General features: G+C 64.1%; 109 protein-coding genes, 3 tRNA genes, 1 other RNA gene, 3 pseudogenes and 1 riboswitch (1 of these 117 only partly in view). Of the genes and pseudogenes, 78 read left to right on the top strand and 38 right to left on the bottom strand.

The window, feature by feature from the left end:
• A protein-coding gene (locus tag G404_RS0111345) for a DeoR/GlpR family DNA-binding transcription regulator (RefSeq protein WP_028641180.1) crosses the window boundary here: on the top strand, positions 1–734 show its 3' portion. Its footprint begins 58 nt before the window's first position; only the last 734 of its 792 coding nucleotides appear in the window; the start codon falls outside the window, past its left edge; the stop codon is at positions 732–734.
• A gap of 10 nt (positions 735–744) precedes the next feature.
• On the opposite strand, the gene G404_RS0111340 is transcribed toward G404_RS0111345, so the two are convergent.
• Positions 745–2,202, bottom strand: coding sequence for a phosphomannomutase (locus G404_RS0111340; protein ID WP_084601268.1), 1,458 nt, complete (start codon positions 2,200–2,202; stop codon positions 745–747).
• A gap of 321 nt (positions 2,203–2,523) precedes the next feature.
• Between G404_RS0111340 and G404_RS0111330 the strand changes: the two genes are divergently transcribed.
• From G404_RS0111330 to G404_RS0111320, 3 genes are all read left to right on the top strand, one after another.
• Entirely contained in the window at positions 2,524–3,678 is a 1,155-nt protein-coding gene (locus G404_RS0111330) for a glycosyltransferase (RefSeq protein ID WP_028641177.1), read from the top strand.
• Positions 3,679–3,913: 235 nt separating this feature from the next.
• Entirely contained in the window at positions 3,914–4,327 is a 414-nt protein-coding gene (locus G404_RS0111325; RefSeq protein WP_028641176.1) for a hypothetical protein, read from the top strand.
• Positions 4,324–4,515 carry a helix-turn-helix transcriptional regulator gene (locus tag G404_RS0111320; RefSeq protein WP_028641175.1) on the top strand — a complete coding sequence of 64 codons (192 nt, stop codon included), beginning with the start codon at positions 4,324–4,326 and terminating at the stop codon, positions 4,513–4,515. The genes G404_RS0111325 and G404_RS0111320 overlap by 4 nt, the downstream gene beginning before the upstream one ends.
• A 6-nt stretch (positions 4,516–4,521) precedes the next feature.
• On the opposite strand, the gene G404_RS0111315 is transcribed toward G404_RS0111320, so the two are convergent.
• Positions 4,522–5,610, bottom strand: coding sequence for a glycosyltransferase family 4 protein (locus tag G404_RS0111315; RefSeq protein WP_028641174.1), 1,089 nt, complete (start codon positions 5,608–5,610; stop codon positions 4,522–4,524).
• A gap of 273 nt (positions 5,611–5,883) precedes the next feature.
• On the opposite strand from G404_RS0111315, the gene G404_RS0111310 reads away from it, so the two are divergent.
• From G404_RS0111310 to G404_RS0111285, 5 genes are all read left to right on the top strand, one after another.
• Positions 5,884–7,410 carry an oligosaccharide flippase family protein gene (locus tag G404_RS0111310; protein ID WP_156906284.1) on the top strand — a complete coding sequence of 509 codons (1,527 nt, stop codon included), beginning with the start codon at positions 5,884–5,886 and terminating at the stop codon, positions 7,408–7,410.
• Positions 7,407–8,300: a glycosyltransferase family 2 protein gene (locus tag G404_RS0111305; protein WP_028641172.1), complete on the top strand. Its 894-nt coding sequence runs from the start codon at positions 7,407–7,409 to the stop codon at positions 8,298–8,300. Before G404_RS0111310 ends, G404_RS0111305 begins: the two co-directional genes overlap by 4 nt.
• A gap of 306 nt (positions 8,301–8,606) precedes the next feature.
• Positions 8,607–9,269, top strand: a complete 663-nt coding sequence (locus G404_RS0111295) for a peptidylprolyl isomerase (protein WP_028641171.1) — start codon at positions 8,607–8,609, stop codon at positions 9,267–9,269.
• Positions 9,270–9,294: 25 nt separating this feature from the next.
• The gene (locus G404_RS0111290) at positions 9,295–9,582 is read left to right on the top strand and encodes a hypothetical protein (protein WP_028641170.1); all 288 of its coding nucleotides are present in this window, start codon (positions 9,295–9,297) and stop codon (positions 9,580–9,582) included.
• 33 nt (positions 9,583–9,615) lie between these two features.
• Complete coding sequence (locus G404_RS0111285) at positions 9,616–10,473, top strand: alpha/beta hydrolase (protein ID WP_028641169.1); 858 nt, start codon at positions 9,616–9,618, stop codon at positions 10,471–10,473.
• 119 nt (positions 10,474–10,592) lie between these two features.
• On the opposite strand, the gene G404_RS0111280 is transcribed toward G404_RS0111285, so the two are convergent.
• The gene (locus tag G404_RS0111280; RefSeq protein ID WP_051280579.1) at positions 10,593–10,991 is read right to left on the bottom strand and encodes a metallopeptidase family protein; all 399 of its coding nucleotides are present in this window, start codon (positions 10,989–10,991) and stop codon (positions 10,593–10,595) included.
• 89 nt (positions 10,992–11,080) lie between these two features.
• Positions 11,081–12,229 carry a hypothetical protein gene (locus G404_RS0111275; RefSeq protein WP_028641167.1) on the bottom strand — a complete coding sequence of 383 codons (1,149 nt, stop codon included), beginning with the start codon at positions 12,227–12,229 and terminating at the stop codon, positions 11,081–11,083.
• A gap of 259 nt (positions 12,230–12,488) precedes the next feature.
• Here G404_RS0111275 and G404_RS20370 point away from each other — a divergent pair, with 259 nt between their 5' ends.
• The 3 genes from G404_RS20370 to G404_RS18880 all read left to right on the top strand — a co-directional run bounded on the left by G404_RS20370 (position 12,489) and on the right by G404_RS18880 (position 15,554).
• Entirely contained in the window at positions 12,489–12,734 is a 246-nt protein-coding gene (locus G404_RS20370) for a hypothetical protein (RefSeq protein WP_156906283.1), read from the top strand.
• Positions 12,697–14,313, top strand: coding sequence for a hypothetical protein (locus G404_RS20750; protein WP_211230773.1), 1,617 nt, complete (start codon positions 12,697–12,699; stop codon positions 14,311–14,313). Before G404_RS20370 ends, G404_RS20750 begins: the two co-directional genes overlap by 38 nt.
• 167 nt (positions 14,314–14,480) lie before the next feature.
• Positions 14,481–15,554 carry a glycosyltransferase gene (locus tag G404_RS18880; RefSeq protein ID WP_051280577.1) on the top strand — a complete coding sequence of 358 codons (1,074 nt, stop codon included), beginning with the start codon at positions 14,481–14,483 and terminating at the stop codon, positions 15,552–15,554.
• A gap of 103 nt (positions 15,555–15,657) precedes the next feature.
• Here G404_RS18880 and G404_RS0111260 read toward each other — a convergent pair whose 3' ends face one another.
• From G404_RS0111260 to bioB, 4 genes are read right to left on the bottom strand one after another with little or no spacing between them, the layout of a single operon-like run.
• A complete protein-coding gene (locus tag G404_RS0111260) occupies positions 15,658–16,902 on the bottom strand; it encodes an adenosylmethionine--8-amino-7-oxononanoate transaminase (RefSeq protein ID WP_028641166.1) in 1,245 nt (414 codons plus the stop codon).
• Positions 16,899–17,519, bottom strand: coding sequence for a dethiobiotin synthase (bioD, locus tag G404_RS0111255; protein WP_028641165.1), 621 nt, complete (start codon positions 17,517–17,519; stop codon positions 16,899–16,901). Before bioD ends, G404_RS0111260 begins: the two co-directional genes overlap by 4 nt.
• Positions 17,516–18,652, bottom strand: a complete 1,137-nt coding sequence (locus G404_RS0111250; RefSeq protein ID WP_036521161.1) for an 8-amino-7-oxononanoate synthase — start codon at positions 18,650–18,652, stop codon at positions 17,516–17,518. The genes bioD and G404_RS0111250 overlap by 4 nt, the downstream gene beginning before the upstream one ends.
• 4 nt (positions 18,653–18,656) lie before the next feature.
• A complete protein-coding gene (bioB, locus tag G404_RS0111245; RefSeq protein WP_028641163.1) occupies positions 18,657–19,685 on the bottom strand; it encodes a biotin synthase BioB in 1,029 nt (342 codons plus the stop codon).
• A 227-nt stretch (positions 19,686–19,912) separates the two neighbouring features.
• On the opposite strand from bioB, the gene G404_RS18875 reads away from it, so the two are divergent.
• On the top strand, positions 19,913–20,617 hold the full coding sequence (locus tag G404_RS18875) for a hypothetical protein (RefSeq protein ID WP_036521158.1): 705 nt from the start codon (positions 19,913–19,915) through the stop codon (positions 20,615–20,617).
• A gap of 487 nt (positions 20,618–21,104) precedes the next feature.
• Positions 21,105–21,671 (top strand): lipid-binding SYLF domain-containing protein, encoded by a 567-nt coding sequence (locus G404_RS0111235; protein WP_028641162.1) that lies wholly within the window; start codon positions 21,105–21,107, stop codon positions 21,669–21,671.
• A gap of 12 nt (positions 21,672–21,683) precedes the next feature.
• Here G404_RS0111235 and G404_RS0111230 read toward each other — a convergent pair whose 3' ends face one another.
• The gene (locus G404_RS0111230; protein WP_245584505.1) at positions 21,684–22,622 is read right to left on the bottom strand and encodes a LysR substrate-binding domain-containing protein; all 939 of its coding nucleotides are present in this window, start codon (positions 22,620–22,622) and stop codon (positions 21,684–21,686) included.
• A gap of 111 nt (positions 22,623–22,733) precedes the next feature.
• Here G404_RS0111230 and G404_RS0111220 point away from each other — a divergent pair, with 111 nt between their 5' ends.
• The 5 genes from G404_RS0111220 to G404_RS0111200 all read left to right on the top strand — a co-directional run bounded on the left by G404_RS0111220 (position 22,734) and on the right by G404_RS0111200 (position 31,627).
• Positions 22,734–23,996 carry a VOC family protein gene (locus tag G404_RS0111220; RefSeq protein ID WP_028641160.1) on the top strand — a complete coding sequence of 421 codons (1,263 nt, stop codon included), beginning with the start codon at positions 22,734–22,736 and terminating at the stop codon, positions 23,994–23,996.
• Positions 23,997–24,007: 11 nt separating this feature from the next.
• Positions 24,008–24,203: riboswitch (cobalamin riboswitch) on the top strand.
• 187 nt (positions 24,204–24,390) lie between these two features.
• Positions 24,391–26,313, top strand: coding sequence for a TonB-dependent receptor plug domain-containing protein (locus G404_RS0111215; protein ID WP_245584504.1), 1,923 nt, complete (start codon positions 24,391–24,393; stop codon positions 26,311–26,313).
• 92 nt (positions 26,314–26,405) lie between these two features.
• Positions 26,406–29,726 carry a S41 family peptidase gene (locus tag G404_RS18870; RefSeq protein WP_036521156.1) on the top strand — a complete coding sequence of 1,107 codons (3,321 nt, stop codon included), beginning with the start codon at positions 26,406–26,408 and terminating at the stop codon, positions 29,724–29,726.
• Positions 29,727–29,737: 11 nt separating this feature from the next.
• Positions 29,738–30,604, top strand: a complete 867-nt coding sequence (locus G404_RS0111205; RefSeq protein WP_028641158.1) for a TauD/TfdA dioxygenase family protein — start codon at positions 29,738–29,740, stop codon at positions 30,602–30,604.
• A gap of 147 nt (positions 30,605–30,751) precedes the next feature.
• On the top strand, positions 30,752–31,627 hold the full coding sequence (locus tag G404_RS0111200; protein WP_028641157.1) for an OmpA family protein: 876 nt from the start codon (positions 30,752–30,754) through the stop codon (positions 31,625–31,627).
• A gap of 83 nt (positions 31,628–31,710) precedes the next feature.
• On the opposite strand, the gene G404_RS0111195 is transcribed toward G404_RS0111200, so the two are convergent.
• From G404_RS0111195 to G404_RS0111185, 3 genes are all read right to left on the bottom strand, one after another.
• Positions 31,711–31,786 (bottom strand) — tRNA-Ile (locus G404_RS0111195).
• A gap of 49 nt (positions 31,787–31,835) precedes the next feature.
• Positions 31,836–32,849: a polysaccharide deacetylase family protein gene (locus G404_RS0111190; RefSeq protein ID WP_028641156.1), complete on the bottom strand. Its 1,014-nt coding sequence runs from the start codon at positions 32,847–32,849 to the stop codon at positions 31,836–31,838.
• 45 nt (positions 32,850–32,894) lie between these two features.
• Positions 32,895–34,610 carry a sensor histidine kinase gene (locus tag G404_RS0111185; RefSeq protein WP_028641155.1) on the bottom strand — a complete coding sequence of 572 codons (1,716 nt, stop codon included), beginning with the start codon at positions 34,608–34,610 and terminating at the stop codon, positions 32,895–32,897.
• Between the two features lie 379 nt (positions 34,611–34,989).
• Here G404_RS0111185 and G404_RS0111180 point away from each other — a divergent pair, with 379 nt between their 5' ends.
• The 4 genes from G404_RS0111180 to G404_RS0111165 all read left to right on the top strand — a co-directional run bounded on the left by G404_RS0111180 (position 34,990) and on the right by G404_RS0111165 (position 36,631).
• A complete protein-coding gene (locus G404_RS0111180) occupies positions 34,990–35,463 on the top strand; it encodes an Lrp/AsnC family transcriptional regulator (protein WP_028641154.1) in 474 nt (157 codons plus the stop codon).
• A gap of 88 nt (positions 35,464–35,551) precedes the next feature.
• Entirely contained in the window at positions 35,552–36,007 is a 456-nt protein-coding gene (locus G404_RS0111175; RefSeq protein ID WP_156906281.1) for a hypothetical protein, read from the top strand.
• A 64-nt stretch (positions 36,008–36,071) separates the two neighbouring features.
• Positions 36,072–36,275 (top strand): type II toxin-antitoxin system VapB family antitoxin, encoded by a 204-nt coding sequence (locus tag G404_RS0111170; protein WP_028641152.1) that lies wholly within the window; start codon positions 36,072–36,074, stop codon positions 36,273–36,275.
• Positions 36,272–36,631 carry a type II toxin-antitoxin system VapC family toxin gene (locus tag G404_RS0111165; RefSeq protein WP_028641151.1) on the top strand — a complete coding sequence of 120 codons (360 nt, stop codon included), beginning with the start codon at positions 36,272–36,274 and terminating at the stop codon, positions 36,629–36,631. Before G404_RS0111170 ends, G404_RS0111165 begins: the two co-directional genes overlap by 4 nt.
• Positions 36,632–36,636: 5 nt before the next feature.
• On the opposite strand, the gene G404_RS0111160 is transcribed toward G404_RS0111165, so the two are convergent.
• Positions 36,637–36,921: a chorismate mutase gene (locus tag G404_RS0111160; protein ID WP_028641150.1), complete on the bottom strand. Its 285-nt coding sequence runs from the start codon at positions 36,919–36,921 to the stop codon at positions 36,637–36,639.
• A 97-nt stretch (positions 36,922–37,018) separates the two neighbouring features.
• Between G404_RS0111160 and G404_RS0111155 the strand changes: the two genes are divergently transcribed.
• Entirely contained in the window at positions 37,019–38,032 is a 1,014-nt protein-coding gene (locus G404_RS0111155) for a polyprenyl synthetase family protein (RefSeq protein ID WP_028641149.1), read from the top strand.
• A gap of 37 nt (positions 38,033–38,069) precedes the next feature.
• Here the strand turns inward: G404_RS0111155 and G404_RS0111150 are convergent, their stop codons facing one another.
• Together G404_RS0111150 and G404_RS20635 are read right to left on the bottom strand one after the other, a co-directional pair.
• Positions 38,070–39,086, bottom strand: a complete 1,017-nt coding sequence (locus G404_RS0111150; protein WP_028641148.1) for an aldo/keto reductase — start codon at positions 39,084–39,086, stop codon at positions 38,070–38,072.
• A 90-nt stretch (positions 39,087–39,176) separates the two neighbouring features.
• Entirely contained in the window at positions 39,177–39,332 is a 156-nt protein-coding gene (locus G404_RS20635) for a hypothetical protein (RefSeq protein ID WP_169719703.1), read from the bottom strand.
• Between the two features lie 170 nt (positions 39,333–39,502).
• Here G404_RS20635 and G404_RS18865 point away from each other — a divergent pair, with 170 nt between their 5' ends.
• Positions 39,503–40,492 carry a polysaccharide deacetylase family protein gene (locus G404_RS18865; RefSeq protein ID WP_245584503.1) on the top strand — a complete coding sequence of 330 codons (990 nt, stop codon included), beginning with the start codon at positions 39,503–39,505 and terminating at the stop codon, positions 40,490–40,492.
• A 13-nt stretch (positions 40,493–40,505) separates the two neighbouring features.
• Here the strand turns inward: G404_RS18865 and G404_RS20875 are convergent, their stop codons facing one another.
• Positions 40,506–41,009, bottom strand: coding sequence for a hypothetical protein (locus G404_RS20875; protein WP_245584502.1), 504 nt, complete (start codon positions 41,007–41,009; stop codon positions 40,506–40,508).
• On the opposite strand from G404_RS20875, the gene hrpB reads away from it, so the two are divergent.
• From hrpB to G404_RS0111100, 8 genes are all read left to right on the top strand, one after another.
• On the top strand, positions 40,993–43,461 hold the full coding sequence (gene hrpB, locus G404_RS0111130; RefSeq protein ID WP_028641146.1) for an ATP-dependent helicase HrpB: 2,469 nt from the start codon (positions 40,993–40,995) through the stop codon (positions 43,459–43,461). The genes G404_RS20875 and hrpB overlap by 17 nt on opposite strands.
• A gap of 32 nt (positions 43,462–43,493) precedes the next feature.
• Entirely contained in the window at positions 43,494–43,772 is a 279-nt protein-coding gene (locus tag G404_RS0111125; protein ID WP_028641145.1) for an ETC complex I subunit, read from the top strand.
• A gap of 98 nt (positions 43,773–43,870) precedes the next feature.
• Positions 43,871–43,965: signal recognition particle sRNA small type (ffs, locus tag G404_RS20095), an RNA gene on the top strand.
• Between the two features lie 71 nt (positions 43,966–44,036).
• Positions 44,037–45,818, top strand: coding sequence for a DNA polymerase III subunit gamma/tau (locus G404_RS0111120; RefSeq protein WP_028641144.1), 1,782 nt, complete (start codon positions 44,037–44,039; stop codon positions 45,816–45,818).
• Positions 45,815–46,150, top strand: a complete 336-nt coding sequence (locus tag G404_RS0111115) for a YbaB/EbfC family nucleoid-associated protein (RefSeq protein ID WP_028641143.1) — start codon at positions 45,815–45,817, stop codon at positions 46,148–46,150. The genes G404_RS0111120 and G404_RS0111115 overlap by 4 nt, the downstream gene beginning before the upstream one ends.
• Positions 46,151–46,275: 125 nt before the next feature.
• A complete protein-coding gene (locus tag G404_RS18860) occupies positions 46,276–47,463 on the top strand; it encodes an MlaA family lipoprotein (protein WP_245584501.1) in 1,188 nt (395 codons plus the stop codon).
• Positions 47,464–47,643: 180 nt separating this feature from the next.
• A complete protein-coding gene (gene lon, locus G404_RS0111105; protein ID WP_028641141.1) occupies positions 47,644–50,049 on the top strand; it encodes an endopeptidase La in 2,406 nt (801 codons plus the stop codon).
• Positions 50,050–50,338: 289 nt separating this feature from the next.
• The gene (locus G404_RS0111100; protein WP_028641140.1) at positions 50,339–50,611 is read left to right on the top strand and encodes an HU family DNA-binding protein; all 273 of its coding nucleotides are present in this window, start codon (positions 50,339–50,341) and stop codon (positions 50,609–50,611) included.
• Positions 50,612–50,705: 94 nt separating this feature from the next.
• On the opposite strand, the gene rlmB is transcribed toward G404_RS0111100, so the two are convergent.
• Positions 50,706–51,575 carry a 23S rRNA (guanosine(2251)-2'-O)-methyltransferase RlmB gene (gene rlmB / locus G404_RS0111095; RefSeq protein ID WP_051280573.1) on the bottom strand — a complete coding sequence of 290 codons (870 nt, stop codon included), beginning with the start codon at positions 51,573–51,575 and terminating at the stop codon, positions 50,706–50,708.
• Between the two features lie 195 nt (positions 51,576–51,770).
• Between rlmB and G404_RS0111090 the strand changes: the two genes are divergently transcribed.
• The 5 genes from G404_RS0111090 (at position 51,771) to G404_RS0111070 (ending at position 56,429) form a co-directional block, all read left to right on the top strand.
• Positions 51,771–51,856: transfer RNA gene (locus G404_RS0111090), tRNA-Tyr, on the top strand.
• Positions 51,857–51,961: 105 nt separating this feature from the next.
• A complete protein-coding gene (locus G404_RS0111085; protein ID WP_156906280.1) occupies positions 51,962–53,653 on the top strand; it encodes a hypothetical protein in 1,692 nt (563 codons plus the stop codon).
• A gap of 184 nt (positions 53,654–53,837) precedes the next feature.
• The gene (locus G404_RS18855; RefSeq protein WP_245584500.1) at positions 53,838–54,722 is read left to right on the top strand and encodes a DMT family transporter; all 885 of its coding nucleotides are present in this window, start codon (positions 53,838–53,840) and stop codon (positions 54,720–54,722) included.
• A 94-nt stretch (positions 54,723–54,816) separates the two neighbouring features.
• Complete coding sequence (locus G404_RS0111075; protein ID WP_028641137.1) at positions 54,817–55,566, top strand: phosphatidylserine decarboxylase; 750 nt, start codon at positions 54,817–54,819, stop codon at positions 55,564–55,566.
• Positions 55,567–55,607: 41 nt separating this feature from the next.
• The gene (locus G404_RS0111070) at positions 55,608–56,429 is read left to right on the top strand and encodes a CDP-alcohol phosphatidyltransferase family protein (protein ID WP_028641136.1); all 822 of its coding nucleotides are present in this window, start codon (positions 55,608–55,610) and stop codon (positions 56,427–56,429) included.
• Here G404_RS0111070 and G404_RS18850 read toward each other — a convergent pair.
• Complete coding sequence (locus G404_RS18850; protein ID WP_156906278.1) at positions 56,374–56,646, bottom strand: hypothetical protein; 273 nt, start codon at positions 56,644–56,646, stop codon at positions 56,374–56,376. The genes G404_RS0111070 and G404_RS18850 overlap by 56 nt on opposite strands.
• A 530-nt stretch (positions 56,647–57,176) precedes the next feature.
• On the opposite strand from G404_RS18850, the gene rpsB reads away from it, so the two are divergent.
• The 21 genes from rpsB to G404_RS0110960 all read left to right on the top strand — a co-directional run bounded on the left by rpsB (position 57,177) and on the right by G404_RS0110960 (position 76,521).
• Positions 57,177–57,932: a 30S ribosomal protein S2 gene (gene rpsB, locus G404_RS0111060; RefSeq protein ID WP_028641135.1), complete on the top strand. Its 756-nt coding sequence runs from the start codon at positions 57,177–57,179 to the stop codon at positions 57,930–57,932.
• 114 nt (positions 57,933–58,046) lie between these two features.
• On the top strand, positions 58,047–58,973 hold the full coding sequence (gene tsf / locus G404_RS0111055) for a translation elongation factor Ts (protein WP_028641134.1): 927 nt from the start codon (positions 58,047–58,049) through the stop codon (positions 58,971–58,973).
• 187 nt (positions 58,974–59,160) lie between these two features.
• Positions 59,161–59,907, top strand: coding sequence for a UMP kinase (gene pyrH / locus G404_RS0111050; RefSeq protein WP_036521152.1), 747 nt, complete (start codon positions 59,161–59,163; stop codon positions 59,905–59,907).
• 3 nt (positions 59,908–59,910) lie between these two features.
• Positions 59,911–60,468 carry a ribosome recycling factor gene (gene frr, locus G404_RS0111045; RefSeq protein ID WP_028641132.1) on the top strand — a complete coding sequence of 186 codons (558 nt, stop codon included), beginning with the start codon at positions 59,911–59,913 and terminating at the stop codon, positions 60,466–60,468.
• The gene (gene uppS / locus G404_RS0111040; RefSeq protein WP_028641131.1) at positions 60,465–61,172 is read left to right on the top strand and encodes a polyprenyl diphosphate synthase; all 708 of its coding nucleotides are present in this window, start codon (positions 60,465–60,467) and stop codon (positions 61,170–61,172) included. The genes frr and uppS overlap by 4 nt, the downstream gene beginning before the upstream one ends.
• Complete coding sequence (locus G404_RS0111035) at positions 61,159–61,896, top strand: phosphatidate cytidylyltransferase (protein ID WP_245584499.1); 738 nt, start codon at positions 61,159–61,161, stop codon at positions 61,894–61,896. Before uppS ends, G404_RS0111035 begins: the two co-directional genes overlap by 14 nt.
• Positions 61,896–63,050, top strand: a complete 1,155-nt coding sequence (gene dxr / locus G404_RS0111030) for a 1-deoxy-D-xylulose-5-phosphate reductoisomerase (protein ID WP_036521150.1) — start codon at positions 61,896–61,898, stop codon at positions 63,048–63,050. The genes G404_RS0111035 and dxr overlap by 1 nt, the downstream gene beginning before the upstream one ends.
• Before the next feature lie 14 nt (positions 63,051–63,064).
• The gene (gene rseP / locus G404_RS0111025) at positions 63,065–64,186 is read left to right on the top strand and encodes an RIP metalloprotease RseP (protein ID WP_156906277.1); all 1,122 of its coding nucleotides are present in this window, start codon (positions 63,065–63,067) and stop codon (positions 64,184–64,186) included.
• A 355-nt stretch (positions 64,187–64,541) separates the two neighbouring features.
• A complete protein-coding gene (bamA, locus tag G404_RS0111020) occupies positions 64,542–67,559 on the top strand; it encodes an outer membrane protein assembly factor BamA (protein WP_036521149.1) in 3,018 nt (1,005 codons plus the stop codon).
• Positions 67,559–68,257 carry an OmpH family outer membrane protein gene (locus G404_RS0111015; RefSeq protein ID WP_028641126.1) on the top strand — a complete coding sequence of 233 codons (699 nt, stop codon included), beginning with the start codon at positions 67,559–67,561 and terminating at the stop codon, positions 68,255–68,257. Before bamA ends, G404_RS0111015 begins: the two co-directional genes overlap by 1 nt.
• 24 nt (positions 68,258–68,281) lie before the next feature.
• On the top strand, positions 68,282–68,755 hold the full coding sequence (gene fabZ, locus G404_RS0111010) for a 3-hydroxyacyl-ACP dehydratase FabZ (RefSeq protein ID WP_028641125.1): 474 nt from the start codon (positions 68,282–68,284) through the stop codon (positions 68,753–68,755).
• 147 nt (positions 68,756–68,902) lie between these two features.
• Entirely contained in the window at positions 68,903–69,130 is a 228-nt protein-coding gene (gene rpmE, locus G404_RS0111005; RefSeq protein WP_028641124.1) for a 50S ribosomal protein L31, read from the top strand.
• Between the two features lie 154 nt (positions 69,131–69,284).
• A tRNA-His gene (locus G404_RS0111000) sits at positions 69,285–69,361 on the top strand.
• A 162-nt stretch (positions 69,362–69,523) separates the two neighbouring features.
• Positions 69,524–70,249, top strand: coding sequence for a heme ABC transporter permease CcmC (gene ccmC / locus G404_RS0110995; RefSeq protein ID WP_028641123.1), 726 nt, complete (start codon positions 69,524–69,526; stop codon positions 70,247–70,249).
• Between the two features lie 11 nt (positions 70,250–70,260).
• Positions 70,261–70,401, top strand: a complete 141-nt coding sequence (locus G404_RS20630) for a hypothetical protein (RefSeq protein WP_169719702.1) — start codon at positions 70,261–70,263, stop codon at positions 70,399–70,401.
• Positions 70,398–70,856: a cytochrome c maturation protein CcmE gene (ccmE, locus tag G404_RS0110985; protein WP_036521145.1), complete on the top strand. Its 459-nt coding sequence runs from the start codon at positions 70,398–70,400 to the stop codon at positions 70,854–70,856. Before G404_RS20630 ends, ccmE begins: the two co-directional genes overlap by 4 nt.
• Positions 70,853–72,817, top strand: a complete 1,965-nt coding sequence (locus G404_RS0110980; protein WP_028641121.1) for a heme lyase CcmF/NrfE family subunit — start codon at positions 70,853–70,855, stop codon at positions 72,815–72,817. Before ccmE ends, G404_RS0110980 begins: the two co-directional genes overlap by 4 nt.
• The gene (locus G404_RS0110975) at positions 72,814–73,356 is read left to right on the top strand and encodes a DsbE family thiol:disulfide interchange protein (protein WP_028641120.1); all 543 of its coding nucleotides are present in this window, start codon (positions 72,814–72,816) and stop codon (positions 73,354–73,356) included. Before G404_RS0110980 ends, G404_RS0110975 begins: the two co-directional genes overlap by 4 nt.
• The gene (locus G404_RS0110970; protein WP_028641119.1) at positions 73,353–73,775 is read left to right on the top strand and encodes a cytochrome c-type biogenesis protein; all 423 of its coding nucleotides are present in this window, start codon (positions 73,353–73,355) and stop codon (positions 73,773–73,775) included. The genes G404_RS0110975 and G404_RS0110970 overlap by 4 nt, the downstream gene beginning before the upstream one ends.
• Positions 73,772–74,461, top strand: coding sequence for a tetratricopeptide repeat protein (locus G404_RS0110965; protein ID WP_028641118.1), 690 nt, complete (start codon positions 73,772–73,774; stop codon positions 74,459–74,461). Before G404_RS0110970 ends, G404_RS0110965 begins: the two co-directional genes overlap by 4 nt.
• Before the next feature lie 134 nt (positions 74,462–74,595).
• Positions 74,596–76,521: a potassium transporter Kup gene (locus G404_RS0110960; RefSeq protein ID WP_425411637.1), complete on the top strand. Its 1,926-nt coding sequence runs from the start codon at positions 74,596–74,598 to the stop codon at positions 76,519–76,521.
• Positions 76,522–76,585: 64 nt separating this feature from the next.
• Here G404_RS0110960 and G404_RS0110955 read toward each other — a convergent pair whose 3' ends face one another.
• The 6 genes from G404_RS0110955 to G404_RS18845 all read right to left on the bottom strand — a co-directional run bounded on the left by G404_RS0110955 (position 76,586) and on the right by G404_RS18845 (position 82,609).
• Entirely contained in the window at positions 76,586–77,224 is a 639-nt protein-coding gene (locus G404_RS0110955; protein ID WP_028641116.1) for a hypothetical protein, read from the bottom strand.
• Between the two features lie 71 nt (positions 77,225–77,295).
• The gene (locus G404_RS0110950) at positions 77,296–77,964 is read right to left on the bottom strand and encodes an inner membrane-spanning protein YciB (protein ID WP_028641115.1); all 669 of its coding nucleotides are present in this window, start codon (positions 77,962–77,964) and stop codon (positions 77,296–77,298) included.
• Positions 77,961–78,887, bottom strand: a complete 927-nt coding sequence (gene ftsY, locus G404_RS0110945) for a signal recognition particle-docking protein FtsY (RefSeq protein WP_028641114.1) — start codon at positions 78,885–78,887, stop codon at positions 77,961–77,963. The genes G404_RS0110950 and ftsY overlap by 4 nt, the downstream gene beginning before the upstream one ends.
• Complete coding sequence (locus tag G404_RS0110940) at positions 78,877–80,058, bottom strand: MiaB/RimO family radical SAM methylthiotransferase (RefSeq protein WP_425411639.1); 1,182 nt, start codon at positions 80,056–80,058, stop codon at positions 78,877–78,879. The genes ftsY and G404_RS0110940 overlap by 11 nt, the downstream gene beginning before the upstream one ends.
• A 2-nt stretch (positions 80,059–80,060) precedes the next feature.
• Positions 80,061–80,882: a diaminopimelate epimerase gene (gene dapF, locus G404_RS0110935; RefSeq protein ID WP_028641112.1), complete on the bottom strand. Its 822-nt coding sequence runs from the start codon at positions 80,880–80,882 to the stop codon at positions 80,061–80,063.
• Between the two features lie 47 nt (positions 80,883–80,929).
• Positions 80,930–82,609, bottom strand: coding sequence for a putative bifunctional diguanylate cyclase/phosphodiesterase (locus G404_RS18845; RefSeq protein ID WP_156906276.1), 1,680 nt, complete (start codon positions 82,607–82,609; stop codon positions 80,930–80,932).
• Between the two features lie 298 nt (positions 82,610–82,907).
• Between G404_RS18845 and ffh the strand changes: the two genes are divergently transcribed.
• The 12 genes from ffh to G404_RS18835 all read left to right on the top strand — a co-directional run bounded on the left by ffh (position 82,908) and on the right by G404_RS18835 (position 93,984).
• Positions 82,908–84,392 carry a signal recognition particle protein gene (ffh, locus tag G404_RS0110925; RefSeq protein WP_028641111.1) on the top strand — a complete coding sequence of 495 codons (1,485 nt, stop codon included), beginning with the start codon at positions 82,908–82,910 and terminating at the stop codon, positions 84,390–84,392.
• A gap of 48 nt (positions 84,393–84,440) precedes the next feature.
• Positions 84,441–84,815, top strand: a complete 375-nt coding sequence (rpsP, locus tag G404_RS0110920; RefSeq protein WP_028641110.1) for a 30S ribosomal protein S16 — start codon at positions 84,441–84,443, stop codon at positions 84,813–84,815.
• A 3-nt stretch (positions 84,816–84,818) separates the two neighbouring features.
• A complete protein-coding gene (gene rimM, locus G404_RS0110915) occupies positions 84,819–85,322 on the top strand; it encodes a ribosome maturation factor RimM (protein ID WP_028641109.1) in 504 nt (167 codons plus the stop codon).
• Positions 85,323–85,529: 207 nt separating this feature from the next.
• Positions 85,530–87,053 carry a serine hydrolase domain-containing protein gene (locus G404_RS0110910; protein ID WP_028641108.1) on the top strand — a complete coding sequence of 508 codons (1,524 nt, stop codon included), beginning with the start codon at positions 85,530–85,532 and terminating at the stop codon, positions 87,051–87,053.
• Between the two features lie 53 nt (positions 87,054–87,106).
• Positions 87,107–87,379, top strand: coding sequence for an AbrB/MazE/SpoVT family DNA-binding domain-containing protein (locus G404_RS0110905; protein ID WP_028641107.1), 273 nt, complete (start codon positions 87,107–87,109; stop codon positions 87,377–87,379).
• Positions 87,379–87,765 carry a type II toxin-antitoxin system VapC family toxin gene (locus G404_RS0110900; protein WP_051280567.1) on the top strand — a complete coding sequence of 129 codons (387 nt, stop codon included), beginning with the start codon at positions 87,379–87,381 and terminating at the stop codon, positions 87,763–87,765. The genes G404_RS0110905 and G404_RS0110900 overlap by 1 nt, the downstream gene beginning before the upstream one ends.
• Positions 87,765–88,136 carry a hypothetical protein gene (locus G404_RS0110895; protein ID WP_028641105.1) on the top strand — a complete coding sequence of 124 codons (372 nt, stop codon included), beginning with the start codon at positions 87,765–87,767 and terminating at the stop codon, positions 88,134–88,136. Before G404_RS0110900 ends, G404_RS0110895 begins: the two co-directional genes overlap by 1 nt.
• On the top strand, positions 88,133–88,879 hold the full coding sequence (gene trmD, locus G404_RS0110890) for a tRNA (guanosine(37)-N1)-methyltransferase TrmD (RefSeq protein ID WP_028641104.1): 747 nt from the start codon (positions 88,133–88,135) through the stop codon (positions 88,877–88,879). Before G404_RS0110895 ends, trmD begins: the two co-directional genes overlap by 4 nt.
• A complete protein-coding gene (gene rplS, locus G404_RS0110885; protein ID WP_028641103.1) occupies positions 88,876–89,256 on the top strand; it encodes a 50S ribosomal protein L19 in 381 nt (126 codons plus the stop codon). The genes trmD and rplS overlap by 4 nt, the downstream gene beginning before the upstream one ends.
• A 104-nt stretch (positions 89,257–89,360) precedes the next feature.
• Complete coding sequence (locus G404_RS18840) at positions 89,361–91,622, top strand: S9 family peptidase (RefSeq protein ID WP_036521142.1); 2,262 nt, start codon at positions 89,361–89,363, stop codon at positions 91,620–91,622.
• A gap of 23 nt (positions 91,623–91,645) precedes the next feature.
• On the top strand, positions 91,646–92,671 hold the full coding sequence (locus G404_RS0110875) for an aspartate-semialdehyde dehydrogenase (protein ID WP_028641102.1): 1,026 nt from the start codon (positions 91,646–91,648) through the stop codon (positions 92,669–92,671).
• A gap of 101 nt (positions 92,672–92,772) precedes the next feature.
• Complete coding sequence (locus G404_RS18835; protein ID WP_245584498.1) at positions 92,773–93,984, top strand: AI-2E family transporter; 1,212 nt, start codon at positions 92,773–92,775, stop codon at positions 93,982–93,984.
• A 66-nt stretch (positions 93,985–94,050) separates the two neighbouring features.
• On the opposite strand, the gene G404_RS0110865 is transcribed toward G404_RS18835, so the two are convergent.
• Positions 94,051–94,641, bottom strand: a complete 591-nt coding sequence (locus G404_RS0110865) for a membrane protein (RefSeq protein WP_028641101.1) — start codon at positions 94,639–94,641, stop codon at positions 94,051–94,053.
• Positions 94,642–94,971: 330 nt separating this feature from the next.
• Here G404_RS0110865 and G404_RS0110860 point away from each other — a divergent pair, with 330 nt between their 5' ends.
• On the top strand, positions 94,972–95,589 hold the full coding sequence (locus G404_RS0110860) for a superoxide dismutase (RefSeq protein ID WP_028641100.1): 618 nt from the start codon (positions 94,972–94,974) through the stop codon (positions 95,587–95,589).
• A 12-nt stretch (positions 95,590–95,601) separates the two neighbouring features.
• Here G404_RS0110860 and G404_RS0110855 read toward each other — a convergent pair whose 3' ends face one another.
• Positions 95,602–96,921, bottom strand: coding sequence for a dicarboxylate/amino acid:cation symporter (locus tag G404_RS0110855; protein ID WP_028641099.1), 1,320 nt, complete (start codon positions 96,919–96,921; stop codon positions 95,602–95,604).
• A gap of 83 nt (positions 96,922–97,004) precedes the next feature.
• On the opposite strand from G404_RS0110855, the gene glmM reads away from it, so the two are divergent.
• Complete coding sequence (glmM, locus tag G404_RS0110850) at positions 97,005–98,342, top strand: phosphoglucosamine mutase (RefSeq protein ID WP_028641098.1); 1,338 nt, start codon at positions 97,005–97,007, stop codon at positions 98,340–98,342.
• A gap of 20 nt (positions 98,343–98,362) precedes the next feature.
• Positions 98,363–98,587: a DUF1272 domain-containing protein gene (locus tag G404_RS0110845; protein WP_028641097.1), complete on the top strand. Its 225-nt coding sequence runs from the start codon at positions 98,363–98,365 to the stop codon at positions 98,585–98,587.
• Positions 98,588–98,652: 65 nt separating this feature from the next.
• On the opposite strand, the gene G404_RS0110840 is transcribed toward G404_RS0110845, so the two are convergent.
• The 8 genes from G404_RS0110840 to cyoA are packed head-to-tail and all read right to left on the bottom strand — an operon-like array spanning position 98,653 to position 106,277.
• Positions 98,653–99,540, bottom strand: coding sequence for an LOG family protein (locus G404_RS0110840; protein ID WP_028641096.1), 888 nt, complete (start codon positions 99,538–99,540; stop codon positions 98,653–98,655).
• A 27-nt stretch (positions 99,541–99,567) separates the two neighbouring features.
• Entirely contained in the window at positions 99,568–100,104 is a 537-nt protein-coding gene (locus tag G404_RS0110835) for a response regulator transcription factor (protein ID WP_028641095.1), read from the bottom strand.
• A complete protein-coding gene (locus G404_RS0110830; RefSeq protein ID WP_028641094.1) occupies positions 100,101–101,390 on the bottom strand; it encodes an ATP-binding protein in 1,290 nt (429 codons plus the stop codon). Before G404_RS0110830 ends, G404_RS0110835 begins: the two co-directional genes overlap by 4 nt.
• Positions 101,390–102,097 (bottom strand): SURF1 family protein, encoded by a 708-nt coding sequence (locus G404_RS0110825; protein ID WP_211230772.1) that lies wholly within the window; start codon positions 102,095–102,097, stop codon positions 101,390–101,392. Before G404_RS0110825 ends, G404_RS0110830 begins: the two co-directional genes overlap by 1 nt.
• Positions 102,094–102,462, bottom strand: coding sequence for a cytochrome o ubiquinol oxidase subunit IV (cyoD, locus tag G404_RS0110820; protein WP_028641092.1), 369 nt, complete (start codon positions 102,460–102,462; stop codon positions 102,094–102,096). The genes G404_RS0110825 and cyoD overlap by 4 nt, the downstream gene beginning before the upstream one ends.
• On the bottom strand, positions 102,459–103,097 hold the full coding sequence (cyoC, locus tag G404_RS0110815; protein ID WP_051280565.1) for a cytochrome o ubiquinol oxidase subunit III: 639 nt from the start codon (positions 103,095–103,097) through the stop codon (positions 102,459–102,461). The genes cyoD and cyoC overlap by 4 nt, the downstream gene beginning before the upstream one ends.
• 3 nt (positions 103,098–103,100) lie before the next feature.
• Entirely contained in the window at positions 103,101–105,107 is a 2,007-nt protein-coding gene (cyoB, locus tag G404_RS0110810) for a cytochrome o ubiquinol oxidase subunit I (protein ID WP_028641090.1), read from the bottom strand.
• Positions 105,108–105,125: 18 nt separating this feature from the next.
• Entirely contained in the window at positions 105,126–106,277 is a 1,152-nt protein-coding gene (gene cyoA, locus G404_RS18830; RefSeq protein WP_051280563.1) for a ubiquinol oxidase subunit II, read from the bottom strand.
• 251 nt (positions 106,278–106,528) lie between these two features.
• Between cyoA and G404_RS0110800 the strand changes: the two genes are divergently transcribed.
• Entirely contained in the window at positions 106,529–107,830 is a 1,302-nt protein-coding gene (locus tag G404_RS0110800) for a UDP-glucose dehydrogenase family protein (protein ID WP_028641089.1), read from the top strand.
• A gap of 10 nt (positions 107,831–107,840) precedes the next feature.
• Here the strand turns inward: G404_RS0110800 and G404_RS20945 are convergent, their stop codons facing one another.
• The 3 genes and pseudogenes from G404_RS20945 to G404_RS21055 all read right to left on the bottom strand — a co-directional run bounded on the left by G404_RS20945 (position 107,841) and on the right by G404_RS21055 (position 109,868).
• The gene (locus G404_RS20945; RefSeq protein WP_156906275.1) at positions 107,841–108,386 is read right to left on the bottom strand and encodes a serine O-acetyltransferase; all 546 of its coding nucleotides are present in this window, start codon (positions 108,384–108,386) and stop codon (positions 107,841–107,843) included.
• A 35-nt stretch (positions 108,387–108,421) separates the two neighbouring features.
• Positions 108,422–109,435, bottom strand: a complete 1,014-nt coding sequence (locus G404_RS0110790) for an NAD-dependent epimerase/dehydratase family protein (RefSeq protein ID WP_028641088.1) — start codon at positions 109,433–109,435, stop codon at positions 108,422–108,424.
• A gap of 131 nt (positions 109,436–109,566) precedes the next feature.
• Positions 109,567–109,868 (bottom strand): annotated as a pseudogene (locus G404_RS21055) (DUF4172 domain-containing protein).
• A gap of 101 nt (positions 109,869–109,969) precedes the next feature.
• Between G404_RS21055 and G404_RS20620 the strand changes: the two are divergent.
• Positions 109,970–110,359: pseudogene (locus G404_RS20620) on the top strand (IS66 family transposase); the annotation flags it as partial.
• A 26-nt stretch (positions 110,360–110,385) separates the two neighbouring features.
• A pseudogene (locus G404_RS18815) lies at positions 110,386–110,913 on the top strand (IS66 family transposase); the annotation flags it as partial.
• Between the two features lie 186 nt (positions 110,914–111,099).
• Here the strand turns inward: G404_RS18815 and G404_RS0110770 are convergent.
• Positions 111,100–113,118 (bottom strand): glycosyltransferase family 61 protein, encoded by a 2,019-nt coding sequence (locus G404_RS0110770; RefSeq protein WP_028641086.1) that lies wholly within the window; start codon positions 113,116–113,118, stop codon positions 111,100–111,102.
• A gap of 340 nt (positions 113,119–113,458) precedes the next feature.
• On the opposite strand from G404_RS0110770, the gene G404_RS0110765 reads away from it, so the two are divergent.
• On the top strand, positions 113,459–113,679 hold a 221-nt coding region (locus tag G404_RS0110765), incomplete at its 3' end, for a transposase (protein WP_028641200.1).

Raw genomic sequence — 113,679 nt, 5'->3', positions numbered from 1 at the left:
TCACCTATCGCGATCTGGAATCGCGGCTGGATGCGTCGCCCGCGACGATCCGCCGCGATCTGGCGCGGCTTGAATCCACCGGGCAGCTTGTGCGCGTGCACGGCGGCGCGCGGCTGGCCGATGGCGCCGACGAGGGCGCGCGCGATGGCCGCGGCGCGCGGCTGACCGGCACGCCGTTCGATCTGGCGATCACGCGCAACATCACCGCCAAACGCGCGATCGGCCGGGCTGCCGCGGGGTTGTGCCAGCCGGGCGAGGCGGTGATGATCGACGGTGGCACCACCACGTTCCAGATGTGCCCTTATCTGGGGGGGCGCGACCTGGCGGTGCTGACCAATTCGCTGCACATCGTCGATGCCCTGCTGGCCCAACCGGGCACGCGCATCCTGGTGCCGTCGGGCACGGTGTTTCGTGAACAGAACATCATCCTGGCCCCCGCGGGCGAGGATTCGATGCCGCGGTTCCACGCGCCACGCCTGTTCATGGGCGCGGCTGCGGTCGGCCCGCGCGGGGTGATGCAGCAGGACGTGATCCTGGTCGCGGCCGAGCGGCGCCTGCTCGATCGCGCCGAAGAGGTGATCCTGCTGGTCGATTCATCCAAATTCGCCTCGTCCTCGGGCGCGATCGTGTGCGGGCTGGACGAAGTCGACGTGCTGATCACCGATGCCGCGATCAGCGACGCCGATGCAGCGATGGTCCGGGCTGCGGGGGTGCGGCTGATCATCGCGCCATAAGGCGCGCCGATCAGGCCAGCCCGATCAGCGCCTTGACCGCAATGCATGCCTGCGCATTGAGCGCGACCGCCTCGGCCTCGGTTGACCCTTCGCTGTAGCACCGCAATTCGGGCGCATTGCCCGATCCGCGCAGATGGATCACGCCGCCTTCGGCAAAATGGGCACGGACTCCGTCGGTCAGGTCGACCGAGACCGCCGCGCCGGCAAACGCGCCGAACAGCTGCGTTTGCAGCGCAATGCGCGCAGCATCATCGCCCGCGGTCAGTTGCCCGAACAGCCGGGCGCCGGCCTCTGGCGGAAACGGCACGATCCGGTCGGAAAAGGTATAACGCTGCGGCAGGCTGGCCAGCTGTGCCGATACGCTGGGCGCGTTGGCCGTCAGCACCATCAGCATCGGTAGCACCGCATCGCGGGTCGGCAGCGCGACGGTGGTACCGGCCTTGCCCGCAATGGCACTGCCCAGCAAAAAGCCGCCATTGGCCTCGTACCCCACGACACAGGCCGATCCCGCGGCCAGTTCGTCGTGCATGGCGCTGATCACATAGGGCGATCCGATGCGCGTGCGCCGCACCGCGCCAAACCGGCCGCATGCCTCGACCGCGCTGTTGCTGCTGACCGGGGTGACGACGCTGGTGGCCGCAACGCCGGTGGCGCACAGGATGCCCAGCACATCGCCGCGCAGCCAGGTGCCGGTTTCGTCGGCGATCAGCGGCCGGTCGGAATCACCATCGGTCGATACGATCGCATCGAGCGCGCAGTGCGCCGCCCAGTCGCGGGCCAGCACCACATCTTCGGGCCGGATCGCCTCGGTATCGACCGGCACAAACACTTCGGAGCGCCCCAGCACTTCGATCTCTGCGCCCAGTTCGCGCAACAGCGTTGCCAGGATGTCGCGGCCCACGGCCGAATGCTGATAGACGCCGATGCGCATTCCGGTCAGCGCGCCCGGCCCGAAATGATCGATATAGCGTTGCCTGTAGGCGGTGGCGGCGTCGGTGACGGGGGGCAGCGCTTCGGGCACGGCCAGCATGCCGTCGGCATCGAACTGGCCGCGATCAAGATCGACCATTTGTGCGCTCATCCCCGCTTCGTCGGCTTTGAGCACTTCGCCTTTGCAGCGGTAGAATTTGATGCCGTTGCGATCGGCGGGGATGTGGCTGCCGGTCACCATCAGCGACGGGATGCCCCGGCCAAAGGCATAAAGCGCCAGCGCGGGCGTCGGCACATAGCCACAGAACACCGGCACCCCGCCCATATCGCGCACCGCGCGCGCGCAGGCGGCCAGGATGCGCGGGCTGCTGGGGCGCAGATCGCCGGCCAGCGCCACATCGCCACCAGCGGAAAATTCGCCCTGATCGGCCATGTGCTTGAGGAACCCTGCGGTATAGCCGTAGCAAACCCGGTCGGTCATTGCCGACACCAGCCCGCGCGCGCCGCTGGTGCCAAACGCAACGCCACATTCACGCATCAAGTCTTGTACGGTGATCGTCATCACAGCCTCATGGATCGGGCAGGCGTTCGCGCTGTCTGCGTTCGCCTATGACCGCAGCATGGACCGAATGCCAGACCATTTGGGCGGTGCGCGTATATTCCGCGGCCGATCCTGCCGCACCAGCGAAAGATGCGCCGGAAACGGTGCGAAGATGCGCGCGCGGTATCGCGGCAAACCCCTGTTCGCGCCCCGCAGGCGACACCTCTGCTGGTCGAAAGCGGACCGGCTTGCGGTTTTGTGCAGGCGCGTTGCCCGTCAATGTCGCCGTGACCGCTGGCAAGGACAGGAACAAAGCGCATGGCCCCACGCACCACCGCACCCCGGGTGGCGATCATCCATTATTGGCTGGTCGGCATGCGCGGTGGCGAACGTGTGCTGGAACGGTTGCTGCGGCTTTACCCCGGTGCCGATATCTTTACGCATGTCGTGCGCCCCGAACGCCTGTCGGGCACGATCCGTGCGCACCGCATCCAGACCTCGTTCATTGCCCGTTTGCCCGGCGCTGCGCGGCTCTATCAGCATTATCTGCCGCTGATGCCGATGGCGCTCGAAGCGTTCGATTTGCGTGGCTATGATCTGGTGATCAGCAGCGAAGCCGGACCGGCCAAGGGGGTGATCGCCCCGCCCGATGCGTTTCACTTGTGCTATTGCCATTCGCCCATGCGCTATCTGTGGGATCATTTCCACGATTACCGGGCGCGTGCCGGCTGGTTGACGCGCACCGTGATGCCGCCACTGTTTCATCGCCTGCGGCAGTGGGATCATGCGTCGGCCCAGCGGCCCGACCGCGTCCTGGCCAACAGTGCGTTCATCGCGCGCCGCGTGCGCAAGGCCTGGGCGCGCGCGGCGGGCGTGGTTCACCCCCCTGTCGATGTCAGCCGATTTGCGGCGTCCGACGATATCGGCCAACAGTACCTGTGGGTGGGGCAAATGACCCCCTACAAACGCGCCGACCTGGTGGTGGATGCCTTTGCGCGGCTGGGTCTGCCATTGTTGATGGTGGGCACCGGCGAACTTGCCGCACACATTGCGCGCCGCGCCACACCCAACATAACCATCGTGCCCCGGCTGGCATTTGCCGATCTGGTCCGCGCCTATGCCCAGTGCCGCGCGCTGGTGTTCCCCGCCGAAGAGGATTTCGGTCTGATCCCGGTTGAGGCCAACGCGTCGGGCCGCCCGGTGATCGCCTTTGCCGGCGGCGGTGTGCGCGAAACCGTGATCGACGGCGAAACCGGGCTGTTTTTCGACCAACAGTCGGTCGATGCGCTGATCGAAGCGGTCGAACGCTGCGAGGTCTGGCTGCACCATTTTTCCCCCGCCGCCGCGCTGGCCAATGCGCGGCGCTTCGCCCCCGACGTGTTCGATGCGGGCATCCGTGCGGCCGTCGCGCAGGGCCTGGGCTTGGATGACGAATGGCACCACGCTGCCCATGCCGTCCGGCGGACAGGATAAACGGTCACTGCGCTCCCTTGGCGATCAACAGGCCGCTCACCCGCAGCACGCGGGCCCCGCATCGCGGTCGCGAAGGTCGGGCACGCGCGGCAAAAGGTCAGATGGTTCAGCACGCCAAGCCACAGCCGGTGCGCGCCGGGTCTGTGACAAGTTCGCTTTGCAATGTGTAAATGAAGCTTGACTAATCCTGACGGAAAGGTAAAGGTCAGTTTACACAACGAAAAGGACACTTGTCATGTCTCCACGCAATCCCGCGTTTCGCAGCTATCAGCGCCGCATGGCCCTTGCGACCGTGGTTTACGTCGCGGCCATCTTTGCAGCGTCCACGATCCTGCACCACCGTGCTGCGCCCAGTCCCGAGGCGATCGGGGTGGCGTTGGTGCCGGGCCTTGCGATCCTGTTCATGATCTATGCGATTGCCCGACTGCTGCTTGAACTTGACGACGAATATCTGCGTCTGCTCGAAGTCAGAAAGGCGCTGTTTGCCACTGCGCTGACGCTGGCCGGTTGCAGCGTGTGGGGCGTGCTTGAAATCTTTACCGCGGTTCCGCCGTTGCCGGTGTTCTGGGTCTTTCCGCTGTGGGCCGTCGGCCTTGCGGGCGGCGCCATGTTCAACAAGGCAACGCTTGGCACCGGGGGGTGTGCATGAACAACCGTCTCAAAGTCCTGCGCGCAGAGCGCAACTGGAGCCAGCAGGACCTGGCCGAACAGCTGGGCGTGTCGCGTCAGTCGGTCAATGCGATCGAGACCGGCAAATACGATCCTTCGCTGCCGCTTGCCTTTCGCATCGCCGAACTGTTTGCGCTGTCGATCGAGGCGATCTTTCAGCGCGACTGATCGCATTCAGATGTCGAGCAATTCCGCAATCAGCTGTTGCGCCGCCTTGGCCCAGGTGAACCGCGCCGCCTGATCGTGTCCGGCCGCGATCAGGCGTTGGCGCAGCGCGTCGTCATGCCCCAACCGGACGATCGCTTCGACCCACTGGTCCGGCTGCCCCGGGTCGGCATAGATCGCGGCATCGCCGCACACTTCGGGCAGGGCGCCGGCCGGGGCGACCAGCGCAGGACACCCCGCGTGCATCGCTTCAAGCGGAGGCAGTCCGAACCCTTCGGTACACGACGGAAACGCCAGGCACCGCGCAGCCCCAAGCAGTGCGGCCAATTGCCCATCGTCGATCCGACCGGCAAAACGCACATTGGGCGGCACGACGTGACCGCAACTGTTGAACTGATCCGCCCCGTGCGATCCGAACAACACCAGCGTTACCGCGCGCAGCGCAGGGTCTGCAAACGCGCGCAGCAGCATCGCGATATTCTTGTGCGCCTGCGTGTTGGCCAGCGACACCACAAATTGGCCGGGCACCAGGCCAAGCCGGTGCAGAGCCGCCGGATCGGGGCGCGCCCTGGTCATATGGTCGATGCCGTTGTGGATGACCCCGATCCGATCGCGCGGGGCGACACCATAATGGGCCAGTTGGTCGCGCGAAAATTCCGAAACGGTCAGGATGCGGCGGTGGCGATGGCCGATCAGGCCCTGTTGGAACCGGTACCAGGCGCGAAACGGCCGGCTGTAGCTTTGCGGGGTGATATGCACCTGGGCATCGTGGATCATCGTCACCGCATGGTTCGCCGCGATCACCCCGACATTGCACAGGCTCAGGATCATGCGTCCGCGCGCCATCATCGGCAGGGTAACCTGTTCCCACACCCGTCCGTCGAGCCGCCCCGCCACGCGATAGGGCAGGCCCAGCGTGTCGGCGCCTGCGCGTGCGCCGGGCGGCACCCACAGCTCAAAGGCGATGCGCGCCGCCAGATCGGGGCGCTGGCGCAGCAGGGCATAGATCTGCACCGTCAATTCTTCGGCCACGCGGTGCACCCCGGTAGAGCCGCCGAGCAGAAACCTGCCGTTGATGATGACCGTGCGCGGGTGCACCAAAAATCCCTGTCTTGGGCGTCGCATGGATCGGCAAAATGGCTTTGATCGACGGCCTGGCGGTGATCTTTGTCGCCCCCCCAAGCACAGGCAACCGCGAGTTCGACCATTATCGAGGATTGCCCGGGTCTGCCGATCGCGCGGTGTGCCTGCGCCGCGCCGGGCTGCGACCGATGCATTACACCCCGGCGGTGCGGTGCGCGATGTCGGGTTGGGTTCAATATCGCGCCTTCCCCGATTGCCGCCACGGCCCCGTTGCGGTGTGTGAACGGCGTGACATCCGATACCATCGATCCCGCAGCGGTTGCCGCCCCGTCCCCCGATCATGCGCCGCATCACCGTGCGCGCGCCATGGGTGCGGGCGGCCTGGCGTTTGCGCGGATTGCGGCGCAGGCGATGCAGTTCGGCCTGTTTCTTTATACCGCGCGCGTGCTGTCCACGGCCGATTTCGGGGTGTTCAGCCTGGCCTATACGATCATCGTCGGGCTGACTGTCCTGGCCGAGGCGGGCTGGCGCGAATGGGTGCTGTGCGCGCGCGATCCGCGCCAGATTGACGAGGCGGGCGGCGCGGCGCTGATCACCGGCGCGGTGATCGTGCTGGCCGGGCTGGGCCTGCTCGCCGCGGGGCGCTTGCTGGCGATCAATCCGGCGCTGATCATGGTGGGCGGGCTGTTGTTGCCGTGGATCGTGGCGCGCCCGCTGGTCTGTGTGCAGATGGGGGTACTGACCCGCGCTGCCCGGCTGAGCCACATCGCCGTGGTGCAAACCGCGTGCGAGCTGGCCGGGCTGATCACCGGGGTTGCGTTGTTGCACCGGGGAGCAGGGCTGGCGGCGCTGGCCTGGGCCAAACTGGCGCTGCTCGGGGTGGAACTGGCCGGCTATACCATCGCTGCACGGCGGCTGGGGCTGGCGCTGCCCCGGCGCGATGCCATGCGGCACATGGCACGTTTTTCGCTGCACATCACCTCGGCCCGCGTGCTGACCTATTGGCAGGGCAACATGACCACGCTGGTGATCGGCGCGGCGTTTCCGCCCGCGCTGGTCGGGTTGTATCGCGCGGCCATGCGTCTGGCCGGCATGGCGCAAGAGGTGATCCGTGAACCGGCGCGCATGGTCGGCTGGTCGTGGCTGCGCACCGCGCACGATCCCGATCACGCGGCGACGGCGGGTCTTGGGCTGCAGGCGGCGGCGCACCGCTTTCTCGATCTGGCGATCACGGTGGGGTCGGGTCTGCTGGTCGTGCTGGCGCTCGAATCGGACAGCGTGGTGCGCCTGTTGCTGGGGGCCAGGTGGGGCGACGCGGCGGTGCTGGTGGCATTGCTGGCGCTGGGCACCGTGGCCCGGCTGCCGCAGGCCCTGGCCGAACCGTTGTTTCCCCTGCTGGGCAAGGCCTGGTTGACCCGGCACCTGGCGCTGCTGACGGCCGGCGCGGGTTTGGCCTGCTTCATGATCGCGCTGCCGTTTGGCCTGACCATGGTCGCGCTGGCCGATATGGTGGCAGCACTGCTGATGCTGGGGCCGATGCTGGCCTATCTGGTGGACGAGGGCGGCCTGGCGCCAGGGCTGGTCATGCGTCCGTTTGTGCTGGCGGCGCTGTCCGGGCTGGGCTGTGCGGCGCTGGCCTGGATCCTGCCGGTCCACACGGCGGCGGGCGGGGTGCTGGCCCTGGCCGTGCTGGCGCGCGATGCGCTGGCGCTGATCGCGGCCTATGCCGCGCTGCAACTGGCGCTGCGCCGCGCGATCACCGCGGCGCAGCCGTTCCGATCGCCGCTGATCTTTTTCAGAAAGACTGTCCGATGACTGGTCCGGCTGCGCCAATGCGGATCGCGGTGATCATCGCCTCGGCCGGGCGCGCCGACTGCATCGCGCATGTCATGCAGGATCTGCGCCGGCAGACACAGGCGCCGGCACGGATCGTGCTGGCGGTGCCGGACGAGCGCGACCTGCCCCCGCTGCATGCACGATCGGGCGCTGAAGTCGTGCTGGCACAGCGCGGGTTGCCCGCGCAGCGCAATGCCGGGCTCGATCATCTGGGCCGGGATTGCGACGTGGTCGTGTTCTTCGACGACGATTTCGTGCCGTCGCGCCGCGCCATTGCCGGGATCGCGCGGCTGTTTGCCGACCATCCGGCGGTTGCCGGGGCCACCGGGCTGGTGCTGGCCGACGGGATCAAGACGCCGGGGATCCCCCACGCGCGCGCCCAAACGATCGTCGCCGCGCACGATCGCGGGCACGCGCCGCCCTTCCACGCGCTGCACGATGTGCCCGATCTCTATGGCTGCAACATGGCCTATCGCCTGTCGGCGATCACCGGCTTGCGGTTTGACGAACGCCTGAAACTGTACGGCTGGCAAGAGGATGTCGACTTTGCCGTGCAAGTCGCCCGGCGGGGCCGCACCGTGAAAACCGATGCCTTTGCCGGAGTGCATCTGGGCATCAAGGCGGGGCGTACTTCGGGCGTGCGGCTGGGCTATAGCCAGGTGCACAATCCGCTCTATCTGTGGCGCAAGGGCACGATGCCCACGGCGAAGGCCTGCCGGTTGATGGTGCGCAACCTGGTCAGCAACCACGCGCGCAGCCTGTGGCCTGAACCCTGGATCGATCGCATCGGGCGTGTGCGCGGCAATTGGCTGGGCCTGGCCGACGTGGCGCGCGGGCGCCTGACGCCCGAACGGATCGAGGACCTGTAGAAAAAAAGCGGGGGCGGATTGCTCCGCCCCCGATACCCCTGCGCATGGGCAGGGGGTGGTTCCAGGGATTGTTCGACCGCAGGCAGGGAGAGGGGGACGCGGCGGTCGTCTGGAATTCGCAAAACGCAGGAGTTCAGATCAGGGCGGGGACAGGGGCCGAAAGTGCGGGGGGGGATTGGCCGCCTGTCTGAAACCCGTTGTGACGATGTTGGGTTAGTTTCGCCTCAAGTCGCACCTAGGTATTTGCACGAGGGCATTGTCGCATGCCCCTTGGCAGCATGCCCCTGCCTGCGGCACGATCGGGCCATGATGATCCGCCGATTCGCCCTGGCCCTGGTGTGTGTGTTGCTTGCCCTTCCGGCATTGGCCGCGCCGGCGCGCTCTGCGCATCGGCCCGTGCCCGTGCCCGTGCCAATTGCAATGGCGGATACGGTGCGCGTGGCGCTGGTGACCACACAGGGCACGATCGTGGTCGACCTGGACGGCAAACACGCGCCGATCACCGCGGCCAATTTCCTGCGCTATGTCGATGCCCGTCGGTTTGACGGCACCACGTTCTACCGCGCGATGAAAGTGGCCTGGGGCGATCAGCCCAATGGCCTGATCCAGGGCGGACAGCGCGAAGTGCACCACCTGTTCCCCCCGATCGCGCACGAGCCCACGACCCTGACCGGGCTGACCCATCGTGCCGGGGCGCTGTCGATGGCGCGCAATGCGCCGGGCACCGCCGACGCCATGTTTACGATCATGGTCGGCAATATCCCCGAACTTGATGCCGATCCCAAGGCGACCGATCCCAATTTGCAGGCGGGCTATGCCGTGTTCGGCCAGGTCGTGTCGGGCATGGATGTGGTGCGCAAGATTTTCGACAGCCCCGTCTCGCCCACTGCCGGCGAAGGGGCGATGCGCGGCCAGATGCTGGCCGAACCGGTCAGGCTGCTGACCGCGCGGCGGGTGCCCGTGTCATGATGCGGCGGGACATGATCGCCCCTGGATGCGCTGCGCTGACCTGGCCGGCGATGGCCCGGGCCGCGCCGCCGCCGCTGGCCCGGATCGATCTGGCGCGCCGGGCGGTTGGCGCTTTCCTGCGATGCAGGACAATCGCTATCACCAGATCATGCGCTATCGCAGCGCCAGGCGTTATGCCGATGGCAACCCGCTGGCGGTGATCGATTCCGAAATGCCCGGTCTGTGGCAACGGCTGGGATTGATGCGCGCGGGATCGCGGCCAGATCAAAACCATGCGCAAAAAAGCATCCTGATCCGCGCCACGCGCGTATAACCCGCGTGGATCAACCTGAATCCTGGGATTGTGATGAAACAGATGTGGCGTGCCTTGGTGCAAATGCTGGTGGTGGTGGGGCTGTGCGCCTGTTCACCGCTGCACACGTTCAACGCGCTGATGCCAAAGGATCCCGGGGTTCAGCGCATTGCCAATGTGGCCTATGGCACTGGGCCGCGTCAAACGATGGATCTGTACCGGCCCGCGCAACGTTCTGCCACTTCGCTGCCGGTGATCGTGTTCCTTTATGGCGGATCATGGAACTCGGGCGACCGGCAGGGCTATGAATTTGTGGGCCGGGCGCTTGCGGCCAAGGGGTTTCTGGTCGCCATTCCCGATTACCGACTGGTGCCGCAGGTGCATTATCCCGCGTTTCTGCAGGACAATGCCGCCGCCGTGCGCTGGATCGCGCAACATGCCGGCGACTATGGCGGGCAACCTGGGCGGGTGGTGCTGGTCGGGCATTCCGCCGGGGCCTATAACGCGGCGATGGTGGCGATGGACCCGCGTTGGCTGGGTGCCGATCGTGCGCTGGTGCGGGGATTTGTCGGGCTGGCCGGGCCATATGACTTTGCGCCGTTTGTCGACAAGACGGTGGAGGAGACGTTCGCGGGCGTGGCCGATCAGGCCTCGACCCAGCCCATCGCCTATGCCGGTGCGGGTTCACCCCCCGCGCTGCTCGCCACCGGAGACCGCGATACGGTGGTCCGGCCGCGCAACAGCGATGCGCTTGCCCGCGCGCTTCGGGCCAATGGCGTGCGGGTGGAACGGCTGACGTATCCCCGCGTCGGGCACGCCGGGCTGATCACCGCATTTGCAGCACCATTGCGCAGCCATGCCGAAATCCTTGACGCCACCGCCGCCTTTGCCCGTACCTGCCTGGCGCCCTAGAGCAATACACGATGCAAAAACTTGGGTCGCGTGGACCAATTCCGCGGCGCCACGGATGCGCTGCAAATGGCCCGGCGGCGCTGTTCAGCATTGATGGATGCGCGGAATTACGCCCAAACTCAGGCTTCGTCCTCGATGGCGTGCATGTCATCGTCGGACAGGCCGAAATGATGGCCCACCTCGTGCACCACGACATGCGTGATCATCGCACCCAGAGTCACCCCGCGCCGCTGGCATTCGGCCAGCAACGGTCGGCGAAACAGCGAAATAATGCTCGGCATATCACCGCTGGACCAGATCGACCGCTGACCGAACGGCCGCCCGTGATACAGGCCGAGCAGGCCCCAGGGGTCGGTCAGTCCCACCGCGTGCAGCATTTCGGTGCCGGCAAAATCCTGCACGCGAAACACCACATCGCCCAGATGATCGCGAAATTCCTGCGGCAGTTCGGCGACAGCCTGGCGCGCCAGGTGTTCGATCGCCGGGGTGTCGTGGGTGTGGATCAGATGGTTGCTCATGCCTTCGGATATGGTGCGCCGCGCGCAAATTGAAAGCCGCGCGCGCGATACCCGGCGCCCCCGCTTGAACAAGGCGCGGGCAAGGCTTGTCAAACGGGCGCAGCTTGCGTGGTTGGCGCGCGGTTGCGCGTCAACACCACCTGGCTGAACACCACCGAGGCCAGGAATTCCTTGAACGACGGCTGCCAGATGCCGCTGTGCCCGTCGATCACGCCGGGATTGGCGCGCACCACCCAGAACGGGCTGGGCTGCTTCAGCCCGGGCGGATCGAGCACGGCGGCGGCGTCGGGCGATGCGGCGTCAAGCCGATGCGTGCGGAATTCATCGATAAAGCCCAGCCCGTGGGTGATGCAGCGCTGTTCCAGATCGCCGATCGCCGCCTCTTCCACCCCGTTTGCCGCATTGCCCAGCGGAAACGCCCAGCCCACCGCCCGATCGTTGTCGGCCTGCACACAGACAAACAGCGGCAGTTGCGGCGTGGACGCCTGCACAAATGCGGATTGGTAAACCAGGTCATAGATCGGCAGATAGCGCGCGCCCTCGATCGCGGGATTGATCAGCAGCACCAGATCGGCAAAGCGCGAATCCATTACCAGATCCTGGTCCGACGCCGCCTCGATCAACGACTGCGCCAGCGCGGAATAGACGATCATCCCGCCAAAGCTGTGGCCTGATACAATCAGCAGCGGCGCGCCCCGCCGGGCAATCCGCGCATTGCGATAATGCCGCAGCCGCCCGAACAGTTCGCGCGCCGATCCGGTGGACACCCGATGCCCCGCCTCTTGCCGCCCCAGAAACGTTGCATCGGCGATCAGATCGGTGGGCCCGAACGCGGTCAACCCGCGCCACCCGACAAACACCCCCAGCACCGGCCGCGCCGCGGCGCCTGCTTGCGCGGCATGGTCGCGCTCAAACGCGGCGGTCTGCGCCAGCACGATCCGGAACGACGACAGATTGTCATCATCGGTGCGCGCGTCATGTTTCCACCCATGCGCAAACACCAGCACGATGGCATCCTGGCGCGCATCGCGCATAGCATCGAGCCGCTGCGCCACCGCCTGCATCTGCGCGCGGTCATAACACCGCCCCTGATCATCGAATTCGACAAAGGCCAGGTTGTACGTCGCGCCGGCCAATACACCCGCCGCCTGGTGCGGCGCATTGGGCATGATCCCGAACAGCGGCCGTTCGGCGATGGGGCTTAAACCTTGGAGGCCATCGTTCGGCGGAATGACCATGACCATATCCCCTCGGCGTTAACGGACTCGCGTTCTTCGCGGTGTGCCTGCGATCGTATCACGCCTTCGCAGCGAAACGGCGTGATTTCACGTCCGAAGTGGCATGGCAATCGGGCGATGCCCTGATCGACCATCTCGAACGATTACCAACCATGCGGTGCCCCCCATTCATGCCGCCGAGACAAATATCTGATAATAATGCGCTTATCTCCACTGACCCAGGTGGCTCGAATTTTGCGGCGTTAACCATCGGCCAGTCTTGACTGATAACGCCAAATCGGAGAATGCACGCCGACTTTACAAAAAATATGTCTTTTTCCTGATCCAAGGATTTCCAGTTTATGAGTCTCCGGTCAAAGTCTGCGCGCTAGTTGGTGACGGTGTCGGCTGTTGTGTTTGTGATGCAATCGTCTCCGGCGATGGCGCGAAAAGATACCATCAAGTCGATTCTGGCAAAAATGAATGCCATGCAGGCAAACCTGGAGAAATTGGCGCAATCCAATGAGACGCTCAAAGGCAAGGTCGATGCGTTGTTGCAGGACAAAGCAGTGCTTGCCGCACAGATCGCGCAACTTGATCTGACCGTAAAGACCGACAAAGCGGCAACGGCCGCAGCGACACAGAAAGCCGACCAGGTGGTTGCGCAACTGGCGACGAAGGTGGCCGAGCCCAAGCCGCAATTCGCTGATTCTGCGGCATGGGCCAAAACGATGGCCGGTATTCCCGCCACACCCGAGGCGCGCGCTGCTGCAAACGTGCAGCTTCCCGCCGTGTCGGGCTTTAATGGCCGGATTGGCGTCAGCGGCGGCGTGCTGGCCGATAACAGCGGGGGTGCCAGCCTCAACGGGTTGGTCGCAACGCCGCTTGGGCAACGCACCGGGCTTCAGGTCGACGTGGCCAGCGGTTATGGCGCGCACAGTCTGGAAGGCGGCATTGCCGCACAAGTGTTCCGCCGCAATCCCGACAAGGGCGGCTTTGGCCTTTATGGCAGCTACTCGTTCGCGGCGGCCTTCAACGGTGCCGGTGTGGGCGGCGCGGCCGGCTCGCTGGCGCTTGCGCGCGCCGGGATCACCGGCGAAGTCTTTGTTGGCAGGCTGACCTTTGAAGGCATGGCGGGCTGGGAAGGCGGCGATATCAAGAGCCGCGCGTCCGACGCACTGGACCTTGCCTACTACGCGACTGACAACCTGAGGTTGTCGATTGGCCAGCGTTACACCAATGGCGATCACTATGCCGCCGCCGGGTTTGAATACCTGTTGCCGATCAACAGCGGCGTTGGCGTGTCGCTGTTTGCCGATGGTCTTTATGCCAATGAACATGCCAAGTCGGTCATGTTCGGCGCGCGGATCCATTTTGGGCGCGGTGACAAGTCGTTGATCCGTCGCCAACGCGAAGACTTCCGCCCAAGCTACCTTGAACTTGACCAGACTGCATTGGCCGCAGAGCGCCTGCGCCGACCGCTGACCGGGCTGGTTGGCCCGACCGGTGCTACGGGTCCGGCTGGCGCCACGGGTGCGACAGGTGCGACAGGTGCTACTGGCGCGACTGGCGCCACGGGTGCCAGGGGTGCGACGGGTGCTAGCGGCGCGACAGGTGCGACGGGTGCTACTGGCGCGACTGGTGCGACGGGTGCGACAGGTGCTACTGGCGCGACTGGCGCGACTGGCGCCACCGGGGCGACGGGTGTGGCAGGTCCGACCGGCGCCACTGGCGCGACGGGTGTGGGGGGTCTGATTGGTCCCACTGGTGCGACAGGTGCTACTGGCGCGACTGGCGCCACCGGGGCGACGGGTGTGGCAGGTCCGACCGGCGCCACTGGCGCGACGGGTGTGGGGGGTCTGATTGGTCCCACTGGTGCGACAGGTGCGACAGGTGCTACTGGCGCGACTGGCGCGACCGGCGCCACCGGGGCGACGGGTGTGGCAGGTCCGACCGGCGCCACCGGGGCGACGGGCGCGACAGGTCCGACCGGCGACACCGGGGCGACGGGCGCGACAGGTCCGACCGGCGACACGGGTCCGACCGGCGACACGGGTCCGACCGGCCCTACGGGTCCGGAGGGCCCTCCGGGCTTCCCGTTTTGATCGCAAGCTAAGCCCGACGCAAAATCGGCCCAGGCCCAATCGCCCTTTCGCAGGCGGTTGGGCCCGGTCAGCATCCAGAGCGGGCACCGGTCTGGCCCATGTGGCGGGCCGCGGGCCTTCCCAGCATTGTCAAATGGCGCGCGTGCATGTCCAAACTATGCCTCAACATGATCGTTCGCAACGAAATCGCCAATCTCGAACGATGCCTGCTGTCGACCTGGCAGCATATCGACAGTTGGGTGATCTGCGACACGGGCTCGGTTGACGGCACGCAGGCTTTGGTCACCCGATTTTTCGCCGAACGCAATATTCCCGGCCGACTGATCGCGTGTCCTTTCGTGAATTTTGAACAAGCGCGCAATGAGGCTCTCAAGGCCGCCTATCACAGCGATCTCGATTTCGATTTTTTGCTGTTGCACGATGCCGACATGGAACTGGTTGTCGAACATTGCGACTTTCGCAACAGGCTGAATGCGCCCGGTTATTCGGTCCTCCAAACGACCGCCGATCGCTTTGCCTACTGGAACACGCGTATTGTTCGGCGCAATGTGCAAGCCTGGTACAAAGGCGTCACGCACGAATTTCTCGACTTGCCCGAACAACCGGGGCGCATGGCGGACATCCGCTATATCGACCATGCTTGCGGTTCGAATCGGGTCGACAAATTTGAGCGCGATGCCCGCTTGCTCGAGGCCGAAGTGACCAACAACCCGACCGATCATCGCGCGTGGTTTTATCTGGCGCAATCGTACCGGGATGGGGGGCGGGTCGAAGATGCGGCACAAGCCTATTCAAGACGGGCAATGATGGGTGGGTGGGCCGAAGAGGCCTGGCAGGCCCGTCTGCAACACGCGCGATGCCTGCGCCAGACGGGCGATATCGGCGGCTTTGTGATAACGGCACTGAAGGCCTTTGGCGAACGGCCATGGCGCGCCGAACCATTGTACGATCTGGCCCGCCATTATCGCGAAGACGGCAACAATGCGGTGGCGCTGCTGTTCTGCATCGAGGCAATGCGCCTGACCTTTCCCGTAGACGACGCATTGTTTGTCGAAAGCTGGGTCTATGACTGGGGCATCCGCGAGGAGTTTTCGATTGCCGCCTATTATGCGATCGATCGCCAGCAGCGGCTCAAGGGTCATGAAGTCTGCGCAGGCTTGACGACGGATCACACGGTTCCGCAGCATGTCCGGGACCTGGCCGCCAAAAACCTGCAATTCTACAATTCGCCTGGCAATTGACAGCAGCAGACCCGTCACAGGCGTTGGCGTCAAAAGCTGGCATCAGGGTGACGAGTTCCGCTGATGCGATGAACGTTCTTTCAAAAGACCAACGCTCGCCGGGCTAGAGCGTTAACACCGCCTCCCCGATCACCGCCTCGATCCGCGCGTGGTCGTCGTCATCCAGGCAATAGGGCGGCAGCACATAGATCGTGTTGCCCAAGGGCCGCAGCAGCACATCGGCCTGCCGGAAATGCGCCAGCAGGCGCGGCCCCAGATCGGACAAATACCCTCCGTCAGCCGCCGCCACGTCGATCGCCGCGACTGTGCCGCAGGTGCGCGCATTGGCCACGCCGGGCAGCATGGCCAGCCGCCCGATCATCGCGCTTTGCCGTGCGGCCAGCGCCGCGATCCGTTCGCGCACCGGTTCGTCCTGCCAGATCGCGATGTTGGCGGCGGCTGCGGCGCAGGCCAGCGGGTTGGCGGTGAAGCTGGACGAGTGGAAGAACATTCTGGCGCGGTCGGTGGACAAGTGCGCGGCGTAGATCGGCTCGGTCGCCATGGTTACGGCCAGCGGCATCGATCCGCCGGTCAGGCCCTTGGCCAGGCACAGGATATCGGGCACGACGCCGGCCTGTTCGCAGGCCAGCAGCGTGCCGGTGCGGCCCCAGCCGGTCATCACTTCATCGGCGATGAACAGCACATCGTGCGTGCGGCAGATCGCGGCCATCTGGCGCAGCACGTCCGCCGGATAGAACCGCATGCCGCCCGCGCCCAGCACCAGCGGTTCGACGATCAGCGCGGCGGGGCGCGTTTCGCGGCACAGTCGGCGCAGCGCGGTCAGCGTGTTGTCGCCATCGCCCACCGGGAACGGGATCGTGCCGACATCGAACAGCAGCGGCGCATAGGCGGCGTTGAACACGCCACGTTCGCCCACCGACATCGTGCCGATGGTATCGCCGTGATAGCTGTGTTCCATCACGACCAGGCCGCTACGCCCCGTGCCGGTGTGCGCATGAAAGCCCAGCGCCATTTTCAGCGCGACTTCGACCGCGGTCGATCCGCTGTCGGAAAAGAACACGCGGGTCAGCTCTGCGGGCATCAGCGCGCGCAGGCCGGCGGCCACGGTTTCGGCGGGCTGGTGCGTCCAGCCGGCAAAGATCACCTGGTCCAGCCGTTCGGTCTGATCGCGGATCGCGGCCATGATCCGCGGGTGGTTGTGGCCGTGGGTGGTGACCCACCAGCTGGAGATGCCGTCGATCACGCGGGCGCCGTCGGCGGTGATCAGCGCCGCGCCCTCGGCGCGCGCCACCAGCGGGATCGGCTCGTCCAGGCCATGCTGGGTAAACGGGTGCCAGATCGCGCTCATGCAAATTGTGCCGGATCGAACGCGGCGGCAAACGCGGCGGCCAGCGTGTCGCGGTTCAGCACGGGCAGCAGGGGCAGGCGGCCCAGCCGGCGCACCCGGCCCATGTCGGCAATCGTTGCCTCGTTGTCGGGGTTGGCATCGCCGACAAATGCCACGCCGTGGATGGTAACGCCGCGTGCGCGCAGCGCTTCAAACGTCAGCAGGCTGTGGTTGATCGTGCCAAGCGCGGTGCGCGCGACCACGATCACCGGCAGGTTCCACCAGGCGAACACATCGGCATAGGTCGTGCTGCGCGTGACGGGCACCAGCACGCCGCCGGCGCCTTCGACCACCAGCGGGCGCGGCGCGGGCAGCGCCAGCCGCGCGGGATCGATCACCAGCCCGTCAAGCTCGGCCGCGCGGTGCGGCGACAGCGGGTGGGTCAGACGATAGGCCTCGGGCACGATCTGCGCGCGCGGCACGCCCGACAACGCGGCCACCGCATCGGCATCGGCCCCGTCGTCCAGGCCCGATTGCACCGGTTTCCAGTAATGCGCGGCCAACGCCCCGGTCAGCGCGGCGGCAAACACCGTCTTGCCAATGCCGGTGTCGGTGCCGGTAACGACGAATGCGGTCATGTCAGACTGTCCTGCAAAGTGGTGGCCAAGGCGTCCAGATCGGCGGGGGTCGTGTTCAGCGTGATCGACACGCGCAGCCGTGCGGTGCCGGGTGCGACGGTGGGCGGGCGGATGCCGCGCACGTCGAACCCCGCCGCCTGTACCGCGCCCGCCACGCGCATGCAGCGCGCGTCATCGCCCAGGATCAGCGGCAGGATCTGCGTGCCGGTGTCACGCGCGCCCAGCGGGGTCAGCAGGCGCGCGGCGTGTGCCGACAACGCGGCCAGCGCGGCGCGGCGTTGCGGTTCGTCCACGCAGATGCGGATCGCTTCGCGCACCGCGGCGGCCATCAGCGGCGAGGGCGCAGTGGAAAAGATGAACGGGCGCGCACGGTTGACCAGAAAATCGCGCATCACCGCGGGCCCGCAGACCAGCGCGCCCTCCACCCCCAGCGCCTTGCCACAGGTGCGCAGCACCACGGTATCCGCGCGTCCGTCCAGGCCATGAGCCAGCCCACGGCCGTCGTGGCCGAATACGCCGGTGGCATGCGCCTCGTCGATCAGCATCACCGCGTCATAACGTTCGGCAATCGCCGCCAGATCGCTTAGCGGCGCGCAGTCGCCATCCATCGAATAGAGCGTTTCGAACGCCAGCCAGATGCGCCCGGTGTGCCCCGCCGCGCGCCATTGCGCGCATGTCGCGGCAAAGGTGTCGGCGTCGTTGTGCGGCACCGGCAGCGCCGCGGCGCGCGACAGGCGCAGCCCTTCGTGCATCGAGGCGTGGATCAGGTCGTCATGCACGATCACGTCGCCGGTCTGCGGCAGCGTGGCCAGCAGAGCGACATTGGCGGCATAGCCCGATGACACGAACAGCGCGGTTTCGCTGCCCGCCCATGCGGCGGCCTCTGCCTCCAGCGCCTCGTGCTCGGGGTCGTTGCCGCGCAGCAGCCGCGATCCGCCCGATCCGGCGGGCACGCCGCGCGCCAGTGCCGCGCCGATCGCTTCGCGCAGCCGCCCGGCACCCGACAGCGCAAGGTAATCGTTGCTGGCAAAGTCGCGGCCGCGCCTTGGCAACAGTGCGCGGATGCGGCCGCGCGCGGCAAGCGCGGTCAGATCATCGTGATGCGCCTGCCACAGCGGGTGCGTCGCAACCATCGCGTCAGGCCGCGCAAGGCGCAGCTTTCGCGGCACGCAAGGGCTCTTGCGCCTCCATCGGCTTCAGACCCAGGCGCGCAAACATCGCGGCATCGGCATCATCGCCGGCATTGGCCGCTGTCAGCAGCTTGTCGCCGGTAAAGATCGAATTGGCCCCGGCCAGGAAACACAGGCTTTGCGTTGCCTCGCTCATCGATTCGCGGCCTGCCGACAGCCGCACCATCGACAGCGGCATGGTGATCCGCGCCACCGCAACCGTGCGCACGAATTCGATATCGTCGATTTTGGCCAGCGGGGTGTCGGCCAGCATGTCGCCCAGCACCGTGCCCCTGATCGGCACCAGCGCGTTCACCGGCACCGATTCGGGGTGATGGTCGAGCGTGGCCAGCGCATGGACAAAGCCCACGCGATCGGCACGGGTTTCGCCCATGCCGACAATCCCGCCCGAACAGACATTGATCCCCGCTGCGCGCACGCGATCGAGCGTGTCGATCCGTTCGCCAAACGTGCGCGTGGTGATCACCTGTGCATAGCGTTCGGGCGAGGTGTCGATGTTGTGGTTGTAGTAATCGAGCCCGGCTTCGGCCAGCTGCGCGGCCTGGGCATCGGTCAGCATGCCCAGCGTCATGCAGGTTTCCAGCCCCATTGCGCGCACGCCCTGCACCATGGCGATGATCGCGGGCATGTCGCGATCCTTGGGGTTGCGCCAGGCCGCGCCCATGCAGAACCGTTTTGACCCGGCGTCGCGCGCTTGTGCGGCCGATTGCAGCACCGCCTGCACCTCCATCAGCTTGGTCGCCTCGACCCCGCTGTCGGCCTTGACCGATTGCGAACAGTATCCGCAATCTTCGGGACAGCCGCCGGTCTTGATCGACAGCAGCGTGCACAATTGCACTTCGCCCGCGCGGTGGTGTGCGCGGTGGACGCCGGCGGCCTGGAACACCAGTTCGGTAAACGGCAGGTCGAACAAGGCGGCGATTTCGGCGCGGGTCCAGTCGTTGCGAACGGGCGCGGGGGCGGCGTCTGCAAACATGCGAAGTGTCCTTTGTGAAAGTGATCGTGCCGGCAATTGGCTTTTGCGCCAATGGCCTGTCGTACTGCCCTTAGCATCCCGGCCCGCTGTGCAAACCGGTTTTTGTGCAATGCTTGTGCGATGCGGCTTGCGTAGATTCCGATGCTGCCGTGCGCCGGCAGCGTCGATACCGTTTGCAGGAACCGCGCTGGGGATAATGGCCCCCGCGCCAAACCCGAAGGACAGATATGACCGGTTCGCACCTCAATGGGCACCATCGCAAGACACTGGCGGCCATTTTCACGCATCCGGCCCCGCACAACATCGAATGGCACGACGTGATCTCGCTGCTTGAAACGCTGGGCACCATGACCGACCGCCACAGCGGCGGCCATACCGTGACGATCGGCGCCGAATCGATGATCGTGGTGCGGCCGCACGGCCACGATGTGGTCGACGATGAATTGCGCCATTTGCGCGGATTTCTGACCAAGGCAGGGCTGGCGCCCACAGGTGCGGTGGCTGCGGCTGCGGGGGCTGCTTCGTCCGATGTGTCCGATGCGTGGATCGTGCTGATCGATCATCACCAGGCACGGCTCTATGCGCCGGGCGGGGACCGTGTGGTGCCGTTTGTGATCCACCCCAATGATGATGACGGATCGCGCCGCCGGGTGGACCACAAACAGGGCAATGACGATCACGACGGCGGCCATGCCCGCGAAGACGACGGCTATTACCAGCGGATCGCCGCCGACCTGACCGATGCGGCGCGGATTGTCGTGCTGAGCGATGGCAAAGGACGGGCAAGCGCGGGCGCCTATCTGGTCGACTATGTGCAGCGGCACTTTCCCCTGCTTGCCGGCCATATCGTCGCCACCGATACGATCGACATCTCCAAGACGTCCGATGCCGAGGCGGTGGCGGCGGGCCACGCGCTGCTGCAGGCGGCCTGACCAGGGCCTGTCGCGGGGGGATGGCGGGCTGCGATACCGTGCGCGTTCTGCCCGCGCACTGCGGATTTGCGGTCGCATCGGCTGCGCTGCGCCACCCTTGCGCCAATACGGCAAACCCGGCCTCATTGGGCGGGCGATCGTGCGGCGTGATGGTCGGTCATGCGGATATTTGCCGTTTCCGGGTATTTTCCGATGGTTTTCGGCGTCCGCGAACGGGCGTATCACTTCATGCAATGCCGCCGGTCGTACTTTGCTCACGCCCCCCGAGCAATTGTGCCGAACGTGACAGTTCGGATGTCCCTCGTCCTGAATTCTGTCGGCATTGCCAGACAAGCCGGCGGTTGCATCGCAGCCGTCGGCTTGTTGGCGTTGCGATCGCGCGACATGGCCGGGCAGGCCGATCGGGGGTATATTCCGAGGCTGTTCAGCAACGGTGATGCAGGCCCATTGGCGCGAACCATATCTTGTTCAAGAAGGACGCCCCCCCATGTCATCTGCCACCATGTCATTTGCCCGTGTCACGCTTGCCACAACGCTGGCGACGATTGCCACGATCAGCGCGCCTGCCGCACAGGCCCGCTCGGCCGCCGAAATCGCAGCGCAGGGCCGCCACGCGCTGCACCAGCTTGAAGCGCGCGAGCCGCGTTCGCGGTTTTACGCAAATCATGCGGTGGCCGTGCTGGTGTTTCCGTCGATCTTCAAGGCGGGGCTGCTGGTTGGCGGGGAAAGCGGCAACGGCGTGCTGTTCGTCAATGGCCGGGCAGAGGGCTTTTACAATCTGTCGGGTGGTACGTTCGGGTTTCAGGCAGGCGCCGAAAAATTCAGCTATGCGCTGTTTTTCATGAACAATTCGGCGTTGCGTTATTTGCACAAAAGCGGTGGCTTTGCCGCGGGCACCGGCCCAAGCATTGCGGTCATCAACAAGGGTATCGGCGCAGAGGCCAATTCCACGACGATCGTCAAGGATGTCTACGCGATGCCGTTCAACGAATCCGGCCTGATGGCTGACCTGACGCTGCAGGGCACCAAGATCTCGGTCATCCATCCGCATTGAGGCATGCGGGCGTCAGGGTGCCTGGCGCGCCTCTGCACAGATCCATTCGCGGAACGCGACCAGCGGCGGATAATCGCGCCGTCCGCTGGGCCAGACCAGGTGATAGGCTTCTTCGCTGTGCGTCGGTGCGGCGTCGAAGGCTGTCACCAGCTGGCCCTGCGCCAGTTCATCGGCAATCAGGAACGTCGGCATCAGCGCCACGCCTGCGCCGGCGATGGCCAGTTGCGCGGCCGTGGCAAACTGGTCGATCAGCATGGTTGCGCCCGGTGCGGCATCGATCCCGTGGCGGGCAAACCAGCGAGGCCACGCCTGATCGCGCGACGCCAGCTTGATCAGCGGGGCGCGAACCAGATCGTGCGCGGTGGCAATGCCGTGGCGCGTGCGCAAGCCGGGGCTGCAAACCGGCAGCACCGCCTCGGGCATCAGCGGAACCAATTCGCCGCCGGGCCAATGCGGGCGGCCGAAATGGATCGCCAGATCGACATTGTCGATCGCAAAATCGAACGGTGCCATGCGCGTGGTCAGCGTCAGCGTGATGCCGGGATGCGCCTCGCTGAACCGGGCCAGGCGCGGCGCCAGCCAGCGCGTGCCGAATGTGGGCAGCACCGCCAGATGCAGCACCCCGCCCAAAGGATTGATCCGGCAGCCTAGCGTCGCCGCCGACAGTATCGTCAGCGCCTGGCGCACCTGTTCGGCATAGGCCGCACCCACCGGAGTTACGCGCACGGTCTGGCGCTCGCGAAAGAACAGCGCCTGGCCAACGGTGTCCTCCAGCGTGCGGATCTGGCGGCTGACCGCGCTTTGCGTCAGGTTCAGGTCGCGCGCGGCCAGGGTAAAGCTGCCCAGCCGCGCTGCCGCTTCGAATGCCTGCAACGTGCCGATGGGGGGCAGATGCCGCCGTATCGGCGACAGGTCATTCCATGGCGGAATGAAGTCAGACCGATCGATCACTTGAAATCGCGCATTTGCGGGGCATAATCATGCCAATTCTGGTATGATGGCGCCTGCGGTCGGTCAATCGGCAAATGCAGGCGGATGGGCGCAAGGCAAAGGATCACGGCAATGGCACGCAATCTGGTCACCACAGACGACATTCGCGGCCGTTTCTGCGCCGCACTGTCGGCGATGTACCGCGCCGAAGTGCCGCTATATGCCGATCTCATCGCACTGGTCGACACGATCAATGCCGCGCATGGCCATGACAGCGCAGGCGAACCCGAACGCCATGGCGCGATCCGCGTCGGGACCGCGCAGGAACTGGCGATGATGGCGCGCGCCTTTGCAGTGCTGGGGATGGAACCGGTCGGCTATTACGATCTGGCGATGGCCGGGGTGCCGGTGCATTCCACCGCGTTCCGCCCGGTGACCGAGGCGGCGCTGGCGGCCAATCCGTTCCGCGTGTTCTGCTCGCTGCTGCGGCTGGACCTGATCGCGGACGCGGCGTTGCGCGCCGAGGCGGCGGCGATCCTGGCGCGGCGACAGATTTTCCGCCCCGCAGCGATCGACCTGATCGCGCAGGCCGAGGCGCAGGGCGGGCTCGACAGCCAGCAGGCCGATGCCTTTGTCGCGGCACTGCTGGAAACATTTCGCTGGCATCACGATGCCACGGTCGACAGCACGACGTATCGACGGCTGTCGGGGGCGCACCGGCTGGTGGCCGATATCGTCGCCTTCAAGGGGCCGCATATCAACCATCTGACCCCGCGTACGGTGCAGATCGATGCGGTGCAGGCGGCGATGCCCGCGCACGGCTTTGACGCCAAGGACACGGTCGAAGGGCCGCCGGCGCGCGCTGTACCGATCCTGCTGCGCCAGACCAGTTTTCGCGCGCTGACCGAAGCTGTGCGCTTTACCGACCAGACCGGGAATACGATCGGTCGTCACACCGCGCGGTTTGGCGAAATCGAACAGCGCGGCGCGGCGCTGACGCGCAAGGGCCGCGCGTTGTACGATGCGCTGCTGGCGCGCGCGCTCGACGGCGATCGCGCGGTGCCTTATGCCGTGCGCCTGGCGCAGGCCTTTGCTGCGTTTCCCGACGATCTGGCCACATTGGTCGACCAGAGGCTGATCCATGCGCGGCGCCACATTGGCGCCGATGGCACGATCACGATCGAACCGATCCGTTACGAGGATTTCCTGCCCGTCAGTGCGGCCGGGATCTTTCAGTCGAACCTGGCGGGCGAGGCGCGCCAGGTCTACGACGAGGCTTCTTCGCAGGCGGCTTTCGAGGCGGCGCTGGGCCGCGCGGTGATCGATCCGTTCGATCTTTACGCGGCATGCGAGGCACAGGCCGCGTTCGCGCCGGAGCCTGCTTGCCAAGGCTGATTTTGCGCGATAATTACGTAACTGCGACAGGTTCCCCCTGACCGGGGATCAAAAGGGAACGCGGGTGAAAATCCCGGACTGCCCCTGCAACTGTAAGCGGCGAGCCATCCGGCCATCTACGCCATTGGGGCCTTTGCGGCTCTGAGAAGGCGGTCGGACCAGCATTGACCCGCAAGCCAGGAGACCTGCCTGCCGCAGTCGTTCCTCGTACCGACAGGGGTGTTCGGTGCGAACGGGGTTTCCCTGATGAGCGACGGTCGAAGCTGCGCGGACAGTGTTCGCGGGGCGGGCTTCGCGGGGCATGCCTTCGCGGGGGGCTGTGCGCGTGGTCGTATCATCCTTTCGCCTGTCATGCCCGGCGCGGCTGTGTCTGACTGTGCAACGGGGATGAATGATGATCCGCACCACCATGACTGCGCTGGCACTGTGTCTTGTGCCGGCAGACTGCGATGCCGCAACCGCTGCCGATGATGGCGCCATCGTCATAACCGCGCTGCGCACCCCGGTCGACGCGACGCAAGTGTCGTCGAGCGTGACCGTGATCGACAGCCAGGCGCTTGAATCCGCGCAGTCGCTGGCACTCAGCGATGTGCTTGATCGCACCCCGTCGATCAGCATGGTGCGCAATGGGGGCTATGGCCAGGTTACCACGCTGCGCATCCGCGGGGCGGACCCTGCCGAAACCGTCATGGTGATCGACGGGATGCGCATGACCGACCCCACCACCACCGCCGGCGGCTTTGATTTCACGCATCTGTTCACCGATGATATCGCGCGGGTCGAAGTGCTGCGCGGACCGCAATCGATCCTGTGGGGATCGGACGCGCTGGGCGGTATCGTCAATGTCACCACGGTCGTTCCGACCCGGCCGTTGCAGGCGGATCTGTCGGTCGAAGCCGGGTCAAACCAGACGGTCGATGCGCATGGCGGGCTTGGCGGGGCATCGTCGCTGGCCGATTGGCGTATTTCGGGCACGGCGTTTGCGACGCAGGGCATCCCCACCCTGATCGGGGGCACGCAGCCCAACGGCTATACCCGGCAGGCTGCCAGCGGCACGGTAACCTTTCACCTTGCGCCCGCTGTGTCGCTTGATCTGCGCGGATACTGGAACAGCGCGCGCACCAGCTTTTCCGACACCTTCAGCCTGCCCAGCGGCATCTACGCAGGCGATTATGCGCTGAACAAGCAGTGGTCGGCCTATGCCGGGCTGAACTTTGCGCTGATCGACGGGCGGTTCAAGAACCGCCTGTCGGTGCAGCAGGACCAGACCGACAACGAGGATCTGTATCCGCTGGAAACCCCGCCGCTGAGCTTTGTCGGCCATGGACGCACTGTGCGTTTTGAATACCAGGGCGTGCTGAGCGCTGCCCGGGGTATCGATCTGGTGTTCGGCGCCGAGCGCGAGGAACAGCACATGCGGGTGGGCAGCCCCTATGATGCGATCCAGCCCTACGAACTGTTCCCCGAGGTTGCCCTGACCAACAGCGTCTATGCCGAGGCGCGCGTGTCGCCTGTGCAGGGCCTGACCGTCAACGGCGGGGTGCGCCATGATCACCATTCGCAATTCGGCGGCAACACCGTGGTCAGCGCAGGCGCGGTCTATACCCCCGATCATGGCACGACCCTGCTGCGCGCCAGCTACGACCAGGGGTTCAAGGCGCCCTCGCTTTATCAGCTTTACAGCGATTACGGATCGGCAACGCTGCAACCCGAACGCGCGCGCGGTTGGGAAGCGGGGGTAGACCGCAGCCTGTTTGGCCACGCGGTGCAGCTTGGCGTGGTCTGGTGGGAACGTCACACCACCAGTCTGATCGGCTTTGCCTATTGTCCCTATCCGGTCACGCCGTCGGCACCACCTGCCTGCCTGCTCAATGGTTTTGGCTATTACGCCAATGTTGCAGCAGCGCAGGGGCGCGGGCTGGAACTGACCGGCAAGGCGCGCGCAGGCCACCTGTCTGCCGATGCCAACTACGCGATCGTGGTCAACGAGGATCGTACGCCCGGTGCGCCAACCTACGGCGTGCAATTGCCGCGTGTGCCGCGCCATCTGTTCAATGCCGCGCTGGGCTATGATCTGCCGGCGGGGATCACCCCCGGGGTGGCGCTGCGCTGGGCGGGGGCTTCGTTCGACAATGCCGCCAGCGCGCTGGTGCTGCCGGGCTATGCGCTGGTCGATGCGCGGGTCGAATGGAAAGGGCCGCAGGGGATCGTGGTGTTCGGCCGGATCGAAAACATCGGCGACAAACAGTACCAGACCGCTTCCGGATACAACGCGCCCGGACGGACCGCCTATGTCGGGGTGCGCGGGCATTTCTGACTCGCCTGCGTGTCCCTTGCATTCTTGCGCAGGGCTGGCAAACCTTGTCGTGGTGTCCCGTTGCTGGTGGTGACATCACGACGGGGGGTGTCATGCGCGGCGTATTTTTTGCAACCACGGCCTTGTTTGCCGGTCTGATCTTCGGTCCGGCGGCACAGGGGCGCGAACCGCCCCGGCTGTTGCAGCACCCCAGCCTGTCGGCCACGCAGATCGCGTTCGATTACGCCGGCGCGATCTGGGTCGTGCCGCGCGGCGGGGGTGCGGCGCATGTGCTGGTCACCGGGCAGGGCGACAACAGCCGCCCGGTGTTTTCGCCCGATGGATCGATGATCGCGTTCACCGGGCGGTATGACGGCAATCGCGATGTCTATGTCGTACCGGCCGTCGGCGGCACGCCGCGACGTCTGACCTGGCATCCGGGCGATGACGTCGCGCTGGGCTGGACTGCCGATGGCAAGAATATCCTGTTCCGCTCTGCGCGCGAGATGGTGCGCGATCTTGACCGCTTTTACACGATCCCGGTCACCGGCGGCGATCCGCACCCGGTGCCGCTGCCTTCAGGCGAACAGGCCGCGCTCAGCCCCGATGGCAGCCACATGGCCTATACCCCATTCAACCAGTGGCAACCGGCGTGGAAACGGTATCGCGGCGGACAGACCGCGCGGATCTGGATCGCCGATCTGAAGGACAGCGCGATCACCAAAGTGCCGCGTGAAAATTCCAACGATCGCAATCCGATGTATGTCGGCAATGACGTGTGGTTCCTGTCCGACCGCGACGGGCCGATCACGCTCTATCGCTATGCACCGGGCGGCACGGTGGCGCGGGTGATCGAGAACGATCACGGGTTTGACATGGCCTCGGCCGCGGTGGGACCGGGCGCGATCGTGATCGATCATTTCGGGCGGATCGAACTGTATGATCTGGCCACAGGCACACTGTCGCACCCGCAAATCACCGTCGGGGCCGAGGCGCCGGCGCTGCGGCCGCATCTCAAAGCCCTGGAATCGGGCGATATTGCCAAAGCGGTGGTGACCGCGTCGGGCAAACGGATCGTGATCGAGGCGCATGGCGAGATCCTGTCGATCCCGGCGGAAAAGGGCGACGCGCGCAATCTGACGCAGACCACCGGCATTGCCGAACGCGATCCCGCACCATCGCCCGATGGCAGGCAGGTGGCCTATTTCAGCGACGAAACCGGCGAATATGCGCTGCATGTGCGCGCCGCCGACGGCGCAGGCGCAGTGCGCAAGATCGATCTGGTCACACCGGGTTCGTTTTTCTACGCGCCGGTCTGGTCGCCGGATTCGAGGCGGATCGTGTTCAGCGACAAGCGGCTGAACCTGTGGCTGGTCGATCTGTCGGCCAAAGAGGGCAGGCCGGTGCGGATCGCCACCGACCGCTACGACAGTCCGGATTACGGTTTCACCCCGGCCTGGTCGCCCGACAGCCGGTTTATCGCCTATGCGGTGCAGGGCACCAACCATCTGCACACGATCATGATCCACGCGGTCGAGACAGGTACGTCGCGCGCGCTGACCGACGGGATGAGCGACGCGACCGCACCATGCTTTGATGCGGGCGGCGATGTGCTGTATTTTATTGCCAACACCAGCCGCGGGCTGGGCGCCGGCTGGCTCGATATGTCGAGCCTGGGACGCGCGACCGATGGTGCGGTCTATGCCGCGGTGTTGCGCAAGGACACCGCCGCCCCCACCGCACCGCAAAGCGACGAAGAAGGCGACGCAGACAACGCGGACAAGAAGGACACCGACAAGAAAGATACCGGCGCAAAGGACAAAAAAGACAAGACCGCCGTCGCCAAGCCGGTGCAGATCGATTTTGAAGGGCTTGATCAGCGTATCGTCGCGCTGGGTCTGCCCGTCGCGCATTATGTAGCGCTGCTGCCGGCCGAGGCCGGAGCCGTGCTGGCCGTCAGCGGCCCGGTGGTGGCAACCGATCACGACATGACCGATGGTGCGCCCTCCACGGTGGCCGTGGTGCGCTACGATGCCAAGACCCGCAAACCCGTCACGCTGGTCGATGCGGCAGACGAAGGTTCGCTGTCGGTGTCGGGCGATGGCAAGAAACTGCTGTTTGCGAAAAAGGGCGATCTGTTCCTGTCGCCCACCGACGCCCCGGCCAAATCCGGCCCCGACGCGGTCAAATTTGTTGCCAGCATCCAGGTCGATCCGGCCGCCGAGTGGCGCCAGATGTACCACGAGGTGTGGCGGATCGAACGCGATTTTCTGTATGATCCCAAAGTCCACGGGCTTGATCTGGCGCGCGCGGAAAAGCTGTATGCGCCGTTTCTGGCGGGGCTTGGCAGCCGCGCTGAACTGAATGCGCTGTTCGAGGAAATGACCGGCCATATCTGCGTGGGCCACACTTTCATCAGCGGCGGCGAGGGGCCCAAACAGACCCCGGCCAATGTCGGGCTGCTGGGGGCCGATTTTGAACAGGCCAACGGGCATTACCGGTTCCGCACCGTGCTGAAGGGGGAAAACTGGAATCCCGGACTGCATGCGCCGCTGACCCAGCCGGGGGCCGAAGTGCACGCGGGCGAATACCTGCTGGCGATCAACGGTCAACCGGTCGACATGGCCAACGAAGTCACCAAGGGCTTCGAAGGGCTGGCGGGCAAACAGACCCTACTGACGGTCGGGCCCAATCCCGACGGCACGGCATCGCGCACGGTCAAGGTCGTGCCTGTCGCAAAAGATACCCCGCTGCGGCTTCATGCATGGATGGAGGGCAATCGCCTGCTGGTCGACAGGCTGTCGGGGGGTAAGCTGGGCTATGTCTATCTGCCCGACACCGCGGCGGGCGGCTTTGCCAATTTCAATCGGTATTATTTCGCGGCGGTCGGCAAGCAGGGGGTGATCCTTGACGAACGCTTCAACCATGGCGGCGATATTGCCGATTTCATCGTCGATCAGTTGAAGCGCACCCCGCAGATGGTCAATTCGACCCGCGAAGGCGAGCCGGTGGTCGAACCGGCGCAGGCGATTTTCGGGCCGAAAGTGATGATCATCAACCAGATGTCGGGATCGGGCGGCGATGCCTTGCCCTGGTTGTTTCACAAGGCAGGTGTCGGCACGCTGGTCGGCGCGCGCACCTGGGGCGGTCTGGTCGGGATCGGTGGGTATCCCAATCTGATCGACGGCGGCAACGTGACCGCACCGCGCTGGGCGATCTATGGCACCACGGGCGAATGGGAAGTCGAAAATATCGGTATCGCGCCCGATATCGCGGTGGAACAGGACCCGGCCAGACAGCGCCTGGGCCACGATCCGCAGTTGGAAGCCGCGATCGCCGTGGCGCTCGATGCGCTGGGCAAGGCCCCGCCACCGCGCTTTGTGCAGCCCGCCGCACCCGATCGCAAGCCGGTGCTGCCCGACAGCGCCGATTGACGAGAGGGTCCATGACGATCGAGACAAGGCCCCACGGCAAAGTCGGCGCAGAAATCCTGGGCGTTGATCTGGGCCATCTGGCCCCCGGCGATCTGGCGCATATCCGCGCGGCCTTTGCCGAATATGGCGTGGTGTTCTTTCGCGATCAGGCGATCGACGAGGCGCAGCATATCGCCTTTGCCCGCGCGCTCGGGCGGATCAACATCAATCGCTTCTTTGCCGCGCATCCGCACCATCGCGAAATCGCGCTGGTGGTAAAGGAACCCGACCAGCGCACCAATATCGGTGGCGGCTGGCACACCGATCACAGCTATGATCGCGAACCGGCGCTGGGCTCGGTGCTGGTGGCGCGCGAATTGCCGCCGCAGGGTGGCGCAACCGACTTTGCCTCGATGGCCGCCGCCTACGACGCGCTGCCCGATGATCTGCGCGAATGCATCGCGGGCTTGCGCGCGGTACATTCGGCGCGGCACGTGTTCGGCAGCAAGGCGCTGGCTTATGCCGACGAGCGCGATGCGCCAAAGGGGCGGATCGGCAATGCGCCTGCAGCAGACGGGTTGAGCGACGTGACCCATCCGGTGGTGATCATCCACCCGCTCAGCGGCCGCCGCGTGCTTTTCGTCAATCCGGGTTTCACCATCGCGATTGCCGGACTGCCCGAGGCGCAATCGCGCGCGCTGCTCGACAGGCTTTTTGCGCATTGCCGCGATCCCCGGTTTCACGAGACGTTTCACTGGCAACCCGGTTCGGTGGCGTTGTGGGACAATCGCGCCACCTGGCACCTGGCGCACAACGATTACCACGGTCATCGCCGCGAAATGCACCGCATCACCATCGAAGGGCAGGCGCTGGAGGCCGCAGATCCTTTGACCGCCTGACGGATTTGCGGCAGAGGACGCTCGGTTCGCCGCATGGTGCGCGCAAACCATCGGCAATTTCGTGCGTGGTGCGCGCCCCGTTAATCGGCCAGCAAGCCCGGCGCAAACAGGCTGCGGCATCTGATAGACCGTCAAAGGAGCAGTGTGATGCGGGTCATTTCCAACAGGCCGACAGCGCTCGCGGTGCTTGCCGTGCTGGCCGTACCGGCGTGGGGCAGCGCGTCTGCCCAGGGCCAGATGCAAACCGATCCCAATATCGTGGTCAATGGCGAACGCGCACCCGATGCCCCGGCGCTGGTGCCGGGGCCCGAAATCAGGGGCGTGATCGCCGCGCGCAACGGCAACCGGATCAAGGTGATGACGCCTGACGGCGCCGGCACCGTGATCGCGATCAGCGATAGCACCCGGATCAAGGGCGGCGGCGGGCTGTTTGGCACCAGCAGCAGCAAATATTCGCCCGACCAGTTGCTCAACGGCCTGCCGGTAACGGTGCGCACGTTGCAGGCGGATGGTGGCCTGGTGGCAGCGCAGGTGACGTTCAAGACCAGCGATCTGAAAACCGCCAACATGATCCGCACGGGCACATCGCAACGGTTTGACGAACAGGCCGCCGCGACCGAGGCGCTGCGCGGGCGCATGGGCGATATCGACAAGTACAATATCAAAAGCACGACCAACGTGTTTTTCGACACCGGCAAGGCAGCGCTGTCGGGCAAGGCACGCGAAGACTTGTGCGCCGCGGCTGCAGCTGCCGAAAACACCAACAATGCGTTGATGCTGGTGGTCGGCTATACCGATTCGGTGGGCAGCGACGAATACAACCAGACGCTGAGCGAAAAACGCGCCGGCAGCGTGATCAATTTCCTGCAACAGGCCTGCCACTGGAAACCCTATCGCATGCTGACACCGACCGGCATGGCCAAAGCCGACCCGTTGGCCAGCAACGACACCCCCGAGGGCAAGGCGCAGAACCGTCGCGTGTCGGTCAATATCCTGGTCAGCAAGGGGCTGGACGGGCTGTAAAACGCCGCGTCGCAGGCCCCAGGCAGTTGACGAAACCCGACATCGTCCGTTTTTTTCGGACGCTTCTGGCGTTTGCGTGGCGATGGTGGGCCCGGCAGGATTTGAACCCGCGACCTAGCCGTTATGAGCGGCCAGCTCTAACCGCTGAGCTACAGGCCCACGCAGGACAGGCGAGTAAAGCGGCCGGTGTCCCTTTGCAAGCGACGCGTCAGCCTTGCGCAGCCGCGGCGATATCGGACATGGTGACAGGCATCACGCCGCGCCGGCGCAAATGGTCAAAGACCGTGCGCCACCAATCATACATGCGTTCCAGTGCGGCGTCGTCGCGGACATAGGGTGTGTTGCCGGGCACCAGCGAAGGGCTGTGGAATGCAAACACCAGCACCGGCAGCCGATCATGCAGCGCCGCATCAATCGCGCGCAGCGCGGCGGCGGTATCGACGCCTTCAGGGGTCAGCGGCACACGTTCGAGCATGCCGAGCCGGGCCAGCACGCCGCGCATGCGCGCAATCCGCCACAGGCGATGGTACACCGCGCCGCCATACCGCCGCAGCGATCCGCAATACACCGTTGTCAGCGGCAGTTCGATCAGTCCGGCCGCGCGATCGATCCACCACGGGTGCGATGGATGGTCGCGAAAACACGGCCCGCTCTGGTCGGTGTAGTCGAACTGTGCGCGGATCGAGCTGTCGATGCGGATGCCGCCGTCGGCGATGATCTGCGCGGTGTTGGGGCCCACGCCATAACGCCCGGCGCGATAGATGCGCGGGGCCGTGCCAAAGGCTGCAGCGATAGTCTGGTGCAAGTGTTCGAATTTGGCGCGTTCGAGGTCGGCGGGCAGATGGCCGGCATAGCTGTTGTGGATGGTCACCGCCTCGTCATGCGGTGGATTGACCCAGGGGTGCAGTTGCACACCGATTTCGGCGCGGCCCTGGGCGACGGCAGGTCCCAGCAGATCGACCACCCGCGCATCGCACGCCACCGGGTAATCGAGCAGATACACCGGGGCGATACCATTGTCTTCGCAGAATGCCTGAAACCGGCCCAGCGCGGGCACATGGGTCAGGCCATGACCAAACCGGTCAAACGGCTTGGCCCAGTCGAATTCCTCTTCGGTATCGACCGTGACCACGAACCGGGTGCCAAACCCTGGCGCAAACCGGACAAAATCGCCGGGTCCCGGGATATCGCGAATATCCGGGCCACCGCTCGCACTGGCCAAACTCGTTCCCTCACAACCCCCCGGCCATCTGCGGGTCACCCTTGGCTATAAAGCGGCAGCGGCCTGGTCAAGGGTCGCAGGCTGGTCAAGCGGCAGAACCATGTCCAAAACCGGGGATCCCGGCGCGGTCGCGCGGTTCAGATCACCACCGGCAGCGCGAATTTCCGCGCGTGCCAGCCGCAGTGCAAATCCGTGGCCCAGCATGCCCACACCGCGGCCCAGGCGCGATGGATCGGGCGCAAACAGATCATCATCGTCGCGCAGCGCAAGGGCTGCGGGCAGCGTCATCGTCAACTTGGCGGTCAGGTGCGCCGCGTCGGGGACAAGCGCCAGCGTCAGCCGTTCACCCGGCGCAGCCGCACCGACAAGGGTCGACAGCAGACGCCAGAGCATCTGTTCAGCCTCGGCCGGATCGATCGCCACCGGCAGCGGCACATCGGGCGCAGTCCAGCGCAGGCGTACTTCGCGCGGGGCAATCAACGGGTCAAGCTGGGCCATCAGCCGGGTTACGATCCGGGTCAGGTCGGCCTGGCCCTGGTCAACCTGCACACGCCCCGATTCCAGCCGTACCAGCCGTTCCACATCTTCAAAACCTGCCAGCATGCGCGCCGCATCCGCCGCGATCGAGGCGGCCAGCGATCGGTACTGGTGCGGCGTGGGGCCCAGCATCTGTTGCTGGATCAGTTCGGCAAAGCCCTGGATCGCATTGATGGGGGTGCGCAATTCGTGCAGCAACTGCTGCAGCACATCGCCCCCCTGATCGGCGGGTTGCGCGGCGACAGTGCCGGGCAGGGGGCGGCGCAGCCTGGCGCGATACCCGGCAAACTGTCCGCCGGCACAGCCAAACGCCGGCGCCGCGTCGATCCGCCATTGCCCGGCAATGCGTGGCGCGCCGTCCACCGTCAGCGCGCCTGCCACGATCGGCTGCCGGGCGCGAAACGCGGCCAGCGTGGCCGGATCAACCGATGCGGCGGCGCTGTCCGATGCCGGCACAAACGGCATGTGCCCGACCAGCAGCGCGGCATCGACACCTTCGGCGGCGATGATCATGCCGCCTGCATCAAACGCGATGTCGATCAGCGTAACCGGCGATTCGGCAGCGGGGCACTCGGCAAAAGGCAACCGTGTCTGGCCCGGTTCGGCGCGGGTCTCGTCCTGCCGGTTGCGGCGAAAGGCCTCGATCCGGCGGACAATCGCCCCGATGCCCTCGCGCGCAGGCATTTCGTCCAGTTCCGTACGCCGCTGGCGATCCAGTTGCACCAGATTGGAGGCGGGCTTGGGTGCCACCGGGGGCGCCGCCGGCGCGATGGGTGCGGCCTGCACCAAAGGGCCGGTCAGCACGAAATCACCGATGCCCAGCTGTTCCAGCAGCGCAATCACCGCTGGCGACAGATCGCGACGGTGGCGCAGCGCGCCGCGCGCATGGATCGGCAGGCCGGGCACCAGGCGCAGCCAATCTTCGTCTTCAAGCCGTGCGCGGTTGATCGCGGCAAGCGCGGTGCGTGGGCCGCGCTCGACCAGATGCGCGACCAGCCGCGGCGAACGCAGCGTGCACAGCCCGATCAGCACCGCCGACGCCGCATCGCCCAGATCCGCATGCAGCGCATCAAGCCTGGCCAGCGCCAGATCATGTCGATCGGTCCAATGCGTATCGGGGGTGCGGCCAAGAATATCGATCAGCTGACGCAACTGGGTGTTAAGGCCCGCCCGGCCGGCCGCATGCGTCTGCAGCACGGTATCAAGGCGGTCATCCACGATCATTGCTGCTCCGCATAGTCGGCCCGCGGGCCGTGTCATCCGATTCGTACGTTCGTGCAGCACCCTTGCGAACGCGGTGTTAACGTCTGTACCTTGCCGAAGGTTCGTGCCCCCTGTGGGCCTGCCGGCCAAGGCGCCGAGTGCCAGTGGACACAGGACCCTAACAAAATGTGCAAGCGTGGAAAGCGCTGTGTTGATTGCGTTGCAATGTGGGACGATTGCGGTAAGAGACAAGAATATTATAGAGCGGCAGGGTCTTGAGAGGCGAATCTTGCTTGCATCCGATGGCGGGGGAACCGCCGGGGATCAACGCTCTCGCCCCTCACGCATTTCGACGCGCACATCGACCTGACAAGAATCCGACCTGACGGCAACGAGGACCATGGCGACACTGGATGCAATTGACCGCCGGCTGCTTGCCGAACTGCAAGCCGAAGGCCGGGTTACCAATGTCGAACTGGCCCAGCGGGTTGGCCTGACCGCGCCGCCCTGCCTGCGCCGCGTGCGCGCGCTTGAAGAAGCAGGCGTCATCCGCGGCTATCACGCCGATCTCGACAGTTCGAAGCTGGGCTTTGCCATCACCGTGTTCGCGCTGGTCAGTCTGAAAAGCCAGGCCGAGGAATCGCTGCGCCAGTTCGAAGAGCATATGCGCGGCCTGCCCGAAGTACGCGAATGCCACATGCTGAACGGCGAGATCGATTTTATCCTGAAAATCGTCAGCCGCGATCTGCAAAGCTTTCAGGAATTCCTGACCAGCAAACTGACCCCTGCGCCCAACGTGGCCAGCGTCAAGACCTCGCTGACGATCCGCACCGCCAAGCAGCAGCCGGGTGTGCCACTGGAGGATGTCGAGTAACGCCGCGTTTGGTTTGACATGGAGCGCCGGTATGAAGCGTGCATGGACGTTGTTGGCAGCGGCGTTGACATGTGGGGCGGAACCGGCGTTGGCCGAACAGACGCTGTGCGATGCCCTCCATCAGTTTGAAGTTGCACCCCACGCGCAAACTGCTGTTGCGCCAAAGCGCCGGTCGATCACATTTTACTGGGGTACCGACCCCGCGGAGTTCTTCTCCGTCGGTTGCCTGCATTCAACCGAGGCAGTCGAGAAACAGACCTGCGAATGGTTGATCCACCATACCAGTTGGGAATTCCCGATGGGCCTGGCGCAGGGCGTCATGCGATGCCACGGCTACCGCTTCCCCAAGGGTGCGATCTTGGACTGGCATGCCATGTCGGGCACGATACGATTGCCGGGCAGCGCTGGCGAGGACTTGATCCTCGATCTGGCGTTCGACACGGACAAATCGGCCATCAGATTGTCCGTCGAACAATACGGTATCGTCTATATGCCCGCAGAACCCAAAGCGCTGGAGCCATGGCCTGCCACGCCGGCCAAGTGATCATCGATGCATTGTTTTCAACATCATTTGATGCTATTTTTGATGCCCTAGCAAAGGACATGCCATGCGCACCACACTTGCCCTCGATGACGACCTGGTCGCCAAAGCCCAGGCCTTCACTGGCCTGAAGGAAAAGTCGTCGCTTGTCCGCGAAGCGCTGACCGCCTTGATCGAGCGCGAAAGCGCGCGGCGTCTGGCCCGGCTTGGCGGCAGCGAGCCGGAGTTGGTGCTGCCGCCGCGTCGCCGGCCCGGAGCGAAAGCAGCTTGATTCTGGTCGACAGTTCGGTGTGGATCGATCACTTGCGCGCGACCGATCGGGCGCTTGCGGCGCTACTGGACCGGGCACAAGTGCTGGCGCATCCGTTTGTTGTGGGCGAACTTTCGCTCGGCATTTTGGGACAGCGCAGAGCCATTCTGGACGCGTTGCAGGGATTGCCTCAGGCGATTGTTGCCAAAGATAGCGAAGTGCTTGCATTCATTGACCGATACGCCCTGCATGGCCGGGGGATCGGCTATATCGACGCCCATCTCCTGGCATCGGTACGCCTTACTGCCGACGCCGCCTTGTGGACTCGCGACAAGCGGTTGCAGGCGGTCGCCGCCGAGTTTGGCATTGCCGCCTGACGCGCCTACTTTCCCTGCGCCCGCTCGTGGTGGCGGATCACCTCCTGAATGATGAAGCGCAGGAATTTTTCGGAAAATTCGGGGTCCAGGCGGGCGTCGGCCGCCAGCTTGCGCAGGCGTTCGATCTGGCGCTGTTCGCGGTCGGGGTCGCTGGGTGGAAGATCGTGTTCAGCCTTGTAAGCGCCCACCGCCTGGGTGATCCGGAACCGTTCGGCCAGGATGTGAATCATCGCTGCATCGATGTTGTCGATGCTCTGGCGATAGCCGTCGAGTACACGGTCCTGGCGCATTCACATCTCCATCGGTACGGGTATTGCACGTAGAGGCCCCATAGCTGCGTAAACTTAAACTTGCCAAGTGCCCGCCCGCAGGCCAATCGGTCGGGCGATGTCTGCCTCGATCCATCCGCTGCCCCGCCGGGCCGAACCTTCGCTTCAGCCGCTGATGGCGCTTGTCGCCGATGGCATGAACAGCGTCAACGCGGTCATTCTCGACCGGATGCAATCGCGCATCCCGTTGATACCCGCGCTGGCCGGTCATCTGATCGCCGGCGGCGGCAAACGCATGCGTCCGATGTTGACGCTCGCCGGAGCAGCGCTGGTCGGATATGGCGGCAGCCGCCATTACCAACTGGCCGCGGCGGTCGAATTCATCCACACCGCCACGCTGCTGCACGACGATGTGGTTGACGGGTCCGACATGCGCCGGGGCAAGCAGGCCGCCAATATCATTTATGGCAATCCCGCCACCGTGCTGGTGGGCGATTTCCTGTTCAGCCGCAGCTTTGAACTGATGGTCGAAGATGGCTCGATCAAGGTGCTGCGCATCCTGTCGAATGCCGCTGCGGTGATCACCGAGGGCGAGGTGGATCAACTGGTGGCCCAGCGCCAGATCGAAACCACCGAAGAACGGTACCTGGCGATCATCAACGGCAAGACCGCCGCGCTGTTTGCCGCCGCGTGCCGCATCGCCGCGGTGGTTGCCGAACGGCCCGAAGCCGAAGAGGCCGCGCTTGACGCCTATGGCCGCAATCTGGGCATTGCGTTCCAGCTGGCCGACGATGCGATCGATTATGATTCGAATGCGGCCGAAATGGGCAAGGACCAGGGCGACGATTTCCGCGAGGGCAAAATGACCCTGCCGGTGATCCTGGCCTATGCGCGCGGCACCGAGGACGAACGCGCGTTCTGGCGTGATGCCATTGCCGGCGATCGCAACAGCGATGCCGACCTTGCCGAGGCGATCGCGCTGATCCGCAAACACGACGCGGTCCACGCCACGCGCGAACGCGCGCGCCATTACGCACAGCGCGCCATCGACGCCATCGCCGCCTTTCCCGCCGGAGCGGCCAAGGCCGCGATGACCGAGGCCGCGGAATTCGCGGTGGCGCGCCGCTTCTAGACGGCTTTAGCCTCCCCGTTTCCGGGGAGGATGGCGCTTATCCCATCGGGTACATGATCGCGCGGCTGACCGCGTTGACCGCCTTCATCGCGGTATCGGGCAGAACCAGATCGGCGGCAGCAAAGATCGGGTCGAGCTGGTCTTCGCGCGACACGCCGACAATGGTCGAAGCCACGAAATCGTGCTGTTTCGACCAGGCGACCGCAAAAGTCACCGGATCAAGGTCATGGTCGGCGGCAATCGCGGCAAAGCGTTCGGCAGAGCTGATCGATTTGTCGTTGACGAAACGGCGCGCCATCGCTTCCTGCCGTCCGCCCATCGCCAGATAGTTGGAAAAGCGTGCGCCTTCGGGCCGGGCGCCGTTGCTGTATTTGGTCGCCAAGACGCCGCCACCGATCGGGGAATAGGGGATCAGGCTGACCCCTTCCTTGCGACAGACTTGCGCCAGTTCGTCCTCGAACCGGCGGTTGTTCAGGCTGAAATTGTTCTGGATCGTGTGATACCGCGCCGCGCCCAGCTTGTCCGACGCCGCGATCGATTTCATCAGGCCCCACGACGTCTCGTTCGAACAGCCCAGCACGCGCACTTTGCCCGCGCGCACCAGTTCGTCGAGCACCTCCATCGTCTCGTCATAGGCGGTGTCGTGATCGGGCCAGTGGGTCTGGTACAAGTCGATATAGTCGGTGCCGAGCTTGGTCAGGCTGTCTTCGACCGACACCATGATATTGCGCCGGTCGAGCGCGGTCATGCCGCTGCGCTTGGGGCTTTTGAACCAGACGTGGCTGGGGCCCGATACTTTGGTGGCCAGGATGATGGCATCGCGCGGCTTGGTCTTCAGCCATTTGCCGACGATTTCTTCGGTGCGGCCAACCCATTTGGCATCGGGTGGCACCGGATAGCCTTCTGCGGTGTCGAAAAAATTGATCCCCGCGTCGTAACTGCGGTCGAGAATGCGCAAGGATGTGGCTTCGTCGGTCTGGCTGCCAAAGGTCATCGTGCCCATGCAGATATCGGACACGACAATGGCAGACGTGCCAAGACGGCGATGTTTCATCGGGATCTCCGGATTGATCGATGTGCGCAAGGACGGTTGCGACTTGCAACCTGATTGCCCCAATCTTTCGGGGCGGGTCAAGGGGCAGCCTCAGGCGCGCCGCCGGGCGCGATGCCACAGGCGCCAAAGCGCATATCCGGTCGCCGCCGAAACGAGCACCAGCGCCAGCACGGCGCCCGCCACGGCCAGCCCGCCAAGCACGAGCGAACGTACCAGATCGGCAATGATGGTGATTGCCGTCTTCATCGTCGATACCCTGTGCGCAACGCCGTTGCGGTCACGTTTTCCCCGACCTTTTGTCGCAATGGACCAGATTTTTCATGCATTGCGCAACGTAGCGTGGCTATAGCACGGTTCATCTCGTCGTCACCTCATGTTCAACAGGATTGTCCGTGTTGTCTTGCCCGTCAAACGCCGTGTTTCATCGCCTGCTTGGTTCGACTGTCCATGCTGTACTGGCAATTGCCGCACTGGGATTTGCCTGCAACCCGGTGGCAGCGGCCACAGCCACCCCCGTGGCCAAGCCATCGCCTGCCAATATCGCGCTGACATTCGACGATCTGCCCGGGATCGTGCTGAAGCCGCAGCAGGATTATGTCGATGCCACCAACAAGGCGCTGATCGCGGGGCTTAAGCGGCACCATTTTTCGGCGATCGGCTTTGTCAACGAGGGCAAGCTTGACGACATTATCCGGGCCCGCCAGATCGCGGTGCTGCGCCGCTGGCTCAAGGCCGGGTTCGATCTGGGCAACCACACGTTTTCGCATTCGTCGCCCAACCAGATTGGCGCCAGATCCTATATCGCCGATATTGCCCGGGGCGAAAAGGTGATCCGTCCGATGATGGATCACGCGCATCGCAAACTGCAATGGTTCCGCCACCCTTATCTGGAAACCGGCAGTCCCGAGCCGGTGAAGGCCGAGATCGACCAATGGCTGGCCGCACATGGCTATCGCATCGCGCCGGTCACGATCGATGCCGATGACTGGGAATTTGCCGAACCCTACGACAATGCCGTGATGAAAGGCAACAAGGCCGAGGCGACGCGCATCCGCGACATCTATCTGGCCTATACCGAACGCACCATCGGCTGGTACCGCCGGGCCTCGATGGCCTTGTTCGGGCGCGACATTGCCTATGTCATGCTGCTGCACGATACCCGGCTGAATGCGGATTGCTTCGAAGGGCTGGCCGCGATCCTGGCGCGCCAGAACATGCATGTCATCCCGCTTGAACAGGCGATGCTGGATCCGGCCTATCAGACGCCCGACAATTACGCGGGCAAGGACGGCGTGGAATGGCTTGAACGCTGGTCGCTGACGCTGAACAAGGAATTGCCGTGGGACGACTTTGAAGATGTGCCCAAGGGGATCGAAAAGGAATACAACCGGCTCGACAGCCAATAAGACCTGGTCAGGTTCAGCGGTGCATGGTGGAAAGCAGCGCGAAGATGGCCTGAATGATGCTGGTTCCCGCAATCGGGGCCAGCAGCAGCAGGCCCAGATTGATCGCAACGATCAGGCCGATGATCCGTTCGCCGCGCCGGTTCAACTTTGGCTTGCCGGTTTCGGGCAGGGGCGAGGGCGGAGGAACCGGCGGCCACTGATCGCGCAAATCCAGAAACATGCGGCAACCCTTTTTTCTGCTGTCGGTTGAGGCCGACTGTTGATCGTTTCTGCCGCCGCCGGCTGTTCGCACAGGACCGGGGCTGTTCACATCGTTCCAAGCGTCGAGATTATCATGCCGTCTGGCCGAGTAAACAGCGTAATGTACGTGTCCTGGCGGCGAACTGGTCTGTTTCGGCGCAATACCCGGGATCGGCTTGTACGCACAGGCGCAGCCTTGATCGAGGCCCACGCCGCCTGCGGCGTTGCGGATTGTGTCCACGCCGCTTAGGGCATGGCCGGTGTCCGATCTGCCCATCCATTCTGTCCTTCCCGATCTGCTTGCCGCGCTGGCGCAGGGGGTTTCGGCAGTGCTGATCGCGCCACCGGGCGCGGGCAAGACCACCGCGGTGGCGCCCGCCCTGATCGCGCAAGACTGGTGCACAGGGACAGTGATCGTGCTCAGCCCGCGCCGCGTCGCGGCGCGGGCTGCGGCCGAACGCATGGCCGAATTGCTGGATCAGGTGGCGGGGCAGACCGTGGGCTATGTCACGCGGCTGGACAGCAAGCGCAGTGCTGCAACCCGCGTCGTGGTGATGACCGAGGCGATCTTTGTCGCGACCATTCTGGGCGATCCCGAACTGGCGGGCGTGTCGGCGGTGCTGTTCGACGAGGCGCACGAACGTCATCTTGACGCCGACCTCGGGCTGGCGCTGGCGATCGAGGCGCAGACCGTGTTGCGGCCCGATCTGCGATTGCTGGTGATGTCGGCCACGCTCGATGGCGCGCGCTTTGCTGCACTGCTCGAACGCGGCGAGGCATCGGTGCCGGTGATCGAAAGCGAGGGCCGCGCGCATCCGCTGACGATCCGCTGGCTCGGCTGGTCGGCGGATCAGCCGGTAGAGGCGCAGACCAGCACCGCAATCGTGCGCGCCTGGGGTGAAACCGCCGGCGATATCCTGGCTTTCCTGCCCGGTGTGCGCCAGATCGACCGTACCGCTGATCTTCTGGCCATGCGCCTGCCGCAAGCGTTGGTCCTGCCACTGCACGGACAAGTGGATCCCGCCGCACAGCGCGCCGCGATCCGCCGCGATGCCAATGGCCGCCGCCGGGTGGTGCTGGCCACCAGCATTGCCGAAACCTCGCTGACGCTCGACGGCGTGTCGGTGGTCGTCGATGCCGGGCTGTCGCGGCAGGCCGAATTCGACAAGGCGGCGGGCGTCACCCGGCTGATAACCACCCGCGCCAGCCAGGCGGCGGCGGCCCAGCGCGCAGGCCGCGCGGCGCGACAGGGCCCGGGCACGGCCTATCGCCTGTGGGAAGAGGCGGCGCATGCGGGCAGGCCGGCCTTTGCCGCGCCCGAAATCCTGACCCAGGACCTGGGCCCGCTAGCGCTGACGTTGGCGCAATGGGGCGCCGGCGATGCCGGCGCGCTGGCGTGGATCGATCCGCCACCGGTCGCGGCGCTGTCCGCCGCGCGCGCCAGCCTTGCCGCACTGGGTGCGCTTGATGGCGAAGCGCGGATCACGCCGCATGGCGCCGCGATGGCCCGCCTGCCGATGGAGCCGGCGCTGGCGCACATGCTGCTCTATGCCGCGGCGCGGGGCGATCGCACGGCCACGCTGGCGGCGCGACTGGCGCTGTTGTTGCAGGAACGCGGGCTGGGCGGGCGCAGCGAGGATCTGGCACGGCGGCTCGATGCGTGGAATGCGGATCGTTCGGCGCGGGCGGGGGCGGCACGCGATCTGGCGCAGCGCTGGGCACGCGCGGCCTTGCGGCTGATCCCGGCGGCCCGGCAGGAAGATCTGCCCCCGGCGGTGCTGCTGGCCGAAGCGTTCCCGGATCGTATTGCCCGCGCGCGATCGGCCAATGGAGAAGACTGGCTGGCGGCCGGCGGGCGCGGGTTCAGGCTTGATCCGGCATCGCCATTTGTCACCGCGCGCTGGCTGGTGATCGGCGATGCCCAGGGCGAAGCGCGCGGCGCGCGGATCACCGCCGCGCTGGCGCTCGACGAAGCGGATATCGCCCGCCACCTTGGCCATCGCCTGACCGGGCGCACCGCGATCGACTGGAACGCGGCAGAGGCGCGGGTCGAGGCGCGGCTGGAACGGCGGCTGGGTGCGATCGTCATGGCGCGTGTGCCCGATCCGGAGCCCGATAATGCGGCCATGGTCGCGCGGCTGATCGCGGCGGTGCGCGAAACCGGTCTTGGCCTGCTGCCGCTGGGCAAGCCCAGCCTGGCGCTGATCGAACGCGCGCGTCACGCAAGCCTGGATGTGTTGTCGCAACAGGCCCTGCGCGACAGCGCCGATGTGTGGCTGGGCCCGCTGCTGGCCGGGCGGCGCGATCTGGCGGTCAACGCGGGCAAACTGCACGAGGCGCTGCTGGCCCGGCTGGACTGGGCGCAAACACAGGATCTGGACAGGGTGGCGCCTTCACAATTCCGCGACCCCACTGGCGCATCGCATGCGATCGATTACGATCACGATGCCGGACCGACCGTCGAATTGCGGGTGCAGGCGCTGTTCGGGCTGGACCGGCATCCGGTGATCGGGCAACCGCCGCGTCCGCTGCTGCTGTCGCTGACGTCGCCCGGCGGGCGCCCGATCCAGACCACTGCCGATCTGCCCGGATTCTGGCGTGGATCGTGGCGCGATGTGGTCAAGGACATGAAGGGCCGCTATCCCAGACACCGCTGGCCCGACACGCCCTGGACCGAGGCGCCCAGCCTGAAGACCAAGAACGCCTTCCTTGGACAAAAACGGACTTGATTTGTCGCGCGATTCGGTTGCAAGCGCGCGGCATGACCGCACGCATCTTTCAGCGCCCCAAGAACGCCATGCAGTCGGGCAAGTCCCGCATCAATGACTGGCTGCTTGAATTCGCCCCGGCCGAGGCGAAGAAACCCGACCCGCTGACCGGCTGGGCCGGATCGGGCGACATGCAGCAGCAGGTGATCCTGAAGTTCGCCAGCGAAGCCGAGGCGCGCGCCTATGCCGAACGCTACGGGATCGCCGTGCACGTCACCCCGACGCCACCGCGGCGGTTGAAACTGCAAAGCTACGCCGACAATTTTCGCTGAACGCTGTCTGCGACGCGCGCCTGACAGCGTATAGCGTTGCCGCACACGCCAACGCCAGGCGCTCTTGCAATTTCGGCGCGGTCCGGTCATAGGCGCGACCGGGAGTCGGGTGGACGTTTGCGTTCGCCAACCTGGTCAGATCCGGAAGGAAGCAGCCACAACGATCAGCGACGGGTCGCCCGGCTCCTTTTGCGAAAGCTTGCAGATGTGGACCACTGCTCCACCGGCATTCGACTTTCCCCGCCATAGCTTCTACCTAGTGGCATGATGGCCGATTCAACCGACATGTTTGGCGATGCCGCCAACGAACCGCTGACCGCTGCCGCGCTTGAGGCTGCGGGGCAGAATTCGATGTTTGGCGATCCCGCGCCTGCCGCCCGGCAGCCGGCCGCGCATGCAGCAGCGGACCCGCCGCCCCAGGCCTATCGGGTGCTGGCGCGCAAATACCGGTCGCAGACTTTTGCCGAACTGATCGGGCAGGAGGCGATGGTGCAAACCCTTGCCAATGCTATCCGGCGCGGGCGGCTGGCGCATGCCTTTTTGATGACCGGCATTCGCGGGGTGGGCAAAACCTCCACCGCGCGGCTGATTGCCAAGGCGCTGAACTGCATCGGACCCGACGGGCAGGGCGGGCCCACGATCGATCCCTGCGGGCAATGCGAACCGTGCCAGGCGATTGCCGAAGGGCGCCATATCGACGTGATCGAAATGGACGCCGCCAGCCACACCGGCGTGGATGATGTGCGCGAAATCATCGAGGCGGTGCGCTATGCCGCGGTCTCGGCGCGGTACAAGATCTATATCATCGACGAAGTCCACATGCTCAGCCGCAATGCGTTCAACGCGCTGCTCAAGACGCTTGAAGAACCGCCGGCGCATGTCAAATTCCTGTTTGCCACCACCGAAGTCGACAAGCTGCCGGTAACCGTGCTGTCGCGGTGCCAGCGGTTTGATCTCAAACGCATCGAGGCACCGGTGCTGGCCGCGCATTTCGCGATGATCTGCGAAAAGGAGGCGGTCAGCGCCGATCCCGAGGCGCTTGATCTGATCGCCGCAGCCGCCGAGGGTTCGGTGCGCGACGGGCTTTCTATCCTCGATCAGGCGATCAGCCACGCCGACCTTGCCACCGGCGGCGAAGGCCGCACGCATGTCACTGCGGTGCAGTTGCGCGAAATGCTGGGGCTGGCCGATCGCGCGATGCAGGGCCGGCTGTTTGCCGCGCTGCTGTCGGGCGATCCGGCGCAAGTGCTTGGCGAAGTGGCAGGGCAATATGCGCTGGGCATCGAACCGCTGGCGCTGATGCGCGCGCAGCTCGACCTGGTGCACAAGGTCACGCTGGCGCAAGTAACCGGCAAAGCCGATGTGCCAGGCGCGCAAGAGCGCGAGGCGATCGGCACCTGGGCCAAGACACTCAGCGCCGGGCAAATGCACCGCCTGTGGCAATTGCTGCTGAAAGGTCATGACGAAGTGCGCGTCGCGCCCGATCCGCTGGCCGCAGCGCAGATGGCCATGCTGCGCGTGATGCATGCCAGCGACATGCCCGATCCCGGCGGTCTGGTCCGCAAGATCGAGGCGCTGGTGCGCGACGCGGCGCATGCTGCCCCGGCAAATGCAGGGCCCGACGGCAGTGCGGCGCCCGCCGCGCAGGCTGTCGCCAGGCCCGTCGACTGGGCCACACTGGTCGATCAGGTCGATCAGGTTTCGCCGCTGGTGGCATCGACGATGCGGCTGGCGGTGCGGGTGATCACGCTGGCGTCGGGCACGTTGGTCTATGAACTGGCACCCGGCATTCCGGGCGATCCGTCGGCCGATATGCGCCGCGCGCTTGAAACCGCCACCGGTGAACGGTGGCAGGTCGAACGCGGCGATGCCGCAGGCGCGCCCAGCCTGGAAGAAGTGCGCGCTGCGCAGGCCGCCGCCGAAGATGCCGCAATGCATGACGATCCGCTGGTCAAGGCCGTGATGGCGGCCTTTCCCGAGGCGCGGATCATCGATCAGCCGGATTCTGCCGATACCGGCGCAAAACCCTGGAGCCGACGCGCATGAAATCGATGGAAGACATGATCCAGGCCGCCCAACGCGCGGCCGAGACGATCCAGAAGCAGATGGGCGAGGCGCAGGGCCGCCTCGATTCGATCGAAGTCGACGGCCTGGCCGGTGGCGGGCTGGTGCGCATCCGCGCCACCGCCAAGGGCCGCGTGATCGGCGTGGCGATCGATGACAGCCTGGTGCAAGTGTCCGAAAAGGGCATTCTTGAGGATCTGGTGGCGGCGGCGTTCAACGATGCCCGCGGCCGGGCCGATGCCGTGGCGGCCGAAGAAATGCAGAAGGTGCAGATGGCAGCAGGCATTCCCCCGGGTTTCAAACTGCCGTTCTGATCCGGGGGGGCTTCCCCCGCAGACAGCTGTCCCGATCATGCTGCACCTGCGATAAGCAGAGCCTTGCGCACGGCATGCCGTTCGCAACTCTCAGGCTTTTTTGACAATTGCGTGCTAGGAACGCGATGCGCGCACTGCGCGACCCATACCGCATGCCCCCCGTGCGCCGTGTGGCGAAAGGATCCGAATTGATCGTGCTGACCGCCGTGCTTGCGGCTTCGTTGACCCAGACCGAACCGCCGGCTCAGGGCGTGGCCCCTGCCGCCCCGACGCAAGCCGCTGCTCCTGTCGAGCCCGCGGCGCCGGTATCGACACCGCCGGCCGATCCGGCCCCTGCCGCCCCGCCCGCTGCGCCTTCGCCTGCGGCTGCCGATACCCCCGCGCCTGCGGCTGGCGATACGCCGGTGCCTGCCGCAAACGCGCAGATTGTCGTGTCGGGCGAACACAAGATGCAGAAGATCGATCCCGTCGAAGGGGTCAACAAGGTCTCGTTCCAGGCAATCGAATCGGTCGACAAGGCGCTGATCGGGCCGGTCATGCACGTTTACCGCGATGGCATTCCTTCGCCGATGCGCCAGGGTCTGCACAATTTCTTTTTCAATCTGACCGAGCCGGTCAACGCGTTGAACCATGTTCTGCAATTGCATCCGGGGCGCGCGGCGCAGACCCTGGCGCGGTTTGGCATCAATTCCACCATCGGGATCGGCGGGCTGCTCGATGTGGCCAAGAAAAAGCCGTTCAATATCCATTACCGGCCCAACGGATTTGGCAACACTTTCGGATACTGGGGGATCGGGCCGGGGCCTTATCTGTTCCTGCCGTTGGTGGGTCCGACTTCGGTGCGCGATCTGATCGGCTCGCTGCTTGACAACGCGGCGCTGCCGTTGGCGTTCAAGCCATTGAAAAATTATTATTATGTCACGGCCTCGGGCGTGATTACCGAACTGGATTACCGCGTCGACATCGATGAAGGCGTCGAACGTGTGCGCAAGACCAGCAATGTCTATGCCTCGTACCGCCAGGCCTATTTCCGATCGCGGTTCGAAGAGATCGAGGGCCTGCACGGGCGTGGTCCGCTGGCCAAGGGCGAAGTCGGCCAGCCGCCGTTCGTGCGCCCGCTCGAGCCCGAGGGCCCGGCAAAGCCACCCGTTCCGGCCACGCTTGCCCCGGCGCCTGCGGCCGTGCCATCGCCATCCGCCCAGGTTCGGTTGCCGCAGCCGCCCCCGCCGCCGGTGTTCATTGCGGTGCCGATCATCCAGCCGCATGCCGTGGTACAGCCCTTGCCGCCCAGATATCATCTCGGCGGAAGCTGATTGCAGGCGGCGTTGCCCCTGAAACCGCGCAGATGTCTACCGTCTTTGGTTCAAAGGGCATTGCGGCCACGCCGCAGTGATCCCATATCTGCGCAAAGCCCCGTCAAAGGTCCTGTGGCAGGCGCACTCGAAAGCGCGCAACCACACCGGCCGGACACGGGGGAAAGGAACCGGATTTCAATGCAACATTTTCCTCTTTTGCCGCTGCGCGATATCGTGGTCTTCCCCGGCATGGTCGTGCCGCTGTTTGTCGGACGTGAAAAATCGGTGGCCGCGCTTGAAGCGGCGATGGGCGGGGCCAAGGACATCTTCCTGCTGGCACAGCTCGATCCCGGCATCGACGATCCCGATCACGATGATCTGTACGACACCGGCGTGATCGCCAAAGTGCTGCAATTGCTCAAATTGCCCGATGGCACCGTGCGCGTGCTGGTCGAAGGGCATCAACGCGCCCGGCTGGTCGATCTTTCGTCCGAATCCGGCGCACACGGCGCATTGCTGCTGGCCGGCGTCGAGCCGATCGAACCCGTCGCGCTGACCGGCGCCGAAGTGTCGGCGATGATGCGCCAGGTGGTCGAACAGTTTGGCGAATATGCCAAGCTGTCGAAAAAGCTGCCGCAGGATGCCGGATCGGCGCTCGGCGATATCGACGACGCGGGCAAGCTGGCCGATGCGGTCGCCGCAAATCTGGCCGCCAAAGTCGCCGACAAGCAGGCGGTGCTGTCGGAAAACGACGCGCTCAAGCGCCTGGAAATGGTGTTGTCCTTCATGGAGGGCGAGCTTGGCGTGCTGCAGGTCGAACGCAAGATCCGGGGCCGGGTCAAGCGCCAGATGGAAAAGACCCAGCGCGAATATTACCTCAACGAGCAGCTCAAGGCGATCCAGTCCGAACTGGGCGGCAGCGACGAAGGCGGCGGCAACGAGCTGGACGAACTGGCCGAGCGTATCGACAAGCTCAAGCTGTCGAAGGATGCCCGCGCCAAGGCCGGCGCCGAGCTGAAAAAGCTTAAGACCATGCAGCCGATGTCGGCCGAAGCCACCGTCATCCGCAACTATCTCGACGTCTTGCTGGGCCTGCCGTGGGGCAAGCGCAGCAAGCTGAAGCGTGATATCGGCGCGGCGCAGGCCGTGCTCGATGCCGATCACTATGCGCTCGACAAGGTCAAGGACCGGATCATCGAGTATCTGGCGGTGCAGGCGCGTACCAACAAGCTGAAAGGCCCGATCCTGTGCCTGGTCGGACCGCCGGGTGTGGGCAAGACCAGCCTGGGCAAATCGATCGCCAAGGCCACCGGGCGCCAGTTCATCCGCCAGTCGCTGGGCGGCGTGCGCGACGAGGCTGAAATCCGCGGCCACCGGCGCACCTATATCGGTTCGCTGCCGGGCAAGATCGTGACCAACCTGCGCAAGGCGGAGACGATGAACCCGCTGTTCCTGCTCGATGAAATCGACAAGCTGGGGCAGGATTTCCGCGGCGATCCGGCGTCGGCGCTGCTCGAGGTGCTCGATCCCGAACAGAACGCAAAGTTCCAGGACCACTATCTGGAGGTCGATGTCGATCTGTCGGACGTGATGTTCGTGTGCACCGCCAACAGCCTGAACCTGCCGCAGGCCTTGCTCGACCGCATGGAGATCATCCGGCTCGAAGGCTATACCGAGGATGAAAAGGTCGAGATCGCCGAACGGCATCTGGTGGCCAAGCAGGTGCAGGCGCACGGGCTGAAATCGGGCGAATTCACACTGGAACACGACGCCTTGCGCGATCTGATCCGGTATTACACGCGCGAAGCCGGGGTGCGCACGCTTGAACGCGAAATTGCGCGGCTGGCGCGCAAATCGCTGCGGCGCATTCTGGAAGGCAAGGACAAGACCGTTACGATCACCGCGGACAACCTGTCCGACTTTGCCGGCGTGCGCAAATTCCGTCATGGCATGTCCGACGACGAAAACCAGGTCGGCGCGGTAACAGGCCTGGCCTGGACCGAAGTCGGTGGCGAACTGCTGACGATCGAAAGCGTTACCGTGCCGGGCAAGGGGGCCGCGCGCACGACCGGCAAGCTGGGCGAGGTGATGAGCGAATCGGTCCAGATGGCGTTCAGTTTCGTCAAGTCGCGCGGGCCGCACTATGGCATCCGGCCGTCGATTTTTCAGCGCAAGGATCTGCACATCCACCTGCCCGAGGGCGCTGTGCCCAAGGACGGGCCAAGTGCGGGGGTCGGCATGGTCACCGCGATGGTGTCAACGCTGACCGGCATCCCGGTGCGTGCCGATGTGGCGATGACCGGCGAAGTTACGCTGCGGGGCCGTGTGCTGGCGATCGGCGGGCTGAAGGAAAAGCTGCTGGCGGCACTGCGCGGCGGGATCACGACCGTGCTGATCCCTGAAGAAAACCGCAAGGATCTGGCCGAGATCCCGGCCAACATCCTCGACGGGCTGGAAATTCTGCCGGTCAGCCATGTGGACGAGGTGCTGGCGCGTGCGCTGGTATCGCCGACCGAACCGATCGAATGGACCGAAGCCGACGATCTGGCCAGCCAGCCCGTGGCGGCGTTGCCCGCAGCGATCGTTCCACCCACGGCCCACTGAGCCGCGGCATTTCAACGGTCTGAAACGACAGCCCCCTGCCCGCGAAAGCGGGCAGGGGGCATGTCTTTGTTGCGCAGCATTTCGGCACCCGGTCGTTACCCGGCGATACTGCGGCGGTCGGGCAAAGCTTTGCCAATAAGCAGTTGCCCGGATTTCGGGGGTAAATCCGCGCGAATGTGCGCATTTGCCTTTGACAGGCGGCAGCTTTCCCGTTCATGTCCCCCAACCCGTCACATTGATTCCGACGCCAAATATAACCTGCACAAAAACAACGTAGGGGGTTCCCGGTATGAACAAGAACGATCTGATCAGCGCTGTTGCCGATTCCAGCGGCCTGACCAAAGGTGATGCGACCAAGGCTGTCGAAGCCGTGTTCGAAGCTGTCACCGGTGCACTGGCGAAGGGCGACGAAGTGCGTCTGGTCGGTTTCGGCACTTTCTCGGTTGCCAAGCGCAAGGCTTCGACCGGGCGCAACCCGCGGACCGGCGAACCGATGTCGATCAAGGCATCGTCACAGCCCAAGTTCAAGGCCGGCAAGGGCCTGAAGGACGCCGTCAACTAATCGGCGCGTCCGGCGGCACGGGGTCTTGACCGGGCCCGCGCCGAACCAGCAAAAACCGCGCGCGGCTCGTGCCGCAGCGCGGTTTTTTTGTGCCTCAATCCGCCTTGTCGCGGATCGATGCGGCATAAAGCGCGATGGCCGCGGCGGTCGAGACATTCAGGCTTTCGATCCGGCCCGAGATCGGCAGGCGCGCGACCGCATCGCAATGGTCAAGCACGTTGCGGCGGATGCCGTCGCCTTCGGCGCCCAGCACCAGTGCCACGGGCCCGCTGGGCAGTGCCGCCGGAAAGGCCGCCTTGCCTTCGCCATCCAGCGCGATGCGCCAGTAACCAGCCTCTGACAATGTTTCCAGCGCGCGCGCCAGATTGACCACACGCACCCACGGCACCACTTCCAGCGCACCCGAAGCCGATTTGGCCAATGTGCCGGATTCGGGCGGAGCGTGGCGGTCCTGCGTGATCAGCGCGGCCACGTCGAACGCGGCGCAGCTGCGCAGGATGGCGCCGACGTTGTGCGGATCGGTCACCTGGTCAAGGATCACGATCGTGCGCCCGCGGGCCTCGTCCAGCGCCTCGCCCAGCACCAGGTCGGGCAATGGCGCGCAATCGAGCACCAGCCCCTGGTGCGGCGCATCGCGCGCAACCAGACGGCCCAGATCGGCGGCCTGCGCATATTCGATCGGCAGCGAGGCGGGCAATTCGGCATCGTGATCGTCAAGCATTGCCTGGATCGCCTCGCGCGTGCCCCACAGTTTTTTGGCAACGCGTTCGGGATTGGTCAGCGCCGCCTCGACTGCGTGGCGGCCCCACAGGCGCACCGCGCCGGCGCTGCCCCGGCCCGATCCGCGCCCGCCGTGCATCCGGCCCTCGCGCCCGCGCAGCGATGTTTTCGGGCGCCCGCTGTCATTGACCCCTTCACGGGTCTGGCGCGAACGATCATCAGAGGGGCGACGGGGCGAAGCCATGGCGGGGCACTTTCTTTGCAAGGCGGGGTATGCCGGTAAGGCAAAATTCTTGAGGCCCTGTGCCAGCCCCCCCATTGACAGGCAAGCCCCGCTTCGCCAAAGGGTCGCCTCCCTCGGCTGGTAACGCCGGTTTGTGTAACGCAAATCGGTATTTGCCAGGCCCCGACAAGGGCCAGGCACCGGCTTATCTGGTGTGGACAGGTGGCCGAGTGGTTAATGGCAGCAGACTGTAAATCTGCCCGCGAGAGCGTACGGTGGTTCGAATCCACCCCTGTCCACCATCAGATCACTGCCGACCGTTGCGACACAGGCATGGGCACGATCGGTCTTGGCCCGATCGTTTACAAGAACTCGACAGCGTGCGCAGGCTTGGTAGCATGCGCGCCATGCCTGCATCTTCGGTTCCGCGTGGCCGCCGTCTGGTCGGCATCGCCGTGCCTTTCGCCGGGCCCGCGGTCGACGGTGGCACCGCGCACGGCTGGTGCCTGCCGCGCTGTGCGGTGGCAATGGCCTATGACCGGATTTATCTGCAGGTGGCGCAGGCGGGCAGGGGGCATCTGGTGCCGTGGGCCGCGCAAGGGGCGCGGTTTCGCCGTGGCGACGCGATCCCAGTGGCGGTGCATGCCGGATTCAACACGCTGCCCATCGCGCTGACCGTGCCGGCGGGCGGCACCGTCAGTTACGAGCCGCAGGCGGCCGCGGCGCTGGTTTTGGGTGGATTTTCGGCATCGACCGCGCACAATTTTTCGCTGCCTTGCGGCGGGGCACCTGGTGCCGTGGCCAGCGCGACGCCCACCTCTGCGGATTACGGGCTGGGCGCAGCGGGCATGGCGCTGGGGACAGTGCCGGCACCGGTGGCGCGGGTTGCGGGGCCAAAGCGCTATGTGATCGGGGTGTGGAATGCCCGCGCGCAGGAACTGGCCGCCTGGGCAGCGCGCGGGGTCAACACCGCGATCGGGCTGGAAGATGATTTCACCCACGCGGGCGACGCCGAGGCGTGGCACCGTGCCTGGCGCGCAAGCGGCCTTGATCTCGTGCACCGCCCCGGCCGCTGGCGCACGCCGGGCTGGAAAAGCGCCGATACCCGCGCACAAGCCCTTGCCGAGGCTGCCAACCCGCGTGTGATCGCGTGGAACCTGATCGATGAGCCCGATGTGTTTGGCCACCCCGCTCAGCCGGGTTATCGCGGCGCGTTTGATCCTGACCTGACGCGCAGCATGCTCGACCGCGAGGTCGATGACTTGCGCAAGGCCGGGCCGGCCAAGCCGATTTTCTGCAATCTGTCGGGCTATGACCTGTCGCTGGGACTGTTGCCGTGGAAAACGCGGTTTCTCGATGATCCGCACATCGACTGGTGGGGGTTTGACCAATATCCCAATGTGGGCGCACCGGCCGGGTTCCTGATGTTTGAACAGACCGGCGCCGAACGGTTCGTGTCGTCCTGTATCGGGCTGACAGTGGCGCAGATCGTGCAGACCGATTTCAACTATGGCGGATGTGCCACGCCTGCCGCCAGCCGGGGCAAACCGGTGCTGTTTGCGGTGGCCACGGGGCGGGTGCAAGGCGCGCGGGGCCTGGCCGAAGATCCCGCGCGCTGGCGTGCGATCGTGCTGTCGGGGGTGATCAACGGTGCCTGCGGGCATTATTATTTCCCGCAATATCTGGACGGGCCGGACGGCTATGTCAGCGATGATACCGGCGCGCCGATCCTGGCGGCGATGGCGCACGTGCATGCCGTGATCGGGGTGTTGCACCGGCATGGCGCGCTGATCGATCCGGTACATGGGGGCAGGCGGGCCTTTCGGCGTCGACCCTGCGCGTTTGCGCCGATGACCGCGCACAACCAGACAGCGACGTTCATCGCCCCGCGCGACGACCAGTTGCCCGGCCCTTTCGAAGGCTGCGAGATCGATTTGCCGCACGGCGATACGCTGCGCCTGGTGCTGAACCTGACGGGCACGGTGCAGGTGCTGCACGATCCGCACTGGGGCTATGCCGGGCTGCGCTTCGCGCCGTGGCAGGCGCAGGCGTTTCTGGCCCGATCGCCGCACGACGACCTGCTGGCCGGGCTTGTCTGACGCGGCGGTTCTGCGCCGGATTTTTGGGGTGAAAACCGCCTGAACGTCGCCGATCGCGAAACATCCGCTGCATCGTGCGCACGCACGGCGTCGATCCAATTTGCTAATGTCCTGCATTCCGCTTGTGGCGTCACGGCCCCGCCGATAGCAGGACACACCGGATTTCTTGTTTCAGGAGCACGCCTTGGTCGGCGGGACGTATCCCACCAGCCCGCACGAGCGCCGGCGCGGCATTGTCATGGTCGTCGGATCGGCGGTTTTGTGGAGCACGGCCGGGCTGTTTGTGCGCCTGGCAACGCTCGACACGGCTTCGCTGGTGGCGTGGCGATCGTTCTTTGCCGCGCTGGTGCTGGGCGGGCTGGCCACGGCACGGGGCGGGCCGGCGCGCATCCTGGCGGTGCGACGCAGCGGCTGGGTCGGCGTGCTGTTCATGGGCACATCGATCATATCGGGCACGGCCTACGTGCTGTCGCTGCGGCTGACCAGCGTGGCCAATGTCATGACGGTCTATGCCGCACTGCCATTCATCGCCACTGGCATCGGGTTTTTCTGGATACACGAGCGTGTCAGCCGCCGGTTTCTGGTGGCAGGGGCGCTTGCCACATGCGGCATCGTTGCCATGGCGGGGGCGTCGACGGGGCTGGGCGATCTGGCCGGGATCGGCGCGGCCTTTGTCATGACCGCGGGCTTTGCGGTGCAACTGGTGGCGATCAGGCGGCACGGCGGTGTCGATGTCATGGCGCTGAACGCCTGTGCGGCCCTGGCCTGTGTGCCGCTGATGCTGCCGTTTGTGCAGGTTCTGCTGCCATCGCCGGTGCAATTGGTGTGGTGTGCGGCCTATGGCGCGGTGACCACCGGGTTTGCCTATGTCCTGGCGCTTGAGGGTGGACGTCGGGTGCCGCCTGGCGAAGTGGGGTTCATCTCGATGCTCGATGTGGTGCTGGGCCCGTTGTGGGTCTGGCTGGCCTTTGCCGAGCGGCCCAGCCTGACGGTGATCGCGGGCGGGGCGGTCGTGCTGGGGTCGGTGGCGTGGTATCTGTGGAGCAATCCTGCACCCGATCAAGCCTGAGATCGCCTGAATTTGCGCCCTTGTTGGGGCTCGTTTCACCGAAAAACGAAAAACCCGTTCCTGTTTTCAGCCGCGATGCTCTAGAAGCGCGCGCATGCCCGGAGACATTCTTGATAACCGTGGGCGTGGATCGGCCGGTTGGCGCTGGCCCTCGATCCACCCCGAAGGCCGCAAATTCGGCGGGGTGGCCGCGATTGTGGCGGCGGCCGCGTTCCTGCTGGGCTGGACATTCATCGCCTGGCCGCTGGTCGGGCTGACGTTGGGGATCTGCGCGTTTTTTCGCGATCCCGAACGCGTGACCCCGCGCGATGACAGTTTCATCATCGCACCTGCCGACGGGCAGATCACATTGATCCAGAAGGTGGCCCCGCCACGCGAACTGACCGCAAACGACGGCACCGGCATCACCGCGATGGGCATTGCGCCGGTCACGCGCGTGTCGATTTTCATGTCGGTGTTCGATGTGCACATCAATCGCGCGCCGATCGGCGGAACGGTGCGCCGCGTGGTCTATATCCCGGGCCGGTTCCTCAATGCCGATCTTGACAAGGCAAGCGAGGAAAACGAGCGCCAGCATTTCCTGATCGAGCGCGGCGACGGGTTGCAGATCGGCTTTACCCAGATCGCCGGGCTGATCGCGCGCCGGATCGTACCCTTTGTCAAAGGCGGCGACATGGTCGCGGTCGGCCAGAGGATCGGGCTGATCCGCTTTGGCAGCAGGGTTGATATCTATCTGCCTGAAGGCACCGAACCCAAAGTGTTGATCGGCCAGCGCGTCGTGGCCGGCGAAACGGTGATTGCCGAAATCGGCCAGACCCCGCTGATCGAAGGGGTGCGGCAGTGATCGACCCACCCTTTATCGCCGCAGGCGAAGCCGATATCGACCTGCTGGACGAAGACATCGATCCCGATGGCTATGATTTCGGGCGGCGGCCGCTGCCGCGCGGACTGACGTTGCGCGCGCTGGTGCCCAATGCCATCACGTCTGCTGCGCTGTGCTGCGGGCTGACCGGCATCCGCTTTGCAATTGGCGAGGATTATCGATCGGCGGTGCTGGCGATCATCCTGGCCGGGATGCTCGATGGCCTTGATGGCCGGGTGGCCCGTGCGATGCGTGCGCAATCGCGTTTCGGCGCAGAACTTGACAGCCTGTCCGATGCGATTGCGTTTGGCGTTGCACCCGCGCTGATCGTCTATCTGTGGACACTGCACCAGATGCCGCGTCTGGGCTGGTTTGCCGCGCTGGCGCTGGCGGTGTGCTGCGCGCTGCGCCTGGCGCGGTTCAATGCGCAGATCGACATGGCCGACCAACCGCACAAAAGCGCCGGTTTTCTGACCGGCGTGCCCGCGCCGATGGGTGCCGGGCTGGCGCTGATGCCGGTCTATCTGTGGATCGCCAGCGGGCGCGACGAATTTCGCAATGCCGCAGGCGTTGCGGTGTGGACCGCGCTGATCGCGTTTCTGATGATATCCAACACCGCCACGCTCGGCTGGTCGGGGCTGCGCCCGCGCCGCGCGATCCGGCTGGAAGTGATCGGCCTGATCGGGCTGGCGTTTGCCGCACTGCTGACCGAGCCGTGGTGGACACTGGTCGGCCTGTGTCTTGCCTATATCGCGCTGCTGCCGGTGGGCGTGCTGCGATACCGGCGGGTCAGGCTGCAGCGCGCAGGCGGTCTGCCGCAACCGGCATTACTGCCCGACGCCTGACCACACCCGCCACGGGCGCACGCACGGCCATTGCGGCGGCGGTCGGTGCGGGGGTGCCGAGACGCCGCGGCGTTTCGATCAGCGTGAACAGATAGAACCGGTCTTCGACCAGCGCGCGGCGTTCTTCGGCCATGCGGCGCAAGGCGGGCAGCGCGCTGCGCAAGCTGGACCCGATGACAGCGGCGCTGGTGCAACCGGCAATGGCGAAAACAAGCATGGCAAACAATCCGAGCATGGCAAGCGTCCTGCGCTGGGCAAAGCCCGGGGCTTGGCGCAAACATGCACCATGTCCGGGGCTTGACACCCTGTGGATGACCTGTGGATAATGTCCTTCGCGGTCGGGCTGGTCTGGCCCTTTGCGATGAGAACTTTGTTCCACTTTTGTTCTAAATCGTCAAGCAATATCCGCAATCGACATAAGCAATGACGCAAAGTGTTGTTCCGGGCGCGCATTTTTGGATCCGATGTCGAGCCATGAGGGTATCGTGAGGTAACGATTTCGGCGTGTTGGCGAATCACCCGATTCGCGACCCGAAGCAGTTGCACAGGATTCGCACTGGATTTGCAGACGCCAAGCGGCTAACGGCGCCACTCGGTGTCAGACGATTCGGTTCATCCGGACCGGATCGGGGCAGCGAACAACCCATGCTTTTGAATCCACATGGGCGGATCACATACCGGTGCCGGGCGCAGCAGATGCGCGTTGGTTCCTTCCGCCCAGAGGTCTAACCGGAAAGGAATTACCCTATGGCGGCTCCCGTCGTCACGATGACTCAGCTGATCGAGGCCGGTGCGCACTTTGGCCACCAGACCCATCGCTGGAACCCCCGCATGAAGCCGTACATTTTCGGTGCACGCAACGGCATCCACATTCTCGACCTGTCGCAGACCGTTCCGCTGTTTGCCCGCGCGCTCGAATTCATTTCGGCGACCGTGCAGAACGGTGGCAAAGTGCTGTTCGTCGGCACCAAGCGCCAGGCGCAGGAACCGATCGCACAGGCGGCATGCGCGGCCGGTCAGCACTATGTCAACCACCGCTGGCTGGGCGGCATGCTGACCAACTGGAAGACCATTTCGGGCTCGATCAAGCGTTTCAAGGCGCTGGAAGAACAGCTGTCGGGCGACACCGCCGGTCTGACCAAGAAGGAAGTCCTGCAGCTGACCCGCGAACGCGACAAGCTGGAACTTTCGCTTGGCGGTATCCGCGACATGGGCGGCATTCCCGACGTGATGTTCGTGATCGACGCCAACAAGGAAGAACTGGCGATCAAGGAAGCCAACGTCCTGGGTATCCCGGTTGTGGCGATCCTCGATTCGAACGTGTCGCCGCACGGCATCGCGTTCCCGATCCCGGCCAACGATGACGCCAGCCGCGCGATTCGCCTGTACTGCGACGCAGTTGCCGCCGCTGCCACGCGTGGCGGCCGCGATGCACAGATCGCATCGGGCGTTGACCTGGGCGCGCTGGATGAACCGGTCGCCGAAGACGCAATCGAAGCCTGAGCTTATCGGACGGCCGTGGCGCCCGCGCGTCACGGAACTGTCCTCATTCACGGATAAGGGCCGCGGCACGTGTTGCTGCGGCCCCGCACGTTTAAACTTAAAAGGACCAACGCAATGGCTTATACCGCCGCTGACGTGAAAAACCTGCGCGAGCGCACTGGCGCCGGCATGATGGATTGCAAGAAGGCCCTCGACGAATCCGGCGGCGACATGGAAACCGCGGTCGACGCGCTGCGCGCCAAGGGTCTGGCTGCTGCCGCCAAGAAGTCGAGCCGCACCGCCGCCGAAGGCCTGGTCGGCGTGGCCGTGTCGGGCACCAAGGGCGTTGCTGTCGAAGTCAATTCGGAAACCGACTTCGTGGCCAAGAACGACCAGTTCCAGGACTTCGTGCGCAAGACGACCGAAGTGGCGCTGGCCGCTGCGGTGGCGGACATCGAGGCGCTGAAGGCGGCTGCCTATCCCGATGGCGGCACCGTGTCGGAAAAGCTGACCAACAACGTCGCCACGATCGGCGAAAACCAGCAGCTGCGCCGCCTGAAGCACGTCGCTGTGTCGAACGGCCTGGTCGTGCCCTACATGCACAACGCCGCCGCCCCGAGCCTTGGCAAGATCGGCGTTCTGGTCGCGCTTGAATCCGAAGCCGGTGCCGACGTTCTGGAACCGCTGGGCAAGCAGATCGCGATGCACATTGCCGCGGCATTCCCGCTGGCGCTCAATGCCGATGACCTTGATCCCGAACTGATCGCGCGCGAACGCAAGATCGCCGCCGAAAAGGCCGCCGAAAGCGGCAAGCCCGCCGAAGTGCAGGCCAAGATCGTTGACGGCGCCGTGGCCAAGTATGCCAAGGAAAACGCCCTGCTGTCGCAGCTGTTCGTGATGGACAACAAGACGCCGATTGCCCAGGTGGTCGATGCTGCCGGCAAGGCTGCCGGGACCAAGATCGCGCTGGTCGACTACGTCCGCTTTCAGCTGGGCGAAGGCATCGAAAAAGAAACCACCGACTTTGCTGCCGAAGTGGCAGCAGCAGCCGGCATCAAGTAAGCCGCTTTCGACGCCGGCACCGTCGGGTGCCCGGCGCCCAAAACAACAATCCCCGCGTGTCAAAGCGCGGGGATTTTTGCGTCCGGAAAAACACCGATGCCACCCTTGGCACGCCTCGTCCGGTGCGTATAAGGGCGCCCAGCTTCAAGGGTTCCGATAGCGGCCCCGCAAAGGATACCATAGCCCCATGACTGCACTGGCGCCTGCTCCGGCCAATCTGCCCCGCCTCAAGCGCATTTTGCTGAAGCTGTCGGGCGAGGTGCTGATGGGCAACCAGTCCTTCGGGATCGATACCGATTTCGTTGCCAGCCTGGCCGCAGAGGTCAAGGCGGCCAAGGAAACCGGGCTGGAGCTGTGCCTGGTGATCGGCGGGGGCAACATCTTTCGCGGGATGGCGGGCGCAGCCAAGGGCATGGACCGGGCGCAGGCCGATTACATGGGCATGCTGGCCACCATCATGAACGCGCTGGCGATGCAGTCTGCGCTGGAAAAGCTGGGCGTCGATACCCGCGTGCAATCGGCCATCCAGATGGATGCGGTGTGCGAACCGGTCATCCGTCGCCGCGCCGAACGTCACCTGGCCAAGGGCCGCGTGGTGATCTTTGCCGCTGGCGTGGGCGCGCCCTATTTCACCACCGATTCGGGCGCGGCCTTGCGTGCGGCCGAACTGCAGTGCGATGCCCTGTTCAAGGGCACCAGTGTCGATGGCGTCTACAACGCCGATCCCAAGAAGGATGCTGCGGCACGACGCTACGACACGATCGATTATGACACGGTGCTGGCCGACAATCTGCAGGTGATGGATGCCTCGGCCGTGGCGCTGTGTCGCGACAATGCCATACCCATCGTGGTGTTCTCGATCCGTGAACAGGGCAATCTGGCCCGCGTTCTGGCCGGACAGGGCACCCAGACAATCGTCAGGAAGGACAGCTGAACCATGGCCAAATATGACAAGGCCGATCTCGAACGCCGGATGAAGGGCGCCGTGGAAGCATTGCGCCACGATCTGGGCGGGCTTCGCACCGGCCGGGCCAACACCTCGCTGCTCGATCCGATCATGGTCGAGGTCTATGGCCAGCGCATGCCGCTGAACCAGTGCGCCACCGTGTCCGCGCCCGAACCGCGCCTGTTGTCGGTGCAGGTGTGGGACAAATCGAGCGTCGGCCCGGTTGAAAAGGCGATCCGGTCGGCGGGGCTTGGCCTCAATCCGATCAACGACGGCACCACGCTGCGCCTGCCGATCCCCGATCTGACCGAGGAACGCCGCAAGGAACTGGCCAAGCTGGCCAACCAGTATGCCGAAAAAGCGCGCATCGCGATCCGCAATGTGCGCCGCGACGGGATGGAAAACCTGAAGGCCGACGAGGCCAAGAAGGAAATTTCCGAAGACGAGCGCAAGCGGTCCGAAACCGAAGTGCAGAAACTGACCGACGATGCGATCAAGGCCGCGGACGAGGTGGCGGCGGAAAAGGAAAAGGAAATCCTGGGCCGGTGACCGCAGTGCCGGCCTTTGATGACACGCGGGCGCCCGGCCCGCGTCATGTTGCCATCATCATGGACGGCAACGGTCGCTGGGCCAAACGCCGCCATATGCCGCGCGTGCTGGGGCACCAGCGCGGGGTCGAGGCGGTGCGCCGCACGGTGCGCGCCGCGGCAGAGCTTGGCCTGTCGGCGCTGACGCTCTACGCCTTTTCGACCGAGAACTGGCGGCGGCCCGAAGACGAAGTGTCGGCGCTGATGGGGCTGCTCAAGCATTTCATCCTGTCCGACCTTGACGAATTTGCGCGCAACAACATCCGCCTCAAAGTCATCGGCAATATCGGGGCCTTTGCCCCCGATATCATCGAGATGATCGAACAGGCACGCGACCGTACCGCAGCAAATACCGGCATGATCATGGCAGTGGCGCTCAATTACGGATCGCAGGACGAAATTGCCCGCGCCGCGCGCGCCGCAGCCGCCAAGGGCGCCATTACCCCCGAGACAATCTCTGCCGAACTCGACACCGCCGACCTGCCCCCGCTCGACATGATCATCCGCACATCGGGCGAAGTGCGCCTGTCGAATTTCCTGATGTGGCAGGCGGCTTATGCCGAGATGCTGTTCCTTGACGTGTTGTGGCCCGATTTCGGAAAAGACCATCTGGAGGCGGCCATTGCCGAATATACCCGGCGGGAGCGTCGCTTTGGCGGACGCTGAGCGTATCAATCCGCATCCGCGCAAGCGGTCCGACCTGGCGGTGCGTTCGGCCTCTGCCGCGGTGATGATCGCGGTGGCGGGCGCTGCGTTCTGGCTGGGCGGCCTGGTTCTTACAGGGTTCATTGTTGCCGTCGGCCTTGGTATCCTTGCCGAATGGACCATGCTGGTGCTGGCCTTTGAAAAGGGCATTGTCGGCCGTGCCATCTGGCTGCTGGCAGGCGTCGGCTATATCGGTCTGGCCTGCCTTTCCGCCGTGCCCCAGGTCATGCCGCCGCTTGTGCTGCTGGCGGCGGTGGGCAGCGTGATTGCGGTGGATGTCGGCGCATATTTTGCAGGCCGGTCACTGGGTGGGCCAAAAATTGCACCGACAATCAGTCCATCCAAGACCTGGAGCGGGCTGGGCGGCGGCATGCTTGCGGCAATGGCGTTTTATGCGGCATTTTCGATCTATCTTTCGCATGCCTTTTTCAAGGCCGGGCTGCGCGACAGTTCGGGGCTGGACGCGCACGACTGGCTTGGTGTTGTGACAGGCGGGCTGGTGACGGCAATTGTCGCGCAGACCGGCGATTTTTTCGAAAGCTGGATGAAACGCCGCGCCGGGGTCAAGGATTCCAGCCACGTGATTCCGGGGCACGGTGGCCTGTTCGATCGTGCTGACGGCCTGATCGCCGTGCTGTTTGTCAGTGGCGTATTGGAATTGGCTTCGGCTATGGTGGAACTGTGATGCGTAGCCTTTCCATCCTTGGTGCCACCGGCTCGATCGGCGCATCGACGCTCGATCTGGTGCGGCGCAACCGTGACATGTTTCGCGTTGTGTCGCTGACCGGGCACAGCAATGTTGTCCTGCTGGCGCAACTGGCGCGCGAATTTTCGGCCGAGATTGCGGTGGTCGGCGATGAAGCCCTGCTGCCCGATCTGCGCGCGGCACTGGCCGGCAGCGGGATCGAAGCCGCTGGCGGTGCACCGGCGCTGATCGATGCGGCGCGGCGGCCGGCCGACCTGACCGTGGCGGCGATTGTCGGCTGTGCGGGCCTTGCCCCGACGATGGCGGCGATCGAGCAGGGGCGCACGGTGGCGCTGGCCAACAAAGAAGCGCTGGTTTCGGCAGGTGGCGTGATGACGCGTGCGGTTGCGCGCCACGGCACCACGCTGCTGCCGGTCGATTCGGAACACAACGCGATTTTCCAGTGCCTGGCGGGCAACGATGTCGCGCATGTGCGCTGGGTTACGCTGACCGCCAGCGGGGGCCCGTTTCGCGACTGGTCGACCGACCGGCTGCACCTGGCCACCCCGGCCGAAGCGGTCCGCCACCCAAATTGGTCGATGGGCGCCAAGATCAGCGTCGATTCGGCGACGATGATGAACAAGGGCCTGGAATTCATCGAGGCCTGGCATCTGTTCCCGGTGGGGGTGGAGCGACTGCGGATCATCGTCCATCCGCAATCGATCGTGCATTCGATGGTCGAATACCGCGACGGCACCACGCTGGCGCAATTGGGGCCAAGCGACATGCGCGTGCCGATCGCATCTGCGCTGGCCTGGCCTGCGCGCATGGCGACGCCGTGCGAACCGCTCGATCTGGCGGCGATCGGGACCTTGACGTTCCGCGCGCCCGACGAAGTGCGCTTTCCGGCAACGCGCCTGGCGCGCGAGGCGGTCATGGCCGGCGGCGCGGCCGCCGCCGTGATGAACGCCGCCAACGAAATTGCCGTGGCAGCATTCATGTCCGGACAGATTGCGTTCACCCGCATCGTGCAATGCTGTGAAGACGTGCTGGCCTGCGGCGTGCCCATGCCCCCGCAATGCCTGGACGATGTGATCGCGGTCGATCGCGAGGCCCGCATCCGGGCGCGCGAGACGATGGCGCTGGCGATTTGACGGAGTCCTGAGATTTGACACCGATACATGCCCCTGGCCTGTTGATTACGCTGACCGGCTTTGCCCTGGTGCTGGGCCCGCTGGTGTTCATTCACGAGCTGGGCCATTATCTGGCCGGGCGCCTGTTCGGCGTGCGCGCGGATGTGTTTTCGATCGGGTTCGGCAAGGAATTGCTGGGCTGGACCGACCGCCGCGGCACCCGCTGGAAACTGTCGGTGCTGCCACTGGGCGGCTATGTGCAGTTTGCAGGCGACAGCAATGCTGCGGGCCAGCCCAGTGCCGAATGGCTGGCGCTGCCCGCCAGCGAACGCGCGCAGACCTTGCAGGGGCGCCCGCTGTGGCAACGCGCGCTGATCGTTCTGGCGGGGCCTGTGACCAATCTGCTGGTCGCCGTGCTGATCATCGCGGGGTTTGCCCTGGCCTATGGCACATGGGTCGAGCCGCCGGTGATCGGGCGGGTCGAGGCCGGCTCGGTCGCGCAAAAGTCGGGATTGCGCGTCGGTGACCGCATCGTGTCGCTGAACGGGACAGCGATCGACCGGTTTCAGTCGATCGGGCTGATCGTGTCCACCCACCCCGGCGAGCATATGGACATTGTGCTCGATCGTGGCGGTCGGCGCATCCCGGTGGGCCTGGTTTCCGCGGTCAAAGTGCAAAGCGACCAGTTCGGCAACACCCAGGCCATCGGCTTTCTGGGCGTGGGTCCAGCCAGCGTCGAACACCGCCCGGTCGGTCCGATCGGCGCCTTGGCCGAAGGGGTTGGCCGCACGCGCGATATCATCGGCATGACCGTGACGGGTATCCAGCAGATCGTCACCGGCAGGCGCGATGCGCGCGAACTGGGCGGTCCGATCAAGATTGCGCGGTATTCGGGCGAACAGCTGGTGTCGGGCTGGCAGAACTTTGTCAGCTTTATCGCGCTGATTTCGATCAACCTGGGCTTTGTCAATCTGCTGCCGATTCCGGTGCTCGATGGCGGGCATCTGATGCTGTTTGCGATCGAGGCAATCCGTCGCAAACCGGTCAGCCAGCGCGGGCTTGAGCTGGCCTTCGGCACCGGCCTTGCGCTTGTCGTGGCGCTGATGCTGTTTGTCACCTTCAACGATGCAGGGTCGCTGAAGCTGTTCGGAGGGTAAAGGCGCATTGCCCCGTTGATGACGCGTGGCGCATGTCCAACCGATCGATTCGCCCCGGGCCATGCGTGACCAGGGGGACAATCCCGGGAAATTTGCGCCGGAATGTCGCCCGATCGCACCAAGCTTGCTTGCACGATCGATCGGCATCGGGCAGAGGGCAGGCGGACTATCGGTGATTTCCGGCAGGTCGGCGGACGTGGATTGCGGTTGCCGCAGTGGCCGAGCAGATGGGGCCGCTGCACGAAGCAACCGTGTGGGTTTTTGCTGTTGTACACTTTCGATGTGTACGAAGACGGGATGGCGCTTGGTGATGATTTCTAGGAACGCGTGCCGGACCGCAGCAGGCCGTTTGGGCATGGCCGCCACGATCGGTGCGCTCTTGGCCAGCAGCTGCCTGGCAGTGCTTCCCGATGGTGCTTTGGCCGAAGGCACGCCCGGCGCGTCTGACGATACCGTAACCACCGCGGCCCCGGCCACCGCCTCTGCTGCAAACCCTGCGCCAAAACCCGCCACAAAGCACGTCAACGCGCTGTTTGCCAAACATCGCAAGGCCGCGCTGGAAAAGGCGCAGTCCGAAGGTCAGGCGTTGCCGATCAATGTGGCCGCTGCGCCCGCTCCGGCGCCGGCACCCGCGATGGCCGCACCGGCTTATGCCCCGCCGTCACCGGTGGTGCAGACGCCCGCAGCGCAAGCCCCTGTGGTGCAGACCTATACCGCGCCCGCACCGGCGGCCCGCGCGGCGGTTTCCGCCGAACCTGCGCGCCTGACCGAACAGGCCGAGCCCACGGCTGCGCCCATCGCGGCACCGGCCCCGCAAAAGCCCGTTCGGCGCAAGGCGGCAGCGGCCAAGGCCGTGCCCGTGGCTGCGCCCACGTCTGCCGCGGTCGAACCGGTGCGCCATGCCCCGGCGCCTGTCGAAGGCAGCGAAACGGTCAGATCGATTTCGGTCGAGGGCGCCCAGCGGCTCGAGCCCGATACCATCCTGTCGTATATCCGCATGCATGTGGGCGACCGCTATACCCAGGTCAGCGCCGACCAGGTGCTGAAAGACCTGTTTGCGACCGAGCTGTTTTCCGACGTGCAACTGCGCAACGATGGTGGCGCAGTGGTGATCGTCGTCAAGGAAAACCCGGTGGTCAACCGGATCATCCTTGAAGGCAACAAGCGCCTGAAAGAGGACAAGATCCTTCCCGAAATCAAGCTGGCGGCACGGCAGATCTTCACGCGGTCGAAGGTTCGTGCCGACGTCACGCGGATCATCGAGCTGTACAAGCGCGAGGGCCGGTTTGCCGCCTCGGTCGAGCCCAAGATGGTGTTGCTCGACCAGAATCGCGTCGATATCGTGTTCGAGATCACCGAAGGACCCAAGTCCAAGGTGCGCCAGATCAACATCATCGGCGCGCACAAGTTCTCGGTCACGCAGCTGCGCACCGAAATGGTGACCAAGCAGTCGCGTTCGTTCCGCATCTTTTCCTCGGGCACCAGCTATGACCCCGATCGTCTGGCATTTGACCAGCAGAAGCTGCGCCAGTTCTACCTGACTCAGGGTTATGCCGATTTCCGCGTGGTGTCGGCAGTGGCTGAACTGACCCCGGACAAGAAGGACTTCATCGTCACTTACGTGGTCGAAGAAGGCAAACGCTACAAGTTCGGCGACATCAAGGTTGAAAGCCAGCTGCGCGATTTCAACGGCGAACAGCTGACCCAGCGCCTGGCGATCAAGAAAAACCAGTGGTACAATGCCAAGGCGGTGGAAGACACCGTTGACGCGCTGACCGAAACGGTCGGCAGCTTTGGCTATGCCTTTGCCGATGTGCGCCCCGATTTTCAGCGCAACAAGGACAAGCAGACCATGTCGGTCACTTTCCGCATTGCGGAAGTGCCACGCGTCTATGTCGAACGCATCGATGTCAACGGCAACACGCTGACCGAAGACAAAGTCATTCGCCGTGAATTCCGCCTGGGCGAAGGCGATGCGTTCAATTCGTTCCAGATCAAGCGTTCGTCGAACCGCATCAAATCGCTGGGCTATTTCCAGGAAAAGTTCGAAGTCGAACAAAAGCCCGGCACGGCGGCAGACCGCGTCGTTCTGGAAGCCAACGTCGAGGAAAAGCCGACCGGGCAGCTGCAGCTTTCAGCAGGGTACTCCAGCCTTGAAAGCTTTATCTTCCAGGCATCGATCCAGCAGAACAATTTCCGCGGCCGTGGCGAAACGATCGGCACCACGCTGAACTATTCGGCGTATTCAAAGGCTGTGGTGCTGAATTTCACCGAGCCCTATGTTTCGGATCGCAACGTGTCGCTGGGCTTTGACGTCTATCGCAAGGATCTGTCGAGCTTCAATTTCTACAACGCCAACCGCAACACCACGTACCAGCAGAACACCACCGGGTTCCAGCTGCGTGCGGGTATTCCGTTGACCGAAACCAGTTCGCTGATCGGGCGTTACACGCTCAATTATGACCAGGTGACGCTGGATCAGGCGACATATTACATCAACGGCACCTGCTCGGTCTATCTGGCGGGGCAATATCTGTGCGATGCAATCGGCAATCGCACCAGTTCGATCCTGGGCGCATCGTACGTCTATGACACGCTCGACAACCGGCTGCATCCGACACGCGGCACCACGTTCATCATGGGCGGCGATATCGCCGGACTTGGCGGTTCGGTGAAATATGCCCGCGCCACCGTCAACGCGGCGCATTATATCCCGGTCGGGCATGGCTTCATCTTCTCGTTGCGCGGCGAAGCCGGCACGATCCGTCCGCTCGAAAACAATGCGCCCAATCAGTACGAAGATGCGGTACGCCTGACCGACCGCTTTTTCCTGGGCGAGCCGCAGATCCGCGGGTTTGACATCCGCGGCGTCGGTCCGCGCGTGCTGCGCCAGTTCTTTACCGGTTACAACACGTCAAGCGGCAACGGCGGGACGCTCAACACCAACACCAACAGCTACGTCAATGACGCGCTGGGTGGGCGCAACTATTACCTCGGTCATGCCGAGATGGAAATTCCGCTGGGTTCGGGCGCGCGCGAACTGGGCTTGCGCCCGTCGGTGTTTGTCGATGCCGGGGCCGTGTTCGGGGTAACTGCACCGGCCACTGTCGGCACAACGATCCTGTACACCGATGCCGTGACCGGCAAATACACCACCAATGCAACGGCTTCGAACGGAACGGCCAATGCCATCGCGCAGAAGTTCCTCGAAACCTATGTCGGCAACAGCCCGGCCCCGCGCATTTCGATCGGGTTCGGGGTCAACTGGAATTCGCCGTTCGGACCGTTCCGCATCGATATCGCCAAAGCCCTGACTTATGTCTATGGCGACACTCGCAAAACCTTCAGCTTCAACGTGGGAACCCAGTTCTGATGAAACTCCGTCATATCTCTGCCGCGCTCGTCGCGGGCCTGTTGCTTGCTGCCGCTCCTGCGGCAATCGCCCAGACCGCCGGTGGCGCGGTTGCCAATGGTATCGCGATCGCCAACACCGATCAGATCATCGGCAATTCGGGTGCCTACAAGGCGTCGATCCCCTTGCTGCAGTCGACCTACAAGGCGCAGCTTGATGCCTACAACGCCAAGGCCAACGCGATCCGCGCGCAGCTGGCCCCGTTGGCGCAGAAGATCAATGCCGCACAGAAGGCTGCCAAGCCCGACAACGCGGCGATCCAGGCCGACTTTGGTCAGTACCAGCAGATCCAGCAGGCCGGTGCGGCCGAGATGGAAGACATCATCAAGCCGGTGAAGCTGGCCCGTCAGTATGTGATCGAACAGATCGAAGTGAAGCTTGCCGATGCCACCCAGGCGGCAATGACCAAGCGCCACGTCACGCTGGTCCTGGCCGAACAGGCCGTGCTCAAGCACGACACCGTCTACAACCTGAACCAGGACGTGATCGATCAGCTGAACCTGGTCCTGCCGTCGGTGCAGGTCGTGCCGCCCGCCGGCTGGGTGCCGGCGCAGGAGCGTGAACAGCGTGCGCAGCAGCAGGCCGCAGCGCAGGCCGAAGCCGCTCAGGAAGCCGCATCGGCACCGGCCGCCGCCAAGAAGCAGCCGCAAGGCCGCTGAGGCCCGGCGTTGGTTGATCAGATCATGAGCGGAACCGATGAAACGCCGGCGGCAGCGCCGCTGGCGTTGGACATCAAGGGGGTAATGGCGGCGTTGCCGCACCGTTACCCGCTGTTGCTGGTCGATCGCGTGGTGGAACTCGTCGCAGGCGAGCGGATCCATGCGATCAAGGCCGTCAGCATGAACGAGCAGTTTTTTCAGGGCCATTTCCCTGGACGCCCGATCATGCCCGGCGTTTTGCAGATCGAGGCACTGGCCCAGGCGGCCGGCGTGCTCGCGGTGGAAACGCTCGGCCTGGCCGGTACCGGCAAACTGGTCTATTTCATGGCGATCGAGGAGGCGAAGTTCCGCACCCCGGTCGAGCCCGGCTGTCTGCTCGATCTGCATGTGTCGTTCACGCAAAAGCGTGCGCGGGTGTGCAAATTTGCGGGCAAGGCCATGCTGGGCGACAAGATCGCCACCGAAGTCAGCTTTACCGCGATGATCGCAGACGCCTGATCCGGGGCCGCGCCGACGCGGGTCTGCGGTTCACGCCAGCGAACACAAAAGCAAAGACTCATCTCGACATCGCCCGCCCGATCCGCTAGGCGCGCGCTTCGCATTTCCTGCGGCCGGTCGGAACCGGGCGCACCCAGGAGCCAGATCATGAAGTCGAAGATCCACCCCGATTACCATTTCATCTCTGTCCAGATGACCGATGGCACCGTGTTCAAGACCCGTTCGACCTGGGGCAAGGACGGCGACACCATGACGCTGGATATCGATCCCACCTCGCACCCGGCCTGGACCGGCGCGCAGCGTATGCTCGATCAGGGTGGTCGTGTGGCCCAGTTCAACAAGCGCTTTGGCGGTCTCAGCCTGAAGAAGGGCTGATCCGGACGGGGGTGGGCAGGGCGATTGCGCCGGTTCGCCCCTGTTATTCAAGCGTTTGAACGATTTGGCCTTGGTGCCGGACCGCAATCCGACACCAAGGTAACTTTTTCTCTTTCCATTTGGGCGCCTTTTGAGCAAAGGGGCGCCTCGTGTGGCGATCATAGCTCAGTTGGTTAGAGCGCCGGTTTGTGGTACCGGAGGTCGTGGGTTCGAACCCCATTGGTCGCCCCATTTTTCCCTATTGCAAAGACCCTTGTCGCTGCTAGGCCAAGGGTGGTCCGCCGAAAGGTGCGCGGCATTTGTGTCAGCGCGGTCTTTTTGGCAGGTCGTGTTCCGGTCGCGCACACGCTACGACCGAATCGGTATTGCAGACGGGACGTTTTCGCCTTTCACATGCACGCATTTGCCAATCCTGCCCGTTTCCTGCGGCTTGCACGCTGGCTTTTGCCGGTGCTGCTGGTGCCGGGGCTGGTGATGTCGCTGGGTGCCGTGGCGTGGGGCGTGGCCTATGCGCCGCCCGACCACCTGATGGGGGTCACGGTCAAGATCCTGTACATTCATGTTCCTTGCGTCTGGCTGGGCATGGCGGGTTGGTCGACCATCGCGATTTCGAGCATTGTCGAACTGGTTTGGCGCCACCCGCTGGCCGCGATTGCCGCACGTGCGGCGGCCGTGCCGGGTGCGGTGTTTACCGCGCTGGGGCTGATCACCGGGTCGATCTGGGGGCGCCCGACCTGGGGCGCATGGTGGGTGTGGGACGGGCGCCTGACCAGTTTCCTGATCCTGCTGTTTTTGTATTTCGGCTATATCGCGCTGGCCGACGCGGCGCAGCGCGATGCATCGGGCGGCAATGCCGCGCGCATTCCCGCGATTTTCGGGTTGGTCGGGGCCATCAACATTCCGATCATCAACCGGTCGGTGGTGTGGTGGAACAGCCTGCACCAGCCGCCATCGATCACCATGGGCAAATCGGCGATTGACGGCACTTACCTTTGGCCGTTGCTGATCGCGGCGCTGGGCTTTTCGTTGATATTCGGCGCGGTGGTGATCGCGCGGATGCGCATGCTGCTGGCCGATATCCAGACCGAGGCGCGCCTGCGTCGCAAGGCATTGGGTTGAAAACGGATCGCATGCACGAACGCTTGAACCAGTGGGAATTCGTCTGGGCGGCTCTGGTCATCGGCGTGGCCGGAACCCTGGTCATGGTCGGCTGGTCGCTGCTGGCGATGCTGCGCGCCGAACGCCGCCGCGACAAAGTGCGCCGCAAATGACCGCTGCAATCCTGAAACCCAAACATCAGCGGCTGGTGCTGGTCTGTGTGGCGCTGGTCGCGCTGATCGGTGCGGCGTTGCTGGCGGTCTATGCGCTGCGCGGCCAGGCGAGCTATTTCTACATTCCCAGCGAAATGGCGACGCGGCCGCCCGAACAGGGCAAAGGGGTGCGTCTGGGCGGGATGGTCGAAAAGGGTTCGTTGAAGACGATGCCCGATGGCGTGACCATCCACTTCACCGTGACCGACGGCAAGGCGGAAGTGCCGGTGCGTTTCACCGGCATTACCCCCGATCTGTTCGTCGAAGGGTCGGGCGTGGTGGCCGATGGCCGGATGGAGGGCACAACCTTTGTCGCCGATACGCTTCTGGCCAAACATGATGAAAAATATGTGCCGCGCGAAATGAAGGACATGGTTTCGACGCGGTCCAGGCAAGCGGTGGCAAAAACCCGATGATCGCAGAACTCGGTCTGGCTGTGCTGTGGATGGCGGCTGCGCTGGCGGTGTTGCAACTGGTGACCGGCGGCCTTGCGCTGCGGCCCGAGGGGCGCGCGCTGGCGGGGCTGGTGCGCCCGGTGGCGGTGATGCAGGGTGTGCTGGTGCTGGCCGCCTTTGCCGCGCTGGTCACGTTGTTTGTGACGACCGACCTGTCGGTCAAGCTGGTGGTGGACAACAGCCATTCGGCCAAGCCGCTGATTTTCAAGATTGCCGGCACTTGGGGCAACCACGAAGGCTCGATGCTGATGTGGGTGACGATCATGGCGGTGGCAGGCGCGTTTGTCGCGGTGATCGAACGGCGCCTTGATGAACCCACGTTGATGGCCACGCTGGCGGGTCAGGCGTTTATCAGCCTGGGGTTCTATGCCTTTCTGCTGTTCGCCTCGAACCCGTTTGCGCGGCTGGCACAGCCGGCCGACGAAGGGCAGGGGCTGAACCCGCTGTTGCAGGATGTCGGCCTCGCGTTTCATCCGCCCACGCTGTATGTCGGCTATGTCGGGTTATCGATCGCGTTCTCGTTCGCGATCGGCGCGCTGGTTACGCGCAATGTCGGACCGGCCTTTGCCCGCGCGATGCGCCCCTGGGTGCTGGGCGCGTGGATTTTCCTGACGCTGGGGATCACTGCGGGGTCGTACTGGGCCTATTACACGCTTGGCTGGGGCGGCTGGTGGTTCTGGGATCCGGTTGAAAACGCGTCGCTGATGCCCTGGTTGGCCGCGACCGCGCTGCTCCATTCGGTGTCGGTGCTGTCGAGCCGCGATGCGTTGCGCGCTTGGACGGTCATGCTTGGCGTGATCGCGTTTTCGATGTCGATGGTCGGCACGTTTCTGGTGCGATCGGGCATCCTGACGTCGGTCCATGCCTTTGCTGTCGATCCCCGGCGCGGGGCGTTTATCCTTGCGCTGCTGGCGATCGATATCGGCGGTGCGTTGGCGCTGTTCACCTTGCGCGCCGGCACCGTGACCGAGGGCAAGCGGTTTGCCTTTGTCAGCCGCGAAGGCGCGCTGGTGTTCAACAATGTCATGCTCAGCGGGATTTTGGGCATCGTGCTGATCGGCACGCTCTATCCGCTGGTGACCGAGGCCTATGGCGTCAAGGTTTCGGTGGGCGCGCCCTATTTCAATCCGGCTTCGGCGATGTTTGCGTTTCCGATGTTCGCGGTGATGGCGGTCGGGCCGCTGTTGCGCTGGCGGCAGGACCGCCTGACCGGTGATCGCACACGGCGCGTGTCGTGGCCCGTGCTGGTCTGCGCGGTGATTGCTGTGGCCGTGTTTGCCGGGGTTGAAATCGTGGCGTCCGGCATCGGCCTGCTGCCCGCGTTGGGCCTTGCGCTTGCCTCGGGCCTGTTTCCCGCCGCCCTGCTGCCGCTGGTCGGGCGCAATCTGCGGCGCACGCCGCTGCCGGTGTGGGGCATGGTCATTGCGCATGCCGGGATCGCCGTGTCGCTGTTCGGCATGTCGAGCGAAAGTGCGTTTTCGGTGGAACGGCTGGCGGCGATGGCGGTGGGCGAAACCCGCGAAGTCGGGCCGTGGCGCGTGCAACTGGCCGGGATCATGCCGGTTGCCGGGCCGAACTGGACCGCGCTTGAGGCCAGCGTGTCGACGCGTTACGCCGGCGGGATGCCGGCGCTGCTCAGCCCGCGTGCCGAAACCTTTTCCAACCCGCCGGGCACGCGCAACGAATCCGCGCTGGAAACGCGCTGGAACGGGCAATTGTATGTCGTGCTGGGCGAGGCTGCGGCCGATGGCCGCTGGCAGATGCGGTTCTGGTGGAAACCGTTCGCACCGCTGATCTGGCTGGGCGGGGTCTTGGTCGGGCTGGGCGGACTGCTTGCGCTGGCCGGGCGCGTGCTGGCCGATCTCAAGCGCTGGGTGGCCAGGGACAAGATCGCGTGGCGCCGGATGAGGCAGGGGCGATGAACCGCTCGAACCTGGCGCTGTGGCTGCCGCTGGCAATTTTCGCCGGGCTGTTTGCGCTGTTTGTGGGGCGCTTGTTGCACCCCGGCGATACCGTTGTGGCCAGCGCCTTTGTCGGCAACCCGCTGCCGCAATTCGATCTGCCTGCGGCCAATGTCGGGCGCCCCGGCTTGTCAACCGCGGCATTCCGCACCGGGCGCCCCAAACTGTTGAACGTGTTTGCCAGCTGGTGCGTGCCGTGCGCGGCAGAGGCGCCTCAGCTTGAGGCGCTCGCGCGCGCAGGCGTCGAAGTGGATGGCGTGGCGATCCACGACCAGGCCGATGATCTGGCGCGGTTCCTGGCCGCCAATGGCAATCCCTATGCCGCGATCGGCCGGGATGATGCGCGCAAGGTGCAACTGGCGATTGGATCGTCGGGTGTGCCCGAAACCTACGTCATCGATGGGCGCGGCGTGATCCGTTACCAGCATATCGGCGATATTCGCCCCGAAGATGTGCCGATGCTGCTGGATCGCGTAAAAGCAGCCGGAGGCGGTTCGTGAGACTGTTGCTGAGCCTGGTCCTGCTGCTGGCATGTGCGGTGCCGGCGGCGGCGCAGGAAAATGTGCCGCCTGCGCCCTTTGCCTATCGCCAGCTCGACAATCCCGAGCAGGAGGCGCGCGCCAAGGCGCTGATGGTCACATTGCGCTGCGTGATGTGCCAAAGCCAGTCGATCGCCGATTCGGATGCGCCGATCGCGGGTGACATGCGCAGCGAAGTGCGCACGCGCATTGCCCGCGGCGAAGATCCCGAACATATCCGCCAATGGCTGATCGCGCGCTATGGCGACTATGTGTCCTATACCCCGCAGGTCAAACCGATTACCTGGCCGCTGTTTGCAGCCCCGGTGGTGTTTCTGGCGCTGGCCGCGCTGCTGCTGCGCGGACGTTTCGCGCGTGCCCGTCCGGGAGACATGGCATGATCTGGGTGCTGTTGCTGGGCATTGCCGCGGTGGTGTTTGCGGTGCTGGCGTTTGTGCTGAAAATTCCGCGCGCGGCCTGGGAATTGACCGGGGCCGCGTTGCTGTTCGGGCTGGCCGGCTATGCCATCCAGGGGCATCCCGGGTTGGCCGGTGCGCCACGCGCGCCGGTCGAAAACCAGCAGACCGCAGATGCCGAACTGGTCCGGCAACGCCAGGCGATGGGCAGCAATTACGGCCAGGGGCAGTCTTGGCTGGTGATGGCCGACGCCCTGACGCGGCAGGGACAGTTTCGCGCGGCTGCCGATCTGCTTGACACTGCGATCCGCAAGAACCCCCGGGATCCCGATCTTTGGGTTGCACTGGGCAATGCGTTGACCGGGCATAGCGAGGGCACGATCACACCCGCCGCCCGGTTTGCATTTGTGCGCGCTGCCACGATCGATCCCAACCACCCCGGGCCCCCGTTCTTTCTGGGCATGGCGCTGGCGCAATCGGGCCATCTGGTCGAAGCACGCGCGATGTGGGCGGATCTGTTGCAGCGGTCGCCGGCCGATGCGCCGTTCCGCCGCGATCTGATTGCGCGCATCGCTCGAATCGACCAGCTGATCGCGATGAGCGAGGGCAAGCCCTTGCCGGAGACCCCAGCCGCGCCCGCACAGCCCGAGTCCACAGCAGCACCGCGCTGATAAACAATGATTTTCTGGCGCGGCATGCCATGCGTCAAGCGCCCATTGCCCGCCTATCGGGGCGGTGCTAATGCGCCTCGCCCACGTGCAGGGTCCCTGCGGATCGGGCGCAACAGGCCGGGGGCCCCACGACCATGACCACACAACCAGGCGCTGCGGTACCACACGGCGAAGTCCGCGGGCTGCACCGGGCGATCGGTGAAGGCGGGGGCAGCGCGATGGCGCGGCTCGCGATCGGCGCAATGGGTGTGGTGTTCGGCGATATCGGCACCAGCCCGCTTTATGCGTTGCGCGATACGTTTGCCGGGCGGCACCGCTTGCCACTCGATTCGCTGCACATCCACGGCATTGTCAGCCTGATGTTCTGGTCGATGCTGATCATGGTCACGCTGAAATATGTGATCATCATGATGCGTGCCGACAATCGCGGCGAAGGCGGCAGCCTGGCGCTGCTGGCGCTGATCAACCGCGAAGGCACCGAACGACGCTGGGGCAAGGGGATCATCCTGCTGGGCGTGCTGGCCACCGCACTGTTCTACGGCGATGCCATGATCACCCCGGCGGTGTCGGTGATGGGCGCGATCGAAGGCGTGGCGGTATACCGCCCCGAACTGCGCTATGCCGTGCTGCCGCTGGTGGTGGTGATCCTGATCGTGCTGTTCCTGCTGCAATCGCGCGGCACGGCGCGGCTGGCGGCCTTTTTCGGGCCGGTCATGCTGGTCTATTTCGCCACGATCGCCGTGCTCGGCGTGATCAGCATTGCCACGCATCCGCAAGTGATGGCTGCGCTGTCGCCGCACTATGCCATCGTGATGTTTGTCAGCGATCCGTGGCGGGGTTTCCTGGCGATGGGCGCCGCCGTTCTGGCGGTGACGGGGGCCGAGGCGCTGTATGCCGATATGGGGCATTTCGGGCGTTTGCCGATCCGGCTGTCGTGGCTGACCGTGGTGTTGCCCGCGCTGGTGCTCAATTATCTGGGGCAGGCGGCGCTGCTGCTGCGCAGTCATGATGCGCTGGTCAGCCCGTTCTATCTGCTGGCGCCCAACTGGTTTCAGTGGCCGCTGCTGATCCTGGCCAGCCTGGCGGCGATCATCGCGTCGCAGGCGGTGATTTCGGGGGTGTTTTCGGTCACCCAGCAGGCGATCCAGCTGGGCTTTATCCCGCGTATGACGATCCGCCATACCAGCCTGGCCGCCGGGCAGATCTACATCCCTGCGATCAACCAGGCCTTGCTGGTGGCGGTGCTGCTGCTGGTGCTGGTGTTCAAGCAGTCGACCAACCTGACCGCGACGTATGGCGTGGCGGTGACCGCGGCGATGCTGATCGACAATGTGCTGCTGGCGGTGGTGATGTTCCGCATCTGGCATTGGAAGCCGCTGCTGGCCGTGCCTTTGCTGGCGCTGTTCTTTGCGGTCGACGGGCTTTATCTGGCGGCCAACCTGACCAAGGTGCCCGATGGCGGCTGGGTGCCGCTGCTGATGGGCACGGTGGTGTTCATCCTGCTGACCACGTGGTCGCGCGGGCGCGCGCTGATGCGCAAGACGATGACCACCAGCGGGATGCCGCTCGAAGTGTTTACCAAGTCGGCACATTCCAGTGCGATCCGCGTGCCCGGCACCGCGGTGTTCATGGCCTCGGCCTCGGCCGGCGTGCCTTCGGCGCTGTTGCACAACATGAAGCACAACAAGGTGCTGCATGACCGCATCGTGCTGATGACCGTGCTGATCGAGGATACGCCGTTCGTCGATCCTGCAACCCGCGCGGCGGTCACCGAATTCGGCAACGGCTTCTATCGGTTGAAACTGCGCTTCGGATTTCTGGAAGAAACCGATGTGCCCGGCGCGCTGAAGCTTTTGACGCTGGGCGGTGAACCGTTCGACATGATGCGCACCAGCTTTTTCCTGTCGCGCCAGACGCTGTTGCCATCGGACACGCCAGGCATGGCGTTGTGGCGGGAAAAGCTGTTTTCATGGATGCTGCGCAATTCTGCCAGCGCGATGGAGTTTTTCCGCCTGCCCACCAACCGCGTGGTGGAACTGGGCGCACAGATCAAGATTTGAAACGGGCGCTGACGGCGTGCGATGCCGGCGTGCGATGCCGGCGCGCGTCCGCACGCAGAGCCGGTCACGGATTGGTGGCGGGCTCGGGCTCGGTCGGCACCGTCTGCATGCTGGGTTGACCGTAGGTGGCAGATTCGTGCTCGCTTTCGCTGTCCTTGAACGCCTGCTCGGCTTTGCGCTGTTCGTCGGCGATATCGGCCTGCATCCTGATGGCGTTGCCGATCGATTCGTGGATACCGGCGTGATGCACGATGTCGTCGGGCCATCGACTGGCGGTCGCGCCTTTGGCCAGTTCGATGTCATAGGCGCAGTTTTTCAGGGTCGAATCGACTTGTTCGATCACCGCGTTGCGGGCCATCGTCATCAGCAGACCTTCGGCCGCGTCGCTGCCGCTGCCGGTGCACGACACCGCGACTTTCGTGCGGGTGTCGCCCAGCGGCGCGAGGTTCAGCGTACAGTCGAATGCCGCAAAGGTGCCGCCCGCTTTCCATTCGATCTGGTTGTGGCCATTGCCCGAAACGCTGGTGCTCAGCCCGCCGAACGGCCCCTTGCGACCATGCGACAGGTCAAGGGTGGTGCTGGCCAGCCGGTTGTAGGCCGAGGCCATGCTGACCGGGTATTCATCCGCAGGCTGCGGCTTGATCGCGATATAGACAACCGCGGCGGCGACGATCAGCGCGGCCGAGCCAACGACAATATTCATGCCAGATCCCCCGATACCCCGACCGAAGTTGTCTAGCCGATCGCGGCAAATTTTGGGTTATGGCGCCCAAATCAGTCGTGCGGGGTGGTGCTTTCTGCCTCGGATTTGGCATCTTCGCCCATTCCGTGGCGCAACAGCATCGGCAGTTGCACGAACGTGAACGCGAACGACAGGGCCGACACGCCCCAGAACTTGATCGTCAGCCAGGTGCCGAAATTGTGGTGGGCGGTGTTGTAAAAGTGCCTCAGCACTTCGTTCAGCACCGCCAGGAACACGAAAAACCACGCCCAGTTGCGCGACAGTTTCATCCAGCCTGCGTCATTCAGTCCGTCAAATGCCGATTGCAGCAGATATTGCAGCATCGGGCGTTTGAAATAGAGCCCGGCAAACAGGATCGCGGCGAACAGGGCATAGATCACCGTGGCCTTGATCTGGATCAGGTCGGGGTTGCCCAGAAACACCGTCAGCAGGCCAAAGCCGACGATCAGGGTCGAGGACAGCCACAGCATCGGCGATATCTTGCCCAGCCGCCATTTCGAAATGATCAGCGCGGCGACGGTCGCCCCCATGAACCAGCACGTGCTGAACGTAACGGCGGCCACATCGCCCAGCCCCGGATCGCCACCCTTTGGCGAATAATGGCGATAGGCCAGGAAAAACACCGCCAGCGGCCCATAATCGACCAGCAGGTTGACCCAGGCGGCACCGGCGCCTTTCGAAGGCGCAACAGGGCTGTTCACGACACGTCTCCGGCAATGACCCGGGCGACCAGAGCGGGGTCGAACGGGCGCAAATCATCAATTTTTTCGCCCACGCCAATGGCGTGGATCGGCAAACCGTATTGTTCGGCGGCAGCCACCAGCACGCCGCCGCGCGCAGTGCCGTCGAGCTTGGTCATAACAAGCCCCGTGACGCCGGCCACTTCGCGGAACACGTCGATCTGTTGCAACGCGTTCTGGCCGTTGGTGGCATCAAGCACCAGCACCACGTCATGCGGGGCGGCCGGGTTCAGGCGGCCCAGCACGCGCCGCACTTTGGCCAGTTCGTCCATCAGTTCGCGCTTGTTCTGCAGCCGTCCGGCGGTGTCGACGATCAGCACGTCGGTGCCCGCCGCGGTCGCCTGTTTGACGGCGTCAAACACGATCGAGGCGGGATCACCACCTTCGGCCCCGCTGACGATCGGCACACCCAGCCGGTCTGCCCAGACGCGCAGCTGGCCGATCGCGGCGGCACGAAATGTGTCGCCCGCCGCCAGCATCACCGAATAGTCCTGTTCCTGGAACAGATGCGCCAGCTTGGCGATGGTGGTGGTCTTGCCCGATCCGTTGACCCCGATCACCAGGATGACCTGCGGTCGGGGAAAGGCCACGATATCCAGCGGCTTGGCCACGGTGCGCAGAATGGCCTCGATCTCGGTGGCGACCGATCCGCGCAACGCGGCCTCGTCCAGCCCGGATTCGAACCGGCCCGCGGCCAGCCGTTCGCGGATCCGCGCCGCCGCGCGCGGACCCAGGTCCGATGCGATCAGCGCATCCTCGATATCGTCAAGCTGTTCGCCGGTCAGCCGCGTGCCGCCGGTCAGCCCGGCCAGATTGTCGGCCAGACGTTCCTGCGTCTTGCGCAGGCCGCCAAGCAGGCGGTCGCTCCAGCTGTCACTGCTCACACAAAAGTCCTTCGATGATCCGGGTCGGCGTCACGGTGACCAGGCCGCCCGCGACTGTGCCTGCGGGCAGGCGATAGGGGGCGAATTCACCCGAATGGCCGGTGCCGTCGCGTTCGGCAAGCACCACGCGCGGCTTTGCCAGCAATGTCTGCAACCATGCGGCGCGCTGTGCCGCCACTGCGGCGCGCAGGTGCGCGGCGCGTGCGCGCACCAGCACCGGATCGACCTGCGGCATGCGTGCGGCGGGTGTGCCGGGGCGCGGCGAATAGGGAAAGATATGGCCGTGCACGATCCGGCATTCGGCAATGATGCTCAGGTTGTTGGCATGCATGGCCTCGGTCTCGGTCGGAAAGCCGGCAATCAGGTCGGCGCCAAAGGCGATATCCGGCCGGCGCGCCAGCAGGCGTTCGACCAGATCGATCGCCTGCGCGCGGCTGTGGCGGCGCTTCATCCGTTTCAGGATCATGTCGTCACCCGATTGCAGCGACAGGTGCAGATGCGGCATGACCCGCGCCTCTCCGGTCAGGATTTCGAACAGCGCGGGATCGATTTCAACCCCGTCAAGCGAAGACAGGCGCAAGCGGGGCAGTGCGGGAAACGCCTTCAGGATCGCAGCGACCAGATCGCCAAGCCGGGGGCGGTCGGGCAGATCCGCGCCCCACCCCGTGACATCGACCCCGGTCAGCACGACCTCGTTCACGCCATGCGCCAGATGCGCCGCGATGCGGCGCACGACATCATCGACCGGGCTGGACAGGCTGGCGCCGCGTCCGGCGGGGATAATGCAAAAGGTGCAGGCATGATCGCAACCGGTCTGTACCGGCACAAAGGCGCGGGTGTGGTGCGCCTGCGGGGCAATCGCCATCGCGGGCGCGTGCCAGCTTTGCGGAGCCAGTTTGGCCGGATTGGCAACGACCGCATCGACTTCGGCCATGGCGGAGAAATCGTCGGGTGCGATCGTTGCGGCACAGCCGGTCACCACCAGCCGGGCATCGGGATGATCGCGGCGCAACCGGCGCACGGCGCGGCGCGACTGGCGCACGGCTTCGGCGGTTACCGCGCACGTGTTGACCACCACGGTCGGGCCGGGAGCGGCCGCCAGCATCGTGCGGATCGTTTCGCTTTCCGCCAAGTTGAGCCGGCAGCCCAGCGTGATCACCGTGTCGGGCATGCTCATGCCGGGTAATCGTCTTCGTCGAAGGTGCCGTCAAAGCTGGTGGTGGCAGGCCCGGTCATGACGATCGTGTCGGACGCATCCCATTCGATCGTCAGCGGGCCGCCCGGCAACGTGACCACCACCCGTCGCCCGGTCAGCCGCCGCCGCATCGCCGCGATCGCGGTGGCGCAGGCCCCGGTGCCGCAGGCGCGGGTCAGCCCGGCGCCGCGTTCCCACACCCGCAGGCTGATCGTCGCGGGGCCGGTGATGGTGGCAACGTTGACATTGATGCGTTGGGGAAACAGCGGATCATGCTCGATCAGCGGACCCAGCCGCGCCAGATCGATCGCGGCGGCATCGGGCACAAAGAACACCACATGCGGATTGCCGACATTGACCGCAACCGGGTGTTCAAGGTCTTCCCATCCGACGGGCATCGCCAGCGTGTCCATCGCATAGGCCAAAGGCACCGCGTCCCAATCAAACCGGGGGCGGCCCATGGCCACGCTGATCCCGTCGGACCCGGTGCGCGCGACAATCGTGCCGCCCAAAGTTTCGATGCGCGTTTCGCCGCCGTGTTCGTTGCCCAGCAGCAGCCCGACCGCGCGGCTGGCATTGCCGCAGGCTTCAACTTCGCCGCCATCGGGATTGAAGATGCGCATGCGGACATCGGCGTCAACGCCGGGTTCGAGCACGATCACTTGGTCGCAGCCGATGCCCGTGGTGCGGTTGGCCAGGGCGGCGGCGCGCCGCGCGCTGAGCGGCAAAGCGCGGCCGCGCGCGTCGATCACGACAAAGTCGTTGCCCAGGCCATGCATCTTGCGGAACGGAATACGCATCGCGCCGCGTACTAGAGGAAAGGGCGGGATTTGCCAAATCGCCCGCATCAGGCAGAGCGAGCATCCTTGTCGCGGAAAATGTCGGTCGTATTTTCGGCAAGCAGGCCTTGTCCTGCCAGTTCACTGCGCAAATCTTCGGCGCTCAGCGGCCGGCCATAGATATAGCCCTGGCCCAGAAACGGGCCCAGCCGGCGCAGCTCGGCCAGGATCGCCTCATTCTCGATGCCTTCGGCGGTGATCGGCAAATCCATGCCCTGGCCCAGCGAACTGATCGCTTCGACCACCGCCGAACTGTCGCGGCTGTGGCCAAGGCCCGCGATGAAATTGCGATCGATCTTGATCCGGTCGAACGGCAGGGTGCGCAAATGGGCCAGGCTTGATGCGCAATGGCCGAAATCATCCAGGCTGATGCGCACACCCTGATTGCGCAGCGACGTGACCAGCGAACGCACCATCGGCAGATTGTCCGCCAGGCAGTCTTCGGTGATTTCGATATCCAGCCGGTGCGGCGGAACCCGTGCCTCGACCAGCAATTTGAGCAGGCGTTGCGCAAACCACGGATCGCGCAACTGCACCGGCGAAATGTTGATCGCCAGCGTCAGGTGCGGGGCCCATTCACGCGCGTCGGCCAGCGCCTGGCGGATCAGCGCCTCGGACAGGTCGGGCATCACACCCATATCTTCGGCAACCGGGACGAACACGTCGGGGCCGACGATACCGTTTTCGGGCGAATGCCATCGCGCCAGCATTTCCAGCCCGGTGATCGCCCCGCTGGCGAGATCGACCTGCTTTTCGTAAAAAGGACGGAATTCGCCATTTTGCAGCCCGACGCGGATCGCCTGTTCCAGCCGGCTGCGCGCCAGCATGGTGTGTTCGATGTCAGGGCTGAACCAGCATTGCTGGCTGCGGCCGCCCTTCTTGGCCTGGTACATGGCAACGTCGGCCTGATGCATCAGCAGCGCGGCGGTATCGGCGATCGGCTGGTTCGGGCCGATATCGGCGCACGCCATGCCGATCGAGGCACTGACCACCACGGTGTGTCCGTCGCAATGGATCGGCAAGGCGATCGCATCGCCGATACCCGCGCCAAGCCGTCCGGTCAGGTCCGCGCTGTCGACGCCACTGCGAAACGGCACCAGCGCGGCAAATTCATCCCCACCCAGCCGGGCCAGCGCTGCGTCGGTCGGCAGCATGGCGCGCGTGCGCCGCGCCGCCTCGACCAGCACGGCATCGCCGACATGATGGCCGTGGGCGTCATTGGCCAGTTTGAACCGGTCGAGATCGATCAGCAACAGCGCCAGGCTGCCGCCTTTGCCCGCAGTCGCTGCGGCCATCGCGTTCAGCACGGCGTCGAAACTGCGGCGGTTGAGCAATCCGGTCAGCGGGTCGGTATCGGCAAGGCGCAGGGCCGCCTGTTCTGCTTCGCGCCGGGCGGCGACTTCGCGTGTCAGGTCGACATAGCGTCGCCAGCCAAAGATGATCAGCGCGATGTTGAGCAGCAGGGCATTGGCCAGCAGCGCGTCAACGCTGTTTTCACCAAAAAGGTAATGCCGCACCAGCCGGGTCAATACCGATGATCCGGTGCCGACGAACAGGATGATTGCCGCCAGAATGATGCCCAGGGCGACGAAGTCGCGTTCGGTGCGGTCGATCCCGGGAACGATCGCACCGGATCGGTCGGGCGCGTGGCGACCCGTCTGCCGTTGCTGATAGTCCTGGCCTGACATGGCGATCGCTGCGCACCTCCCGACTTCGAGATACGCGCAATGTTTAAACGTCCTTGTTGAAATTACGGTTAAAGCGCCGCTACCGCGGCCTTGTCGCGCGCGGCCGTGCGGGTCAGGCTTGCCAAATCGGTGCCCTGGGCCTATGCGGCACGCGTGAAGCGGCCATTTCCGGTCGATTCAACAGATTCGCTTTCGGCTTTTACAGCGGAAATGCACGACGCTGGTCGGCGAGGTTTCGCCCACCGGCGTTTTTGGCGTTTCGCGGCAAAGGACGCAAGAAGATCAGGAGTGGCGCGGATTGTTCGATAGTCTGTCAGACCGGCTGAGCGGCGTATTCGACCGTTTGCGCGGGCGTGGCGCGCTTTCCGAAGAGGATGTGCGCGCCGCCATGCGCGAAGTGCGCATCGCGCTGCTCGAAGCCGATGTCGCGCTGCCGGTGGTACGCCGCTTTGTCGACGGGGTAACCGAAACCGCCATCGGCCAGCAGGTCTTGCGCTCGGTCACCCCTGGTCAGCAAGTGGTCAAGATTGTCCATGATGCGCTGACCGACATGCTGGGCGGCGGCACCGCCGAACTCGATCTGGCCGCAACCCCGCCGGTGGTGATCATGATGGTCGGCCTGCAGGGCTCGGGCAAGACCACCAGCACCGCCAAGATTGCCAAGCTGTTGAAAGACAAGCAGGGCAAAAAGGTCCTGATGGCGTCGCTCGACGTCAATCGTCCAGCGGCACAGGAACAGTTGGCCGTGCTGGGCACCCAGGTTGGCGTGGCCACGCTGCCGATCATTGCCGGGCAACAGCCGGTCGAAATTGCCACCCGTGCGCTGCATGCGGCGCGCTTGCAGGCGGTCGATGTGCTGATGCTCGACACCGCCGGGCGGCTTCACGTCGATCAGGCACTGATGGACGAAATGAAGGCCGTCAGCGCCATTTCGACCCCGCGTGAAACGCTGCTGGTGGTCGATTCGCTGACCGGGCAGGACGCGGTCAACGTCGCGCAGAACTTTGCCGGGCAAGTGCCGCTGACCGGGGTCGTGCTGACCCGCATGGACGGCGATGCACGCGGCGGCGCGGCACTGTCGATGCGCGCCGTTACCGGCCAGCCGATCAAGTTTGCCGGTACCGGGGAAAAGCTTGACGCGATCGAGGCGTTCGATCCGCAGCGTGTCGCCGGCCGCATTCTCGGCATGGGCGATATCGTCTCGATCGTCGAAAAGGCGGCTGCGGCGGTCAATGCCGAAGAAGCCGATCGCATGGCCCAGCGCATGGCCAAGGGCGAGTTCGACATGAACGATCTGCGCACCCAGTTGCGCCAGATGCAGCGCATGGGCGGGCTGGGCGCGCTGGCGGGCATGATGCCGGGCATGAAAAAGGCAAAGGCGGCCATGGCCAATTCGGGCATGGACGACAAAGTGCTGGTGCACATGGATGCGATCATCGGTTCGATGACGCCCAAGGAACGCGCCAAGCCCGAACTGCTGAACGCCAAGCGCAAGATCCGTGTTGCCAAGGGATCGGGCACGCAAGTGCAGGACGTGAACAAGATCATCAAGATGCACCAGGAAATGGCGCGCGCGATGAAACAGATTCGCAAGATGGGCGGGCTGAAAGGCCTGGCCGCGATGTTCGGCAAGGGCGGCCTGGGTGCCGCGATGCCGGGGCTCGATCAGCAGATGGGGCCGGGCGGGCTTGGCGGCCTGGGTGGTATGGGCGGAGGCGGCGCAAAATTGCCCGGTCTTGGCAACATGCCATCGAACCTGGGCGATTTGCTGAAGCGGAAGTAATTGATTTTGATTTTTTTTGATTTTGAAGATTTGAAGAAAGGGTAATTGATGTCTGTTTCTCTGCGTCTGTCGCGCGGCGGTTCCAAGAAGCGCCCGTATTACAAGGTTGTCGTTTCCAACAGCCGCGCCCCGCGCGACGGCAAGTATCTGGAACAGGTTGGCACCTACAACCCGCTGCTGGCCAAGGACGATGAAAACCGCGTGCGTCTGGTCGAAGGCCGCGTGCGCTATTGGCTGGGCGTCGGCGCGCAGCCGACCGACCGTGTTTCGCGCCTGCTCGACAAGGCCGGCATCAAGGAACGCAATGTCACGCTGAACCCCAATGCCGGTGTCCCCGGCAAGAAGGCCAAGGAACGCGCTGAAGAAAAGGCGGCCAAGGCTGCTGCAGCGGCTGAAGCTGCTGCTGAACCTGCGGAAGCCTGATTCTTGGGGCACGACAAACCGGTTACGCTTGCCGCCATTGCCGGTGCGCATGGCGTGGCCGGTGAAGTCCGGCTGAAACTGTTCAGTGAAGGGGTGGCGACGCTGAAGCGCCACCTCAATCGCGAGGGCGGGTTCAATACCGGCAAGCTGACACTGACCGCGCTGCGTGAGGATGGCAAAGGGGGCGCGATTGCTCGCTTTGCCCAATGCGCCGATCGCAATGCGGCCGAAGCGTTGCGCGGCACGGCGTTGACCGTGCCGCGTGCCTCGCTGCCGCCACTGGGCGAGGGCGAGTATTATCATGCCGATCTGATCGGCCTGCCAGCGGTGTCGGATGATGGCACGGCGCTGGGCACATGCGTTGCGGTCGACAATTTCGGCGCCGGCGACGTGCTGGAATTGCGACGCCCCGATGGCAAAAGCTTCATGGTGCCGATGCGCGCCGAAGCCGTGCCCGAATGGACAGCGGAGCATTTGGTGATTGTCGCCGCGTGGGCACAAGACTGAGGCCGAACCCAACAAGGGTGTGATTTCCGCCTCTCTCCTTAAAAAACAATATTTTTCAAAATCTTGTCACTCCGTTCGTGTGGCGCTTGGCGATGCACGCGGGATATTATGTAGCCCTGGTGGCCAGCCGCGTCGTGGGCGGGCGTTGACGCGCATCCTGCGACGGGCTCAGGATGAGCGGACGAGGATGGAACGGGGAGAGGTCCATTGAAACGCGCACAATCGATCATCGCGGTGCTTGTCGCCGCCAGCCTGGTTGCAATACCCGCGGCGGCCTCCGCCCAAACCCCGCCGCCCGCTACGCTGGAAAGCGTCGAACCCGCCATCGATGCGATCTTTGCCCGCTGGATGGCGGACAACCATGTGCCGGGCATGGTGTTCGGCGTGGTCGATCACGGCCATCTTGTGTATGTTCGCGGCATGGGTGTGCAGGACACCGTTTCGCGCCGCGCGGTGGATGCCGACACGCTGTTTCGGATTGCCTCGATGACCAAGGCCTTCACGGCGCTGTCGATCCTGTCGTTGCGCGACAAGGGTTTGCTGAACCTTGATGATCCGGCGGAAAAGTACGTTCCCGAAATGCGCGGCTGGGGCAATGCCACGGCGGATTCGCCGCGCATCACCATCCGCGATCTGCTGCACCATGTTGCCGGGTTCGTTACCGACGATCCGTGGGGTGACCGGCAGACGACCTTGCCGCAGGATCAGTTCTCGCGCCTGCTCGCGGCGGGGGTGCCCTTTGCCCGTGCACCGGAAATGCGTCACGAATATGCCAACCTGGGCTATGCCATCCTTGGCCGGGTGATCGCCAATGTGACCCACGCGCCCTATCGCGCTTATGTCGAAAGCACGCTGCTGGGGCCCTTGGGTATGACGGCCAGCGGCTATGATGTGCACGCCCTGCCACAGGACCGGCGCGCGCTGGGCTATCGCTGGGAAAACGAGCGCTGGACCGAAGAGCCGACGATGGATGATGGCGCGTTCAATTCCATGGGCGGTTTGTCGGTCAGCGCGCGCGATTATGGCAAATGGCTGGCGTTTCTGGTTTCAGCCTGGCCGCCGCGCGATGCGGCCGATACCGGCCCGGTACGGCGCGGTACTGTGCGGCAGATTGCACAGGGGCTCAATTTCCAGTCGGTGTTCCATCGCTATGGCGCCAGTGGCGCCACGGCCTGCCCCGGGGCGCTGGCCTATGGCATGGGCTGGCGCGTGGTGCAGGATTGCGAACTGGGCCTGACGCTCAACCACGGCGGCGGCTATCCCGGATATGGTAGCCACGTGCTGCTGCTGCCGGAATTCGGCGTTGCCCTGTTCGCCTTGACCAACAAGTCTTATGCCGGGCCGAACGCGCCCGTGTGGGACAGCGCGGTGCTGATGCTGCACCAGGGCCTGCTCAAGCGCCCGGTGCCGGTCATTTCGCCTGATCTGGCAGCGTTCTATGCCTCTGCGCGCGAAGTCTGGGCGAAAGGCAGCGTCGCGCCGCTGGCGGGCAAAGTCGCGGTCAATTTCGCGATGGACCGCAGCGATGCGCAATGGGGCAAAGTGCTGGCCGAAACCAGAGCCAGCGCGGGTCCTTGTGCGACCGATGCCCCGATCAACCCCGACCATGCGATGTCAGGCACTTTCACCTGGACCTGCGCGCATGGCACGATCGAGGGCGCAGTGCTGCTGGCGCCGACGCGTCCGATCACTTTGCAGGCTCTGCGGTTTGGTTTTGTGCCGGCGCCCTGACTCGACAGATTGCGCGTTTTTGTATATACTGTCCGGATATACAGGAGTCTGCCATGGCCAAGGAATATACGGTCAAAAGCTTCAAGTCGGGCAATTCTGTTGCCTTCCGACTGCCAAAAGCGCTCGGGATTGAAGCGGGCGAGGATATGGTGATCGTCGCGCACAGCCCGGACAGCATCAGCATCTGGAAAAAGCGCGATGCCAAGAACGTGTTCATGCGCCTTTACGGCAGCATGTCGCCCGGCTTCATGGATGAGGGCCGACAAGACGCCGAACAGGCCGAATACGACTGGCCGCGTCCCGACGATCACTCGGCGGCGGCCTGATGTACCTGCTTGATACCAATGCCTGTATTGATTTCCTGAATGGACGCAGCGAAGTGCTGGCGCAGCGCATGGACGCCAATTTCGGCAAGCTGTGGGTGTCCGCGATCAGTGTGGGCGAACTGATGGTCGGCAGCCGGTGGTCGCAGGACCCTCGTGGCGATGTAGAGCGGATCAATATCTTTGTCGCAAACGTCGAAATTGCCGATTTCGACGAAGCCTGTGCCCGGCGTTACGGCGCCGTGATCAGGTCGATTGGCGTGCGGCGGAAAAGCTTTGACCGGCTGATCGGGGTACAGGCACTGGAGCGGGGGTTTGTTTTGGTCACGCGCAATGGCCGGGATTTTGACGATGTGCCGGGACTGGTGATCGAGGACTGGACCATCTGATGGCGGAGGAATTTGCACTTTATGCCCTATTTGTCCTCACAGCCGCACTTCTGCTTTTGCCCGCACCGCTAATCGCGAGATGGATCGTTCATCGCAATCCGGGTTGGAACAGAAAGCTGATTTCGCTGGTGAGCAGCTCCCCTGTTCCAGTTTTTTTTCTTAGCTCTGCGATATTTTTTGAAGTTGAGGCAGATTTCAAAGCGATTGACGGGTGCGGACAGAACCAAGCCTGCGTTACAGGAGTAGAGTTGGCGCAAATTTTGTTTGAATTGAGCGGCATTGCATTTTTTGTTGGGGTGTTTCTAAGCGCACTAATCCTGTTTTGTATGAAACGGTTTGGCCGGGTGGACATGGGTGATATTTTTCAATGACCTTCGCCGCCACCATCCTTACGCTCTATCCCGACATGTTCCCCGGGCCACTGGGGCACAGCCTTGCGGGCCGTGCACTGGCCGAGGGGACATGGTCGCTCGATACCGTTCAGATCCGCGACTTTGCGGGCGACAAGCACCGCACGGTTGATGACACGCCCGCGGGCGGCGGGGCAGGGATGGTGCTGAAAGTAGACGTGCTCGCCCGTGCGATCGATCATGCCCGCGCGCTCCATCCGGACGCACCGGTCGTGGCGATGACGCCGCGTGGCAAACCCCTGACACAGGCGCGTGTGCGGGAACTGGCAGAAGGGCCCGGGGTCACGGTTTTGTGCGGCCGGTTCGAAGGGTTTGACGAAAGGATCTTTGCCGGGCGCGATGTGGAAGAGATCGCGGTGGGCGATGTCGTGCTGTCGGGCGGGGAATGTGCCGCGCTGCTGCTGCTCGATGCTTGCATTCGGCTGCTTCCCGGCGTAATGGGCGCGGCTTCCAGTGGGCACGAGGAGTCGTTTGAAAACGGCCTTCTCGAATACCCCCACTATACCCGACCTATTGAATGGGAAGGGCGCACGATCCCTGAAGTGCTGCGATCGGGGGATCATGCGAAGATCGCCGCATGGCGTAAAGCCATGTCGGATGATCACACCCGGCTACGCAGGCCGGACCTTTGGGAACGCCACGCCGGCGTTCGGGTCCAGTCTGCCTCTGGTGCGCAGCGCGAGAGCGACGGACGAGAAAAATGAACCTGATTCAGCAGCTTGAAGCTGAAGCCATTGCCGAATTCAAGGCAAAGAAGGAAATTCCCGCTTTCCGTGCGGGCGATACCGTGCGCGTGGGCGTGCGCGTTGTCGAAGGTGAACGCACCCGCGTCCAGGCCTATGAAGGCGTGGTGATCGCGCGGTCGAACCGGGGCCTCGGCTCGAACTTCACCGTTCGCAAGATTTCGTTCGGTGAAGGCGTGGAACGCGTGTTCCCGCTCTATTCGCCCAACATCGATTCGATCACAGTCGTGCGTCGCGGTGTCGTGCGTCGCGCCAAGCTGTATTATCTGCGCGGTCGTCGCGGCAAATCGGCGCGTATCGCCGAACGTCGCGATGTGCGTCCGGGCAGCGAAGGTTGATCAATCAACCCTTGCCCTGACACGAACCATTCGTGAAAAGGCGTCCCGGCCATCCGCCGGGACGCCTTTTTCTTGTCTGCCAACATTCCAGCCGCGAGTGCCTGATGCGCTTTGCCCTATTGCCGATCATCGCCGCCGCCCTGTTTGGCAGTCTGTCTGCCGCCGCCCAGGAGACTCCCGTGACTCAGCCCAAATCCTCGACCACGCTGACACTGGACCGCGTCTTTGCCAGCCCGGGAATTGCCGGTGCAGCCCCGCGCGGGGTACACCTGTCGCCCGATGGCCGGTTTCTGACGGTGCTGCGCAACCGCGCCGACGATCGCGAACGCTATGACCTGTGGGGGTTTGACCGCCACACCGGCAAATGGCGCATGCTGGTCGATTCGGCCAAGCTGGCCTCGGGCCACGAGCTGTCGCAGACCGAGAAGATGAATCGCGAGCGGCAGCGTATTGGCGGGCTGAAAGGCATTGTCAACTACGACTGGGCAGCGGATTCGCAAAGCGTGCTGGTGCCGGTCGATGGGCAACTGTTTGTTGCCCATGTGGCTGGCGCCAATGCGGGCAAAGTGGACGCTATCGCCGCAGCGCTAGGTGCCGAAGTGCTCAATCCTTCACTTGGTCCCAAAGGCGGGCATATCGCGTTCGTGCGCGATCGCCGCCTGTGGGTGGCGGCGATTGGCGGCGCGGCAGAGGCTGTAACCCCGGTTGAAGCCAATGCCGATGTGCATTGGGGTGAAGCCGAATTCATCGCGCAGGAAGAACTGCACCGCTTTGCGGGATATTGGTGGGCGCCCGACGAAACGCGGCTGGCGGTCGAACGCTTTGACGAAAGCGGTGTCGGCATGGTGACGCGCGCGGCGATCGGCGCAGGCGCAACCAGCGTGACCCAGCAACGCTATCCAGGCGCAGGCACCGCCAATGCGGTTGTCTCGCTGTCGATCGTGACGGCCGATGGCGAATCACGCGTCGCGGTCGATCTGGGGCCGGACAAGGATATCTACCTCGCCCGCGTTGACTGGGCCCACGATGGCAAGACTTTGTATGTGCAGCGGTTGAACCGTGCGCAGGACCGTCTCGACATGCTGGCGGTGGATCCCGCGACCGGGGCCAGCCACGTGCTGTTCACCGAAACGGCCGCAGCCAAAAGCTGGATCAATCTATCGGACGCCTATCGTTTCCTCGCCGATGGCAGCCTGATCTGGTGGTCAGAGCGCGACGGGCACGGGCATCTTTACCACGTCCGCGATGGCCAGTGGCAGCAGTTGACGCGCGGCAATTGGGAAGTGTCGGCGCTGGTCGCGGTGGATGAAAAGGCCGGGCGCGTGATCCTGACCGGCAATCGCGACGATGTGCTGTCGAGCCAGATCTATGCGCTGGATCTTGCGCATCCCGACACGCTGACGCCATTGGGCGATCCCGCCTATGACAACCACGCCAGCGCCGATGCCAAAGGCCAGGCTTTGATCGTGACCCGCAGCGGCGATATGCAGCCGACGCAGTCCTATCTTGCCGATGCCACGGGCAAGCATCTCGCATGGATTGAGGAAAACCGGGTAGAAGGCGCGCATCCCTACGCGCCCTATCTCGCCAGCCATCGTCCGGCGCAGTTCGGCACGATCAAGGGCCCGGACGGGACCGACTTACACTGGGTGATGATCACCCCGCCGCTGGAGCCGGGCAAACGCTATCCGGTGTTCACGTATCACTATGGCGGCCCCAGCGCGCAAGTCGTGCGGCGCGGCTGGCAGGGCGCGCTGGCGCAAGCAGTTGTGGCCAAGGGCTATGTCTGGTTTGCCATCGACAACCGCGGCTCGGCCAATCGCGGGGTGGCGTTTGAAAGCCCGATCTGGCGCGCGATGGGCTCGGTCGAAGTGGAAGACCAGCTGGCCGGGACCCGCTGGCTGAAAGCGCAACCGTTCATCGATCCGGCGCGGATCGCCACGTTCGGCTGGTCGTATGGTGGCTATATGACGCTCAAGATGCTCGAACAGCATCCCGGCGAATGGGCGGCGGGTATTGCGGTGGCCCCGGTCACGCGCTGGGAACTGTATGACACGGCCTATACCGAGCGATATCTTGGTGATCCCAAGGCGCCGGGCGGTGTCTATGACCGCGCCGGAGCCCTGATCGAGGCGCCCAGAATTGCCGACCCGTTGCTGGTGATCCACGGCATGGCCGACGACAATGTCGTGCTCGACAACACCACCGCACTGGTGGCCAGCCTGCAGGCGCATGCGGTACCGTTCGAGATGATGCTGTACCCGGGGCAGACCCATGGTATCGGCGGGCAGAAGATCAGCGTGCACCTGTATAATGCGGTGTTCGATTTCCTGAACCGCCACGGCGTCGCCGCAGGCGGGAAATAAGCGGATCACTTGGAGTACCAACAATGGGTTATCGGATTGCGGTCGTAGGGGCCACGGGCAATGTCGGCCGCGAAATGCTCAACATTCTGGCTGAGCGGTCGTTTCCGATCGACGAAGTGGCAGCGCTCGCCTCATCGCGGTCGCAAGGCACCGAAATCGAATTCGGCGAGACCGGGCAGATGCTCAAGGTCCAGAATGTCGAACACTTCGATTTCACCGGCTGGGACATGGCGTTGTTTGCGGCAGGCTCTGGCCCGACCAAGCTGCACGCCCCGCGCGCAGCCGCGGCCGGCTGTGTGGTGATCGACAATTCGTCGCTGTACCGGATGGATCCCGATGTGCCGTTGATCGTGCCCGAAGTGAATCCCGATGCGATTGACGGGTACAAGGCGCGCAACATCATCGCCAATCCCAACTGTTCGACCGCGCAACTGGTGGTTGCGTTGAAACCGCTGCACGACCGCGCGCGGATCAAGCGCGTGGTGGTCGCGACCTATCAGTCGGTGTCGGGCGCCGGCAAGGAAGGCATGGACGAGCTGTTCGAACAGAGCCGCGGCATTTTCGTGGGCGATCAGGTCGATCCCAAGAAGTTCACCAAGCAGATCGCGTTCAACGTGATCCCGCATATCGATGTCTTCCTCGACGATGGATCGACCAAGGAAGAATGGAAAATGGTGGTCGAAACCAAGAAGATCCTCGATCCGAAGATCAAGGTTGTCGCCACCTGCGTGCGCGTGCCGGTGTTTGTCGGCCATTCCGAAGCGGTGAACATCGAATTTTTCGAGGAAATCGGCGCCGACGAAGCGCAGGATATCCTGCGCGAAGCGCCCGGGGTGATGCTGATCGACAAGCGTGAGGACGGCGGATACGTGACGCCGGTTGAATGTGTGGGCGATTACGCCACCTTTGTCAGCCGCGTGCGCGAGGATTCGACCGTCGAAAACGGCCTGTCGCTGTGGTGTGTATCGGACAATTTGCGCAAGGGCGCTGCGCTGAACGCCGTGCAGATTGCCGAACTGCTGGGCCGGAGACATCTGAAAAAGGGATAAGGGTATTGCATCGAGAAACGCGCCGGGGGTGCGGCGCGGTGGGTGGTACTTAATCCAAAGCGCCCTTGATCCCCCCACGCACAAGGCGCAAATAGCGGGGCATGACTGCCCCCGCTGCCATGCCTTCGCCCGTTCCCGACGCCCCGTTTCCGCCTGCCGGTATCGACAGCCCGCCGGGCGCGATTGCCGATGAGGTTCTGCGCCGCCAGCAGGTGCGTCTGCAGTCGATGATCGTGCTGTTGCTCATGGCGGGGCTGGTGCTGGCACTGCCATTCATTCTGACGCTGGGGGCCGTGGTGGTACAACCGCCGGTGACCGCGCTGGTGCTGTCGATCGTGCTGTCGCCGCTGGCCGACCGGCTGACCCGGATCGGCATCCCAAATACGCTGGCCTCGTTCATGGCGATCCTGGTGATGATCGGGATCATCATCGTTGCCCTTGCGGTGATCCTGCAACCGGCGTTCGATATGGTCGATCAGGTTCCGGCGATGGCGCGCGAAATCGCCCGCCGCTTTGCCCAATTGCGCGAAAACTTTGCATGGATTGGTGAGTTCAACCGTCAGATCAATCGGCTGAGCGGTCCGCTGGCGGGGCAACAGACACGGGTCGTGGCGCTGGCCGAACCATCGGTGATCGAACAGCTGGCGCTGGCAACCCCGAGCGTGCTGCTGGAAACGCTGCTGACGATCCTGATGACGTTTTTCATGATCGAATCGCGCATCCGCATGCGGCGGCGTCTGCTGGTCGAACGTGCCAATTTTACCTCGTCGGTGCGGATTGCCCGGGTCATGCGCGATGTGCAGGACCGGGTGGCAAGCTACATCCTGACGGTGGCGCAGATCAACGCCGGGATTGGCCTGATCGTCTATGCCGGGGCGCGCTATTACGGGTTTACCGCGCCGGTGATGTGGGGTGGCCTGGCCTTCGTGCTGAATTTTCTGCCCTACATGGGGCCGTTGACGATGGTCGGCCTGCTTGCGCTGGTGGGCCTTGGCACGGCCAGCACGGTGCCGGTCGGCCTGATCCCGGCGCTGTCGTTTCTGGCGCTCCATGCGGTCGAGGCCAATCTGGTGACGCCGACCATTCTTGGCGCAAGGTTCACGCTCAATCCGGTGTCGATCCTGATCTCGTTCAGCTTTTTCACCTGGGTCTGGGGTGTGCTGGGCGCCTTGCTATCGGTGCCGATCCTGCTGACCCTGTCGGCACTCGTGGACCATCTGGGGCGGCCCAATCTGGTCGGATTTCTGTTTGGCGAATCGCTGTTTGAGCCCGGGCGTCTGCGCGAAGTGGCAGACGACGACGCGCAACCCTGATAAAAAAAGATGCGCGGCGCTCCCACCCGGAGCGCCGCGCATCGTTGCGTTGCAAAGGTTGCGTGATCAGGCGACCAGCGCGTTTGCGGCCGACATCGCGTAAAGCATGCCGATCGACAGCAGCAGGTTGGTGCGGCTGGCGAACAGCGCGCGTGGTGCGGCTGCGGCCTTTTCTTCGGCGGTGGCTTCGATGATGCCCAGGATCTTCTTCTGCGCGGGCCAGATGATGAACCACACGTTGAAGGCCATGATGAGTGCCAGCCACATGCCGACGCCGATCAGGCGGACCTTGCCCGGGGTCTGCAACGCCAGCGCCAGCACCAGAAAGCCGCCATTCCAGGCGACGATCAGCCCGGTGATCACCGTCAGGAGTGCGGCATACCGGAAATACCAGAACACTTTGGGCGCGATGTGGCCGGTGATTGCGCCTTTCTGTTCGGCCGGAATCTTCGGCATTGTCGGCACTTGCACGAAGTTGAGATAGTAGAGCAGCCCGATCCACAGGATGCCGAAGAACACGTGCAGCCACACAAAGGTCATCTTGATGCAGGCAGCTGTGCCGCCGAAGGATTCGGCATCGAGGCCGAGCATGATTGCCAATGCGAGCACAACGCCCACAGCCACCACGAGATTGAGGTTTCCAAAGAACTTCGCCATTTTTCCCCCTTCGACGCGGCCTGAAGGGCGCGCCTTGTGCGACCAATTCGCAGACAGGTTCGTCGCAGAACCCGCTTCGTCGTATTTTTGCGTCGTTTGGCGGCACTCTGCAACCGGAATCTTGTGTTTTTGCCTTGCGCGAGCACTGTCATCGGGTGCGTCAACTGCCCAAAGGACTGTCGTATCAGCGCCGAAAACAAGTCTTATGATTTTGTTTCATCTGGAAAATCTGGTCTCGAATACCCATATGCGCTGCGCCGGATCGCACCCTTGGCCAATTGGCGCCCGGGCGATGCTTCCGGATCACGTGACCCCCCCACGGAGCAGACCATGACCATCATACTTTCCCCGCTTCCTTATGCCGAAGACGCGCTGGCGCCGGTGATTTCGGCAATCACCTTGCAAACCCATCACGGCAAGCATCACAAGACCTATGTCGATCGCACCAACACCGCGGTCGAGGGCACCGATCTTGCCGGCAAAAGCCTTGAACAGGTGATCGCCGCCGCCCAGGCCGCGGGCAACAAGGGGCTGTTCAACAACAGTGCGCAGACCTGGAACCACGGGTTTTACTGGCACAGCCTCAGCCCGGAAACGCAGGCACCCGAAGGCGATCTGGCCGCGGCCATCGATGCTGCCTTTGGCTCGCTCGACGCGCTGAAGGCCGAACTGGTGTCCCAGGGTACCGCCCATTTCGCCAGCGGCTGGGTCTGGCTGGTGGCCCGCGATGGCAAGCTGCTGGTCGAACAGACGCATGATGCGGCCAGCTATGCCGACCTGTCAGGTATTCCCTTGCTGGTCATCGACTTGTGGGAACACGCCTATTACCTTGACCACAAGAATGTGCGCCCGGACTACCTGAAGCAGATTGTCGCCGGGCACCTCAACTGGGCCTTTGCCGCCGAGAATTGGGCTCGTGACAGTGTCTGGGCCTATCCAGCGACGTAACGCGCCCTTGTACTATCGCGGTTCGTCCGGATCGGGCGAACCGCGATCCACGGCGGCGGCAACCGCTACGTCAAACGTGACGTTGCCCAAAGTACGCATCAGGTCGGGCACCACTTCGACCGCGACCAGCAGCGCCAGTGGCGCGACCGGCACACCCATCGCCAGCGCAATCGGACCGACCGAAGCGATATAGCTGATCGTGCCCGGCAGGCTGACCGAACTGAGCGATACCAGGATCGCCATGACAAAACCCGAGGCGCAGGTGCCCGCCGTCAGGGGCACCCCGTACCAGTGCGCGACATAGACGACGACGCCCAGATTCATGGCCGGGCTGGTCGCGCGAAACAGCGCGACTGCCAGCGGCATCACGAATTCGGCGGTCAAGGCGCGCACCCCCAGCCGTTCGCACGCGCCCAGCATGGCGGGCAGCGAGGCAAGCGAAGACTGGGTCGATAGCGCAAACACCTGCACCGGCAGCATGGCGCGCGCAAAACGCCCCAACGGCTGACGCGCAACCAGTGCGGCAAACGGATAGGCTGCCAGCCAGACGACGGTGCCCGATGCGGTGACGATCACGATGTAGTGTGCCAATGCCCCGACCGCCGCGGGCCCGCTTTTGGCCGCAACCGTCAGGCTGAGCGCCAGCACGCCGATCGGCGCCAGCGCCAGCACCCAGCCGATCACCACCAGCATCGCCCCTGCCAGCGCGGCAAACAGCGTGGACAGCGTGTCGCGCTGCGCCGGCACCAGCCGGGTTGCAGCCAGCGCAAACACGCTCATGAACAGGATCAGCGGCAGCATATGATCGTTGGCGGCCGCATCGATCACATTGACCGGCACAATCGAGCGCAGGTAATCTGCCACACCGGGCAACGTGGCGGGGACGCTGCCGCCCAGGCTGGCGCGCAAGGCCACGCCTGCGCTGGCGGGCACCGGTACCAAAGCCAGCAAAAGCGTTGGCACGCTGAGCGCAACCAATGCGGCAAAGCACAGCACGGCGATGAACAGACCCAGACTGCGCCGCGCCATGTCGCCGGCGCTGGCGGTGCGCACGGTCTGGAACACGCCGGTAAAGATCAGCGCCGCAACGAGCGGCACAATGGTTGCCTGCAACGCGCGCAACCACAGTTCACCCACCGGGCCAGCCACGGCCAGCACCGCAGGCATTGTCGCAGGCGCGGCAAACGCAAGTGACAGTCCGCCGCCAAGCCCCAGTGTGAGTGCGGCGAAAGTCCACCCGGCGGGAATTTGGGCAATGGGTGGCAGCACCAGTCCGCTCGATGTTGCGGATTCGCGATCTGGCGCGTTGCCATGTTTGTGTGGTTGGTTCATGCGCCGGTTAACTTAATCGTGTAAGGCGCGCTGGCAATGCCCAGTTCACCGGGCACCAGGCAGGATTTCAAAAGGGTTTGAGCATGGGGCGCAAGTTCTTCGGCACCGACGGGATTCGGGGCCGTACCAATGCAGGCGTGATGACCGCCGCGACGGCCATGAAAGTGGGCCAGGCCGCCGGTACCTATTTTCAGCGCGGCGAACACCGCCATCGCGTGGTGATCGGCAAGGACACGCGCCTGTCGGGCTATATGCTCGAAAACGCGATGGTGGCGGGCTTTACCAGTGTGGGCATGGATGTCGTGCTGCTGGGGCCGATGCCGACCCCGGCGGTTGCGCTGCTGACTCGCGAAATGCGCGCCGATGTCGGCGTGATGATTTCGGCCAGCCACAATCCGTTCGAAGACAACGGGATCAAGCTGTTCGGTCCTGACGGGTTCAAGCTGTCGGACGAAGACGAATTGGCAATCGAAGCCCTGCTCGAAGAAGACCTGCCGCTGGCCGATGCCGAAGAAGTTGGCCGCGCCCGCCGCATCGAGGACGCACGGGGCCGCTATATCCACGCGATCAAGGGCAGCCTGCCGCACAATGTACGGCTTGATGGCCTGCGCATCGTGCTCGATTGCGCCAATGGCGCGGCCTATACCGTTGCGCCTTCGGCCCTGTGGGAGCTTGGCGCCGAAGTCATCGCCATCGGCGTTGAACCCAATGGCAAGAACATCAATCTGGGCGTCGGTTCGACTCATCTTGAGGCGATCAAGGACAAAGTGCGCGAAGTGCGCGCCGACATCGGCATCGCACTCGATGGCGATGCCGATCGTCTGATCGTGGTCGATGAAAAGGGCCATACGGTCGATGGCGACCAGATCATGGCGTTGATCGGCAGCCGGCTGGCCGAACAGGGGCAGTTGCGCGGCGGCGGCGTAGTGGCGACAGTGATGTCGAACCTCGGGCTTGAACGGTTTCTCAACGCGCGCGGGATCGATCTGGTGCGCACCGCGGTGGGCGATCGCCACGTGCTCGAACGCATGCGCGAAGGCGGTTACAATGTCGGCGGCGAACAGTCCGGGCACATGATCCTGACCGATCACAGCACCACCGGCGACGGCACGATCGCGGCGCTGCAAGTGCTGTCGGCGCTGGTCGCCAGCGGTAAACCGGCCAGCGAGACGCTGCACTTGTTCGATCCCGTGCCACAACTGTTGCGCAATGTGCGCTTTGCCGGCGGCGCGCCGCTGAACAATGACACAGTCAAGGCGGTGATTGCCGAGGCCGAGGCCGAGCTGGCCGGCAAGGGCCGTCTGGTCATCCGCCCATCGGGCACCGAACCGGTGATCCGGGTCATGGCCGAAGGCGATGACGCAAGGCAGGTTTCTGCGGTGGTCGACCGGATCTGCGCGGCGGTGCGCAAAGCGGCCTGAGGAAACGGGGGGAGAACATCGTGCTCGAAATGCGACCCGATTGCGAAAAGTGCGGCACCGATCTTCCGGCCGAGGCCCCCGGTGCCTTCATCTGTTCGTTCGAGTGCACGTTTTGCGCGGATTGTGCCGAGGCGTTGGATGATCGCTGCCCCAATTGTGGCGGCGAACTGATGGACCGGCCAACCCGCGCCAAGGCGCTGCATGCCAAGCATCCGCCATCGACCAAGCGGCATCATCGCGACTGAGCGCACCCCACCCCAACCCCTCCTCCGAGGGAAGGGGAAAAAGGCACAAGCCTTGCGCCGTGGTGTCAGTCGCCGGTTTCCAGCGCGTAGAAATCGACAATCTCCTGCCACGCCTCTTCGGCGGTTTCGACGCGCCGGAACAGGTCGAGATCGGCAAACCCGATCAGGCCTTCTTCGGCGATGGCATTGAAATTGATCACCCGGTCCCAATAATCGCCGCCAAACAGCAGCACTGGGATCGGCTGCATCTTGCCCGTCTGAATCAGCGTCAGCAGTTCGAAAAATTCGTCGAACGTGCCAAAGCCGCCCGGAAACACCGCGACCGCGCGGGCGCGCAGCAGGAAATGCATCTTGCGCAGCGCGAAATAGTGGAACTGGAACGACAAGTGCGGCGTGACGAACGGATTGGGTTCCTGTTCGTGGCGCAAAGTGATGTTCAGGCCGATGGTTTCGCCCCCACCTTCGCTAGCGCCGCGATTGGCCGCTTCCATGATCGAGGGGCCGCCGCCCGAACAGACGACGAAGTGCCGTTTGCCCTTTTCGATGACATTTGCGTTCGCCGCCAGCCGGGCCAGCCGACGCGCTTCATCATAATGGCGCGCCTTGGCCGCCAGACGTTCGGCAATCGCGCGCGCTTGGGGGGTTGTCGCCTGGTCGAGCATATCCTGCGCGTGTTCGGGCGCAGGTATCCGTGCCGAGCCATAGACCACCAGAGTTGAGGCTATGCCCGCTTCATCGAGCAGCATTTCAGGCTTGAGCAATTCGAGCTGAAACCGCACCGGGCGCAATTCCTGCCGCAACAGGAAATCGGTGTCGCGAAACGCCAGGCGATACGCAGGGTCCTGCTGTTGCGGCGATACCCGGGGATGGCTTTCGACAAAGCCTGCTTCCTGTTCGGCCTGATAGAACCGCTGGTGCGCCAGCGATGACGGCGGATGGTCATGGTCACTCATGTCCACCTTGTTGCCGCCTGCCGCGACTTAGCGCAACTGCCGCTTTTCCAGTTTGCGGGCGAGTGTGCGGCGGTGCATGCCCAGGCGCCGCGCGGTTTCGGAGATATTGAAATCGCATTCGACCAGCGTGGCATGGATATATTCCCATTCCACCGTCTTGATCGAGCTTTTGCGCCCTTCCAGCGGGACGGTGGGATCGCCCTGGTCGCGGCCGAACGCTTCTTCGATATCGTCGGTGTTGGCGGGCTTGGCGAGGTAATGGCTGGCGCCCAGTTTGATCGCCTCGACCGCCGTGGCAATGCTCGCAAACCCGGTCAGCACGACAATGCGCATGCCGGGATCGGCCGCATGCAGCATCTGCACGCAGGTCAGGCCCGATGCGTTGCCCAGTTTCAGATCGACCACGGCATAGTCAAAATCCTGCTCTGCCATGATTGCGGCAAGGTCTTCCGGGCTGGCCACATGGCACACGCGATAGCCGCGCCTTTCAAAGCTGCGACGCAAAGTGCGCGCAAATGCAGGATCATCCTCGACGATCACCAGGCTGGGGCTGGTATCTATCATGCCGCAATGGCCTTGACCGGGATGGCCAGTTGCACTTCGGCGCCGCCGCCCTGGTGATTGCGCACCACGACTTCGCCGCCCAGCTTGCGCACCACATTGAACACCAGAAACAGGCCGAGCCCGCCGCCCGGACGGCCCTTGGTCGAGGCATAGGGACGCCCGACGCGTGCAACCATGTCGTTCGAAAAGCCGGGGCCGCGATCGCGGAATGTCAGAATCAGCATGTCGGCCTCGATCGCGGCAATCACATCGACATGATCGGGCGAAACTTCCAGCGCATTGTCGATGACATTGCCGATCACCTGGCGCAGCGCGGGATCGGACACGATTGGCACGTCGTGCGCGATGCGGTTGACCAGATGCACGGCCCCGCCGCTGCGCGCATGCCATTCGCCGGCAAAATCGCGCACGAACGTGTCGGCGGTGGTCACGACCGGGTTTTCCCCGCGCGCCTCGCCCGCCGACATCAGGATCCCGCTGACAATCGATTTGCACCGCGCCAGTTCGGTCTCCATGTCGTGCAATTCCTCGATCAGTTCGGGCGCGGTGACAAAGGCGGGATGGGCAAACCAGTCGCGCACCAGCACCGACATCGTCGCCATCGGGGTGCCCAGTTCATGCGCCGCGCCAGAAGCCAGCAGGCCGATGCGCACGATGTGGTCCTCTTCGGCGGCGCGCTGACGCAACTGGGCCAATGCGGCATCGCTCTGCCGCCGGTTGCGATCGATGCGAATGACGAAAAACACCAGCAGCGCCGCGATCAGGAAGAAACAGATGTCGCTTCCCGCAAGGTACAGCCGCAGCGGATCGGCCTGCAGCGCAGCGGGCAGGGCCAGTGGCACACGAAAGAATGCCAGCAGCACCACCGACAGCACCGATATGGCCGCGATCACCCAGCTCCAGTTCGGCGGCAGCAGGATCGCGCCGATCACGATCTGCAACAGGAACAGGAACGTGAACGGGTTGGTCGTCCCCCCGGTCAGATACAATTGCCAGGTCAGCGCCATCACATCGAGCATCAGCGCGCCGATCAGTTCGACATAGCTGTAGCCCGTACGTTCCGGCCCCATCGCATGGGTTGCCAAATTGACCAGCGCCAGGAGCGCCGGGATAGCCACCAGTTGCGCCAGCGGCAGGACAATGCCCAGTTCGCTGCTGGCAAACCAGATCGTCACCAACTGGCCGACCACGGCCATCCAGCGCAACTGCAGCAGCAGCGCCATGTTGCGGGCGCTGGCCGCGGGATAGACCACGGGCGTGGTCGGGGTGGCGGACGGGAAATCCATTATCGGCGGCGCTTTACCACAATCGCCCCGGCGATGGCCATTGCGCCCATGGTGAACCAGGTCAGCGCATAACCGAGGTGGTTGTTGGCAAAGGCGATCACGGTCAGCCCCGGTATCGGCGCCCCTCCGCCGGGTGCCGGATTTTCACCCCAACTGTCGATGAACAGGCGCGGATCGACCGAAACGCCGCGCCGTGCGGCGATCGCGGCAATGTCGCGCGCATACCAGATGTCCTGCGCCGGGCGGTTGGCGCGCAGCAGCGTGCCGCGGGGTTCGGTTACGCGCAACAACCCTTCGATCCGCGTGTGGCCGGTCGGCACGGCGGCGCGCGCGGGGGCAAGGCGGCTGCCTTCAGGCAGAAAGCCGCGATTGATCATCACTGTGCGGCCATCATCGCCCGCCAGCGGCACCAGTTCCCAATAGCCGGTGCCCATCACCGAAGTGCCCGTCACCAGCGTGGTCCCGCCCGGCACGAACCGTCCGGAAATGGCCACGCGGTGATAGACCAGCGCGGACAGATCGCCCGGCGGCAACGCGGCGGGATCTACCGGCGCGCTGTGGATCGCCGCCTGTGTGCTGGCGATCAGCCGGGTTTTCCAGCCCAGCCGTTGTATTTGCCAAATGCCCAGCCCGGCAAACAGCGTGGCCAGCACCAGCAGGGCCAGCGCCGGTATCCATGCCCGCCTGCGCGCGGGCGCATCGATCATGGCAATTCGTTCATCGCATGCGGCATCGGCATCATGTTCTGGTTGAGGTGGGCCATGACCCATAGCGAACCCGACAGCACGATCCCCACCAGGATCACCGTAAAGATCAGCGCCAGAAAGTTCCATCCGCCTTCCGAGCGGGTGTTCATGTGCAGGAAAAAGATCATCTGCACGACGACCTGCACCACCGCAAACGTGGCGACGATCATCGCGGTCAGCGCCTTGTCGCCCAGCACGCCCGACATCACCAGCCAGAACGGTATCGCGGTCAACACTACCGACAGCACAAAGCCGGTCGCATAATCCTTCAGCGCGACATGGGGCACGGCGTCGTGCCCATGCGTGTCCGAATGCAAGGCGCTCATCGCAAGGTTCCCATCAGATAGACAAAGGTGAACACGCCGACCCACACGACATCGAGAAAGTGCCAGAACATCGACAGGCAGAACAGGCGCCGGCGCATCGCGTCGGTCAGGCCGTGCTTGGCCAGTTGCACCAGCAACGTGCCCAGCCAGATCAGCCCGAAGGTGACATGCAATCCGTGCGTGCCAACCAGCGTGAAGAACGCCGACAGAAACGCGCTGCGCTGCGGGGTCGCGCCATCGGCGATCAGGTTCGAAAATTCATGGAGTTCGATGGCCAGAAACGCGGCGCCAAACAACGCGGTCACCACCAGCCAGCCCTGTACTCCGGCGGTGCGGCCGCGCTGCATGGCGATCATCGCAAAGCCATAGGTGATCGAGGAAAACAGCAGCATCGCGGTGTTGAGCGCGACCAACGGCAGTTCGAACAGGTCCTTGGGCCCAGGCCCTGCCGCATAGTTGCCACCCAGCACGCCATAGGCGGCAAACAACATGGCAAAGATCAGGCAATCGCTCATCAGGTAGAGCCAGAATCCGAACAGCGTGCTGGCGCCTTCGGGGTGGTCGTGCTCGTCCAGATCGTAATACTGCGCGGTCAGAGCGCCGGGTTGCAGCGAGGAAAATGCAGACAGGCGCATCGGTCAGGCTCCTTCGGCCAGAGCGCGCTGGCGCGCGCAGGCCGCTTCGGTGCGGGCGACGACATCGGCGGGGATGTGGGTCGACCGGTCGGTGTTGAAGGTGTGGGCGATCGCGGTCAGCAGCAGCGCGGCAAAGCCCGCGCCGGCCAGCCACCAGATGTGCCAGACCATGGCAAAGCCGAACACCGTGGCAATGCCCGACAGTATGACGCCGGCGCCGGTGTTTTTGGGCATGGCGATCGCCCGGAAACCTTCGCGCGGGGCGGCCACGCCGACACGTTTCATGTCGTCCCACGCATCGATGGAGTGGATCACCGGGGTAAAGGCAAAGTTGTAGTCGGGCGGTGGCGAGCTGGTCGCCCATTCCAGCGTGCGGCCACCCCACGGATCGCCGGTTTCATCGCGCAACGTGTCGCGACGGCTGATCGATACGGCAAACTGCACCAGCATGGCCCCGATGCCGCAGGCGATCAGCCCGGCGCCCAGCGCGGCAACGATGAACCAGGGTTGCAGGCTGGCATCGTCGAACACCCGCATGCGGCGTGTCACGCCCATCAGGCCCATGACGTAGAGCGGCGCAAACGCCAGCCAGAATCCCGGCACCCAGCACCAGAAGCTGACTTTGCCCCAGAACGCATCCAGCTTGAAGCCGAACGCCTTGGGCCACCAGTAGTTGATTGCGGCGAATGTGCCGAACACCACCCCGCCGATGATCACGTTGTGAAAATGCGCGATCAGGAACAGCGAATTGTGCAGCACGAAGTCGGCAGGCGGCACCGCCAGCATGACCCCGGTCATCCCGCCAATCACAAAGGTCAGCATGAAGGCCACGGTCCACATCATCGGCAGCTCATACCGGATGCGTCCGCGGTACATCGTGAACAGCCAGTTGAACATCTTCGCGCCCGTCGGGATCGAGATGACCATCGTGGTAATGCCGAAGAAGCTGTTGACGCTGGCGCCCGAGCCCATCGTGAAAAAATGGTGCAGCCAGACGATATAGGACAGGATGGTGATCGCTACTGTGGCATAGACCATCGAGGTATAGCCAAACAGCCGCTTGCCGCTGAACGTGGCGGTCACTTCGGAAAACACGCCAAAGATCGGCAGGACCAGAATATAGACTTCGGGGTGGCCCCAGATCCAGATGAGGTTGACATACATCATCGGGCTGCCGCCGAAGTCGTTGCTGAAGAAATCGGTTCCGACATACCGATCGAGGCTGAGCATTGCGAGCACGGCGGTCAGCACCGGGAACGAGGCCACGATCAGCACGTTGGTGCACAGCGCGGTCCACACGAACACCGGCATGCGCATCAACGTCATGCCCGGTGCGCGCAGCTTCACGATCGTGGCGATCAGGTTGATCCCCGACAGCGTGGTACCCACACCTGCGATCTGCAGCGCCCAGATGTAATAATCGACCCCGACACCGGGGCTATAGGCCAGCCCCGACAGCGGCGGATAGGCCAGCCAGCCGGTCTGGGCGAATTCGCCGACAAACAGCGATGCCATTACCAGCACCGCGCCCGAAGCCGTCATCCAGAAGCTGAAATTGTTGAGGAACGGAAACGACACGTCGCGCGCGCCGATCTGCAACGGCACGACAAAGTTCATCAGGCCGGTCACAAATGGCATCGCCACGAAAAAGATCATGATCACGCCATGCGCGGTGAACACCTGATCATAGTGGTGCGCCGGCAGAAATCCGTCATTGCCGTTGAACGCCACGGCCTGCTGAACGCGCATCAGCAGCGCATCGGCAAACCCGCGCAGGAACATCACCAGCCCCAGCACCATGTACATCACGCCGATCTTCTTGTGATCGACGCTGGTGAACCAGTCGGTCCACAAATAGCGCCACAGGCGATAATAGGTCAGCGCCCCCAGCAGAGCCAGTCCGCCCAGCGCCACCACCGCAAAGGTGGCCACCAGGATCGGCTCGTGCAGCGGGATCGCATCGAGTGACAGGCGGCCAAGCAGGGGCGACCAGGTCATGTCATTGGTCATCGATCGGTGTCCGGTCTATCAGGAAAAGGGGTGCGCAGCAGGGGCTGCGTTGAACGAGGTGGCGACATCGCCTGCCACTGTGGCGCGCAATGGGCGGGTATTGCCGCACCAGTCCCGCACAAAGCGGCGCAGGCGGGCATCGGCAAAGCCCGCCGTCGTCGGGGTCACCTGTTCGTGGCCCGCCCGATCATACGTCAGCGCCGCAACATTCAGCAGCCCGGTGCGGCCCATGCCGCCGCGCGCGTCAATCGCGGCCATTTCGCCCGCACACAGCTTGCCCGGTCGTACGCACATGTTGACCACCGCGTCGAACAAGTCTGGCGCGACATTGGCATAGTGCAGCACCGGCACGTGTTCACTGGGTCGATCAAGCGACAGATACGTGGCGCGGTCCAGCCCGGCGCCTGCCTGTCGCACCCCGGCGACCCATGTGTCGAACGCGCCGGGTGTCACGCTGCGCGCCGCAAAGTGCATATGGCTGAATCCGGCGCCGCTGAAATTGGCCGACAGCCCGGAAAAGCTGCCGGTGCGGTTGAACACCGCGTGCAGCTTGGTCTCCATTCCCGGCATGGCATAGATCTGACCGGCCAGCGCGGGCACATAGAATGAATTCATCACCGTTGACGACGTGATGCGAAACCGCACCTGGCGTCCTTCGGGCAGGACCAGTTCATTGACGCTGGCGATGTTCTGGTCAGGATAGATGAACAGCCATTTCCAGTCGAGCGCGACCACATCGACCTCGATGGGCAGTGCATCGGCCGCAAAGCCATGCTGGGCATCGAGCCGGGCCAGCGGACGCCAGGGGTCGAGCGCGTGCGTTGCCACCCAGGTGATCGAACCCAGCGCGAGGATGATCGCCAGCGGGGCAGTCCAGATAACCAGCTCGATTCGGGTCGAATGGTGCCATTCCGGATCATATGTGGCGGCGGTATTGGCGGCGCGATAGCGCCAGGCAAACAACACCGTCAGCGCCATCACCGGCACGATGATCGCCAGCATCAAGGCGGTCGACACCAGTACCAGATTGGCCTGCTGGCGCGCCACATCACCGGCCGGGTTGAGCACGACCCAGTCGCAGCCTGACAGCGCGGCGGCCAGCGGAACAAGGGATGCGGCCTGCGCGGTTCGCAACAGGCGACGGGGTGAAGAGGAGGGATCTGCACACATGACGCCCGGCTAGGCCCGCCGACGACGACAAGCGATTGGACATTTTGTCCAAGTGCTTGATCCAGATCAATGACCGCGCAGCCAGCGCATGCAGACGAATTTTTCGCGCGGTTACACCTGAAATGGTTGTCGAAGGAATTGCCACCGCCAGACGGTTTCGCCAAAGTGCGGCCTGTTCAGACGGCTTGTCGCACGGTACCCTGGCGGGGCGGGCACATGTCTGCGATGGTCCAGACAATGGGTGATGCTGCATGAAATTGGTGATGATTGGCTCTGGCTACGTCGGTCTGGTTTCAGGCGCCTGCTTTGCCGACTTTGGGCACACGGTGATTTGCGTGGACAAGGACCCGTCGAAGATCGCCTCGCTTCAGGCGGGGGAGATCCCGATTTACGAGCCTGGGCTGGACCATCTCGTGGCCAGCGGCGTGGCCGGTGGGCGGCTGAGCTTCACCACCGAAATCGGCGAAGCGGTGGGCGGGGCCGATGCGGTGTTCATCGCGGTGGGCACACCGTCGCGGCGCGGCGATGGTCATGCCGACATGGTCTATGTCCATGCCGCGTCACGCGAAATTGCGGCTGCGCTGACCGGTTTCACGGTCGTGGTCAACAAGTCGACCGTGCCGGTGGGCACGGGCGATGAAGTCGAACGGATCATCCGCGAGGCCAACCCGGACGCCGATTTTGCCGTGGTGTCCAACCCCGAATTCCTGCGCGAAGGCGCCGCGATCGACGATTTCAAGCGGCCCGACCGGGTGGTCATCGGTGGCCATGACGAACGCGCGCTGGCGGTGATGCGCGAAATCTATCGCCCGCTTGCGCTGGGCCGTTCGCCGATCATCGAGATGAGCCGGCGCGGGGCCGAACTGACCAAATATGCCGGCAATGCCTTTCTGGCGACCAAGATCACGTTCATCAACGAAATGGCGGACTTGTGCGAAAAGGTCGGCGCGGACGTTCAGGAAATTGCGCGCGGCATCGGGTTGGATAACCGGATCGGTTCAAAATTCCTCCACGCCGGGCCGGGCTATGGCGGGTCGTGCTTTCCCAAGGATACGCTGGCGCTGCTCAAGACAGCCGACGACTATGATTCGCCGATCCGCATTGTCGAAGCGGTGGTCGCGATCAACGACCGGCGCAAGCGCGCGATGGGGCGCAAGGTGATCGAAGCGATGGGCGGCGACGTGCGCGGCAAGACCATCGCCGTGCTGGGCCTGGCGTTCAAGCCGAACACCGACGACATGCGCGACAGCCCGGCGATTGCAATCATCCAGACGTTGCAGGACGCAGGCGCCACCGTCCATGCGTTTGACCCCAAAAGCATGGAACAGGCGCGCGGCGTGCTGAAGGATGTGATCTATTGCACCGACCCCTACACCGCCATGGATGGGGCCGATGCGCTGGTCCTTGCGACCGAATGGGACGAATTTCGCGCGCTCGACCTGGGCCGCGTGAAAACCCTGCTGACGCAGCCCGTGCTGGTCGACCTGCGCAATATCTATCCGCGCGCGGTGATCGAGGGCCATGGGCTGTCCTACACCGGTATCGGTCGCTGATCCGCCAAGGTTATCGTCGCGTCGAAATGCGCGCAGGGATGCCGACCGCCGTTGCGCCCGCTGGCACGTCGCCGGTGACTACCGCATTCGCGCCGATCACCGCCCCGTCGCCAATGGTGATGTTGCCGATGATGACTGCGCCGGCATAGATCACAACATTGTGGCCGATGACGGGATAGGATTGATCGCGCGCGCCACGTTGGCCCAATGTCACGTGCTGGTAAATCGTTGCATTATCGCCGATTTCGACATCGTCACCGACAACGATGCCGACAGGATGAGGCAGCAGCAGTCCCGGTCCAATCCGGGCGGACGGGACATGTAGCAGCCGAAGGTCCGCACATTGGATAGCCACACGAGGCGTGCGATGCCCCGGGCCGGCAGCCCGCCGTGACGGCGCAGGCGGCAGGCCAGGCGATATCGCAATGTGACAGAAAAACCTGGATTGAACAGGAACGCGCGCACCAGTCCCCATGGTCCACTGGTGGCGGCGCTGCGCATCAGATCGGAATTTATCGAACGCATGGTCGGGCTTGGCTTTTTCATGGTCGCACATGATCACGCCGCGACAAAGCGTGGTTCACGGTGCAATCAGACGTTGAAATAGTCGCGGTACCACGTGACAAAATGGCGGACACCTTCGCGAATATCGGTCGTCGGTTTGTAGCCGGTCAGTTCGAACAACTGGGTGGCATCGGCCCAGGTTGCGGGTACGTCGCCCTTTTGAATCTCCATGTAGTTGCGAATGGCCGGACGCCCGCATTCGGCTTCGATCGCATCGACAAAGTCAGCCAGTCGTACTTTGTCAGAGTTGCCGATATTGACCACGCGCCACGGTGCCGCGGGGCTGAGCGTGTCCCAGGCCGGAATCGCCGCCGGATCTTCGGGGCGCACCGGCACGGCATCAATCAGCAAGCGAATGCCTTTTACCAGATCGGCTACATAAGTGAAATCGCGAAACATTTCGCCGTTGTTGTAAATGTCGATCGGGGTGCCTTCGAGTATGCCCTTCACGAATTTGAACAGTGCCATATCGGGGCGGCCCCAGGGACCATAGACCGTGAAGAAGCGGAACATCGTCGTCGGCAGGTTCCACAAATGGGCATAACTGTGCCCCATGGCTTCGTTGGCTTTTTTGGTTGCAGCGTAAAAGGTCAACGGATGGTCGGTCTTGTGATGCTCTGAATAGGGCATCTCGGTATTGGCTCCATAGACCGACGAGGTCGATGCCATCAGCAAGTGGCCGACTGCGAATTCGCGGGCGCATTCCATGACGTTGAATGTGCCGACGAGGTTGCTTTCGAGATAGGAGCGCGGATTTTCCAGACTGTACCGCACGCCGGCTTGTGCAGCCAGATGCACCACCACGTCCGGACGTTCGTCCGCGAACAGGCTGTGCAACTGTGCAAAGTCTTCCAGCCGGGCCTCGATCGCGCGAAACCGGGGTGACTGGTGCAACATGGCGTGCCGCCGCCGTTTGAGATTGACGTCGTAATAGTCGGTGATCGCGTCATACCCGACCACATCGAAACCTTGTTCCAGCAACAGCCTGGCAAGATGAAATCCGATAAATCCAGCCGAGCCGGTAACCAGCACCTTGCGCATCGAAGGGTCTCCTGCCGTGGTTTTCTGCCCGAGTTGGCGCCCGGCTGATCTGCGCTGGCCTTACCCGGTCACCAGCAGACAGGACACCCCTTTTTCGATGTGGCGTTGCGGTCGCGTCGGCGCAATATCCGCTAAGCGCGACGCTGGACCGCAGGGTTCACCACGGCAGGTGACGCGGCCGAAGGGGGTGTCTGCCTCAGCATGTGAAGGTGAACGCTTTCACGATCAAGCAATTCGCCCTCGATCTGCGAGGCTTTCATGGCTTCGTCGGTGATTACATCGGGATGATATTTATGCGATCGTCGTCGCCAAGATGCTTCGCCACGCCAATCACGACGCCTGACTGCTGCAGGAAGCTGGACTCCAGTGCGGCTCGAGCATCGCTATTCCAGCGAAAATTGGGCCAATCTGGCTGCCGCCAGTTCCTTCGCATGCATTATGAGACCTTTGCGCGGGTGGGTGTAGACAGCAGCAATAATTGCTGATTCTATAGGCCTTCCGAAGAGGAGGCCCGGACATGGCGCATCGTTCGATTGGTCAGGAGCGGTTGGGTTTGGGCTTGCACGCGACATAGCCACGCTCGCAGCCTCCACCGTGAAAAGGCGAAGGCGTGCATTGCTACGCGACCTCGACGCGATCCTTGGCACTGCCACACACTGCGAACTGGCGCACGAACTGCTCGGGCAAATCAGGCGCGCGCGCGACCAATTGCTCACGTTCTGCGACTTCCCCGGCAAGGTCGCTGCCACCAACAACGTCAGCGAGCGCGCCCTGCGGCCCAGCGTCATCCAGCGCAAAGTCACCAACGGCTACCGCGCCAAATGGGCCGCCGACGCCGAAGCCGATTTGCGCACAACCGTCGATACCGCGCGGCTGTCCGGAGCAAACCCCTTCCAAACTATCCTTGGTGCTGTCTCGGCCTGACGTGTCAACGCAGGGGTGGGTAATTACTGTCCGACCGCTACGCGGGTCAGCAGGAACTGGGCAAAGAGCACCAAGTCTGCCTGGCCCATGTGTTGCGCGATGCTCAGTTCGCTATCGACAGTGGCGACACGGTCTTCGCCCCAAAAATCCGCGATCACCTGCGATGGGCAATTCGTGTCGGCAAGCGACGATCCGAGCTCAAGGACACGACATTGGCCTGCTATGCGGCCAAGGCCGACAACAAGCTGACCGATCTGATGCGTGTGCCGGTGGCACACCCGGCGGGCAAGGTTCTGCTCAAGCAAATCAAGGCCTGGCGCGGGAAGTTCTTCGTCTTCCTCACCAACCGTGATGTGCCGGCGACCAACAATGTCTCGGAACGCGAAATCCGGCCGTCCGTCGTGTTCCGCAAAGTCACCAACGGCTTCCGCTCAGACTGGGGCGCACAGATCCACGCTGGGTATCGATCGGTCACGGGAACTGCGCGCCTGTCGGGAAAATCCGCCCTCGGTGCCATTCGCGACCTCGTTGATGGAAACTTCGCCGTCGCTTGATCGCGCCGCGACAGGCCAACCCCGTGAGCAGTTACCCAACGGGAGCATTTTAGAAGATGAGGCAACAACGCATTCTTTGGGAGCAATTCAGACGAGGCAATGCAGTAGGTCAATCGATTGTCGCAATTTTTGTTTTGCCCCAGAACCGAAATGACGACACAGACGGTGCGCCGTCAGCGCGCGAGCCTAAATTGCGAGCGCTCGGGTGACTGCGTCTCCGAGACGCCCAACATCTATCATGAAGTCGGAGTGACCGAAATTAAGTCGACGCGAAACGTCCCGATCAGACCGGAGACTTTCCCCAAAGACATAACCCACTTCAAATTCATGTATCGCAGCAATACTTCCCAAAATAGGCATCACGTAATCCTCGTCGCACATAGTGATGTATTTTGCTCGAGAATTACTGAATACGGCGCCATACATGCCAGCACCTTCTGCGCCGACAATTATTTCGGCATTGGCGTAAGTCGCAATCTCTTCTTCGAGCGACAGTTTTTCAGCCGACAGTTCTTCAAATCCGAAGTCGTCGATTAGCATCTTGCGGACCGCGTCGTAATTTATCAAATTGCGCCACGATTTGCGCGATTGGCGGCTGACCAGAAGCCGTTTGGGGGTCTTGTATTTGCTGGTGTCAAAGTGCGCAGCGATTTCGTCATAGATCGCCATACTATATTTGGTGAAAGTCAGGTGCCACGGCCACGGAAAATAAAGCGATTCCGCTTGAACTAGGTCACCCGGCTGCATCATCACTACCCGATCGGCGCCGAACCCTAGAATCTCCAGCATTTCCAACTGCTTCTTGCGCAAATCATGGGGAAGCAAAATGGTCATGTCGAGACCCAGATCGCGAGCAATCCGAACGCGGGGAAGGCACTGGATCATGAAATGGGAATGCCACTTATGCAGTTGCGGCGTAAACATGAGCGGCATCGCCGCGCCCTCGATCTGAGTGAGCCGGTCGGCTTGGATTGCATTGCTGCGTACCCCCCGATCATCGACGCGCGCAGCTTCGTAAAGGCTACATCCCGAAGGGTCCATTCCACACCCCGTCACAATCTTGCCATCGCGGTTCGCGCAAAGAAAATTCGCGTACCCTGGCTCGTCGATCGGGATCAGAATGCCGTCGCGAATTGCGAGGGTCGAATGGAAGATTTCGTTCGAACCGGAAATCCGTTGACGCGCCTCGAGCGGCAAAGGAGCAGAGGAGCTGACCAGGAAAGGTTTTCGAACCGGTGCGGTTTCCCAAATGCCCCGGACGTTCTTGTGGCTTTCGCCACCGGGGTTGGGCCAATCGACACCCTCAATGGTGGAATTACCATAGCTGATGGAATCAAGATCGCCTTCGTTCTGGTCGATCCCGTAGCCGAAAGTGCAGGGCACCGAGACTCCTGTGCGTAGTGTTACCGCCGGAAGCTGATCGAGGCCCGCAAAAACCAGCACTGCCCTATTCTGGCGTCCACGCCCCTCGGACCTGGAGTACCCCTTGATCGCCAACTGCAGGGCCGAGTAATTTTTCTGTAACTCGGCAGCAACGCCGAACACCATTTCGGCCGTGCCCCCGATGCAGAACTGCGTCTCTGGGCCAACCGAATCGGCGAGATAGCTAAAACGTTCATCGATCCTAAACTCGGCCTTGACCGAGTCGGCGGGCGCGATCAGCAAAGCCCCGAGGTGTCGACTCCCGTTCGCGGACAAATACTGTACGACCAAGTCAGGCGAGAGCTCGAACACCTGTTCGGCATTCACTTCCAGCGCGTTGGTGGCGTTAGCCCAGACAGGCAACGCGATCTGCCCGGCAGCTTCTGCCACCCGTATGCCTTGGGTAACGTTTGCGTGGAGCATCGCTGCGATGAATATATCTTGCGGCCCATCGAATACCGCCGATTGACTGCCATCCAGGAAGATGCGCGTCTGAAATCCAAGCTGCAAGACGACCGCATTCAGCACCGCGGCAAGGTACAAATCCATTTCGGGCTGCACGGATGCCACCGCCGACAGCGCTGTCGTCAAGTAGGCATCTTGCGCGTTGCCGCCGAATACGCAGCTCGCGACGCCCGCTGCGCGCGCCAAGAACGTATGCACATCGATGGTTGGATCGATCTCCTTCACGATCGCATAGCCGCTGCGGAGAGCGATCGCCTTGCGCGGATAGTCTTCGGTACGTGTACGACGGCTGCGATAAAGAAGGGTTGCTACGTCCATACCTGGTTCCTACAGTGATCAGGCTGCAATAGCGAAGGTGGGGCACGCAGACTTGCGCGCCGTAATCCAGTGCATCGCTGCAAGCGGCAAACTGATTGTGTCTTTTTGGGGTGCAGCCTCGATCGAAGATATATGATCAAGGATATTGGCCGGATCGAAGACAAGACATGAATCCGAGACAAGGGCGCGATCCGCACGGTAGAAAGACGCGAATTCCTCATCCGCCCATGCATCATGCACAGCAAAGGCGAAGGCTGTCCCCCGTCAGCGCCTTTGGCACAGATTAGGGGTTGAGATTTGAGGAGGGTTGGGGCTTTGTCGTAGTGACGAAGGAACGCAGATGAAGCCCCAACCCTCCTCGAGAAAATTGCCCGCGAAAGCCCCTGCCGAGCAGGTGGTGAAGGACATTCGGCGCCAGACCCGCCGACATTTCTCCGCTGAAGACAAGATCCGTATCGTGCTCGATGGCCTGCGTGGCGAGGACAGCATCGCCGAGCTGTGCCGCAAGGAAGGTATTGCGCAGAGCCTGTATTACACTTGGTCGAAAGAGTTCATGGAGGC

The organism is Novosphingobium acidiphilum DSM 19966 (assembly GCF_000429005.1).
Lineage (GTDB): Bacteria > Pseudomonadota > Alphaproteobacteria > Sphingomonadales > Sphingomonadaceae > Novosphingobium > Novosphingobium acidiphilum.
Note: the sequence above shows the minus strand (reverse complement) of the source record. Positions and strands in the feature narration are given on the sequence as shown.

Bases quoted from the DNA above. Each gene is read 5' to 3' on its own strand.
- G404_RS0111340 (WP_084601268.1), bottom strand. From the start codon at position 2,202: ATGCGTGAATGTGGCGTTGCGTTTGGCACCAGCGGCGCGCGCGGGCTG.
- G404_RS0111330 (WP_028641177.1), top strand. From the start codon at position 2,524: ATGGCCCCACGCACCACCGCACCCCGGGTGGCGATCATCCATTATTGG.
- G404_RS0111325 (WP_028641176.1), top strand. From the start codon at position 3,914: ATGTCTCCACGCAATCCCGCGTTTCGCAGCTATCAGCGCCGCATGGCC.
- G404_RS0111320 (WP_028641175.1), top strand. From the start codon at position 4,324: ATGAACAACCGTCTCAAAGTCCTGCGCGCAGAGCGCAACTGGAGCCAG.
- G404_RS0111305 (WP_028641172.1), top strand. From the start codon at position 7,407: ATGACTGGTCCGGCTGCGCCAATGCGGATCGCGGTGATCATCGCCTCG.
- G404_RS0111295 (WP_028641171.1), top strand. From the start codon at position 8,607: ATGATGATCCGCCGATTCGCCCTGGCCCTGGTGTGTGTGTTGCTTGCC.
- G404_RS0111290 (WP_028641170.1), top strand. From the start codon at position 9,295: ATGCGCTGCGCTGACCTGGCCGGCGATGGCCCGGGCCGCGCCGCCGCC.
- G404_RS0111285 (WP_028641169.1), top strand. From the start codon at position 9,616: ATGAAACAGATGTGGCGTGCCTTGGTGCAAATGCTGGTGGTGGTGGGG.
- G404_RS0111280 (WP_051280579.1), bottom strand. From the start codon at position 10,991: ATGAGCAACCATCTGATCCACACCCACGACACCCCGGCGATCGAACAC.
- G404_RS0111275 (WP_028641167.1), bottom strand. From the start codon at position 12,229: ATGGTCATTCCGCCGAACGATGGCCTCCAAGGTTTAAGCCCCATCGCC.
- G404_RS20750 (WP_211230773.1), top strand. From the start codon at position 12,697: ATGCAGGCAAACCTGGAGAAATTGGCGCAATCCAATGAGACGCTCAAA.
- G404_RS18880 (WP_051280577.1), top strand. From the start codon at position 14,481: ATGATCGTTCGCAACGAAATCGCCAATCTCGAACGATGCCTGCTGTCG.
- G404_RS0111260 (WP_028641166.1), bottom strand. From the start codon at position 16,902: ATGAGCGCGATCTGGCACCCGTTTACCCAGCATGGCCTGGACGAGCCG.
- bioD (WP_028641165.1), bottom strand. From the start codon at position 17,519: ATGACCGCATTCGTCGTTACCGGCACCGACACCGGCATTGGCAAGACG.
- G404_RS0111250 (WP_036521161.1), bottom strand. From the start codon at position 18,652: ATGGTTGCGACGCACCCGCTGTGGCAGGCGCATCACGATGATCTGACC.
- bioB (WP_028641163.1), bottom strand. From the start codon at position 19,685: ATGTTTGCAGACGCCGCCCCCGCGCCCGTTCGCAACGACTGGACCCGC.
- G404_RS18875 (WP_036521158.1), top strand. From the start codon at position 19,913: ATGACCGGTTCGCACCTCAATGGGCACCATCGCAAGACACTGGCGGCC.
- G404_RS0111235 (WP_028641162.1), top strand. From the start codon at position 21,105: ATGTCATCTGCCACCATGTCATTTGCCCGTGTCACGCTTGCCACAACG.
- G404_RS0111220 (WP_028641160.1), top strand. From the start codon at position 22,734: ATGGCACGCAATCTGGTCACCACAGACGACATTCGCGGCCGTTTCTGC.
- G404_RS0111215 (WP_245584504.1), top strand. From the start codon at position 24,391: ATGATCCGCACCACCATGACTGCGCTGGCACTGTGTCTTGTGCCGGCA.
- G404_RS18870 (WP_036521156.1), top strand. From the start codon at position 26,406: ATGCGCGGCGTATTTTTTGCAACCACGGCCTTGTTTGCCGGTCTGATC.
- G404_RS0111205 (WP_028641158.1), top strand. From the start codon at position 29,738: ATGACGATCGAGACAAGGCCCCACGGCAAAGTCGGCGCAGAAATCCTG.
- G404_RS0111200 (WP_028641157.1), top strand. From the start codon at position 30,752: ATGCGGGTCATTTCCAACAGGCCGACAGCGCTCGCGGTGCTTGCCGTG.
- G404_RS0111185 (WP_028641155.1), bottom strand. From the start codon at position 34,610: ATGATCGTGGATGACCGCCTTGATACCGTGCTGCAGACGCATGCGGCC.
- G404_RS0111180 (WP_028641154.1), top strand. From the start codon at position 34,990: ATGGCGACACTGGATGCAATTGACCGCCGGCTGCTTGCCGAACTGCAA.
- G404_RS0111170 (WP_028641152.1), top strand. From the start codon at position 36,072: ATGCGCACCACACTTGCCCTCGATGACGACCTGGTCGCCAAAGCCCAG.
- G404_RS0111160 (WP_028641150.1), bottom strand. From the start codon at position 36,921: ATGCGCCAGGACCGTGTACTCGACGGCTATCGCCAGAGCATCGACAAC.
- G404_RS0111155 (WP_028641149.1), top strand. From the start codon at position 37,019: ATGTCTGCCTCGATCCATCCGCTGCCCCGCCGGGCCGAACCTTCGCTT.
- G404_RS0111150 (WP_028641148.1), bottom strand. From the start codon at position 39,086: ATGAAACATCGCCGTCTTGGCACGTCTGCCATTGTCGTGTCCGATATC.
- G404_RS20635 (WP_169719703.1), bottom strand. From the start codon at position 39,332: ATGAAGACGGCAATCACCATCATTGCCGATCTGGTACGTTCGCTCGTG.
- G404_RS20875 (WP_245584502.1), bottom strand. From the start codon at position 41,009: ATGGGCAGATCGGACACCGGCCATGCCCTAAGCGGCGTGGACACAATC.
- G404_RS0111125 (WP_028641145.1), top strand. From the start codon at position 43,494: ATGACCGCACGCATCTTTCAGCGCCCCAAGAACGCCATGCAGTCGGGC.
- G404_RS0111120 (WP_028641144.1), top strand. From the start codon at position 44,037: ATGATGGCCGATTCAACCGACATGTTTGGCGATGCCGCCAACGAACCG.
- G404_RS0111115 (WP_028641143.1), top strand. From the start codon at position 45,815: ATGAAATCGATGGAAGACATGATCCAGGCCGCCCAACGCGCGGCCGAG.
- G404_RS18860 (WP_245584501.1), top strand. From the start codon at position 46,276: ATGCGCGCACTGCGCGACCCATACCGCATGCCCCCCGTGCGCCGTGTG.
- lon (WP_028641141.1), top strand. From the start codon at position 47,644: ATGCAACATTTTCCTCTTTTGCCGCTGCGCGATATCGTGGTCTTCCCC.
- G404_RS0111100 (WP_028641140.1), top strand. From the start codon at position 50,339: ATGAACAAGAACGATCTGATCAGCGCTGTTGCCGATTCCAGCGGCCTG.
- rlmB (WP_051280573.1), bottom strand. From the start codon at position 51,575: ATGGCTTCGCCCCGTCGCCCCTCTGATGATCGTTCGCGCCAGACCCGT.
- G404_RS0111085 (WP_156906280.1), top strand. From the start codon at position 51,962: ATGCCTGCATCTTCGGTTCCGCGTGGCCGCCGTCTGGTCGGCATCGCC.
- G404_RS0111075 (WP_028641137.1), top strand. From the start codon at position 54,817: ATGCCCGGAGACATTCTTGATAACCGTGGGCGTGGATCGGCCGGTTGG.
- G404_RS18850 (WP_156906278.1), bottom strand. From the start codon at position 56,646: ATGCTTGTTTTCGCCATTGCCGGTTGCACCAGCGCCGCTGTCATCGGG.
- rpsB (WP_028641135.1), top strand. From the start codon at position 57,177: ATGGCGGCTCCCGTCGTCACGATGACTCAGCTGATCGAGGCCGGTGCG.
- tsf (WP_028641134.1), top strand. From the start codon at position 58,047: ATGGCTTATACCGCCGCTGACGTGAAAAACCTGCGCGAGCGCACTGGC.
- pyrH (WP_036521152.1), top strand. From the start codon at position 59,161: ATGACTGCACTGGCGCCTGCTCCGGCCAATCTGCCCCGCCTCAAGCGC.
- frr (WP_028641132.1), top strand. From the start codon at position 59,911: ATGGCCAAATATGACAAGGCCGATCTCGAACGCCGGATGAAGGGCGCC.
- dxr (WP_036521150.1), top strand. From the start codon at position 61,896: ATGCGTAGCCTTTCCATCCTTGGTGCCACCGGCTCGATCGGCGCATCG.
- bamA (WP_036521149.1), top strand. From the start codon at position 64,542: ATGGCCGCCACGATCGGTGCGCTCTTGGCCAGCAGCTGCCTGGCAGTG.
- G404_RS0111015 (WP_028641126.1), top strand. From the start codon at position 67,559: ATGAAACTCCGTCATATCTCTGCCGCGCTCGTCGCGGGCCTGTTGCTT.
- fabZ (WP_028641125.1), top strand. From the start codon at position 68,282: ATGAGCGGAACCGATGAAACGCCGGCGGCAGCGCCGCTGGCGTTGGAC.
- rpmE (WP_028641124.1), top strand. From the start codon at position 68,903: ATGAAGTCGAAGATCCACCCCGATTACCATTTCATCTCTGTCCAGATG.
- ccmC (WP_028641123.1), top strand. From the start codon at position 69,524: ATGCACGCATTTGCCAATCCTGCCCGTTTCCTGCGGCTTGCACGCTGG.
- G404_RS20630 (WP_169719702.1), top strand. From the start codon at position 70,261: ATGCACGAACGCTTGAACCAGTGGGAATTCGTCTGGGCGGCTCTGGTC.
- ccmE (WP_036521145.1), top strand. From the start codon at position 70,398: ATGACCGCTGCAATCCTGAAACCCAAACATCAGCGGCTGGTGCTGGTC.
- G404_RS0110980 (WP_028641121.1), top strand. From the start codon at position 70,853: ATGATCGCAGAACTCGGTCTGGCTGTGCTGTGGATGGCGGCTGCGCTG.
- G404_RS0110975 (WP_028641120.1), top strand. From the start codon at position 72,814: ATGAACCGCTCGAACCTGGCGCTGTGGCTGCCGCTGGCAATTTTCGCC.
- G404_RS0110965 (WP_028641118.1), top strand. From the start codon at position 73,772: ATGATCTGGGTGCTGTTGCTGGGCATTGCCGCGGTGGTGTTTGCGGTG.
- G404_RS0110960 (WP_425411637.1), top strand. From the start codon at position 74,596: ATGACCACACAACCAGGCGCTGCGGTACCACACGGCGAAGTCCGCGGG.
- G404_RS0110955 (WP_028641116.1), bottom strand. From the start codon at position 77,224: ATGAATATTGTCGTTGGCTCGGCCGCGCTGATCGTCGCCGCCGCGGTT.
- G404_RS0110940 (WP_425411639.1), bottom strand. From the start codon at position 80,058: ATGCCCGACACGGTGATCACGCTGGGCTGCCGGCTCAACTTGGCGGAA.
- dapF (WP_028641112.1), bottom strand. From the start codon at position 80,882: ATGCGTATTCCGTTCCGCAAGATGCATGGCCTGGGCAACGACTTTGTC.
- G404_RS18845 (WP_156906276.1), bottom strand. From the start codon at position 82,609: ATGTCAGGCCAGGACTATCAGCAACGGCAGACGGGTCGCCACGCGCCC.
- rpsP (WP_028641110.1), top strand. From the start codon at position 84,441: ATGTCTGTTTCTCTGCGTCTGTCGCGCGGCGGTTCCAAGAAGCGCCCG.
- G404_RS0110905 (WP_028641107.1), top strand. From the start codon at position 87,107: ATGGCCAAGGAATATACGGTCAAAAGCTTCAAGTCGGGCAATTCTGTT.
- G404_RS0110900 (WP_051280567.1), top strand. From the start codon at position 87,379: ATGTACCTGCTTGATACCAATGCCTGTATTGATTTCCTGAATGGACGC.
- G404_RS0110895 (WP_028641105.1), top strand. From the start codon at position 87,765: ATGGCGGAGGAATTTGCACTTTATGCCCTATTTGTCCTCACAGCCGCA.
- trmD (WP_028641104.1), top strand. From the start codon at position 88,133: ATGACCTTCGCCGCCACCATCCTTACGCTCTATCCCGACATGTTCCCC.
- rplS (WP_028641103.1), top strand. From the start codon at position 88,876: ATGAACCTGATTCAGCAGCTTGAAGCTGAAGCCATTGCCGAATTCAAG.
- G404_RS18840 (WP_036521142.1), top strand. From the start codon at position 89,361: ATGCGCTTTGCCCTATTGCCGATCATCGCCGCCGCCCTGTTTGGCAGT.
- G404_RS0110875 (WP_028641102.1), top strand. From the start codon at position 91,646: ATGGGTTATCGGATTGCGGTCGTAGGGGCCACGGGCAATGTCGGCCGC.
- G404_RS18835 (WP_245584498.1), top strand. From the start codon at position 92,773: ATGACTGCCCCCGCTGCCATGCCTTCGCCCGTTCCCGACGCCCCGTTT.
- G404_RS0110865 (WP_028641101.1), bottom strand. From the start codon at position 94,641: ATGGCGAAGTTCTTTGGAAACCTCAATCTCGTGGTGGCTGTGGGCGTT.
- G404_RS0110860 (WP_028641100.1), top strand. From the start codon at position 94,972: ATGACCATCATACTTTCCCCGCTTCCTTATGCCGAAGACGCGCTGGCG.
- G404_RS0110855 (WP_028641099.1), bottom strand. From the start codon at position 96,921: ATGAACCAACCACACAAACATGGCAACGCGCCAGATCGCGAATCCGCA.
- glmM (WP_028641098.1), top strand. From the start codon at position 97,005: ATGGGGCGCAAGTTCTTCGGCACCGACGGGATTCGGGGCCGTACCAAT.
- G404_RS0110840 (WP_028641096.1), bottom strand. From the start codon at position 99,540: ATGAGTGACCATGACCATCCGCCGTCATCGCTGGCGCACCAGCGGTTC.
- G404_RS0110835 (WP_028641095.1), bottom strand. From the start codon at position 100,104: ATGATAGATACCAGCCCCAGCCTGGTGATCGTCGAGGATGATCCTGCA.
- G404_RS0110830 (WP_028641094.1), bottom strand. From the start codon at position 101,390: ATGGATTTCCCGTCCGCCACCCCGACCACGCCCGTGGTCTATCCCGCG.
- G404_RS0110825 (WP_211230772.1), bottom strand. From the start codon at position 102,097: ATGATCGATGCGCCCGCGCGCAGGCGGGCATGGATACCGGCGCTGGCC.
- cyoD (WP_028641092.1), bottom strand. From the start codon at position 102,462: ATGAGCGCCTTGCATTCGGACACGCATGGGCACGACGCCGTGCCCCAT.
- cyoC (WP_051280565.1), bottom strand. From the start codon at position 103,097: ATGCGCCTGTCTGCATTTTCCTCGCTGCAACCCGGCGCTCTGACCGCG.
- cyoB (WP_028641090.1), bottom strand. From the start codon at position 105,107: ATGACCAATGACATGACCTGGTCGCCCCTGCTTGGCCGCCTGTCACTC.
- cyoA (WP_051280563.1), bottom strand. From the start codon at position 106,277: ATGTGTGCAGATCCCTCCTCTTCACCCCGTCGCCTGTTGCGAACCGCG.
- G404_RS0110800 (WP_028641089.1), top strand. From the start codon at position 106,529: ATGAAATTGGTGATGATTGGCTCTGGCTACGTCGGTCTGGTTTCAGGC.
- G404_RS20945 (WP_156906275.1), bottom strand. From the start codon at position 108,386: ATGTGCGACCATGAAAAAGCCAAGCCCGACCATGCGTTCGATAAATTC.
- G404_RS0110790 (WP_028641088.1), bottom strand. From the start codon at position 109,435: ATGCGCAAGGTGCTGGTTACCGGCTCGGCTGGATTTATCGGATTTCAT.
- G404_RS0110770 (WP_028641086.1), bottom strand. From the start codon at position 113,118: ATGGACGTAGCAACCCTTCTTTATCGCAGCCGTCGTACACGTACCGAA.